The sequence below is a fragment of the Streptomyces paromomycinus genome, assembly GCF_003865155.1.
In the GTDB taxonomy this organism is placed as follows: Bacteria; Actinomycetota; Actinomycetes; order Streptomycetales; family Streptomycetaceae; genus Streptomyces; species Streptomyces chrestomyceticus.
The window spans coordinates 7265878-7381220 of the sequence record NZ_BHZD01000001.1 but is presented as its reverse complement, the minus strand read 5'-3'; the positions used below and the strand labels follow the sequence as shown (position 1 = coordinate 7381220).

Sequence of the window (115343 nt, the reverse complement as noted above, 5' to 3'; positions counted from 1 at the left end):
CGACCGCCGTCGGGTCGGCGCCGAAGGACTCGTTGGCCTGCTTCAGCGACAGCGAGATCCGGCGACGCTCCAGGTCGATGTCGATGACCTTGACGAAGATCTCGTCGTTGACCTGGACGACCTGCTCCGGGATCTCCACGTGGCGCTCGGCCAGCTCGGAGATGTGGACCAGGCCCTCGATGCCCTCGTCGACGCGGACGAACGCACCGAACGGAACGAGCTTGGTGACCTTACCCGGGACGACCTGACCGATCTGGTGGGTCCGGGCGAACTGCTGCCACGGGTCTTCCTGGGTCGCCTTGAGCGACAGGGAGACGCGCTCGCGGTCCATGTCGACGTCCAGGACCTCGACCGTGACCTCCTGGCCGACCTCGACGACCTCGGAGGGGTGGTCGATGTGCTTCCAGGACAGCTCGGAGACGTGCACCAGACCGTCCACGCCACCCAGGTCCACGAAGGCACCGAAGTTGACGATGGAGGAGACGACGCCGGAGCGCACCTGACCCTTCTGGAGGGTGGTGAGGAAGGTCTGACGGACCTCGCTCTGGGTCTGCTCCAGCCAGGCGCGGCGGGACAGGACCACGTTGTTGCGGTTCTTGTCCAGCTCGATGATCTTGGCCTCGAGCTCCTTGCCCACGTAGGGCTGCAGGTCGCGCACGCGGCGCATCTCGACCAGGGAGGCCGGCAGGAAGCCACGGAGGCCGATGTCGAGGATGAGACCACCCTTGACGACCTCGATGACGGTACCGGTGACGATCCCGTCCTCTTCCTTGATCTTCTCGATGGTGCCCCAGGCACGCTCGTACTGGGCGCGCTTCTTCGAGAGGATCAGGCGGCCTTCCTTGTCCTCCTTCTGGAGAACAAGGGCCTCGATCTCGTCACCGACGGCGACGACCTCGTTGGGGTCGACGTCGTGCTTGATCGAGAGCTCGCGGCTCGGGATAACGCCTTCGGTCTTGTAACCGATGTCGAGCAGGACCTCGTCCCGGTCGACCTTCACGATGACGCCGTCGACGATGTCGCCGTCGTTGAAGTACTTGATCGTCTCGTCGATCGCGGCGAGGAAGGCTTCCTCGTTACCGATGTCGTTGACCGCAACCTGCGGGGTGGTGGCGGTGGTCTCGGTGCTGCTCGTCATGTGGGAAAGGGCTCCGGTACGGACATTGAAGTCGTAGGTACTGCTACGCCGAGAGCCTGTATCGCTTCTGCATAAGACCGGACAGCGTCAGAGACGGCTGCGCACGGCACTCCTAACCAACCGAAGCACCGGCAGCGTCCCGAAAACCGAGGGGACATACATACAGATGCGAGCGCGACCTGCTCCGTCTGAGGTGCGCAGGCCCGCAGCGCAACTTGTAGCATACGGGGGCAGCCGGACACGGTCAATGCGCGAAGACGCACACCCGGGGCGGAACGCCCCATAACCGGCACACGCCATGTTCCGCGAGGCCGTCCGGGCCTCTGGGCCACCGGCAGCCACAAGCTCAGCGAAGAGTACGACGACGGGCGCAATGATCCAAGAGTACGAGCCGGAGGCGACACGACGTGCCGCCTCGGACACGGAGAGCAGCCGGGCCAGCCGCGGCTGGTGGGACCGCAACGCGGACGAGTACCAGAACGATCACGGAGCGTTCCTGGGCGACGACCGGTTCGTCTGGGGCCCCGAAGGGCTGGACGAGGCGGAGGCCGGGCTCCTGGGGCCCGCGACCGAGCTGAAGGGACGGCGCGTCCTGGAGATCGGGGCGGGCGCGGCCCAGTGTTCCCGCTGGCTGGCGGCGCAGGGGGCCCACCCGGTGGCCCTCGACCTCTCGCACCGGCAGCTCCAGCACGCCCTGCGGATCGGTACGGGGGCGGAGCCTTCCGCTCCGGACGGGTCCACCGTTCCGGACAGGCCCGCTGTTCCGGACGGGTCCACCGTTCCGGACAGGGCCACCGGCCGGGGCCCGGCTCCGGGCGTGTCGGCGCGGGTCGAACTGGTCGAGGCGGACGCGGGCGCGCTGCCCTTCCGCGACGGCTCCTTCGACCTCGCGTGCTCCGCGTACGGGGCGATCCCCTTCGTCGCCGACCCGGTGCGGGTGCTGCGGGAGGTACGGCGGGTGCTGCGGCCGGGCGGGCGCTGGGTGTTCTCGGTGACCCACCCGATCCGCTGGGCCTTCCCCGACGAGCCGGGCCCGGAGGGCCTGAGCGTCGGGGCGTCCTACTTCGACCGCACGCCCTACGTCGAGCAGGACGAGACGGGCCGGGCGGTGTACGTGGAGCACCACCGGACGCTGGGCGACCGGGTGCGGGACGTGGCCGCCGCGGGATTCCGGCTGGTGGACCTGGTCGAGCCGGAGTGGCCGGAGTGGAACTCCCAGGAGTGGGGCGGCTGGTCGCCGCTGCGCGGGAATCTGATCCCCGGTACGGCGATCTTCGTCTGCGTCGCGGACTGAAGGAACGATCCCGCCCCGCGCCGCCCCTTGGCCCCCGCACACCCCACCCCGCCCCGCAGCGCCCCCGCACCACCCCACTCGGACCGTTCCGGGAAACTGGTGGCGTGATCCGCCACGACGCCCTCGCCCAACTGCCCGTACGGGCCGCCCTGCCCGCCCTGGAGCAAGCGCTGACCCGGCACGGCGCGGCGGTCCTCTGTGCGCCCCCGGGCACCGGCAAGACGACCTTGGTGCCGCTGGCGCTGGCCGGTCTGACCAGGCAGAACGGCCCGGAAACCGCTGCGGATGCGCCGCGCCGCGTGCTCGTCGCCGAACCGCGCCGGATCGCGGCCCGCGCCGCCGCCCGGCGGATGGCCTGGCTGCTGGGTGAGCAGGTGGGCGACCGGGTCGGCTTCACCGTGCGCGGCGAGCGCCGGGCCGGGCCCCGTACGGTCGTCGAGGTCATGACCACCGGTGTGCTGCTGCAACGGTTGCAGCGGGACCCCGAGCTGTCGGGCGTCGACGCCGTGCTGCTCGACGAGTGTCACGAGCGGCACCTGGACGCCGACACCGCCGCCGCCTTCCTCCTGGACGTACAGGCGACGCTGCGCCCGGAACTGCGGCTCATCGCGGCCTCGGCGACGACGGACGCGGCGGGCTGGGCCCGTCTCCTGGGCCGTGGCGACGACACCGCGAGCGGTGACACCACGGGCAGCGGCGCGGGCGCGGCCCCGGTGATCGAGGCGGCAGGGGTGTCCCACCCCGTGGAGGTCGTCTGGGCGCCGCCGGAGCGGCCGATACGGCCCGCGCACGGCATGCGGGTCGATCCGGCGCTGCTCGGGCACGTCGCGGCGACGGTGCGGCGGGCACTGCGTGAGCGGCAGGGGGACGTGCTCTGCTTCCTGCCCGGGGTGGGCGAGATCGCGCGGGTGGCGGGGCAGTTGGGCGATGTCGCGGACGCCGGTACCGAGGTGTTGCAGGTGCACGGGCGGGCGCCGGCCGCCGTCCAGGACGCGGTGCTGGCCGGGGGCGCGGACCGGCGCCGGGTGGTGCTGGCGACCTCGGTGGCCGAGTCGAGCCTGACGGTGCCGGGCGTACGGGTGGTCGTGGACTGCGGGCTGGCGCGGGAGCCCCGTACCGACCATGCGCGGGGGCTGAGCGCGCTGACGACCGTACGGGCCTCCCAGGCGTCGGCGCGGCAGCGTGCGGGGCGGGCCGGGCGCGAGGCGCCGGGAACGGTCTACCGCTGCTGGTCCGAGGGCGAGGACGGGCGGCTGCCGCGCTTTCCGGCGCCGGAGATCAAGGTCGCGGACCTCACCGCGTTCGCGCTGCAGGCCGCCTGTTGGGGTGATCCGGACGCGGCGGGCCTGGCCCTCCTGGACGCGCCGCCCGCCGGTGCGCTGGCCGCCGCACGCGAGGTGCTGACGGCGATCGGCGCGGTCGGCGCGGACGGCCGGGTCACGGATCGGGGCGTACGGATGTCCCGGCTCGGCCTGCACCCGCGTCTGGCGCGCGCCCTGCTGGACGGCGCACGCCAGGTAGGGGAGCGCCGTGCCGCCGAGGTGGTCGCACTGCTGAGCGAGGAGCCGCCGCGGGAGTACGGGGACGATCTGGCGGCCGCGTGGCGTACGGCCCGGCGGGGGCAGGACGCGTACGGTGCCCGCTGGCGCCAGGAGGCTCGTCGGCTGGCCTCGGCGGTGACGCCCGGCTCACGGAAGCGGTCCGAGGACCGTACGGACGTCGCGGCGGGGGCCGGTCCCGACCGTTCCGCCAGCGGGGCCCATGCCGGTCCGGCCCGTCCTGTCGCCGGTGCTGACGCCCGTACCCAGGCCGGTCCAGCCCGCCCCATCGCCGGTGCTGACGCCCGTACCCAGGCCAGTCCAGCCCGCCCCGCCGCCGGTGCTGGCGCCCGTACCCAAGCCGGTCCGGCCCGTCCCGTCGCCGGTGCTGACGCCCGTACCCAGGCCAGCACCACCGACGACGCAGCGGCCGGGCTGATCGCCGCTCTCGCCTTCCCCGAACGGGTGGCGCGCTCCCGGGGCGCCGGAACGTTCCTGATGGCGTCGGGGACCGGCGCCGAGCCGGCGGACGGTTCGCAGCTGCGCGGCGCGCCGTGGCTGGCCGTGGCGGTCGCCGACCGTCCGGTGGCGGCGGTGTCCGCGCGGGTGCGGCTGGCGGCCGTGATCGACGAGGCCACCGCGCGGTCGGCGGCCGGGGCGCTGTACGCGTCGGGCGAGGAGGTCCGCTGGGCAGACGGGGACGTGGTGGCCCGTTCCGTCGAACGGCTCGGTGCCGTCGAACTCGTGGCCCGCCCGCTGCGCTCCCCCGCCCCCGCCCTCGTCCGCGAGGCCCTGGAGGACGGGCTGCGCGCGGACGGGCTCGGGCTGCTGCGCTGGACCGACGGCGCGCGGTCGCTGCGGCAGCGGATGGCCTTCCTGCACCGGGTGCTGGACGGCGACTGGCCCGACGTGTCGGACGCGGCGCTGCTGGCGCAGCTCGACGCGTGGCTCGGGGTGGAGCTGGGCCGGGCGCGGCGGCGCGCCGACCTGGAGCGGATCGACGCGGGCCAGGCGCTGGCCCGGCTGCTGCCGTGGGCGAGCGGGGCGGCGGTCCGGTTCGACGAGCTGGCGCCGGAGCGCATCGAGGTGCCGAGCGGGTCGCGGGTCCGGGTGGACTACGGCGGCGAGCAGCCCGTGCTGGCCGTCAAGCTCCAGGAACTGTTCGGCTGGCAGGAGTCCCCCCGGGTGGCCGGCGGCCGCGTTCCCGTCCTCGTCCACCTGCTGTCCCCCGCCGGCCGCCCGGCCGCCGTCACGGCCGACCTGGCGTCCTTCTGGAAGGACGGTTACCGCTCCGTACGGGCCGAGTTGCGTGGCCGGTACCCGAAGCACCCCTGGCCCGAGGACCCGTCGGGTGCCCAGCCGACCCGGTACACGACGGCGCGTCTCAAGCGGAGCTGACGCGTTCGGTACGGTCCGGTTCCGGGCGGCCCGGGCCCGGGCGGCGGCCGCGGGCCTCCAGTACGAGGCTCAGGGTGAGGAGCGCGGCACCGAGGCCGAGGAAGCCCCAGGGCAGGTAGCTGGTGAGGAGCAGGACGAGCCGGCGCTGCGAGGTCACGAGGTCGACGGTGGCCGCCACGTAGTCCGGCCGCATCTTGACGTGGCCGGAGAAGGCGGTGACCTTGCCGCCGCCGGGCACGAGGCTGCCGCCGCGCAGCTCCTCTCGGTGGAGTTCCTCCCCGTTGACGGGCGCGCCGGTGACCGGGTCCACCCAGAACATCCGCTTGGTGCTGTACCAGCGGCTGGTACCGGCCTTCTCGACGGCCTGCGGGGTGATGCCCTGGACCGGCATCTTCTTGGGGAGCGGGACCTTGGTCCAGGGGATGGTCTGCTCGAAGTAGTACACGTCCAGGCCACGGAAGGTGCGGGTGCCCTTGTAGTGGATGGGGGCGGAGGTACGGGTCTGCGCGTCGAAGTAGTCGTAGTCGCGCGGCTCCGTGAGGAAGGGCCACTTGAACTCGATGCCGGTACGCCGTACGGGGTCGCCGTCGACCATCTCGCCGGTGGCGTGCACGGGTTCCTGGGTGTGGGCGTCGAAGATGTAACGCTCGGGGATCTGGGAGACCATCTTGCCGTCGGGGCCCACGACGTGGGAGAGCGCGTCCCAGACCACCACGTCGCGGCCGGCGGTCCGCTCGATGCGTTCGGACTCCTCGACGTTGCCCTTGAGGGTCTGGACGATGGAGACCTTGGGGACCTGGCGGGCCTTCATCGTGCCGTAGTCGAGGAGGGTGGCGGGCTTCGCCTCCAGCACCATGTCCTGGTACTGGTTCGGCGGGATCTTGGCGAGCCGCGGGAAGGCGTACCAGCGCAGCAGCGGGGACAGCGCCGCGAAGAAGACGGCGAAGGCGAGCAGGACCAGGCTGGCTTTGCGTCGCATGGCGGCGGCGCCCTCCCTCTCAGGGGTGTGCGGGGACCGTGGTGCGCAGCGGTTCGGGTGAGGTCCCGCCGCTGGGCGGGCCGGCCGCGGTGACGGCGAGGACCAGGGCGAAGGCCGCGGCCAGTCCGATCGCGACGGCGGTCAGTGCGCGCATGGTCGGCCTCCCTTGAGCGGTCGGAGCGTCAGGGCGTCGGGGCGTCGGGGCTGGGGCACCGTAGCAACGGGCGGCGCAGATGAGAACACGTTGCACCGCGGACGCGGCCCGGGAGCGCGACCGCCACCGCCGTCCGGCTCGGTGGGAGCGGGACGGCGGTGGCGGTGGCGGTGACTTGGGGGACGCGCGGCTGTTACGCCGTGACGGTCAGCTTCACGGTCAGGACCGCGCCGTCGGCGGTGGTCAGGCGCAGCAGGAAGGTGCCGGTCTGTCCGTCGGTGCGGATCTCCGGCAGCTTGAGCAGGCCGTCGGCGCCGGTCTTGAGGGTGAGGCTGCGGATCGGCTTGGCCTTGTCCGCGTCCGTGCCGGTGCCCTTGCCCGCATCGGCAGCACCCGCAGCACCACCAGTAGCCGCCCCCGTACCGCCACCTGCGAAGTACGGCCCCTTGTCGTTCTCCACGGGCTGCTTCGGGTCGTCGGTGACCATGGTCGCGGTGACCGCGACGCCCGCCGCGATCTTCCCCTGGTAGGTGGCCTTGACCTCGACGGTGCCCTCGGCGAAGGAGGTGCCGGCCTTGGCTGTCAGCTCCTTGTCGGAGGTGCGGGCCAGCGCGTCGGCCTTGGGCTCGGGCGCGGGCTTGGCCTCGACGGTGGCACGGACGTCGGTCGGCGGGACCTGGCGGCCCACCGCGGTCGCCCGGACGGTGAAGCTGCCGGCCTGGTCGCCCGCGCTGAGCTTCGGCGCGGTGGCGATGCCGTCGGCGCCGGTCAGTACGGTGACGTGGTCGCTCTTGCCCGCGAACCGGGCGCCGGTCTTGCCGACGAGACGGAACTCGACGGGGACGCCCGCGACCGGCTTGCCGTCGGCGTTCTTCGCCCGTACGCGTACCGGCTCGGCGAAGTCCTCGCCCGCGGTGGCCGTGAGGTCCTGCGCGCCGACCCGCTCCAGCGCGGTGACCGGCGCGGGCTTGGTCGGCGGCTTGGTGGGCGGGGTGGTCGGCGGCTTGGTCGGGTCGGGCTCGGCGGGGCCGGGGCCGGTGGGCGGGGTCGTCGGCTTGCCGCCGCCCGGCTTTCCGCCCGGCTTTCCGCCCGGTGTGCCGCCGCCCGGCTTGCCACCCGGCTTGCTGCCGCCGGGGGCAGGCTCGGTGGTCTTGCCACCGGTGTCCTTGCCGCCGTCGCCGTGTCCGGTGCCGGGCCGGGAGCCGGGGAAGACCGTACGGCCCGGAGTGGGCCCGGCGCCCGCGGCGACGTCCCGGCCGCTGCCCGTGCCACCGCGGTGCACCGGCAGCAGGCCCTTGCCGTCGGGGACCTCGTGGGTGCCCTTGCGGTAGAAGGCGACCCAGGACAGGACCGTGTTCAGGTACTCCGTCGACGGGTTGTAGCCGAGGATCGCCTTGTCCAGATCGCCCTGTACGGACAGGTCGCGGTTGTTGGCGCAGAGGTAGCGGCCGGCGCCGAGGGCGGCGTCGTAGATGTTGTTGGGGTCCTTCTTGCCGTCGCCGTTGCCGTCGGCGCCCCAGCCGGTGCCGTCGGGGCCGCCCCGGGACCAGGTCGAGGGGATGAACTGCATGGGGCCCACCGCGCGGTCGTGCGTGGTGTCGCCGTCGAAGACACCGCGGTCGGTGTCGGTGATCTTCGCGAAGCCCTTGCCGTTGAGCTGCGGGCCGGTGATGCGCTGCAAGGTGGTGCCCTCGGCGTCCACGGCGCCGCCGCGGGCGTGACCGGATTCCACCTTGCCGATGGCGGCGAGCAGTTGCCAGGGCAGCCGGCAGCCGGGGTCCGACTGGGCGACGCGGGCCTCGGCCTTCTTGTACGCGTCCAGGACGGTGGCGGGGATGCCGGCCTCGGCCGGACCGGTGGCGGCCGGGCCGCCGGTGCCGGGCGAACCGCCGGGCTTGACCGGGCTGTTCAGGGGCGGCAGGTCGGTGTAGTAGGGCGAGCCGCCGTCGATGGGCGTGTCGCCCGACGGCGCGGTGGGCTCCCCGTTGGTGTTCCCGGTCCTGGCCTCGGCCGCGCCCGGCGCCTGGGACGCGGTCAGGGCGGCCAGCGCGAGCGCCGCCACCGCCGTCGAGGCCGCTCCTTTGCGGAGCCGCCGCCCGAATGTGGCTGCCATCTGCTGCCCGTCCCCTCCGCGTTGATCCACCGCGCGCACGGCGCCGTGATGCGCTTCCCGGCGCTCCCAACTCACGTGACACTACGACAACTTCCGGCGGGCATCTACTGCTCTCAACGCCAGACATACTGATCCTAAACGATCAGGGAGAGAGTCATGCCGTTCACACTCAGCCATGCCGCCGCGGTGCTCCCGGTCCTGCGGCGGACCGGGACGGCGCGCGGGCCGCTGGTCGCCTCGGCTCTCGTCGCCGGATCGTTCGCGCCGGACCTGACCTACTACGCGGACTCCGTGGTACCCGGCGCCATGCTCTTCGGCGACGTCACGCACGGGCTGCCGGGCATGCTCACGGTGGACGTGCTGGTCACCGCGCTGCTCGTCGGCGGCTGGCTGCTGCTGCGCGAACCCCTGGTGGCGCTGCTGCCGGCGGCCTGGCGCGGCAGGGTGTACGCGGCGGTGCGCGGCCGTCCCTGGCCGACGGGCGGCCGGCCGCTCGCGGCGCTCGCCGTGTGGTTCTACGTCTCGGCGGTGCTGGGCGCGCTGACCCACATCGTCTGGGACGCGTTCACGCATCCGGGCCGCTGGGGCACCCGGCTGTTCCCCGTCCTCAACGAGGCCGTCGGGGGCTTTCCGCTCTGCACGTACGTCCAGTACGGCACGTCGGCGCTGGCCCTGGCCCTGATCGGCTGGTTCTTGTGGACGGCGCTGCGGCAGGCGCCGGACGCCCCCGCTCCGGCCGGGCTGCCGGTACTGGCCGGAGGGCGGCGGCTGCTCGGCGTGGCGCTGCTCGCGCTGTGCCTGTCCGGCGGCGCCGTGCACCGTACGCTGCGGGCCCGCGCCGAGTTCGGGGCCCTGTCCGTGACCTGGTTCGACTACGTACCGACCGTGCTTTTCGGCGCGGGAGCGGGCCTCGTCCTCGGGCTGCCGTTGTACGCGGTGGCGGTACGGCTGCTGCACCGCCGCACGCCCGGGGCCGACCGTACGGCCGCGTACGACCACTCCGGCGCGCGGCCGTAGACGGCCACCGGCGTGGCCGAGAGGCGAGGGTGCCGCGCAAGCGGCCGGGAGGCAGGGACGCCACCCGAGCGGCCGGACGGCAGGGGCGTCACCCGCGCGGCCAGGAGGCGAAGGCGCCACCCGAGCGGCCGGGCGGCAAAGGCGCCGCACACCCGTCCGTACGCGCGGCGCCTCTCCTCCCTACGCGGCTCAGTGCGCCGCCGACTCCCAGTCACCGCCGGAGCCGACCGACACGTCCAGCGGAGCGCGCAGTTCCACGGCGCCCGCCATCTCGCGCCGCACCAGCTCCTCGACCTGCTTGCGCTCGCCGGGCGCGACCTCGACCACGATTTCGTCGTGCACCTGGAGCAGCATCCGGGAGCCGAGGCCGGCGGCCCGCATCGCCTCGTCGACCCGCAGCATGGCCACCTTGACGATGTCGGCGGCGGTGCCCTGGATGGGGGCGTTCAGCGCCATCCGCTCGGCCATCTCGCGGCGCTGGCGGTTGTCGCTGTTCAGGTCGGGGAGGTAGCGGCGGCGGCCCATGATCGTCTCGGTGTAGCCGGTGGCGCGGGCCTTGTCGACGACGTCCTGGAGGTAGTCGCGCACCCCGCCGAACCGCTCGAAGAAGTTGTCCATCAGACGGCGGGCCTCGTCGGGCTGGATGCCGAGCTGCTGGGAGAGGCCGAACGCGGACAGGCCGTACGCCAGGCCGTAGGACATCGCCTTGATCTTGCGGCGCATCTCCGGGTCGACCTCGGACTTGTCGACCGAGAAGACCTGGGAGGCGACGGTGGTGTGCAGGTCCTCGCCGGAGGTGAACGCCTCGATCAGGCCCTCGTCCTCGGAGAGGTGGGCCATCACCCGCAGCTCGATCTGGCTGTAGTCGGCGGTCAGCAGGGACTCGTACCCCTCGCCGACGACGAAGCCGCGGCGGATCGCCCGGCCCTCGTCGGTGCGGACCGGGATGTTCTGCAGGTTCGGCTCGGTGGACGAGAGGCGGCCGGTGGCGGCCACCGTCTGGTTGAAGGTGGTGTGGATCCGGCCGTCCGCCGCGATCGTCTTGATCAGGCCCTCGACCGTGGTGCGCAGCTTGGACTGCTCCCGGTGCCGCAGCATGATCACCGGGAGTTCGTTCTCGGTCTGCGCGGCGAGCCAGGCCAGGGCGTCGGCGTCGGTGGTGTAACCGGTCTTGGTCTTCTTGGTCCTGGGCAGGCCCAGCTCGCCGAAGAGGACCTCCTGGAGCTGCTTGGGCGAGCCGAGGTTGAACTCGTGGCCCGCCGCGGCGTGCGCCTCCTGCACGGCCTGCTGGACGGCGGCGGCGAACTGCTGCTCGATGCGCTCCAGCCAGCCCCGGTCGGCGGCGATGCCGGCCCGCTCCATCCGGGCCAGCAGCACGCTGGTGGGCAGCTCCAGGTCGCGCAGCAGACCGGCCGCGCCGACCTCGTCGAGCTTCGTGGTCATGGCGGCGCCGAGGTCCAGGACCGTACGGGCCTGGTTCATCAGGGCGTCCGCCTGGGCGCGGTCGTCGGCGCCGAAGGCGAGCTGTCCGTCGCTCTCGGCGGCCGGTGCCAGGTCGCGGCCCAGGTACTCGACGGACAGGGCGTCCAGCGCGAAGGAGCGGCGGCCGGGCTTGACCAGGTAGGCGGCGAGGGCGGTGTCCATCGTGACGCCGTCGATGCTCCAGCCGTGCTCGCCGAAGACCCTCATCAGGCCCTTGACGTTGTGCATGACCTTGTGGTTCGCCGGGTCGGCGCTCCAGGCGGCGAAGGCCCGCTCGTCGGCCTCGTCCAGTGTGGCGGGGTCGAACCAGACGGCCGGGCCCTCGGCGGTGGCCAGGGCGACCTCGGCGACGCTGCCGCTGCCGACCGTCCAGGTGTCGACCGTGGAGACGCCCAGCAGCTTGCCGCCGTGCTCGGCCAGCCACGGGGCCAGCTCGCCGGCGCCGGCGACCGTGCCGTCGATCTCCACCTCGGCGGGCGCGGGCCCGGCGTCCGCGGCCTCCGCCGCGCCCGGGTCGGCGGCCAGCAGGCGCTCCCGCAGTCCCTGGTTGCGGATCTCCAGCGTCTCCAGGAAGACGGTCAGCGCCGAGCGGTCGTACGCCGCGCGCGCCAGCTCGGCGGGGCCGCAGGGCAGCTCCACGTCGCGCACCATCTCGGTCAGGACGCGGTTGAGCTTGACCGCCTCCAGGTGGTCGCGGAAATTCTGCCCGGCCTTGCCCTTGACCTCCTCGGCGCGCTCCACCAGCTCCGCGAACGAACCGAACTGGTTGATCCACTTCGCGGCGGTCTTCTCGCCGACGCCGGGGATACCGGGCAGGTTGTCGGACGGGTCGCCGCGCAGCGCCGCGAAGTCCGGGTACTGGGCGGGGCTCAGGCCGTACTTCTCCTGGACCTTCTCCGGGGTGAAGCGGGTCAGCTCGGAGACGCCCTTGGTCGGGTACAGCACCGTGACGTCGTCGGTGACCAGCTGGAAGGAGTCGCGGTCGCCGGTGACGATGGAGACCTCGAAGCCCTGGGCGGTGGCCTGGGTGGCAAGCGTGGCGATGACGTCGTCGGCCTCGAAGCCCTCCACGGCGAAGCGCTTGACGTGCATCGCGTCCAGCATCTCGCCGATCAGCTCGACCTGGCCCTTGAACTCGTCGGGGGTCTTGGAGCGGTTCGCCTTGTAGTCGGGGAACTCCTCGGAGCGCCAGGTCTTGCGGGAGACGTCGAAGGCCACCGCGAAGTGCGTGGGCGCCTCGTCACGCAGGGTGTTCGCGAGCATCGACGCGAAGCCGTAGATCGCATTGGTCGGTTGCCCGGAGGCGGTGGTGAAATTCTCCACGGGCAGGGCGAAGAACGCCCGGTACGCCATGGAATGCCCGTCCATCAGGAGCAGCCGGGGACGGCCGCCCTCCACCGCTTCGGTGCCGGTCGCTTCGCTCTTCTTCGCTGCCTTTGCTGCCACACCCCGATCCTGCCACGCCCCACTGACAATCCCCGCCGCGACGACCGCGGCGGCGCCGCCGTCAGCCGTCCGTGACAGGATTCTGTATACGGCACCTATCGTCGCCCCGCGGTGTCGGCGGCGCCGTACCCCAACAGCACACCACTCGGCTCAAGGGAGAGCGCCATGGCAGGCAAGCCGCCCGCTTCGGACCCGATCCAGGACTCGCCCGAGGTCACACCGCCCGAGCACTACGCCGTCGGCCTGCCGGCCATCGGCCACGCGCTGCGCATGTCCCAGCAGCAGATGGGCGTGCGCCGCACGGCCCTGACGCTGCTCCGGGTCAACCAGAAGGACGGCTTCGACTGCCCCGGCTGCGCCTGGCCCGAGCCCGAGCACCGGCACGCGGCCGAGTTCTGCGAGAACGGCGCCAAGGCCGTGGCCGAGGAGGCCACGCTGCGCCGCGTCACCCCCGACTTCTTCGCCGCCCACCCGGTCTCCGACCTCGCGGACCGCAGCGGCTACTGGCTCGGCCAGCAGGGCCGCCTGACCCGGCCGATGTATCTGGACGAGGGCGCCGACCGGTACGTACCGGTGTCCTGGGAGCGGGCCTTCGACATCATCGGCGAGGAGCTGACCGCGCTCGGCTCCCCCGACGAGGCCGTCTTCTACACCTCCGGCCGGACGAGCAACGAGGCCGCCTTCCTCTACCAGCTCTTCGCCCGCGAATTCGGCACGAACAACCTGCCCGACTGCTCGAACATGTGCCACGAGTCGTCCGGCTCCGCACTGACGGAGACCATCGGCATCGGCAAGGGCAGCGTCCTGCTGGAGGACCTGTACAAGGCCGACCTGATCATCGTCGCCGGGCAGAACCCGGGCACCAACCACCCCCGGATGCTCTCCGCCCTGGAGCAGGCCAAGGCCGGCGGCGCGAAGATCATCTCGATCAACCCGCTGCCCGAGGCGGGCCTGGAGCGCTTCAAGAACCCGCAGAGCCCGCGCGGCCTCGCCGGACGCGGCACGGCCCTGACCGACCTCTTCCTCCAGGTACGCATCGGCGGCGACCAGGCCCTGTTCCGTACGCTCAACCGGCTCATCCTGGAGACCGAGGGCGCCGTCGACACCGAGTTCGTCGAGGAGCACACCCACGGCTTCGAGGAGTTCGCCGCGGCGGCCCGCGCAGACGACGACTGGGACGCGACGCTGGCCGCCACGGGTCTGACCCGCGCGGAGATAGAGCGCGCGCTGGAGATGGTCCTGGCGTCGCGGCGCACGATCGTCTGCTGGGCGATGGGCCTGACCCAGCACAAGCACTCCGTCCCCACCATCCAGGAAGTCGTCAACTTCCTGCTGCTGCGCGGCAACATCGGCCGCCCCGGCGCGGGCGTGTGCCCGGTGCGCGGCCACAGCAACGTGCAGGGCGACCGCACGATGGGCATCTTCGAGCGTCCCGCACCGGCCTTCCTGGACGCCCTGGAGAAGGAGTTCGGCTTCGCGCCGCCCCGCGAGCACGGCTACGACGTCGTACGGGCCATCCGCGCGCTGCGCGACGGTGACGCCAAGGTCTTCTTCGCGATGGGCGGCAACTTCGTCTCCGCCACCCCCGACACGGACGTCACCGAGGCCGCCGTACGCCGCGCCCGGCTGACCGTCCACGTCTCCACCAAGCTCAACCGCTCGCACGTCGTCACCGGCGCCCGCGCCCTGATCCTGCCCACCCTGGGCCGCACGGAGCGCGACGTACAGGCGGGCGGCGAGCAGTTCGTGACCGTCGAGGACTCCATGGGCATGGTGCACGCCTCGCGCGGCCGCCTCGCGCCCGCCAGCCCCCACCTGCTCTCCGAGCCCGCCATCGTGGCCCGCCTCGCGCGCCGCGCCCTCGGGCCGGACAGCCGCACGCCCTGGGAGGACTTCGAGAAGGACTACGGCGCGGTCCGTGACCGGATCGCCCGCGTCGTCCCCGGCTTCGAGGACTTCAACGCCAAGGTGGCCCGCCCCGGCGGCTTCGCCCTCCCGCACGCCCCGCGCGACAGCCGCAGCTTCCCCACGGCCACCGGCAAGGCCAACTTCACGGCCGCGCCCGTGGAGTACCCGCACCTGCCCGAAGGCCGGCTGCTCCTCCAGACGCTGCGCTCGCACGACCAGTACAACACCACGATCTACGGCCTCGACGACCGTTACCGCGGCATCAAGAACGGCCGCCGCGTCGTCCTGGTCAACCCCGAGGACGCCCGCGCGCTCGGCCTGGCCGACGGCTCGTACACGGACCTCGTCAGCGAATGGACCGACGGCACGGAACGGCGCGCGCCCGGCTTCCGCGTCGTCCACTACCCGACAGCGCGCGGCTGCGCGGCGGCGTACTACCCGGAGACCAACGTCCTGGTGCCGCTCGACCACACCGCCGACACCAGCAACACCCCCGCCTCGAAGTCGCTGGTGGTCCGCCTGGAGCCGGTGGCGCCGCAGACGTGACCGGACGACGCGCACCTGACCGGGCGCCGCAGATCTGACCGGGCGCCGCAGACCTGACCGGACCGGCGCGTGCGGTACGGGCCACCGCCCCGGCCCGTACCGCCGCTCCATGGCCTGATTCCATGGCCTGATAAGAACGTGCACGACTCAACGACCGGCGTCGGACCGGCGCCGCCCCGGCGCGCCGCACCGCCGCCACCGGCACACGAACGGAGCCGCAGGACATGGGCGAGCAGCGCGCGACCACGTTTCCGCAGGAGATCATCGACCAGTGGGCCGGGCTCGGCCTGGACCTCGGCGCGCTGTTCTCCGCCGGTCACCTCGGTACGCGCATGAGCGTGCAGGTCCTGGAGGCCGCGCCGGACCGGGTCGTCGGCACCATGCCGGTCGAGGGCAACACCCAGCCGTACGGGCTGCTGCACGGCGGCGCCTCCGCGGTGCTCGCCGAGACCCTCGGCTCGGTCGGCGCGATGCTGCACGGCGGCCCCACCAAACTGGCGGTCGGCGTCGACCTGAACTGCACCCACCACCGCGGCGCGCGCTCCGGCCTGGTCACCGGCGTCGCCACTCCGGTGCACCGGGGCCGCTCGTCCGCCACGTACGAGATCGCGATCACCGATGAGGACGGCAAGCGGGTGTGCAGCGCCCGGCTGACGTGCATGCTGCGCGACGTGGACGCGTCGGTGTACCACCGCGGCTGAAACCCGCCCCCGTGCGCTGTGCACGGCCCCCACGGCGTCCTGGCGGCCCCGTTCCCGGAGAGGGAGCGGGGCCGTCGCCGTACGCTCCCCGGCGCGTGAACCCCATCGCCCGCGCCGCGCCGCGCGCCCCCGCGTCCTGTAACGCTCCGTAGCCCGCGCGGAGGGTGGCACCGCCGCCGGGACCCTCTCCGGTGCACCGGTCGCTCTTCCGTCCCGTACACCCCATCCGATATGCGGACGTCCGCACCATGATCAGTCCCAAATCCCGTGCGGGAAGTGCCAGTTCACGCTCCGCTCGGCGTCCGCGCCGAATGTAAGGAGCATGAGGGCAAAACGCTCATCGACGGTCATAACAAGAGCGTCACATCCCGGTCAGCGCCGCTGTCAGGCCACCGGGCACCGCTCTAGAGTCACCGCCAGTCACCGCGCCGCCGGGCAGGCGTTGCGAGCACGGACCCTGTACCACCCGTACGGCCCGGCGCGCGAAACGGTCGTGCGACGCGCCCGGCCGCGCCAGGGAAAGGACTGATCGTGCGTCACCATTCCTTGCTCATACTCACCACCGCGGTCACCGCAGGCGCCCTCACACTCTCCGCATGCGGCTCCCGCGGCGACGACAAGAAGGGCGGCGAGGGGTCCAAGACGTCCGTGACCATCGGGCTCGACGCCCCGATCACCGGCGAGCTCTCCGCCCTCGGCCTCGGCATCCGCAACTCCGCCCAGCTCGCCGTCGACAACGCCAACAAGGCCGGCGAGATCAAGGGCGTCGAGTTCGAGCTCGAACCGCTCGACGACAAGGCGCAGGCCAACGTCGGCCAGCAGAACGCCACCAAGCTCGCCGGCGACAAGGACGTCCTGGGCATCGTCGGCCCGCTGAACTCCAGCGTCGCCCAGTCCATGCAGCAGGTCGCCCAGCAGAACGGCGTGGTGCTGATCTCCCCGGCCAACACCACCCCGGACCTCACCCAGGGCAAGGACTGGAAGCAGGACAAGCGGGTGCGGCAGTTCTCCACCTACTTCCGCACGGCCACCACCGACGAGGTGCAGGGCGCCTTCGACGGCCAGTTCGCCTGGGAGAAGGCCAAGTTCAAGAACGCCTACGTGATCGACGACCAGAAGACCTACGGCGCCGGCCTCGCCGCCTCCTTCCGCACCCAGTTCACCAAGCTGGGCGGCAAGGTCGTCGGCTCCGAGCACGTCAACCCGGAGGACCGCGACTTCAAGGCCGTCGTCGCCAAGGTCAAGGCGGCCAAGCCGGACGTCGTCTTCTACGGCGGCGAGTACCCCGCGTCCGGGCCGCTGAGCCAGCAGCTCAAGGACGGCGGCGTCACCGTGCCCCTGATGGGCGGCGACGGCATGTACAGCGCCGACTACATCAAGCTCAACAAGAAGGCGCAGGGCGACTACGCCTCCTCCGTCGGCAAGCCCGTCGAACAGCTCGCCTCCGCCAAGAAGTTCATCGAGGACTACCAGGCCGCCGGCTACAAGGACCGCTACGAGGCGTACGGCGGCTCCTCCTACGACGCCACCTGGGCCCTGATCCAGGCCGTCAAGAAGGTCGTCGCGGACAACGGCGGCAAGCTGCCGTCGGACGCGCGCAAGAAGGTCGTCGAGGCCATGAACCAGGTCTCCTTCGACGGCGTCACCGGCCATGTCTCCTTCGACAAGTACGGCGACACCACCAACACCATGATCACCGCCTACCAGGTCGACCAGGGCAAGTGGGCCGCCCGCTTCAGCGCCGAGTTCAAGAAGTTCGACAAGGCCGGCAAGAGCTGACCCGGCCGGGCCGGCCCGTACCGCCGGGGCCGGCCGCTCCGTACCGCCGAGGCCGGCGGGCCCGGACCGTCCGCGGTCCCAGCTCGCCGGGCCCCGCCGCTCCATCCACCGGCCAGTGCCCCCGGGCCGCGCCAGGACGCCACGAACGCCCTCCGGCGCAGCCCGCGGCACACGGGCTTGCCGCCACCGCCCGTACCGTCTTCCCACCCCACGGAGGCCCTGCGGTGAACGAACTGCCGCAACAGCTGGCCAACGGACTCATCCTCGGCGCGATGTACGGACTCATCGCGATCGGCTACACGATGGTCTACGGCATCGTCCAGCTCATCAACTTCGCGCACGGCGAGATCTTCATGGTCGGCGGCTTCGGCGCGCTCACCGTCTACCTCGTCATGCCGTCCGGCACGTCCCTCCTCCTCGCGCTGCCCCTGATGCTCCTCGGAGCCGTCGTCGTCTCCGGGCTCGTCGGCGTGGCAGCGGAACGTTTCGCCTACCGGCCGCTGCGCGGCGCGCCCCGCCTCGCGCCCCTGATCACCGCCATCGGCCTGTCCATCGTCCTCCAGCAGGCCGTCTGGATGTGGTATCCCGAGGGCAACAAGGCCCGGGTCTTCCCGCAGTTCAAAGGGGACTCCTTCGAGATCCTGGGCGCCACCGTCCAGCGCGGTGACATCTTCGTGATCGCCGCCGCCCCGGTGTGCATGATCGCCCTCGGCTTCTTCGTCGCCCGCACCCGCAGCGGCCGCGCCATGCAGGCCACCGCCCAGGACCCGGACACCGCCAAGCTCATGGGCATCAACACCGACCGGATCATCGTGCTGGCCTTCGCCATCGGCGCGGTCTTCGCGGGCGTCGCCGCCGTCGCCTACGGGCTGCGCACCGGCGAGGTGCAGTTCCGGATGGGCTTCATCCTCGGCCTCAAGGCCTTCACCGCGGCCGTCCTCGGCGGCATCGGCAACATCTACGGCGCCATGCTCGGCGGCCTCGTCCTCGGCGTCGCCGAAGCGCTCGCGACCGGCTACGTCGAGGAGATCCCCGGCATGCAGCAGTTCGGCGGCGGCGCCTGGAAGGACGTCTGGGCCTTCGTCCTCCTCATCCTCGTCCTGCTGCTCAGGCCACAGGGCCTGCTCGGCGAACGCGTCGCGGATCGGGCGTGATAGCGATGACCACCACCACACCCGCCAACGGCGGCGACGGCACCGGCAAGACGGCCGGGACCGCGACGCCGCGCCCCCCGGGCGTCCTCCCCCTGCCCGAACGCGGTGCCCTCCTCGGCACCGCGGCCGCCGCCCTCGCCACCGCCGCCTCCACCGCACTGCCCTGGACCTGGAGCAGCGCCTTCCCCGGCGACCTCACCTACTACGGCTCCCCCGCCGGCCTCCAGCTGATCACCCTCGCCGGCGGCGTCCTCACCCTCCTGTTCGCCCTCTCCGGCCTCGGCGTCCGCTACCTCGGCTGGCTCACCCCCGCCGGCCGCACCGCCCCCGTCCTGTTCGCCGCCCTCGCCACCCTCGCCGCCACCTGGTTCACCCTCGGTGCCATCGCCGTCCAGCTCGGCGGCCTGGTCAACCTCGAAGCCGGCGGCTACATCGCGGGCGCCGCCGCGCTCGCCACGTTCCTCGGCGCCCTCGGCCTGCCCGCCGACCGCCCCGTACCGGCGGTCCGGGACGCCGTTCCGGCACCCGGCGCCTGGCAGCGCTTCACGGGTGCCCTGGCCTCCGTACCGCCGCGCACACCCGCGCGCCCCCTGCCCTCCTGGGGCGAGATCCTGATCATCGCCGCGGCCTTCGGCGCCGGGCTGTACGTCTTCACGTACGGCATCGACGCGGAGGACGGCGCGCCCTTCGTCGGCTACCTGATCTTCGTCGCGCTCGCCACGCCCGCCCTGATCCGCGCCGGACTCGTCCGCCGCCTCACCGAGATCACCGCCCGGCACCGCGGCGTCGCGCTCGCCGCGGCCTTCGTCGCCGCGGCCTGCTTCCCGTTCACCCAGGACACCGACCAGTACACGATCATCGGCGCCAACATCCTGATCTTCGCCACCGTCGCGCTCGGCCTGAACGTCGTCGTCGGCCTCGCCGGCCTCCTCGACCTCGGCTACGTGGCCTTCCTCGGCGTCGGCGCCTACGCGGCCGCCCTCGTCTCCGGCAGCCCCGAATCGGTCCTCGGGCTGCACTTCCCGTTCTGGGCCGCCCTGCTGACCGGCGCCGCCGCCTCCCTCGCCTTCGGCGTGCTGATCGGCGCCCCCACCCTGCGCCTGCGCGGCGACTACCTCGCCATCGTCACCCTCGGCTTCGGCGAGATCTTCCGTATCGCCATGCTCAACCTCAACGGCACCACCGGCCCCGACGTCACCAACGGCGCCATGGGCATCCCCAACATCCCCAACCTGGAGATCTTCGGCTTCAACTTCGGCGAACCCCACGAGATCCTCGGCTTCACCATCGCCACCTACGGCAACTACTACCTCCTGATGATCCTCGTGACCGCCGTCGTCGTCCTGGTCTTCCGCCGGGCCGCCGCCTCCCGCATCGGCCGCGCCTGGATCGCCATCCGGGAGGACGAGACCGCCGCCGTCGCCATGGGCGTCAACAGCTTCCGGCTGCGCCTGCTCGCCTTCGCCCTCGGCGCCGCCCTCGCCGGGTTCGCCGGCACCGTCCACGTCCATGTCGTCACCACCGCCACCCCCGAGCAGTTCCAGTTCGCCGGGCCCACCCCGCCCAACTCCGCGTTCCTGCTCGCCGCCGTCATCCTCGGCGGCATGGGCACCCTCAGCGGCCCCCTCGTCGGCGCGGCCCTGCTCTTCCTCATCCCCGCCAAACTCGACTTCCTCCAGGACTACCAGCTGTTCCTGTTCGGCCTCGCCCTCGTCCTGCTCATGCGCTTCCGCCCCGAGGGCCTGATCCCCGACCGCAGGAAGCAGCTCGAATTCCACGAGACCGGCCAGCTCGACGTACCCGACACCCGCCTGCCCGCCGGGGACCAGGCGCTCGGCGGCGGCACCCAGGCGAAGGCGTGACGAGACCATGACCACACCCACCAGCACCGCCGACACCGTCCTCGAAGCCGCGGGCGTCACCATGCGCTTCGGCGGCCTGACCGCCGTACGCGATGTCGACCTGACCGTCCGGGCCGGTGAGATCGTCGGCCTCATCGGCCCCAACGGCGCCGGCAAGACCACCTTCTTCAACTGCCTCACCGGCCTCTACGTTCCCACCGAAGGCACTGTCAGCTACCGAGGCACCCGCCTCTCCCGCAAACCCCACCTCGTCACCAAGGCCGGTGTCGCCCGCACCTTCCAGAACATCCGCCTCTTCGCCAACATGACCGTCCTGGAGAACACCCTCGTCGGCCGCCACACCCGCACCAAAGAAGGACTCTGGTCCGCCCTCCTGCGCGGCCCCGGCTTCCGCAAGGCCGAACGCTCCTCCGAACAACGCGCCATGGAACTCCTGGAGTTCACCGGCCTCGCCGCCAAACGCGACCATCTCGCCCGCAATCTGCCCTACGGCGAACAGCGCAAGCTGGAGATCGCCCGCGCCCTCGCCAGCGACCCCGGCCTGCTCCTCCTGGACGAACCCACCGCCGGCATGAACCCCCAGGAGACCCGCGCCACCCGCGACCTCGTCCTCGCCATCCGCGACCAGGGCACCGCCGTCCTCGTCATCGAGCACGACATGCGCTTCATCTTCAACCTCTGCGACCGCGTCGCCGTCCTCGTCCAGGGCGAGAAACTCGTCGAAGGCAGCTCCGAGACCGTCCAGGCCGACGAACGCGTCGTCGCCGCCTACCTCGGCACGCCCTTCGAGGACGCACCCGGCGCCGAAGAAGCGGCCGAGGTACGGGCCGCGGAGGAACAGGCCCGCGCCGCCGGCCACGCCCCCGCCGCCCCGGAGGACGCCCCCAGCGCCCACCCCCCGTCCGAGGACCGCCCACCGGGCGACTCCGCACCCGGCGGCCCCGCCCCGGAGGGAGACGCCCGATGACCACACCCCCGCTCCTCCAGGTCGAGGACCTGCGCGTCGCCTACGGCAAGATCGAAGCCGTCAAAGGCATCTCCTTCACCGTCGAGGCCGGCCAGGTCGTCACCCTCATCGGCACCAACGGCGCCGGCAAGACCACCACCCTGCGCACCCTCTCCGGCCTCCTCAAACCCCTCACCGGGAAGATCACCTTCGACGGCGCGCCGCTCACCGGCGTCCCCGCCCACAAGATCGTCGAACGCGGCCTGGCCCACTCCCCCGAAGGCCGCCGCCTCTTCCCCCGCCTGACCATCGCCGAAAACCTCAAGCTCGGCGCGTTCCTGCGCAAGGACCCGGACGGCATCGAGGCCGACATCCGGCGCGTCTACGACCTCTTCCCCATCCTCGGCGAACGCAGCCGCCAGGCCTCCGGCACCCTGTCCGGCGGCGAACAGCAGATGCTCGCCATGGGCCGCGCCCTGATGTCCCGGCCCAAACTGCTGATGCTGGACGAGCCCTCCATGGGCCTGTCCCCCATCATGATGCAGAAGATCATGGACACCATCCGCGAACTGCGCGCCCAGGGCACCACCATCCTCCTGGTCGAACAGAACGCCCAGGCCGCGCTCTCCCTCGCCGACCACGGCCACGTCATGGAGACCGGCACCGTCGTCCTGTCCGGCACCGGGCAGGAACTCCTGCACGACGAGTCCGTGCGGAAGGCCTACCTGGGCGAGGACTGAGAAGACACCGCGAGGGCCCCGGCCGGAGGCGCACCGGGCCGGGGCCCGACGGCCTACTGGGTCGCCACCAACACGTGATACAGCGCGTAGAGCACCGCCGGCAGCGCCCCGATGAGCACCGCGACGGCCGCGAGCACCGCCGGCAGCCGACGCGTCGACTTCAACTCCCGTACGAGGTAGGCGACCAGCCCGAAGAAGGCCAGCGTCACCACCACCCCGGCGGCAAGCCACATCCAGTCTCCTGAGTGCATGACGCACTCTCCCTTCGACCATGCCTAGTCCAGCGGGCGACCTCGGCGCACGACCGCGGAACGCTCCGGACAGGCCCGTGGTAAGGGAGCCCGCGGCCGGAGCACGGCGACGCGAAGAGTCGGAACGACGGTAGCCCAAATCACGCCCCATGGGCCACAGTTGGGAAAGAAAAACGGCGAGGCAGGGCTCCCGGGCTACCACCCCCGGGGCCCCGCCGAAAGCGCGCCGGACCAGGCATGAGTCTCAGGACGCTGTCCTGCAAGAGTGGATGCACCCTGTAAACGAACGATGAACGCACCACACACCCCCTTTATACATCCTCGACCAAGGCTCCAACCAGCATGGATCCACGCTCACTTAACGTCCGCTGAATGCGCTGCTAAGTTCGTCGGCAGCGCGTACAGCGCACTGGAGCACCGGAAGGGGCACACCGACGTGGCAACGCTCCGCTTCGGCCTGCTGGGGCCGGTGACCTCCCACCACGACGGCACACCCGTCGCACTGGGCCCCCCGCAGCGCAGAGCCGTCCTCACCGCCCTGCTCCTCCAGCCCGGACAAGCCCTCACCGTCGCCACGCTCCGCGAACGCGTCTGGCCCGGCCCGCCCCCCGCATCGGCGATCTCCGCGATCCACCTGCACATCCATCACCTGCGCCGCACCCTGGCGCAGTACGAAGCCCCGGGCCGCGAACGCCCGGCACGCCTGACCACCCACCCCGGCCACACCCCGGAGAACGTCAGCTACGTCCTCCACGTCGCCCCCGGCCAGGTGGACACCGACCGCTTCCGCCACCTCGCGGACGACGGCGCCGACCACCAGGCCCGGGGCGACCACCACGGCGCCCTCGACCGCTTCGACGCGGCACTGGCCCTGTGGCGCGGCGAACCCCTCACCGGCCTCCGGCCCTCCGCCTTCGTACGCAACACCCGGCGCGCCCTCACCGAGATCCACCTCGACACCGGCAAACGCCGGGCCACCGCACTGCTCGCCACCGGAGCGGTCTCCCGGGCCACCCTCGCCCTCAAGGACCTGCACGACCGGCACCCCGACGACGAGAGCGTCGTCATCGCCCTGGCCCGCGCCCTGTGCGCGGGCGGAGCGGAGAGCCGCGCCATGCGCCTGATCGGCGAAGAACTCGAACGACGGCACCGCACCGACGGCACCCGGCCGCCGGCCCTGGCACACGCCCACGCGGCCCTCCTGCACGGCACCGTCCCGCACGACGCTCCCCTTCACGACGCTGCGGACCAGCACGATGGATCTTGAAGCTCGGATCCTCGGACCGCTCCAACTCACCCTCGGCGGCGTCGACATCACCCCGACCGCCATCCGCCAGCAGGCGCTGCTCGCCGCCCTGCTGCTCCACCACGGCCAGACCGTCCCCCTCACCGCCCTCACCGCGGCCATCTGGGGCACCGACGCGCCCGCCACCCCCAGAAATCAGATACAGACCCACGTCCACCGCATCCGCCGGCAGTTCGACAAGACCGTCGGCCACGGCACCGGACGCCGTCTCCTCCCATGGACGCAGGACGGCTACGCCCTGCACCTCCCCGCGGACCGCATCGACCTGACCCGCTTCGTCACGGCCGTCGACACGGCCAGGACTCAGCTGAACGAAGGCGCCCCCCACATCGCTCGCGGCCTGCTGGCCGACGCCCTCGCCGCCTGGCGGGGCCCGGCCCTCGCCGGCCTCGCCACCGGCACCGGCCTCGCCCCCCACGTACAACGCCTGGAAGACCTGCGTACCGAAGCACTCGGCCTGCGCATCGCAGCCGACCACCGCACCGGCCACGCCGCACGCACCATCCTCGAACTGCGCACCCTGGTGGCCGAACACCCCCACGACGAAACCTTCCACGCCCACCTCGCCACGGCCCTCCACACGACCGGCCGCACCACCGAAGCCCTGCGCGTCCTCGAACGCTACGACGCTGCCTCCGAGGCCGCGTACGGCACCGGCCTGCCACCCCGCCTCCAGGCACTCCACGCAGCGATCAAGAACGACGCGGAGCCCGCGACCGCACCCGCCCCATCCGTCACCACCACCACTGCGGACCCGCCGCCCCTCGCCGCCAGCCCCCCGCCGAACCGCAACGCACCCGACACCCACCAGGACTCCGTCCGCTTCACCGTCCTCGGCCCCGTACGAGCCTGGCGCGGCACGACACCACTCGCGGCCGGTTCCCCACAGCAGCGCGCCCTCCTCGCCGTCCTGCTGCTCCGCGGCGGCCGGACCGCCACCGCACCCGAACTCGTCGACGCCCTCTGGGGCGAAGAACCACCGCACGCCGCCCTCGCGGCACTCCGTACGTACGCCTCCCGCATCCGCAAAGCACTCGGGGCCGACGCGGACCTCCTGGTCGCCGAGTCCGGCGGCTACGCCCTGCGCCCACTGGGCGGCCGGCCACTCGACCTCGACATCGATCACGCGGAAAGGTACGCGGCCGAGGCCGAGGACGCCCGCGCCGCCGGTGACCTCGGCGCGGCCCGCGCACTCCTGAACTCCGCCCTCGCCCTGTGGGACGGCGAATCACTGGCCCACCTCGCCGGACCGTACGCGGACAACCAGCGCACCCGCCTGGAGGAATGGCGCCTGTCCCTCCTGGAGACGCGCCTCGAACTCGACCTCGACCTCGGCAACCACACCGAAGCCGTACTGGAACTCACCGCACTCACCGCCGCACACCCCCTGCGCGAACGCCTGCGCGAACTCCTCATGCTCGCCCTCTACCGCAGCGGCCGGCAGGCCGAAGCGCTCGCCGTCTTCGCCGACACCCGCCGCCTGCTCGCCGACGAACTCGGCGTCGACCCCGCCCCCACCCTCGCCGCCCTGCACCAGCGCATCCTCGCCGCCGACCCCGAACTGGCCGGCCCCACCCCGCAGAAGTCCGACGAACCTGCCCGCGTCGTGCCCCTGCAACTCCCGGCCACTGTGCCGGACTTCGTCACCCCCAACGCCTTCCTAGCCGCGCTGCTGAACAAACTCGCCCCCACCGGCGACACGTTCACGCCCGTAGCAGCCATCAGCGGCTTGCCCGGCGTCGGCAAGACCACCCTCGCCGTCCACGCCGCCCACCTCGCCCGCGACCACTTCCCCGACGGCCAGCTCTACGCCGACCTCCAGGCCGCCCACGCCCCCGCCGACCCCGCAACCGTCCTCGGCTCCTTCCTCCGCGCCCTCGGCACCCCCGAATCCGACATCCCCGACGGCACCCACGAACGCGCTGCCCGCTACCGCGCCCTCCTCGCGGACCGCCGCATCCTCGTCCTCCTCGACAACGCCCACGACGCCGCCCAGGTCCGCCCCCTCCTGCCCGGCACGGACGGCTCCGCGGCCCTCGTCACCAGCCGCTCCCGCCTCGTCGGCCTCGCCGGCGCCCGGTTCGTCGACCTCGACGTCATGGCCCCCGAGAAGGCACTCACCCTCTTCACCCGCATCGTCGGCGAACAGCGTGCCGCCGCCGAACCCGAAGCCGCCCGGGACGTCGTCAACGCCTGCGGACACCTGCCGCTCGCCATCCGCATCGCCGCCGCCCGCCTCGCCGCCCGCCGCACCTGGACCGTCGCCGTACTCGCCGCCAAGCTCGCCGACGCACACCACCGGCTCGACGAACTGCGCGCCGGCGACCTCTCGGTGGCATCCGCCCTGGAACTCAGCTACCGACGACTGACACCACGGCAGGCAGAGGCCTTCCGGCTCCTCAGCCTCGCCGACGGCCCCGACATCTCACTGCCCGCGGCAGCGGCCCTGCTCGACACGGAGGCCGACAGCACCGGCACCGCAACCCGCTCCCCCCACCAGCCCCACCCACCCGCCGAAGAACTCCTCGAATCCCTCGTCGACACGTCCCTCCTGGAATCCGCCGCCCCCAGCCGCTACCGCTTCCACGAACTCGTACGCCTCTACGCCCGCTCCCGCGCCGAACGCGACGAGGACCCGCCGGAAGCGCGCTCAGCAGCCCTCACCCGGCTGCTCGACCACTACCTCGCCACCGCCACCGACGCCCACCAGCTCAAGTGCCCCGGCGACCGGCTCCTCGACCACCTCACCCCGGCCACCCGGCCCGGCACCGTCTTCACCGGCCGCAGCGCCGCACTGGATTGGCTGTCCACCGAAGGCGGCAACCTCCTGGCCGCCGTACAGCAAGCCACCGCCCCGGGCCGAGACACTCGCGAACTGCGCGCCGCCACCGACCTGCTCTTCCTCACCCAGGACCTGCTCGGCCCCGCCCCCCTCCTCCCTCAGTACGAGCAGACCGCCCACACCCTGGCCGAAGCCGCCCACGAAGCAGGAGACACCACCGCCGAAGCCCGCGCCCGGCTCCTCCTCAGCCGCGCCCACGCCCGGCTCGGCCGCTTCCGGGACGCCGAGATCCAGTCCCGCGCGGCCCTCACCCTCGGGCAGCTCGCCGACGACCCCGTCGTACGCGGCCGAGCCCTGCACCTCCGCGGCGTCGAAGCACTCACTGCCCACCGCCACACGGCCGCACTCACGTACTTCACCAAGGCCCTCGACGCTGCCCGGCACGACGGCGACCGGTACGGCGAAGCGGCGGCACTCGCCCACCAGTCCCGCGCCCTGCTCGCACTCGGACGCAAGAGGGAATCCCTGGCCGCCGCGGACCACGCCCTCCGCCACCACCGCGACCTCGGCGCCTCCGTACGGCTGGCCCACGGCCTGTACACGACAGGAGTCACCCTGGCCGCGGCAGGCCGGCTGGACGCGGCACGGTCCCGGTACACCGAAGCTCTGGCGCTCTTCCACGAAGAACGCCAGAGCCTGTGGGTCGGGCTCACCCGCTACCGGCTTGCCGAAGCCCTCCTCGAAGCCGGGGAGCCCTCCGAAGCCGCCCGCCACGCGGAAGCCGCTTTCGACGCGCTTCTGATCGACGGCGACCCATGGCGGCGTGCCAAAGTCCTCGTCACCCTCGGCCACGCCCTGCGGGCAGCCGGCCGGCCGGAACGCGCCCACGCCATCTGGCAGGAGGCGCTACAGCTCTTCACGCCGCTGCGCGCCCCGGAGGCCGACGACGTACGCGCTCTGCTCGGCCTCCCGGCAGCGCGCACCCCCGCCGCCGCGCACCTGCCCTGACGGCTACTCGCCGTCCTTGGCCTTCTTGTCCTTGTCCTTCTGCTGCTTCTTCTCCTCGGCGTCCTCGATGACCGCCTCGGCGACCTGCTGCATGGACAGCCGACGGTCCATCGACGTCTTCTGGATCCAGCGGAAGGCGGCCGGCTCGGTCAGCCCGTACTGGGTCTGCAGCACGCTCTTCGCCCGGTCCACCAGCTTGCGGGTCTCCAGCCGCTGGGTGAGGTCGGCGACCTCCTTCTCCAGCGTCTTCAGCTCCGTGAAACGGCTCACCGCCATCTCGATCGCCGGCACCACGTCGCTCTTGCTGAACGGCTTGACGAGGTACGCCATGGCCCCGGCGTCCCGCGCCCGCTCCACCAGTTCGCGCTGCGAGAACGCGGTGAGCATCAGCACCGGGGCGATGCTCTCCTCGGCGATCTGCTCCGCGGCGGAGATCCCGTCGAGGATCGGCATCTTCACGTCCAGGATCACCAGGTCCGGCCGGTGCTCCCGGGCCAGCTCCACGGCTTTCGCCCCGTCCCCGGCCTCGCCGACGACGGTGTACCCCTCCTCCTCCAGCATCTCTTTGAGATCGAGACGGATGAGGGCCTCGTCCTCGGCGATGACCACACGGGTCGTCTGCGGCGGGACATGCGACTGATCGTCCTCGGCGACGGGCTGCTCGGGCTCGGCGGCGCTCACGGGTCTCCTCGTTCCAGGCAGGTGGTGCCCCATGAGCCTACCTATCTCCTGTATGTTTGAGGCACGGCGGGTCTCCGCTAGCCTTGGTTTTCAAGGTAAGCCCTGGTAGTCCAGCGGGAGAGACACGGTGCTCAAACCACCGACAGCGTGGGTTCGAATCCCACCCAGGGCACTTTACCTTCGATTCGAAGGTAACGCACCAGTTGGCGATCTTCACTCTACGCGGTGAACGTAGTAGCGAATCAGCCCGCGCAGGCAGACATCCAGCCAAGCTCGTATTCATGTACGACCTTGATACGCGTCAGCGAGCTCTGGATCTCCTACGGCAAGGCGTCACCAATCGCGTGGTGGCGCAGCAACTCGATGTCCCGCGCGGAACCGTCGGCTGGTGGCGCCACGAAGACCGCAAACGCCGTGGCGAGCCGTTCGAGCGCACCCACGACTGCCCGCGTTGCGCACCCCGGCCCTTCGACCGCAGGGCCTATGCGTACTTACTCGGCCTCTATCTCGGCGACGGCCACATCGTCTCAAAGACGAAACAGCACCACTTGTCCATCTACTGCGGTGATGCCTGGCCCGGCCTCGTCGACGAGGCCGAGGAGGCCATGCGCAAGGTGATGGCCACGCCTTCCACGGGCCGACGCCAGAAGACGGGGTGCGTGGAGGTGAAGTCCTACACCCGGCACTGGACGTGCTTGTTTCCCCAGCACGGCCCCGGCAGGAAGCACGAGCGGCCCATCGTCCTGGAACCGTGGCAACAGGAGATCGTCGACACCTACCCGTGGGAACTGATTCGCGGTCTGATCCACTCGGACGGCTGCCGGGTCACCAACTGGACCACGCAGTTCGTCGGCGGCCAGTCCAAGCGGTACGCATACCCGCGCTACTTCTTCACCAACAAATCCGAGGACATCCTGAAAATCTGCTCCGACACCCTGACGGCCGTGGGCGTCGAATGGAAGATCACCCGGAAGTTCGGCGACCCGTTCAACATCTCCGTGGCCAAGCGCGCCTCCGTGGCCCTCATGGACACCCACATCGGCCCGAAATACTGATCTCCTGAAGGCGGCACGCGGCCATGTACGACATCCCCACCCGCAAACGCGCCCTCGCCCTCCTGGCCCAGGGACGCAGCCTCAACTCCGTCAGCAAGGAGACCGGGATATCGCGGTCGGCGATGCGCGAGTGGCGCGTCCGGCTGGAGCCGCGCGCCCGCCCGCGGACGGAGTGCGTACGGTGCGCGAGTGAGCCGCGGCCGCCCGCCGACACCGCCGCGTACGCGTACCTGCTCGGGCTTTACCTGGGGGACGGCTGCATCAGTGCGCACCCGCACGGCGGCTTCGTCATACGGATCGCGTGTGCGGACGCGTGGCCGGGCCTCATCGACGCTTGTCGTACGGCTGTGCTGCGTGCGGGGACCGGTAACAGCGTCTGCCTGGTGCGGAAGCAGGGCTGCGTCATGGTGTCCTCTTACAGCGCGCACTGGCCTTGCCTGTTCCCGCAGCACGGGCCTGGTAAGAAGCACGACCGTCCGATCGTTCTGGAGCCCTGGCAGCAGCGCATCGTCGACGCGCATCCCTGGGAATTCCTCCGCGGCCTCTTCCATTCCGACGGCTGCCGGATCACCAATTGGGCGACCCGCCTCGTGGGCGGCGTGCGCAAGCGGTACGAGTATCCGCGGTACTTCTTCACCAACGCGTCCGCCGACATCGTCCGGCTCTGTACGGACGCGCTGGACGCGGTGGGCGTCGCCTGGCGGCAGGCCCGCCACAGTCGCCGCGCGCAGAATGTGTCGGTGGCCCGCCGTGCCTCGGTGGCACTGATGGATGTGCACGTCGGGCCCAAGTACTGAAGCGGCGGCCGCGGGCGGCGGGTTACTTCGGGGAGTCGTCCTCGCCGATGTGGTGGACGCGGACGAGGTTGGTGGAGCCGGCGACGCCGGGTGGGGAGCCGGCGGTGATGATGACGACGTCGCCGCGTTCGCAGCGGCCGATGCGCAGGAGTTCCTCGTCGACCTGGGCGACCATCTCGTCGGTGGAGTCGACCTTGGGGCCGAGGAAGGTTTCGACGCCCCAGGTGAGGTTGAGCTGGGAGCGGGTGGCCGGTTCGGGGGTGAAGGCGAGGAGGGGGATGGGTGAGCGGTAGCGGGAGAGGCGGCGGACGGTGTCGCCGGACTGGGTGAAGGCGACGAGGAACTTGGCGCCGAGGAAGTCGCCCATTTCGGCGGCGGCGCGGGCGACGGCGCCGCCCTGGGTGCGGGGTTTGCTGCGGTCGGTGAGCGGGGGCAGGCCCTTGGTGAGGATGTCCTCCTCGGCCGCGGCGACGATGCGGGCCATGGTGCGTACGGTTTCGGTGGCGTACTTGCCGACGCTGGTCTCGCCGGAGAGCATCACCGCGTCGGTGCCGTCGATGACGGCGTTGGCGACGTCGGAGGCTTCGGCGCGGGTGGGCCGGGAGTTCTCGATCATGGAGTCGAGCATCTGGGTGGCGACGATGACCGGCTTCGCATTGCGTTTGGCGAGTTTGACGGCGCGCTTCTGGACGACCGGGACCGTTTCCAGGGGCATTTCGACGCCGAGGTCGCCGCGGGCGACCATGATGCCGTCGAAGGCGGCGACGATGTCGTCGATGGCGTCGACGGCCTGGGGTTTTTCGACCTTGGCGATGACGGGTCGGAAGCAGTTCTCCTGGCGCATGATGCGGTGGACGTCGTCGATGTCGTCGCCGCTGCGGACGAAGGAGAGGGCGATGATGTCGGCGCCGATGCGCAGGGCCCAGCGGAGGTCTTCGCAGTCCTTCTCGGAGAGGGCGGGGACGGAGACGGCGACGCCGGGGAGGTTGAGGCCCTTGTGGTCGGAGACCATGCCGCCTTCGACGACCTTGGTGTGGACCTCGGTGTCGCGGACGTCGGTGACCTGGAGGGTGACCTTGCCGTCGTCGACGAGGATGCGTTCGCCGGGGGTGACGTCGTCGGCGAGGCCTTCGTAGGTGGTGCCGCAGCGGTGGCGGTCGCCTTCGACGCCAGGGCGGACGGTGATGGTGAAGGCGTCGTCGCGTTCGAGAAGTACGGGGCCTTCGCGGAACCGGCCGAGTCGGATCTTCGGGCCTTGAAGATCGGCGAGGACGCCGACGCTGCGGCCGGTCTCCTCGGATGCTTTGCGTACCCGCTCGTACCGCGCCTCGTGGTCGGCGTAGGTGCCGTGGCTGAGGTTGAAGCGGGCCACGTCCATACCGGCTTCGACGAGTGCCTTGATCTGCTCGTACGAGTCGGTGGCGGGTCCCAGTGTGCAGACGATCTTTGCTCGGCGCATGAGGCGACCCTACGACCTACTCATAGGTAGGGAACTGTGGGGAAGTGACTGCCCAACGGCCTTTACGTGAAAGGCTCTTGACAAGTAGTTGAATGCGCGCGCCGGTGCTCCTATGAGCGGATAAGCGAACGTCGCGGGGCTCGGGGTCACAGTGCGGGGCGGGTCATCGTGAAGCGGGCGTTGATCTGTGCGTACACCTCCTGGCGGGCGGGTTCGAGGTCGAGGGCGGGGGCGCTTTCGGCCGCGGCCGCTCCCCCGTAGGCGACGGAGCGGAACGCGCCGCCGGGTACGGGCATCGGCGTGGCGTCGTCGGCGCCGGTGTCGGCGAGTTCGAGGACGGCGTCGAGGCGTGCGCCGAGGGCTTCGGCGTATTCGCGGGCGCGCTGAACGGCTTCGCGCACGGCCTGCCGGCGGGCTTCGCGGTGGGCGGGCGAGTCGGGGCGCAGGGCCCACCAGGGGCCGTCGACGCGGGTGAGGTCGAGGTCGGCGAGGCGGGTGGTGAGTTCACCGAGGGCGGTGAAGTCGGCGAGCGTGGCGGTGACGCGGACGCGTCCGTGGTAGGCGCGTACGCGTTCGTGGCGGCCTTTGGCGGTGATTTCGGGGGTGACGGAGAAGGCGCCGGTGTCGAGTTTCTCGACGGCGTCGCCGTAGCTCTTGACGAGGGTGAGGACCTGGTCGTTGCGGTGGGTGAGGTCCTTGAGGGTCGCGGTGCGGTCGGTGCCGCGGGCCTGGACGGTGATGTCGATGCGGGCGATCTCGGGGTCGGCCTCGATACGGGCTTCGCCGCGGACGGCGAGGCGGGGCGCGTCGGGGGTGCCGTACGGGAGGGCGGCGGGCCGGGTGTCGGGGTCGGTCATGGGGGCAGCCTGGCACGGGGCGGGGTGTTTGTCAGGGAGGGGCCGGGGAGGGCGGTCATCTGATCGCAACCTGTGGGGGCTGTTGCGGGTGGGGCTGCTGAGCCAGAATCTACGCGCGTTGTCCATGAGTGTTGTGGTGGTCGGAGTGTCGCGGTGGGCGACGGTCCCGCCGCGGTCCCCGCCACGGGGCCTGCCGGAGGTCCGTCGCCGTCGCCGGTGTCCGCTGCCGCCGTGTTTCGTCGAAGGAGATGTTCATGCCGCTCGGCCGTAGGAAGTTTCTGGGGAGTTCGGTCGTCACGGGCGCGGGGGCCGCGCTCATCGGCACGGGGGCGCCGTCGGCGGCGGCCGCACCGGCGTCCGGCGGTGGGGGGCGGCCGGCGCGGCGTTACGCCTTCACGGTCATGGGGACCACGGATCTGCACGGCAATGTCTTCAACTGGGATTACGCGGCCGACGCGGAATTCGACGACAAGGACCACAACGATGTGGGGCTGGCGAAGATTTCCACGCTGGTGCGGCGGGTCCGGGAGGAGAAGGGGGCGCGCAATACGCTGCTGATCGACGCGGGTGACACGATTCAGGGTACGCAGCTGGCGTATTACTACGCGAAGGTCGACCCGATCACGGGGCCGAACGGTCCGGTGCATCCGATGGCGAAGGCGATGAACGCCATCGGTTACGACGCGGCGGCGCTCGGCAACCACGAGTTCAATTACGGCCTGGGGGTGCTGCGGAAGTTCGAGGAGCACTGTGACTTCCCGTTGCTGGGGGCGAACGCGGTGGACGCGAAGTCGTTGCGGCCGGCTTTTCCGCCGTACTGGATGAAGCGGCTGCATACGCCGTGCGGTGGCCAGGTGAAGGTGGCGGTGCTGGGGCTGACGAATCCGGGGGTCGCGATCTGGGACAAGGCGCATGTGCAGGGGAAGCTGGCGTTTCCGGGGCTGGAGGAGCAGGCGGCGAAGTGGGTGCCGAGGCTGCGGTCGATGGGTGCGGACGTGGTGATCGTGTCGGCGCATTCGGGGACGAGCGGCACGTCGTCGTACGGGGACCAGCTGCCGCACGTGGAGAACGCGGCGGCGTTGGTGGCGGAGCGGGTGCCGGGGATCGACGCGATTCTGGTGGGGCACGCGCATGTGGAGGTGCCGGAGCGACGGGTGGTGAACCGGGAGTCCGGTCGTGAGGTGGTGCTGTCGGAGCCGTTGAAGTGGGGGCAGCGGCTGACGGTCTTCGACTTCGAACTGGTGCGGTCGCGGGGGCGCTGGTCGGTGGATTCGGTGTCGGCGAAGGTGCTGAATTCCAATACGGCGCCGGAGGATCCGCGCATCACGCGGCTGCTGCGTTCCGAGCAGCGGAAGGTGGTGGCGTACGTCAATCAGGTCATCGGGCGGTCGAAGGCGGAGATGACCGCGGCCCAGGCGCCGTACCGGGACACGCCGGTGCTGGATTTCATCGCGTTCGTCCAGGCGGAGGCGGTGCGGAAGGCGTTGGCGGGCGGTGCGTACGCGAAGTTGCCGGTGCTGTCGCAGGCTTCGTGTTTCTCGCGTTCGGCGACGGTTCCGGCGGGTGCGGTGACGATCCGGTCGATGGCCGCGCTGTATCCGTTCGACAATACGCTGGAGGCCCGGGTGCTGACCGGGAAGCAGCTGCGGGAGTATCTGGAGTTCTCCGCGCGGTATTACGTGCGGACGCCGGCGGGTGGTCCGGTCGATCCGGCGAAGCTGACGAATGCGGACGGGATTCCGGATTACAACTACGACGCGGTGAGCGGTGTCTCGTACGAGATCGACATAGCGCGGGAGCCGGGGCGGCGGATCGGGAAGCTGTCGTTCGAGGGGAGGCCGGTGGCGGACGACGCGCGGTTCGTGCTGGCGGTGAACAACTACCGGGCGAGCGGTGGTGGCAATTTCCCGCAGGTGGCGAAGGCGCCGCAGGTGTGGTCGACGTCGGAGGAGATCCGGAACGTGATCATCGGATGGGTGAAGGAGACCGGGGAGATCGATCCGGCGCGGTTCGCGGCCGAGGAGTGGCGGCTGACCCGGGACGGGGTGCCGGTGTTCTGACCTCGGGCGGCATTCCGACCCGGCGCGGTGTGCGGCGGCCCAGGTGTCCGTAGGGGCGGAGCCTGGGCCGGGCGGGTCAGGGGTTCTCGATGAGGGTGGAGTTGGGGCGGGGGATGTCGGTGAGGTTGCGGGGCGGGGAGGGGCGCAGGCCGAAGGTGGTGAAGGCGGTGCGTGCGGGGAGGGGGTAGGTGGTGCTGTCGGTGAGGGAGTTGAGGATGGTGGCGCTGCGCCAGGCCGAGAGGCCGAGGTCGGGGGTGCCGACGCCGTGGGTGTGGTGTTCGGCGTTCTGTACGTAGACGGAGCCGGTGACGCAGGGGTCGAGGAGGAGCCGCTGGTCGGCGTCGATACGGGGGCGTCCGGCGGCGTCGCGGCGCATGTAGGGGTCGAGGGCGGCGAGCAGGGTGTCGGTGCGGCCTTCGCGGTAGCCGGTGGCGAGGACGACGGCGTCGGTGGTCAGGCGGGAGCGGGCGCCCTGGTGGGGGTGGTCGAGGTGGAGTTCGACCTTGGTGGTGCCGACGCGGCCGGCGGTGCGGACGGTGACGCCGGGGGTGAGGGTGGCGTCGGGCCAGCCGCCGTGCAGGGTGCGGCGGTAGAGCTCGTCGTGGATGGCGGCGAGGGTGGCGTGGTCGATGCCCTTGTGGAGCTGCCACTGGCCGGGGAGGAGCTGGTCGCGTACGGGTTCGGGGAGGGCGTGGAAGTAGCGGGTGTAGTCGGGGGTGAAGTGTTCGAGGCCGAGTTTGCTGTATTCCATGGGGGCGAAGGCGGCGGTGCGGGCCAGCCAGTGGAGGCCTTCGCGGCCGGTGGGGCGGGAGCGCAGCAGGTCGAGGAAGACTTCGGCGCCGGACTGTCCCGCGCCGACGACGGTGATGTGGTCGGCGGTCAGCAGGCGTTCGCGGTGGGCGAGGTAGTCGGCGGCGTGCAGGACGGGGACGGCGGGGGCGTCGACGAGGGGTTTGAGGGGGTCGGGGACGTGCGGGACGGTGCCGATGCCGAGGGCGAGGTTGCGGGCGTGGGTGCGGCCGAGCGCTTCGGCTTCGCCGTCGTCGCCGAGCTGGGTGTAGTCGACTTCGAAGGAGGCGCGGTCGCTGTTCCAGCGGACGGCGTCGACCTGGTGGCGGAAGTGCAGGCCGGGGAGGTTTTCGCTGACCCAGCGGCAGTAGGCGTCGTATTCGGCGCGGTGGATGTGGAAGCGTTCGGCGAAGTAGAAGGGGAAGAGGCGGTCCCGGTGTTTGAGGTAGTTCAGGAAGCTCCAGGGGCTGGCGGGGTCGGCGAGGGTGACGAGGTCGGCGAGGAAGGGGACTTGGAGGGTGGCGTCCTCGATGAGGAGGCCGGGGTGCCAGCGGAAGGCGGGGCGCTGGTCGTAGAAGGCGGTGCGCAGGTGGGTGAGGGGCTGGGCGAGGGCGGCGAGGGAGAGGTTGAAGGGGCCGATGCCGATGCCGGCGAGGTCCAGGGGTGTGTCGGGGTCGTCGGGCTGCCGGAGGGTGGCGGGTTCGGGGGCGGGGTCGGGGGGCCGGGTGACGGCGGTGCGGAGGCCGGTGTGGGCGGGGCGTCCGGGGCCCGGGGACGGGAGTTGGAGGGTGATGGCTTCGGGGTGGGGGGTGGTGCTCATCGGGAGGTGTGGCCTTCCACGAGTTTGAGGAGCGAGGCGAGGTCGTCGGTGGTGGTGTGGGGGTTGAGGAGGGTGGCTTTGAGCCAGAGGCCGGTGGGGGTGGCGGCGCGGCCGAGGACGGCGCGGCCCTGGTGCAGGAGGCGGCGGCGGATGGTGGCGACGGTGGTGTCGTCGGCGCCGGTGGGGCGGAAGAGGACGGTGCTGAGGACGGGGTGGGAGTGGAGTTCGAAGGCGGGGTGGTCGTCGATGAGGCCGGCGAAGGTGCGGGCGGCGGCGAGGGTGCGGTCGACGAGGTCGGCGAGGCCCGTGCGGCCGAGGGCCTGGAGGGTGACGGCCATCTTCAGGATGTCGGGGCGGCGGGTGGTGCGCAGGGAGCGGCCGAGGAGGTCGGGGAGGCCGGCTTCGGTGTCGTCGTCGGCGTTGAGGTAGGCGGCGCGGTGGGTGAGCGGGGCGAGGTCGGCGGCGCGGGGGACGGCGAGGAGGCCGGCGGCGACCGGCTGCCAGCCGAGTTTGTGCAGGTCGAGGGTGACGGTGTGGGCGCGGTGCAGGCCGTCGAGGAGGGGACGGTGGGTGGCGCTGAAGAGGAGCGGGCCGCCGTACGCGGCGTCGACGTGGAGGCGGGCGCCGTGGGCGCGGGTGAGGTCGGCGAGGGCGGGCAGCGGGTCGATGGCGCCGGTGTCGGTGGTGCCCGCGGTGGCGCAGACGAGAACGGGGACGGCGGGGGCTCCGGGGCTGCCGGGGTGACGGAGGTCGGTGAGTGCGGTGTGGAGGGTGTGGGGGTCGAGGGTGCCGTCGGGGGTGGGCAGGGTGAGGGGTTCGGGGAGGCCGAGGAGCCAGGCGGCGCGGTGGACGCTGTGGTGGGCGTTGGCGCCGCAGACGATGCGCAGGGGTTCGGTGTGGCGGGTACGGGCGTGTTCGCGGGCGAGGAGGAGGCCGAGCTGGTTGGACTCGGTGCCGCCGGTGGTGACGAGGGCGTCGGGCTGTTCGTCCTCGTGGGAACGTCCGGGGATGGCGGGGGTGGCGGGCCTGTAGGGGTGGGCGAGGCTCGTGAGGATGTGAGGGATGCCTGGGGTGTGCGGTTGCCGGGGGCGGCGCGGGGAGGTGCCGGTGCCGTACGGGCGGGGGGATGCGGCGGGGCTGTACGGGAGAGGAGCGACGTCGGGGTCGTACGGGGGCGGGGAGTTGTCTGGCCCGTACGGAGGCGCGGAGGCGTCCGGCCCGTACGGAGGCGCGGAGGTGTCCGGTCCGTACGGGGGCGCGGAGGTATCCGGGCCGTACGGGGGCGCGGAGGTATCCGGGCCGTACGGATAGACGAGGGCGGCGAGTTCGCGGGCTGTGCTGGCTTCGAGGGCGGAGGCCGCGGGGGCCTGGTCCCAGGAGTCCATGGACGGGTTGAGGGCGGCGGCGGCCAGGTCGGCCGCTGCGGCGAGGGCCAGCGGCGGGCAGTGCAGATGGGCCGCGCAGTGCGGGTCGGCGGGATCGGCCGCGCCTTCGGCCAGGGCGCGGACCAGGGCGTGCAGCGCTTCGTGCGGACCGCGGCCGGTCTCGGGGAGGACGGGCCCGGTGGCCTCCCGCAGCCGCGCGGCGACCCGGCCGGGCCCCCCGGCGGGCAGCGGCCCGCCCCGGGCTTCGGCACCGTCGCGCAGCGCGTCGAGGACGGTGCCGAGGAGGGGGCGCAGGGCATCGGGGCCTGCGGCTCCGCCGGCGAGGGGCGGGGTGTTCATGGGCGGTCCTTCGGGTGCGCGACAGCGGGCACACCACAGACTGGCCGGGGCCGGGTGGCGTACCTGCCGAGCTGGGCGAGCTCAACCCGAAAGGGGTACCCAGGTGCTGGGCGGGGCGGCGGTGATCGGATTGCCTGCTATGCAGTCCGTAGGGGTTAGGGGCGAGCGGGGGCCGGCTGCGGCCGGGGCCGGGGGCCGGGGCGGAAGCTGGGTGGGCGCGTGACGGAACCTTTCCTCTCGTACGCGGCCGTCTCCGCAAGCCCGGCGCCGCCCCGGCGCTTCCCGCGCCCCGGCACTTCCCGCGCCCCGGCGGGCTCGGCGGCCGTCACTCCCCCCGGCGGCCTGGCGCCCCCGCCACACCTACCGGCCCCGGCGGCCCCGCCGCCCCGCGCGCCGCGTCGTCACTCCCCCCGTACCCGCAGCGCCCTCCTCAGATCGTCGAGTTGGTCGATGAGCTTGCGGCGCAGGGCCGGGGACGGGTCGGCGGTGCGCAGGCACTCCTCGCCCAGCTGGAGGGTGGCCGTGTCGACGAACGGGGCGGGGAAGGCGAAGCGGCCGGCGGATTCGGCGAGGGCGGGGCCGCGGCGGGCGGCGAGGGCCACGGCTTCGGGGAAGTAGCGGGTGACGTAGGGGCGTACGAGGTCGAGCTGTTCGGGGGCCCAGAAGCCGGCGGCGGTGGCGTTGAAGAGGTAGTTGGACAGGTCGGTGTGCTCGTCGGTGGGGAACAGGGCGTCCCAGGCCGCTTGTTTGGCGGCCGGGTCCGGCAGGGCAGCGTGGCAGGTGGCGGCGCCCTGCCGGCCGGTGGCGCTGGGGTCGCGGGCCAGCTCGTCCTCGATGGCGGCGGGGGTGGTGGCGCCGAGGACGGCTAGCCGGCCGAGGATGCGCCAGCGCAGCTCCGGGTCGAGGGCGGGGCCGCCGGGGACGCTGCCGCCGGAGAGCCAGTCCTGTATGCCGTCGGGGGTGGTGGCGCTGTCGATGAAGGTGCGGACGGCGGCGAGGCGCAGTCCTTGGCCGTCGCCGTTCTCGGAGCCTTCGGTGCGGCGCAGGATGTCGCGGGCGATGGTGCTGAGGGTGTTCAGCGCGGCGGGCCGGCCGGCGGCGGGGAGGTAGCGGTCGGCGATCTGGGTGCGGGCGAAGGCGAGGGTGCCGGAGACGATGGCGATGTCGGTTTCGTACGGGAGGTGGGCGCGGGCGGCGTCCAGGTAGGCGGTGGGGGGCAGCTCGCCGTCGCGGACCATGTCGCGGGCGGCGTTCCACACGACGGCGCGGGTGAGGGGGTCGGGCAGGCCGGAGAGCGCCTCGCGGACGGTGTCCCAGGAGGCGGGGTCGAGGCGGACCTTGGCGTAGGTGAGGTCGCCGTCGTTGAGGAGGATCAGGGCGGGGCGGGGGCCGGGGGCGGTGTGGAGGCGCCGCGGGGCGCTGTCCCGGGCGCGGGTGGAGCCGGTGCCGGCGGCCGGTGCGGTGCCGGGCGCACCGGGAGTCGCGGAGGTCCCCGGTGCGTCGGAGGCCGTAATGGTGCGGTGGTCCCGGGGTGGCGCCGCGGGGATGTCCCAGGCGAGGTGGTCGCGGGCGACGAGGCGGGTGGGGTCGGTGGGGTCGCGGTCGTACAGGCCGGCGGTGAGGTGGTGGGGGCGGCTGCCGTCCCGGTCGACGCGGAGTGTCCAGCCGCCGGGTGCGGTGCCGACGACGGGGGTGAGTGTGTCGGCCCCGGTGGTGCGCAGCCAGTTGTCGGCCCAGGTGTGCACGTCCCGGTCGGTGGCCTGGGCGAGGGAGTCGACGAAGTCGGCGAGGGTGGCGTTGCCGAAGCGGTGGCGGGTGATGTGGTCGTTGATGCCGGCGAGGAAGTCCTTCTCGCCCATCCAGGCGACGAGCTGGCGCAGCGCGGAGGCGCCCTTGGCGTAGGAGATGCCGTCGAAGTTGAGGAGGGCGGAGGCGGTGTCGGGCACGTCCTCGGGGGCGGGGGCGACGGGGTGGGTGGAGGGGCGCTGGTCGGCGTCGTAGCCCCAGCTCTTGCGGGCGATGCCGAAGTCGGTCCAGGTGTCGGTGTGGTGCGTGGCCTCGGAGAGGACCTGGTAGCCCATGTACTCGGCGAAGGACTCGTTGAGCCATATGTCGTCCCACCACGCGAGGGTGACGAGGTCGCCGAACCACATGTGGGCCATCTCGTGGGCGATGACCATGCCGCGGGACTGACGCTCGGTGTCGGTGACGGCGGAGCGGAAGACGAAGTCGTCGCGGAGGGTGACCAGGCCGGGGTTCTCCATGGCGCCCATGTTGAACTCGGGGACGAACGCCTGGTCGTAGGAGTCGAAGGGGTAGGGCTCGTCGAAGAGGGTGTGGTAGCGGTCGTAGCAGCGGCGGGTGATGTCGAGGATCTCTTCGGCGTCCGCGGTCAGGTGGGGGGCCAGGGAGCCGCGGCAGTGGATGCCGAAGGGCAGTCCGGCGTGTTCGGTGCGGACGGTGTGCCAGGGGCCGGCCGCGACGGCGACGAGGTAGGTGCTGATGGGCGGGGTGGGGGCGAGGACGACGTGGTTCGTCTCGCCGTCCTGGCGGGTGGCGGTGCTGTTGCCGAGGACGGTCCAGCCGCCGGGTGCGGTGACGCCCAGTTCGAAGACGGCCTTCAGGTCGGGCTGGTCGAAGGCGGCGAAGACGCGCTGGGCGTTGTCCAGGAACAGCTGGGTGTAGACGTAGGTCTCGCCGTCGGCGGGGTCGGTGAAGCGGTGCATGCCCTCGCCGGTGCGGGAGTAGGGCATGGTCGCTTCGAGGCGGAGTTCGTGGTCGCCTTCGGTGAGGCCGGTGAGCGGCAGGCGGTTGCCGTCGAGGGCCGCCGGGTCGAGGGGGCGGCCGTCGAGGGTGGCGGAGCGCAGCTCGTGCGGCGCGACGTCGATGAAGGTGTCGCCCGGGGTGCGCGCACTGAAGCGGACGGCCGTGCGGGACACGAAGTGGTCGGGGCCGTGGGTGAGGTCGAGGTCGATCGCGTAGCGGTGGACGTCGAGGAGTCGGGCTCGGGTCTGCGCCTCGTCGCGCGTCAGTGCGGGCATGTCCTCATGCTGCCGTACGGCACTGACAGCGCGCACTCGACCCGTGATTTTCCCGGCCCGGCCGGGCCCCGCGCGTGCTTCGGCGGGTGCTCGGCGCGGGCTTGGCCCGTGCTTGGCGCGGGCCCTGGGGCGTGGCCGTCTCAGCCGATGCGCGGCGGGTCGTCGGGGTCGGGTACGCGGGTGGACCAGCCGCCGGGGACGTGGTGTCCCTGGCGGGCGCGGAAGCGGACGGGCGCGGTGCCGACGCGGCGGGTGAACAGGCGGCTGAAGTAGGCCGGGTCGGTGTAGCCGACGCGGCGGGCGACGGCGGCGACGGGGAGTTCGGTGGCGGCGAGAAGTTCTTTGGCGTGGCCGAGGCGGATGGCCAGGAGGTAGTCCTTGGGGCTGCATCCGGCGCCGCGGCGTACGGCGGTGCGCAGGGCGGCGGGGGTCATGCCGTGGCGGGCGGCGTGTTCGGCGACGGACAGGGGCAGGAACGCGTCGCGGGCGAGGGCCTGGAGTACGGGGTCGCCGTCCGCGTCGGTGTCGGCGCGGGCGCGCCGCAGGGCGACCAGGAGTTCGTGGACGGCGGCGGCGGTCTCGACTTCGAGGAGGGGGTTGCCGCGGCGGGCGGCGCGGGTGATGCGGCCGATGGCGGTGCGGGCGGCGGCGGTGTCGGCGAGCGGGACGAGGGGGCGGTCGGGCTCGATGTAGCCGAGTTCGGTGTAGGTGCTGGTGGCGGGGCCGGTGAAGTCGACGAAGCTCTCGTCCCAGCCGGTGTGCGGGTCGGCGCCGTAGTGGTGGGGGACGCCGGGGAGGAGCCACAGGAGGGCGGGGGCGGTGACGGGTGTGCGGGTGCCGTCGGGGGTGGCGGACCAGCCGCGGCCGGCGTGGACGACGACGGCGACGTGGTGGTCGAGGACGCGGGGGCCGACGGGCGGCAGGGTGCCGTGCTGGAGTCCGACGCCGAGGCAGACCAGGCCGAGCCGGTGGTGGACCGGGCTCGGTGTGAAGTACCGCATCCAGGTGTGGTACATGCGGGCTTCCTCCCGTCTCCGCGCAGCGGGGGCGTGTCCGTACGGGGCGGCGCGTCGCGCCGGGGCCGTCCGTGGCGTGGGTGTTTCCGCGTCCGGTCGGTCACCCACGTCTCCTGATCGATGAGACTCCTGTGCCGTCCGACTTCCGTCCGAGTTCCGTCCGGCTTCCGTCCGACTTCCGTCCAATCACTGCCGATCTTTGTCCATGGATTCCCGTGCCGCCAGTGGTGAGGGTGACCGGGACGGCGGAACGGGACAGGGCGGGCGGTATGGGCGAGTTCGTGGTGGGCGAGCGGGATTTCGAGCGGGACGGGCGGCCGGTGCGGCTGCTGTCGGGGGCCCTGCACTACTTCCGGGTGCACGAGGCGCAGTGGGGGCACCGGCTGGCGATGCTGCGCGCCATGGGGCTGAACTGCGTCGAGACGTACGTGCCCTGGAACCTGCACGAGCCGCGGCCCGGCGTCCACCGCGATCCGGAGGCGCTGGGCCGCTTCCTGGACGCGGCACGAGCGGCGGGGCTGCTGGCGCTGGTCAGGCCCGGTCCGTACATCTGCGCGGAGTGGGAGAACGGCGGGCTGCCGCATTGGCTGACCGGTCCGCTGGGGCGGCGGGTGCGGACGCGCGACGCGAAGTATCTGCGGGCGGTGGACGCGTGGTTCGGGCGGCTGCTGCCGCAGGTGGTGGCGCGGCAGTACGACCGTGGCGGCCCGGTGGTGATGGTGCAGGCGGAGAACGAGTACGGGTCGTACGGCAGCGACCGGGCGTATCTGGCGCACATGGTGGGCCTGCTGCGCGGGCTGGGGGTGAGCGTGCCGCTGTTCACTTCGGACGGTCCGGAGGACCACATGCTCACCGGCGGTTCGGTGCCCGGTGTCCTGGCGACGGCCAACTTCGGGTCGGGGGCGCGGGAGGCGTTCGCGGCGCTGCGGCGTCATCAGGCGCGCGGGCCGCTGATGTGCATGGAGTTCTGGTGCGGCTGGTTCTCCCACTGGGGTGACGCTTCGGTGGTGCGCTCTTCGGGGGACGCGGCGGACGCGTTGCGGGAGATCCTGGAGTGCGGTGCGTCGGTCAACGTCTACATGGCGCACGGTGGTACGAACTTCGGGGGCTGGGCGGGGGCGAACCGTTCCGGCGAGCTGCACGACGGGGAGTTGCGGCCCACCGTCACGTCGTACGACTACGACGCGCCGATCGACGAACGCGGTCGCCCCACGAAGAAGTTCCACCGGTTCCGTGAAGTCCTCGCCGCGTATGCACCCGGCCCGCTGCCCGAGGTCCCCGTACCGCCGCCGGTCCTCGGTGCGCCCGTACGGGCCGAGCCCGGCGGGTGGGCGCCGCTCGCGGACGTGCTGGACGTCCTCGGCGGTCCCGAGGTGACGTCAGGTGCGCCGCCGACGTTCGAGGAACTGGACGTGGACCGTGGCGTGGTGCGGTACCGCTTCGAGGTCCCCGGGCCGCGCGGGCCGCTTCCGCTGCGGGTGGCAGGGCTGCGCGACCTGGCGGTGACGTATGTGGACGGGGTGCGCGGGCCGACCCTGGCCGGGGAGGACGGGATGATCGGGGCGGCGGTGGCCGGGCCCGCCACCGTGGAGCTGTGGGTGGAGTCGCTGGGGCGCGTCAACTACGGTCCGCGGCTCGGGGAGCCGAAGGGCCTCACGGGCGGGGTGCTGCACGAGCGGCAGTACCTGCACGGAGTACGGGCGCGGGGGCTGCGGCTGGACGCACTGGAGGACGAGGCGGCGGTGCGGCGGGTGCCGTTCAGGGGTTACGGCGACCGCCCCTCCGGTTCCGGGCAGCCGGGCCTCCACCGGGCCACGCTGTCCGTCCCTTCCCCCGGTGACGCCGCCCTCGAACTGCCCGGCTGGACGCGCGGCTTCGTCTGGGTGAACGGCTTCTGCCTGGGCCGTTACTGGGCGGCCGGTCCGCAGCGGTCCCTGTTCGTCCCCGGCCCGGTGCTGCGTCCGGGCGTCAACGAGCTGCTTCTGCTGGAGCTGGAGGGCGCCCCCGCCCTTGAGGGGGAGCGGGCAGGGGCGCCCCGTCTGGTGCCCTGACGCGCCGGGCTCCGCGCCCGACGCGCCGGTCTTCCGCGCCGGGCCGGCCGATCTCCGGTGCCTGACGTGTCAGGCTTCCCGTACCTCGAAGGCGTCCAGGACGAATTCCGCCTTCCCGTCGTCGCCCGTCTTGCGCAGTCCCACCCACGCCTCGCCGCTCTCCGGGGCGGTGAACTCGTAGGTGTGGGAGGTGGGCCGGGTGGCGACGGGCAGCGGAGTGCGGCTCAGTTCGCGGACCGCCGGATTGTCGACGGCTGTGATCCAGGCGTACTGGCCGGCCTTCTCGTTCTCGTAGCGGAAACTGACCCGGTAGCGGCGTCCGGGGAGGAAACGCACGGTGTGCGGCACGGTCCGGTAGACCAGTCCCGCGTTCTCGCCGCGGGACTTCAGGGACTGGCCGCCGTCGATGACGTCATCGACGGCCTTGCCGTTCCAGCCGCGCTGGGTGAAGGGCGCGTGCCGCTGCGCGATGTGCGTGCGCGGGTCGGTGACCTGGCCCGCGTCGCCCTTGACGAAGGGGCCCCAGCCTTGCGGTACGTGCTCGAAATCCTCGTATGCGACGGTGCCGGGACGAAGGGTGGGAACCGCGGGGACGACCCGCACGTTGTCGAATCGAATACGCGGAGTGCCCGCCGCAGTGCGGAGGGTGAGGGTGGCGGGACCGCCGCCCTCGGGGACGGTGAAGGGGGTGAACATCCGTTGGAAGCGAGTGCCGTGCTTGCGGTCGGCGGCGACAAAGTTCCCGGCGGTGGACGTCTCGGTCCAGTTGGCGGCCGTGACGCCGTCGCCGGTGCGTACCTCCAGCGCGGCCCGGCGCCGCTCCTCCGGCCGCGCGCCGACCTCCACCTGCACGGAGGCCGTGTATGTGCCGGGGGCGAGGCGGGTGAGCCGCTGGCTGACGGTTGCCGCGCCGCCCGCGCCGACGACCAGTTCGTAGTCCCCGAGGGCGCTCGGCTCGACGGTGGCGGGCCCGCTGACCTGCCAGGCGTCGAGGGTGCCGGAGTGGAAGCCGGGGTCGGCGAGCGGCGTGCCCTCGCCCCAGCCGGGTCCGCTCCGGCCGGCTCCGTGCCGGGCGTGGCCACCGCTTCCCTGGCCCCAGCCGCGGCCTCCCTGGGCCGGGGCGGGGCGGCGGTAGAGGACGTACGGCTGCCCTGCCGCGGCGGTGACGGTGACCTTGCCGCCGCGTACGGTCAGCCGCTCCGGCCGGCTCCGGCCCTGGTCGGTGAGCCGGTAGGCGTACACGCTCCGGGTGCCGGACCAGCCGCGGGGCAGCGTCCAGGTGGTCGTGCCGCCACCGGGGTTGTAGTGGTAGAGCTTCTCGGGGTCGGTGGCGCGGCGGGGTTCCCAGGGCAGCAGGTAGGTGCCGCCGTCGTACACCAGGCGTCCGTCGGTGGTGATGCGGCGGGTGCCGCCGGTGTCGGTGACGGTGGTGCCGGTCGGCCCCTCGAAGGTGATCTCGTGATCGCGCCAGGTGCGGATCGGGTACGCCTGGAGGTACTTGGCGGGCAGTGCGTCCACCCAGATGATCTTGTAGAAGGCGTGCCAGTCGGTCTTGCCGACCCAGCCTTCGAAGTTGCCCATGCGGGCGCCGCCCAGCAGCGTGGGCCACTTGTCGGCGAACACGTCCTTCTGGTGGTTGCGGACGAAGCGGATGAGGCGGGAGTTGATGCCGCGGGAGGTGTCGCCGCCGTAGTCGGTCTCGTTGGCCCAGTGCGACCACAGGGCGGAGCGCTCCAGGCCGTGGCCCCATTCGGTGGTCACCTGCCAGCCCTGGGCGCGCAGGTGGCGCTGGAGGCGGTCGGAGTTCCATCCGGACTCGCGGAAGACGTCGATGTAGAGGGTGTTCAGGGCCGGGTCGGTCTCCTCGCGGAGCTGCCGGAAGCGGCGGACGATGTCGCCGGAGACCAGGTCGCGGCGGGCGTCGATGCGGTACGACTGGTCGAGCCAGTCCCACTGGGCGTCGTTCTTGTCGACCAGGGTCTCGGAGAAGGCGTGCGCGACGGGATAGGACTCGGTGGCGTTGACGTGCACGGCGAAGTCGCTGTGCCACGTCTTTCCGGCCCGCAGCAGGGTGTTGAGGTCGGCGAGGCCCCCGGCGCGGGCGTTGTGGTTGCCGCCGTAGTCGGGGTGGGCGGAGTCGTGGCCTTCGGACTGGTAGCCCTTCAGGAGCGTGAACTGCCGCAGCCCGTCGGTGGCGAGCGCGATCCGCTTGACGTTGTCGAGGGTGGCCAGGAAGGGGTTGGTGGCCTGGCTGGCGAAGTTGAAGGGGATGTGGGCGACGACGCGCAGGTGCTGCTCGTCGGCGCCGAGCGGGTCGACCATGATGTCGCGCAGCGCGATGGCCGCGTCCTGCCAGTCGGCGGTGCCGTCGCCGTTGCGGTCGCGGGTGATGACGACGGTGGCGTACGGCAGGGGCTCGGTGTCGTCCAGGGGCGCGGTGGCCGCGCGGTGGGTCCACTGGCCGCAGCCGAGGCGCGCGTAGCGGTGGCCGCCGCTCGCGGAGGTCTGCCGCCACAGCCGCCCGTTCTCCCAGGTGGTGGCGCCGCTGGGCGTGTCGTACACGGTGTTGGTCTCGACGGCGGCGGCCAGCTCGCCGGTGGCGGCCACCGCGTACGCGCATCCCGTGGGGGCGGCGTCCACCGGGGTGGCGGGCGTGATCCGGACGAGGGTGTCACCGCTCTTGGCCTTGTCCAGGTCGATCCGGGCGGCCAGCAGAGCGGCGCCGGGCTGGTCGCTGCGGACGCTCAGCAGGGCGAGCCCGGGAATCTGGAGGGTGCCCACGCGGAGGGCCGGGGTGTCGGCGATCCTGGTGACGCGCCAGTCGACGTGCCAGCCGCCGACGGTGATCTCGGCGTCGATCTCGGTGCCGCCGTCGAAGGCGAGGGTGTAGGTGATGCGGTCGGCGGCCGGGCGGGAAGTGACCCGGGGCGTGCGGGCGGTGCCGTCGACGAGGAGCCGGGTGACCGGCTCGGGCTGGCCGTACAGGACGGCGCCGGTGCCCCGGTCGGTGTAGGAGAGGACACGGGGGAAGCCGGTGTCGACGCGGACCTCCAAGGCGCCGGAGCGCAGCACCGCCTCACCGGCCTGGGGGCGCGGGTACGGGGCGGTGCCGGTGCCGGTGCTTCCGGCGTGTGCGCTGGTGGCGGTGAGCGGGAGGGTGGCGGCGATTCCGGCGAGTGCGGTGCCGGCGACGAGCTTTCTGCGGGTGGGGCCGGGGGCGGGGTCGGTCGGGGGTTCGGGGCCGGTCAGGGGTCCGGGGCCGGTCGAGGGTCCGGGGCCGGTCAGGAGTCCGGGGCCGGTCGAGGGTCCGGGGCCGGTCGGGGTCGGCTCGGGCGCAGGGGCTCGCCCGACGGTCGCGGCTTGCGCTTCTGCCGGTTGTCCCGTTTCCGTCGGCTGTCCCGCGTTCGCCGGTCGGCCCGCGCCTGTCTGCTGCGCTCCTGTCGGCTGCTCCGCTCCTGTCGGTCCGTTCACGAGCGCTCTCCGTCCTTCGCACCGGCTCTGTCCGTCGCGGGACAGGGTGCTGGGTGCGCGGCGGGTGCGCCCATGGACAAAGGAGCGGGAGGTGTTGGACTAACGGACCGGGGGCGAGGGGGCCCGGTACAGCCGGAGCGGGGCGTACGGGCCGCCGGGACAGCCGGGACAGCCGGGACAGCCGGGTCAGCCGGGTCAGCCGGAGGGCTCCTTCCCGCAGTACCCCCCGTACCCCCCGTACCCCCCGTACCTCCCCTACTCCCTGTCCCCCTCCCCCTCCCCGGCTTCCAGCGGCAGCACGGCCCGTACCTCCCAGCCGCCCTCCGGTGGGGGGCCTGCGGTCAGCCGGCCGCCCATCGCCTCGGCGCGTTCGGTGAGGCCGGCCAGGCCGAAGCCGCCGCCGCGGGCCTGATCGGAGAGGCGGGCGGGGTGTCCGCCATCGTCGGTGACGCGCAGTTCCAGGCCGGACGGGACGGTGCGGAGCTTGATGCGGACGACGGTGGCGTCCGCGGCGTGCTTGCGGATGTTGGTGAGGGCTTCGCGGACGATGCGGTAGACGGCGGCGGCGACTTCGGCGGGGACCGTCTCGTCGAGGCCGTTCTCGATGTGCAGGGCGACGGGTGGGCCGGTGCGCGCGTAAGCCTCGGTGAGGGTGTGCACGTCGGCCAGTCCGGCGAGCGGCCGGCTGCGTGCGGCGTTCTCCCGCAGGACGTGGACCAGGCGGCGCATCGCGCTCAGGGCCTCGCCGCCGGAGGTCTCGATCCGTTCGAAGGCGGCGTCCGCTCGTGGCCCGTCGAGTGCGGTGAAGCGGGCGGCGCGGGCCTGGACGACGATGCCGGTGACGTGGTGGGCGACCACGTCGTGCAGTTCGCGGGCGAGTTCCAGGCGTTCGGCGGTCCGTACGGCGGCCAGGTCGCGCATCCGCTGGGCGTCCTGCCAGCGCAGGATCATCGAATAGGCGCTGACGACGACGGTCAGTACGCCGTAGACGACGGTCCACAGGCCCAGCCGGATGTCGCGCATCGGGGCGAGCACGCAAGCCAGACCCAGCAGGGGGCCGAGGACCGCGGCGGTGCGGCCGGGGGCGCGGTGCACCACGCCGGTGAGCAGGACCAGCAGGGCGATGCCTTCACCGAGTCCCCACACCGCGAGGGCGTGCTGTCCGGCGATCAGGATCACCGAGGCGGCGAGGGAGACACTCGCGGCGGTCCAGGCGCGGATGCGCAGCGGCACGCGGGCGTTGGGTACGGCGCACAGGCAGACGACGACAGCGGCGGCGACGACGGTGGCGTGCGGACGGGTGGGCTGCCGGGCCAGCGCGACGCTCTCGAAGCCGATGAGGAAGAGCAGAACCGCGGCGAGGGCGGCTTTGCCGGCGGTGGCCTTACGCGGGTGGGCGCGTGCCCACCCGGTCAGCGGGCTCACGGTGCGGCCGGTCCGCCGCCGGTGCGTCCCGTGGCGAGCCCGCTCTCCCAGGCCCAGGCGGCGATCTCGACGCGGTTGCGGGCGTCCAGTTTGATCTGAACGTTGGCGAGGTGAGTCTTGACGGTGGACAGCGAGACGTAGAGTTCGGCGGCGATCTCGGCGTTGGTCCGGCCGCGGGCGAGGGCGCGTACGACGTCCTGTTCGCGGTCGGTCAGCGGCTCGGCGAGGGTACGGGTGGTGCCGCCGGCTGTGGCGGGGGCCAGTTCGCGCAGCAGCCGTACGGTGATCGCGGGCGAGATCAGCGCGTCACCGGCCGCAGCGGCGCGTACCGCCTCCACGAGCATGGCCGGGCTGGCGTCCTTGAGCAGGAAGCCGGAGGCGCCGCCGTGCAGCGCGGCGTGCACGTAGGCGTCGAGGTCGAAGGTGGTGACGATGACGATGCGCGGCTTGTGCCCGTGCTCGGGGTGGGCGGCGGCGCGCTCGGCGAGACGGCGGGTGACCTCCAGGCCGTCGGTCCCGGGCATCCGGATGTCGAGCAGCAGGACGTCGGGGCGCAGCCGGTCCACCGCGGACAGGGCCGCCGTGCCGTCCACGACGTCGGCGAGGACCTCGATGTCCGGCTGGCTCTCCAGGATCATCCGGAAGCCCGTCCGGACCATCTCCTGGTCGTCCGCGATGATCACGCTGATCGCCATGTGTCCCTGTGTCTCTCGCCCTGTCCGTGCTCCGTACGTCGTGCGCCGCGCCCTGTGTCCGGTGCCCGGCAGCGGTCCGGGCCGCTCCCGTTGCGTTCCATCTGAACTGCGGTGATTGCGCCCCGCAACCGCTGGGACGGGCCCGGCCCGGTCACCGGCCGGCGTCCCGTGCGGCGGAGTGGCCGTCGTAGTGCGGGGGCCGGCAACAGGTGGACGGGTGCAGCGGCCGACAGCAGGCCGACGGGCGCGGGGGCCGGCAGCAGGCCGGCGGGTACGGAGATCGGCAGGAGGCCGACGGGCGCGGAGATCGGCAGGAGGCCGGCGGGTACGGAGATCGGCAGGAGGCCGGCGGGTACGGAGATCGGTAACAGGCCGGCGGGTACGGAGACCGGCAACAGGCCGACGGGCGCGGGTCCGGGCGTCCGGCGTACTCATAGTCACGGTGTCCAGGAGTTCGAGCGGCACAGTGCGGGCCCGGGCAGTCGCGGGACCGGGGTGCCCGTACGGCGCAGTCTCCGTCGGCGTGGGCGGCGCTGCTGGAACGGTCGGTCCGGTCGGTCCAGTCGAACCGGTCGAACCGGTCGGTCCGGTCGAGCCGGTCGAGCCGATCGAGCCGATCGAGCCGATCGAGCCGGTCGGCAGTGCCGGGCTGATCGGTTCCGGCGAGAGTGGCAGGCGTCGTCGGCACGGCCTGAAGATCGTGGCCACCGCTGCCGAGCAGCAGCCAGGTGACGGCCGCGGCGGAGGCGGCCAGCAGCAGGGCGGCGATCGCCGTCGTCCGGTGGTCGCCAGGGCAGGCAGGGCCGTGCCCCGGAGGCTGTGGCGTGCGGCGGAGGCGAGGCTCGGTGGTCACCCGGCCCACGCTAGAAAGAGGGCGCGCGGGCGGGTATCGGCCTTCCGGCCAAGCGTCGGCGCCCGTACCCCGGCCGAAAGGACGAGCGGGGTACCTCTCTGGTAGGACCGCCAGGCGCCGCAGACCCTGCACCACTCGGCCAGGCCCCACAGGCCCCGGAACAACCCGGCCAAGCCCCCACAAAACCCAGAACGCCCCAGCCAACCCCCGAGGGGCCGAGTACGCCCCGGCCAAACCCCCGCAAAACCCAGAACGCCCCGGCCAAACCCCCGCAGAACCCGGAACGACCCAGCCAACCCCCGAGGGGCCGAGTACGCCCCGGCATAGCCCCAACAAGACTTGGTACAACTCGGCCAGGCCCCAGCAGGACCCGTAAACCACCCCCAGGCCCCAGCAGGCCCCAGCAGGCCCCACCAGCCCCCGTCGCCCCCGTCGGCCCCGTCGCCCCCGTCGACCCCGTCGCCCCGTCAGCCCCCGCTGGCCCCGTCGCCCCCGTCCCCCGTCAACCCTGTCAGCCCTGTCAGCCTCCTTAGGCCCGCCAGCCCCCACCATCCCCCAGGACCAGACAACACGACCGCGCCCCCGTGCCCTCCGGCACCGGGACGCGGCCTCCGCGCTACATGGCGGCTGTCAGTCCGCCGGCCTCCCGGCCGGCCTGACCGTCGGCCCGCCGGGCCTGGACCTCAGCCCGCCAGCCCCTCAGCGGCCTTCTTGATGTCCGCGGCGAAGGTGCTCACCTCGGTGTACACGCCGGGCTTGCCGGGGCGGGCGCAGCCCTCGCCCCAGCTGACGATGCCGACCTGGAGCCACTGGCCGGCCTCGTCCTTGCGGAACATCGGGCCGCCGGAGTCGCCCTGGCAGGTGTCGGTGCCGCCGGTGTCCAGCTTCCCGGCGCAGATCTCCTCGCCGGGGGTGAGCTGGTCGCCGTAGGCCTTCTTGCAGGTGGCGTCGTCGACGAAGGGGACCTTGGCCTTGAGGAGGTAGCGCTGCTGCTGGCCGCCCTCCTTGTCGGCGCCCCAGCCGGCTATGTCGAACTCGCCGGTGGTGAGCTTGTCGTCGGTGGCGATCTTCAGGGTCGGCAGGTCGATGGGCTTGGCGAGCTTGATGAGTGCCCAGTCCTTGCCCTTGCCGTTGTAGCCGGGGGCCTGGAGGACCTCGGTGGACTTCACGCTGACGGCCTTGGAGTCCTCCAGGTCGACGACGCCCGCGGTGGCCGTGATGGAGGTGTTGGGGCCGCTGCCGTCCACGCAGTGGGCGGCGGTGAGCACGACGTCCTTGGCGTAGAGGGCGCCGCCGCAGCCCATCGACAGCCGGACCATGAACGGGAATTCGCCCTGGCTCGCCTTGGTGCCACCGACGATCTTGGTGTGGATGCCGTCGGCCTGCGGTGTGGGGGTGGGCGCGGCGTTGGCGGCGGCGGGCTGGAGGCTGACGGCCGCGAGGGCGACGGCCGCGGCGGCGGTGGCTCTCTTCAGGTTCTTCAGCTGGCTTCGCAACGGGCTTCCTTTCGTGGGGGGTTGCACGTCGATGTCAGGCCCATGCCAACGCGAGAACCGGAAAGGACCGCCGTAAAACGTGCCGACAAATCGGCAGCACGCCGCAAGGCGTCCGGACCCAGTGGGGGATGAGCCCGCAAAGCGCCCTTGGATTATGTGGAGTCGGCGATCACAGTGGCAAGGGTGTACATCTGACCAACTCCTGTTCTACCCAGGTCACCTGCGGCCCATACCGGACGTTCCCGGCGAGACGTACAGTGGTCGGGTGGCGGCGACGGGAAGACCGGGCAGCTCCGGCGGTGACATCGAACACGGCTATCCGCACCTCGACACGGTGCGCGCGGCCGTCACCGCGCTCTACAAACGCCTGTCGCACGACACGGTGCGCACCTTCGACACGAGCGTCCCGCCCGCCGAAGTCTCCTTCGACGACGGGGAAGAGCTGTACGCGGGCGCGCAGCGGGTGGCCCGCGCCATGGTGCGGCACCTGCGGCTGCCCGACGCACGGGCGATCGTCGCCTTCCGCGACATGACGCTCGCGGCCAACGTCGAACTGACCGCGGGGCCCGAGTACTTCGTCGAGCTGAACTCCCGCTTCAAGACGCACCGCCGGGACATCGGCGCCGCCCTGGCCCACGAGGTGATGCACGTCTACCTGCACCGCCTCGACCTGTCCTTCCCCGGCACCCGCGCCAACGAGATCCTCACCGACACCGCCACCGCCTACCTGGGTGCGGGCTGGCTGCTGCTGGACGCGTACCGCGAACACGGGCCGTTCGCGCAGAAGCTGGGCTACCTGACCCCGGAGGAGTTCGGTTACGTCCTCGCCAAGCGCGCGCTGCTCTTCGGCGAGGACCCGGCGCCGTGGTTCACCAGCCCGCAGGCGTACGACGCTTACAAGGCGGGCATGGCGCTGGCCCGCCGCGACGCGCAGCAGCCGCCGCTGGCCGCGGCCGGCTGGACGGGCCGCCGCCGCTACGCCGGAGCCAGGCGAGCGGCCCAGGACCCGCGGCGCGCCGGCCGGTCCGACAGTCGCGCACCGGCCGGCGGTTACGCCTTCGAGGGCAGTGCGCCGCTGTGCGTGTCTTTTCCCTGCCCGACGTGCCACCAGCGCATCCGCGTCCCGGTGCGCGGCCGGCTGCGGGCCCGCTGCGGACTGTGCCGTACGGAGCTGGAGTGCGACACGTAGCGATAGGTAGCGACACGTAGCGATACGTAGCGGCACCTAGCGACGCATAGCAACCTGTAGCGGCACCTAGCGACGCTAGCAGCCTGTAGCAGCACCTAGCGGCGCGCAGCAACGCATAGCAACCCGTAGCGACGGCAGCAGCACGCAGCCGCCCCCCACCAGCAGCTCCGACGGCACCTACCCGCAGGCAGTTCCCCCCGCCTCAGCCGTGGCAGACCACCTTCGCGGCCCCGGCCCCGTGATGGGCGCGGTCCCGGCCCGGCGAGTGGTTGTCGCCGCGGTCCATCAGCTTCACGCCGATCTTGTTCTGGCGGACCGGGAAGGTGCCGACCGTCTGCCAGCTGCCCCGGTGCGCGACCTGGTCGATGGCGAAGTCCCCGACCTTGGTGCCCGGGTTGAAGGGGTCGGTGAGCACCTGGTAGTGGGTCGGGCTGCCCTGGGAGTCACGATCGCTGGGGCCCCAGGGGACGTAGACCGACACCTGGCAACTGCGGGACTGCGGACCCGGCTCCCACCACCACATGATGTTGTTGTTCGTGTCCTTGTTCGGGTCGCCGGACATCGGTACGGACGTGAACTGGCCGCTGCAGCCGCCGTCACGGGTGCTGCCGCCGCTGAGCCCGTACCAGCCCACGCCGACCTCGCCGTGCACGCCGGCCTGGTGGTAACCGCCGCGCTCGGGCGTCGGGCAGCCGGGGCCCGCGATGCCCTCGTACGTGACCTTGGCGTTGGCGCCCTTGACCTTCGGCGGGTCGGGCTTCTTGTTCTCGGGCTTCGGGGTCTTCTTGGGGGTGGGGGTGCCGGCCGGGGTCTTCTCCGCGTCCGGCTTGGGCGCCTCGGGCTTCTTCTCGTCCGGTGTCGCGCCGGGTGCCTTGCCGGGCTTGGCCGACGGCAGCGGGTTGCCGGTCTTGGTCTGCTGCGGCTGCTTGGCGGCGACGGCCTGCTCCTGGCCGTCGCCGAAGCGCACCTGGGAGACGCCGAGGGTGGCGAGCGCCACCGCGCCCACGCCGACCCCGGCCAGGACGGGCAGGCCGAGCGCCGTCTTCCACACCCGGCGGCCGGGTGCCAGGCCGCGCTTGGGGGTGCGCGCGTTCTTGGAGAAGGCTTCCGCGAAACCGGACCGGGACGGGTCGGATGCGCCGGAGCGGTCCGGTCCGGCGCTCTTGTTCGGTCGTGACAACGGGGGTTCCTCCTGGGGGTGGTCGGGGGTGGCGGACCGGGATCGGATTGGGCCCGGCGGGGTGCGGTCAGGCCTGCTGGACGGGCCCGCCGGGGCCGGACGGGTACGGCTGCGGCCGGGCCTGCGCTCCGGCGGTGCCGTCCGGCAGCTCCGCCTGCGGCAGGTCCTGCTTCGGCAGCTCCAGTTCCGGGACGTCCAGTTCGGAGAGCGTCCGCAGGTCCGCCTCGGACGGGGCGTCGTTCTCCGCGACGCGGTACGCCTGCCGTTCGGTCATCGCCTGGAACGTCTGCCGGGCGGAGCGCCCGTTGCCGAACCGGCCGTCGCGCGGGACGTGGTCGAAGTAGCCGACGAGGGTGTCGCGGGCCGCGTCGGTGAGCTCGTACTGGTGGGCCGAGGCGTGCTGTTCGACGATCTGCACCAGGTCCTGGGTGCCGTAGTCCTCGAACAGCAGGGTGCGGTTGAAGCGGGAGGCCAGGCCGGGGTTGGAGTCGATGAAGTGCTCCATCTCGACGGGGTATCCGGCGACGATGACCACGACCGCGTCGCGGTGGTCCTCCATCAGCTTCACGAGGGTGGCGATGGCCTCCTGCGCGAAGTCGTTGCCGCCGGTGGCGTGCGCGGGCGCCAGCGAGTACGCCTCGTCGATGAACAGCACGCCGCCCATCGCCTCCATGAAGACCCGCTGGGTCTTCGGGCCGGTGTGGCCGACGTACTCGCCGACCAGCGCGGAGCGGTCCGCCTCGACGAGGTGGCCCTTCTCCAGCAGGCCGACGGCGGCCAGGATGCGCCCGTAGAGCCGGGCCACGGTGGTCTTGCCGGTGCCGGGGTTGCCCGCGAAGACCAGGTGGCGGCTGAGCGGCGGCGCGGCCAGTCCGGCCGCCTCGCGGCGCTGGACCATGCGCATCAGCTTGACGAGCGAGGCGACGTCCTGCTTGACGCGTTCCAGGCCGATCAGTTCGTGCAGTTCGCCGAGGAGGTCGTCGAGGTTCTCCTCGGTGGGCGGGACCGTGGTCGTGGTGCCGTCGCCGGCCGGGGCGCCAGGAGACTGCGCGCCGCTCGCGGCGGCCGCGGCGGTGGCCGGGGCGGGCGCGAAGGGCGCGGGCCACTGTGCGTCCTCGACCTTCCAGGACACGCAGTCGCGCACCGTCGGCGCGGCGCCGTCCTCGGTGCTCAGGTCGGCTTCGGCGTCCTGGACGCGGACCCGGGTCAGGGCGGGGGCGGCCGCCTCGCCCAGGTGGACGGCGGGGAAGCCGGGCCCGGTGATGTCGCAGTCCTCGAAGGAGCCGGCGCCCTTGGCGTCGACGATCAGGCCGTTCTTGCCGGGGCGGACGACCCGTACGGCACGGACGTCGGGCGTGGCGCCGGCCGCCACCACCATGCCGGAGCCGGCCGCTTCGGTGATGTCCACGTCCGCGGCCCGTACGGTGGCGCCGCCCTGGAAGACCAGCCCGGCGGTGCCGGCGCGCAGGATGCGGCCGCCGGTCAGTTCGGCGTCGCCGCCGCCGAAGGTGAGCCCGGCGCGTTCGGCGTCGGTGACCGTGCAGCCGGTCAGGCGCACGGTGCCGCCGGAGGCGGCGACGACGCCGTTGCGGCAGCGTACGACGGACAGTTCGGCGGCTTCGGCGGCCGCCGCGCCGGACAGGTCCAGGCCGGACATGCCGCAGTTGGTGAGGTGCACTTCGGTGAGGGTGAGGCGGCTGTCGGCGACGGCGTGCAGTCCGTGTTCGGGGGTGGTTCCGGCCCGCAGCCGGGTCAGTGTCACTCCGGCGCCGCCGCCGGCGTGCACGGCGCTGAACCGGCAGTCCGTCACTTCGCTGTCGGTCAGGGAGACGGTGGCGGAGCCGGTGGCCAGCACACCGTTGGCCGACGAGCCGCGTACGGTCGTGCCGCGCGCTTCCAGCCGGGCGGTGCCGTGGGCCGTCAGGGCGGCCGCGGTGGTCCGTACGATCCGGGTGTCGGCCAGCCGTACGCGGGCCCGCTCCCCCGCGGTGGCGCCGGCGCCGCCGCCGTCGCGCAGCACACAGCCGTCGAGCACGGCGTCGCCTGACCCGGCGACGTGCAGGGCGTCCGCGCCCGCGCCGGTCAGCTCGCAGCCGTACAACAGCAGTCCGCCGTCGGCCTGCGCCGGTATCTGTCCGGCGGCGGCTTCGTACGGGTCGCCGTCGCGCGGCACCGGCGAGGAGTCCAGCACCCGTACGGCCTCGCCGCCGCAGTCGCGGATGCGGCAGTCGACGAGCAGGGCCGCCGACCGGTCCTCGAACAGCAGGCCGCTGCGGCCCGCGCCGTCGATGAGGCAGTCGCGCAGCACGATGCGCGCGTCCTCGCGGACCCGTACTCCGGAGCCGGTGGCGCCCTTGATGCGGGTGCCGGTCAGCTCCAGCCGGGAGTCGCCGCCCACGACCACGCCGGTGCCCTGGGCGCCCTCCAGGACGCAGTCGGTCAGGCGGACCGCGCCGATGGTGCGGATCAGTGCCCCGGCCAGGGCCGCGCCGGTCAGGCGGGCGCCGGTCATGGTGAGCGCGGCTTCGCGCAGCACTTCCAGGCGTCCGCGGTCGGTGCCGCCGCCGTGCCAGTGGGTGACGCCGCCGGACAGCAGGACGGCGGGCCGGTCGGCGGCGCCGCCGCGTACGGTCAGGCCGTCGAGCGTCAGCCGGGCGCCGGGCAGCACTTCGAGCGCCGGGGTGGTGCCGCCGGGGGCGGCGAGGGTGACCGTGCCGCCGTGTGCGCGCAGGACGATGTCGCGGTCGATCCGCAGGGCTTCCTCGTAGGTGCCGGGTGCGATGCGGATCTCGTCGCCGGGCGCGGCCGCGTGCAGCGCGGCGCCCAGGGTGGCGTGCGCCGCCGGGTGTCCGGCGGCGACTGTGTGGACCGTCCCGGTGTCCGGGTGTTCTGCGGTGGTCATGCGTCGCCCATGGTCGTGTCCTCGTCGTCCGGCCGGGGAGGCCGGTCGGCGCGTCCCTTGCCCTTGCGGGGACGCTTGACCGGCTGTTCGGCCGGCTCCTCCATGTCGTCAGACTCCCGTACGGTCCAGTGCCACCCGCCGCCGGGGTCGGGTTCCCAGCGGAAGTCGAGGCCGGGGCGGGGGCGGGACCGCGCGCCCGTCGTACCCGGCACGGCCTCGTGCACCACCATGCCGTCTTCGTCGATGACGCGGATGCGGGCGCCCAGTGCCTGGGCGTAGAGCCGTACCGAGAGTTCGGCCGGCGAGCCGGCGGCGAACGGGCCGTGCGGGTCGATCCGTCCGGTCGCCAGGGTGGCGAACAGGTCACGGGAACCGGTTCCGGCCCGGTCCGCCTCGGCCAGCACCAGCTTGACGACGGGGTCCTTGCTGCCCTTCGGCTTGCTCCTGAGGTACTGCTCCACGGTGTCGAGCAGGCCGCCGGGGGTGTGGCCCGGTCCGCCGCCGCTGTCGGCGACGTTCTCCAGGGCGTGGAAGAGGGACCGGGGCGGCGAGTGCACCGGCGGGTACCCGGCGACGACGAGGTGCAGGTTGCGCATGAACCCGGCCGCCTCAGGGTGCGTCGCCGCCGCCAGGCTCGCGAACGCCTTGTCGTTCAGCGGCAGGCCCGCCCGCAGCGCGAGGCCCGCGTCACCGGGCACGGGCACGGAGACGTTGAGCCCGAAGGTGTTGCGTGCGTCGCCCAGGCCGTCGAGCGCGTCGACGATGTCCCGGGGCCCCGGCGGCGGGGGCTGTGCCGGGTCGGCGGGTGCCGGGACACGTCCCGGGTCGACGGGTGCCAGCGGGTCGCGGGAGAGCCCGGTGGCGGAGTTCTTCGTCAGGTGGTCGTCCCGGCGGTCGGCCCAGTGCAGGCCGCCCTTGACCTTCCTGGACGTCTGGGGATCGAGGTCCGTGAACGAGTCGCGGCCGAACATCCGGCCCATCGCCTGCCGGACGTCGTTGTGGTCCTGCGGCAGCGAGGGCCGGTCCCCGAACAGCCCCTCCATCATCCGGGACAGGTCGGTGGGGGTGGCCGCGCCCTCGAAGTCGGTCACGAAGGGCACGCCGCGGTCCGGCAGCGTGTAGGTGTGCGCGGCGATCAGCCGCTCGGCCTGCCGGGTCGCGATGGCGTTCAGTTCCCCGGGGGTGAGCAGCCGGCTGACCGCGTCGATCTCCGGCATGCTGAGCGGCCCGTCGGTGCCGCCGCCCGGGCCGCGGTCGGCCAGCCGCTGCCGTACGGCGTCGGTCTGCCCGGCCGTCGGGGTCTCGATGTCGGCGCCGTACGCCCGGTCGTACGGGCGCTGGGCGACGGCCTCGATCTCCCGGTCGGTGAGCCGGTGGACGAGGGAGTCGCCGGGGAAGGCCGAGCGGTCCAGTACCGGCAGGGTGCGGTTGAGTTCCCAGGCGTTGAAGGAGTTCAGGGACTCGGCCAGGCCGTTGAACTCGCTGGTGCCGGGGCTGAACCTGATGGGCTGCCAGCCGGGGCCCACCCGGTCCAGCAGGGTCGCGGCGGCGTCGGTGAAGAGGTTGGGTTCGGGCGAGTAGGGCAGCTGCGGGTGGATGCCGGCCAGGCGGGTGCGGGCCCGCATGTCGGCGCGAACGGCGATGTCGAAGGCGGGCAGGTCGGCGGCGGAGACCGTGTGCAACGGCCCGGCCTCCTTGGCCTTGCCCTTGCCTTTGCCCTTCGCGGCGTCCGCCACGGCCTTGGCGTGGTCCTCGGCCAGGCGGATGTTGGTGTCCTCGATGAGCTGGGCGGTGTCGGCGCCCGGCACCTGCCCCTCGGGCAGGCGGTAGCCGCCGGACATGGACAGCGGGCGCAGCGGCGGGATGCCGTCGCCGCCCATCGCGAACTCCTTGACGAAGTGCTGGAAGACGTGGTCGCCGCTGGGCACCAGCCGCTGGTAGTTGTCGAAGTCCATGAAGGAGAAGTACGGGTGCGCCGGCTGGTGCGGGTCGTACATCATCGAACGCGCCAGGTACCGGCTCGGCGGGCTGGTCATGGTGACGTTGCGGATGGTGCCGAAGGGGAAGTCCTTGCCGGTCCAGCCGATGCCGACCGCGGCCACCGGGTAGGGCACGTCGTCCAGTCCGTCGAGCACGCCGCGGACCGCGGCGTTGACCGCCGCCATCTGGTCCGTACGGCCGTTCACCCCGATGACCACCGCGAACCTGCCCCGGTACTCGCCACGCGGGTCGGTGGTGATCGCCGTGAGGAAGTCCCGCAGCCGCTGGCGGCCCGCTTCCCCGGCGATGTCGCTGTGCCGGACGACGGTGTTCACCACGTACGCCATCGGGAGCTGCTGGTCGAGGCTGGCGTGGATCCAGTTGCTGTACTGGTCCGGCGTCAGCGGGCGCTGGCCGAAGCCGGGCAGCCGCTGGAAGGCGCCGTTGACGGTGACCTCGCCGCGGGTGACCTGGTTGCCGAGGTTCGGTACGTCCTGCTGCCACGCCAGGTCGCGCGGCAGTGGTCCGGCGGTCGGCGGGCCGCCGTGGCCCAGGTCCCCGTACGGTCCCGTTCCGTCCATCGGGTCGTCGCCGTGCGGCGTCGGGGCGGCGTCATGGCCCGCACCGGCGGGGGCTTCCGCCATCTCCAGGTCGTCGGCGTGGTGCGCGGACGATCCCCCGGCCACGTCCAGGTCGTCGAACGCCTGGGTGAGGTTGGTGTGCCGGGACGGCGCGCCGCCGAGCGGGCCGACGTATTCGCCACGCTGCGCACGGTCGACGGCGATCGCGTGGTTGGCGTCGTCGAGCTGCCGCTGGATGGCGTTCGGGTCCATGCCCAGCTCGTCGAGGCGGGTCTCCGCCTTGGCGAACTCGGCGCGCTTGACGCCCAGGTCGTCGAGGGCGCCGACGGCCGCGGCGGACGGCTTGGACGGGCCGGGCTGTCCGGCCTTGGGCACCAGCCCGTCCACCTTGCTCTCAGCGCGCGCCAGGTCGGCCGAGGCCCGCTCGTACTGCTCCCAGGCACCGAGCCGCAGGTCGGCCTCCACGCCGCCCGTGCCGCCGGTGACGATGTCGTGCCGGACCGCGGACCGCTCGCCGATCCCGGAGCCGGGTTCGAAGCCGAGCCGCGCGGGCGGCGGGGGCGGGGCCGTGTTGCTCACGTCCCAGTGTCCGGAGTGCGGGCCGCCGTGGTCCGGGACCCAGGTCAGGTAGAGCGGCGGTCCCGGCTTGCGGGCCTCGATGTCGACCCGGTGGGCCGACCCGTCCAGACCGCGGATCTCCAGCGGGCGGTTGAACGCCTTGGCGTAGCGGTCCAGCACGATCCGCTCGATCGGGCCGAGGTCCGACACGTCCGGGCCCAGACGCCCGGTGACCAGCCTGTTGGTCAGCGCGCGGCCGTCGAGGCCCCGCGTGTAGGTGTCGTTGACCAGGTCCTCGAAGCCGTTCTTGCCCATCTGCCGCTGCACCTGCGTCAGCAGCGTCGGAGCGTCCGGGATGGCGCCGGGCGTGATCCGGCCCCCCTTCGCGCCGGCGGTGGCCGGGGGCGGCTCCGGGAGGGCGCGCAGCAGCGAGTCGTTCGGCAGGCCGCCCTGGGGCAGCACCTCGGCGATCACGTAGTTCTGCAGCCGCTTGTACGCCGCCTCCTCGGTGGCGGTGACCAGCGCATGGCTGAGGAACCGCTTGTCCGCCGGCACGATGCCCACCACGAGCCCGTCCGGCCGGCCCGGTACGCGGATGGAGATGTTCAGGCCGAGGGTGTTGGCGTCGCCGCCCAGTCCGGCGCCCAGCCGGTCGAGGGTGGCCCGGGGGTGTTCGTTGAACTCGGGACGCCGTCCGTCGATGCCGATGGGCTTCAGCGGGTCGTCCCGGAAGCCCTGCTCCGGGGACTTGCCCTTCAGCAGGTCGTCGCGCAGCTTGGCGATCTTGGTGTCGTCCTTGGCCCGCGACAGGCTCGGGTCCAGGTCGAAGGTGTCCCGGGCGAAGACGTGCTCCACCACGTTCTTCGGGGTCAGGTGCTCCTGCGGCATGTTGCCGACGCCGCCGGCCTTGCCGTGCTTGTAGTAGCCGGACATCAGACGGGACAGGTCGGTGGGGACCGCGCCGTTGACGAAGTCGGCGACGAACGCGGTGCCGCGGTCCGGCAGCGCGGAGTTGGCGGCGGCGATCTCCCGCGCGACCGTGTTGCCCGGCACGTCCGGCAGGGTCTGGTCCAGTTCCCAGGCGTTGAAGTGGTTCAGGCGCTCCCGCAAACCCTTGTACTCGCCGGTGCCGCCGCCGAACCGGACCGGCCGCCAGTCGCCCGCGCCCAGCTTCACGTCGTCCACCATGGTGACGGCGGCGTCCACGAAGAGGTTCGGCTCGGGCCCGTACGGCAGCAGTCCGTGCCAGTCGGCCATCAGGGCGCGGATGCGCATGTCGGAGTTGACGACGGACGCGAACTTGTCCACGTCCTGCTGGGTGAAGACCATCCCGCCGGGGGTGTCGCCGCGGGTCTTGGTCGCCTTGATCAGGTCCGCGACCGAGCCGTCCACCGCGACGCCGTCGACGGTCACCGTCTCGCCGGTCTTCCCCGGCACCCGGTAGCCGCCGGTCATGACCAGCGGGCGCAGCGGCGGGGCGCCGGGGACGTCCGGCACCGTCACGGAGCCGTCGGCCCCCTTCGCCGCGGCCCCCGTGTCGTCCGGGAGCTTCTTGATCCAGTCGTCCACGGCGCCGCCCGGGCCGAGGTTCAGCTCCCGGTCGAAGTGGTCGAAGACGTGCCGGCCGCTGGGGACGGTGTGCTCGTACACGTCGAAGTCCATGAAGGCCCAGTACGGGTGGCTGGGGCCGGCCGCACCGCCGCCGTGCATCATCGAGTGCGCCATCGACCGGGCCGCCGGGCTGGTCATGGTGAGGTTGCGCATGGTGCCGTACGGGAAGTTGTCGCCGTAGAAGGTGGTGGCCACCATCGCCAGCGGGTGGTCGAAGTGCGTCGAGGCGAGGGCGTCGTCCATCGCGCGGTGGATGGCGGCGAGGTCCTCCAGCTTGCCGTTGACGCCGATCACCACGCCGAGGCGGCCGTCGTAACCCTCCAGGCCGCGGGTGATCGAGTTGAGGAAGTCCTGGAGCTTGCCGCCGCCGAGTTCGCCGTACGAGACGATGGTGTTGACCACGTACGACAGCGGCCGGCCCTCGCCCGTACTCCCCCGCATCCAGCTCAGGTAGTCGCCCGCCGTGAGCGGCTGGTGGCCCGCGTACGGCAGGTCGCGGAAGGACTGGTTGACCATGGTGCGGCCCGCCGCGTGGGTGCCGGGCTCGGGCCACAGGGCGCGCGGCGCCTGCGGGTCGGGGGACCAGTCGTGCGGTCCGACGGGCAGCGGATCGCCGGCGTGCGGGGCCGGGGCGCCGCCGAGCGGGCCGACGTACTCGCCGTGCTGCGCGCGGTCGACGGCGATCGCGTGGTTGGCGTCGTCGATCTGCTGCCGGAGCGCGTTGGGGTCCATGTCCAGCTCGCCGAGGCGGGCCCCGGCGTCGTCGAACTCGGCGCGCTTGACGTTCAGGTCGTCGAGCGCGTCGACGGCCGCCGCGGACGGCTTGGACGGGCCGGGGTGGCCCGCCCCGGGCACCAGCCGGTCCACCTTGCCCTGCGCCTGGGCCAGGTCGAACGAGGCCTGCTCGTACCGCTCCCAGGCACCGAGCCGCAGTTCGGCCTCCGGGCCGCTCGTACCACCGGTGACGATCTCGTGCCGGGCCGCGGCCCGGTCGCCGATGCCGGAGCCGGGGGTGTGCCCGAGCCGGTCCTGCGCCGGGGGGCGCGGGAGGTGCGTCTCGGGGACGGGCCCGAAGTCCGCGGAGTCGGCGAAGTCGGCCTTGGCCTTGCCCTTGTCGACGGCCGGGACCTGCTCGAAGTCCCCGGTATCGGCCTTGCCCTTGCCCTTGTCGACGGACGGAACCGGCTCGAAGTCCGCGGAGTCCGCCGCGCCCTTGCCCTTGCCGACCGCCGGGACCGGCTCGGCGTCCGCGACGTCCGCCTTCGCCTTGCCCTTGTCCACGACCGGGACGGCCTGCGTCTCCGGCTGCGGATGCGGCCGCGGGCCGCCGCCCAGGCCGTGCTCGCCGAAGATGCCGTCGGTGAGGGCGCTGATCTGCTTGCGGGTGCGCGAGGCGTCGATGCCCAGTTCGTCCAGCTTGGCCTCGGCCTTGGTGACCTCGACGCGCTTGACGCCCAGATCGTCCAGGGCCTTGGCCAGGGCGGGCGAGGGCTCGCCGGCGGTCACACCGGGCGGCGGCGTCAGCTCGTCCACCTTGCGCTCCGCCTTGCCGAGCTGCGACAGCGCGTTCTCGTACCCGGCCCACGCGTTGAGCTTCGCCCCGGCCTCCGGGCCGACCGAGCCGCCCAGGATCAGGTCGTTGCGGACGCGCAGACGGTGGTTCATGGCCGCGGCGCCGGAGAAACCGCCGAAGCGGTTGCCGGGGGGCGCGGTGACGGGGCCGGGCTCCTTCGCCCCGGGGGCGGGGGTGGGCGTCTCGGCCTTCGGCGCGGGTACGGGCGTCGGGGCGGGTGCGTTGTCGGTGGCCTTCACCGTGGCCGGTATGCCGACAGCGGCCTCGTCCTCGGCCTTCGCCGGGCCGCCGGGGTGGGCGATCAGGTCGAGGGCGCTGTTGTCCGCCGGGCCGGTGGCGCCGCGGGCGCCCGCGCCGTCCAGGTCCGGGAGGGCGGACACCCCGGAGGGGCTGTTCGAGGTGGCGCTGTGGCCGGCGGACGGGGCCGGCTTGCGGTCGCCCATGTCCAGCAGGCTCATCGCCATGTCGTGTTCGTTGACGACGGGTTGGGGCGTCGTCTTGGCCGTGCCGCCCGTGCCTGCGCCGGGTGTCTTGTCGGCCTTGAAGTCCGGAGTCTTCAGCCGCACCGGGTCGTTGGCGCCGACCGACGCCGGTACGTCGCCGGGTGCCTTGGCCAGGTTACGGGGCGGGGGCACGGCGCCCGCGACCAGCGAAATGTCGTTCTGGGCCCCCACGCCCGTCGGCCGGATCGTTTCCGCGCCGCCGTGCACGCCCGGCACCTGCGTGCTGCCGGGCACGTGCTGCGTACCCGCCAGGTTGTTCGTCAGGTTCTGCGGGGCCGTCGTCACGGGCGTGCCGGGCGCCGTGGCCGCCAGGTGGTCGGCGGTGATCGTGCGCGGGGCCGCGTCACCGATGCGGAAGCTGATGCCGTCCCCGTGGAAGGCGGTCACCGCGACGTCGCCGTTGGCCAGCGCGGTCAGCTCGGGGAAGGTCATGTCCTCCAGGGCCTCGCCGTGCCCGATCGCGCCGCGGGCCATGGAGTGGCCGTCGCCGATGCCGTGCACGAAGGTGTTCTCGAACGAGGTCTCGGGGACGTGGACGCCCGTGCTCTCCGGCACGTGGCCGAGCACGCCGGACGAGCCGTGGGCGTCCTTGAGCAGGTCGATGGCGGTGTTGCCGGACAGCAGCAGGTTGCTGTCCATGCGGACGTGGCCGGCCGTGAAGTCCGTCTGCTGGATGAGCTGGGTGGCGCCGGAGCCGTGCACGTCCGGGACGCTCAGGCCGTTGTCGAGCGTGGTCATGCCCGGCAGGTGCAGGTCGGGGGTGGCGATCAGGCCGGGCTGGTCGAGGTGGGCGCCGGTGTGCGTGAGGGAGCCGCTGGGGACGGTGATGCCCTGCGGCGTGTGCACACCGGTGTGCGGGACGGTGATCCCGTTCGGCACGGTGATCCCGGTCGGTGCAGTGATCCCGGTCGGCATGTTCACGCCGACGTGTGTGACGTTCCCCAGGCCCTTGACCCCCAGGCCGCCCAGATTGCCGGGGATGTTGAGGTTCAGTCCACTGTGTCCGAACGATCCGATGCCGTTGGGTATCAGGTTGCCGACACCGTTGAAGGTGAACGTCCCCAGGCCGCCGGGCCGGAAGGCGTTCAGCCCGTTCAGGTGGAATCCGCCGATGGTGTTCGGGACGAGGGCGCCCGGGAACTTGGTGAGCCCGCCCGGTGATACGGAGGGGATGTGCACCCCGGGGAAGGAGACACCGCCGAAGCCGCCGGGCACGAAGTGCAGGGCCGACAGGTCCACGAAGCTGCCCGGCACGAAGTGCACGCCGTTGCCGCCGACGGGCCGGAACGGCGCCAGCGCGCCGAAGTCCCCGGTGGGAACGCCCTTGGCCAGCGCCGCGTCCGTACGCCCCGCGTTGGCCAGCAACTGGTGCAGATCCGGCTGCTTGATGCCCAGCACGCGCTCGGCGAAGGCGAGGCGCGCGGCGCCGCCGAAGCCCAGCACGCCCATCTCCGTGAAGTCCAGCGGCACGACGGTGGCGATGCCCGCCCGGCCGAGCCGCTCGAAGGTGACCTTCGCGTAGGCGCCGAGCTTGTTCCAGTTGCCGTCGAAGTTCTTGGTGACCGTCGCCCAGTCCTTGACGACGGTGCTCGCCAGCGACTCCCAGCCGCCCTTGGCGAAGTTGCCGAGCCCCTTCACGCCGTTGACGACGTTGAAGGCGGGGAGCGCGTGGATGCCGAGCACGATCGGCGCCACCACGACCTTCGGCATGTTGTGCAGCGAGGAGAAGTGGCCGATCTCCTTGATGATGTTCTTGCCGGCACCCGCGATGCCCTCGACACCGCCCTTGAGGACGCTGCCCAGGCCCTTGAGGATGGAGCCGACCGGCAGCGCCTTGGTGGTGGGGAAGAGCACGCCGAGGAAGGCCAGGCCGAGCTCCAGGCCGCTCGCCTTGCCCTGGCTGAAGTCGACGATGGTCTTGATCAGCAGGACCGCGTTCATGCCCCAGGCGAGGATCGCCAGCACGCCGCCGGTGAAGATGGCGATGACCGACAGGATGATGGTCAGCCACTGGAAGGCTTCCCAGAACATGTCGCAGTCGCTGACCGGCTGGACCATCAGCGACCCGGCGGAGGTCAGCGACTTGTCCAGGGTGCTCGCCGCGGAGCTGAGGGCGGACTTCGCGTCGTCGGCCCGGTCCTTGTGGGTCTGGAGCTGCGGGTCGTCCTTGTCCAGTCCCTGGGCGGCGGTCAGTGCCGCGTCGGCGTCGGCCTGCGCGTCGGTGACGGCGGTGGCGTACTTGCGCAGCGCCGTCTCTGCCTGGTTGAAGGAGTCCGAGACATGGCCGACGAAGTTGTGCAGGTGGTCGTCGACCATGTCGCGCAGCTGGTCGGCGGTCTTGCCGATGAAGCGCTGGCCGTCACCGGCGGTCTGCTGGAGCGCCTTGAGGCCGTTGTTGATGGTGCCCGCGTGCGTGGCGAGGTCGCGCATGGCGTCGGCGATGGTGGTGATGGCGGAGGCGTCGCCCGGGGTCGGGTCGCCGTCGAGGCCGAGGGCCCCCCAGTCACCGGGACGCGTAGCCAAGCCTCTTCCCTTCGTGCAGCAGACCGTTCGACAGGTGTCACGACCGGCGCGTTCCGCGCGGCCGGATCATGGGACACCACACCTACGTTCACGTATGGGCGCAGTGATCGGTTCACTGTGTGAACGACATCACTTCGGGCCGCTTCCGCGGACCAGGGGTGAACCGTTCCGCTTCCGCATGCGTGTGACCATGTGAGACGTGAAGTGATCTCCGAACCGCGCCAGGGGTGTGACCGTGTCCGACATAGCCGTTGACTACGAGCTGCTCAACGATGTCGCGCAGAAGTCCGGCAAGCTGAAGGACGAGGTCAAGCAGGCTCGCGAGAGCAAGCAGGAGTACTCCGTCGACGAGGTCGGCTCCCGGGTGGCCGTCGCGGCGATCCGCAAGTACTACTCGACGTGGAAAGGCTCCTTCAAACGCTCGGAAGAGAAGCTGGAGAAGCTGAAGAACCTCTACGACGGCGTGGCGAAGAAGTGGGCCGACTTCGACTTCGACCTGGCCAACAAGGCGGCGAAGCAGAGCGCCCAGATCGCCTCCGACCTGTGGAAGGCCCGCGACAAGGAGTGGAACGCCTGGCACGAGGCGGTCGAGAAGGCCAAGAAGGAGCACCCGGACCTCGACCCGAAGCTGCTGCCGAAGGAGCCCCAGAAGCCCGGTGAGCGTCCCCACGAGTGGACCACCGACGACGGGCACGGCAACAAGACCACGACGACGTACGAGTACGGCGCGGACGGCGAGCCGACGAAGGTCACCACGACCATGGAGACCAAGACCGGCCTGAAGGCGACCGACACCACGAACTACCACGACGACGGTACGTACGACTCGAAGTCGACGGACGTCTTCGGCAACGTCACCAACACCACCGGCACGTCCACGAAGACCGAGACGCCGGAGCACAAGACCACCACGGACGACTTCAAGAGCAAGACGAAGGACACCGAGGGCAACGAGAGCACCACCACCGGCACCACCACCTCGGTCACCGACCAGAAGACCGGTCACCGGGACACCAAGACCACCTACACCACCGTCGGTCCCGACGAGGACGGCAACGAACAGACGGTGAAAGGTACGACCCACTCCTCCGTCGAACTCAACGGCCACGAGGTGACCACCACCATCGAGGTCAACGAGGACGGCAGCGGCACCAAGACCGTGGTGACCGACGGCAAGACGGAGGAGTGGACGAGCGACGACGCCGAAGGGGACACCGGCTGGAAGCCGAAGAAGTCCGACGACTGACGGCCCGTCCCCCCGGCCCGCCGCGCCCCGGACCCCGTCCGGATCTCCACCCATCACAGCGATTCAGGGAGCCAGCACCATGCCCGCAGGCAACATCAACATCGACTACAACGAGATCCAGCGCGTCTCCGGCGTGATGAACCAGGCCGTCAACGACATCAACCCGCTGCTGCTGAGCACCAAGACCTCCGTCGAGGGCCTGCTGGACAACGGCATGTTCATGCAGCAGAGCAGCCCGGCGCTGAAGGAGTCGTACACCAACCTCACCGCGTCGCTGCAGAAGGCCGTGGAGAGCATCAACTCCTTCGCCAACCAGTTCAACCAGATCAAGAACAACATCGAGAAGATGGACGCGGACATCGCGGCGGGCACCAAGAAGGCCGGCTGACCTTCCGTACCTACGACGGTGCCCCGCCGCCGGACCTCTCGTCCGGTGGCGGGGCACCGTCGTGTGTGCCTGCCGTGCGGTCAGCCGGCGTCGCCGTCGCGCAGCACCGTCTCCGGCACCAGCACCGACACCAGCGCGCCGCTGACCGGGTCGACGGTCAGTCCGCGGCCCGGCGTCGGGCGGCCGCGCAGCAGGTCGTACGGCACCCGTACGCCGAGGATGTCGCCCTCGCTCGGTGACTGCGGCGACAGCAGCACGCCCTTGCGCACCCGCCGTACGAGGCCGAGCCAGCCGATGCCCACCGAGGTCAGCGTCTCCGCGGTGGCGGCGGCGACCAGGCCGATGCCGCGGTCCCGTCCGGTGGTGGCGACCTCGCGCAGCGCCGCGTCGGCCGCGGGCAGCTGGGCGAGCAGGTCGGCGTCGTCGACCAGGATCACGGCGGGCCCCGGTTCGGCGTTGAGCGCCGCGGTCACCTCGTCGGCCAGCGGGTCCGGGTCCTGGATGACCACGGCGCGCGGGTGCCGGGCCAGGCCCCGCAGCGGCGATTCGCGCGGGGTGAGCGCGACCACCCGGGTGCCGCCGGCCAGCAGGGACACCGCGAGGGTGGTGAGCGCGGTGGACCGGCCGCTGCCGGGCGGGCCGCTGACGAGGAAGGACGGCGCGTCGGCCGCGAAGTCCACGCCGATGGCGCCCAGTTCGTCGCCGCCGACGCCGAGCAGGCCCCACAGCGGACGCCGGTCGGCGGCCTGGACCTTCTCGTACGCGTCGGTGAAGGACACCTGACGCGGCAGGCTGAGCACGCGGGCGGGGCGGCGCGCGGCGGGTACGTCCCGGTCGCGCTGTTCGGCCCGTTCACCGATGCGCTTGAGCGCCTCGGCCTGGTCGCGGCCGGTGACCGGTCCTTCCGTACGCTCGCCGAGCAGCGCGACCTGTACCTCGGTGGCGCTGCCGCCGCGCCAGCCGCGGCCCTGCGGGACGACGGCCGGCACCTGCTTCGGCGGGATGCCCGCCAGGCTGTACTCGTTGCGGTCGGTCAGCCGCAGCAGCAGCCGCTCGTCGTTGAGCGAGGCGACCTTGCCGGTCATCAGCGCGCGTTCGGACGTGGCGATGACGTGCAGGCCCATCGGCGCGCCCTCGCGGATCAGCGAGGTCAGCTCCTGGACCGGGCGGCCGCCGTCGTGGTCGTTGAGCAGGGCGGCCAGCGAGTCCCAGCCGTCGATCAGGACGACGATGTGGGCGGGGCGCTCGGCGGGCGGCAGGAAGGCGCGCAGCTCGGTGAGGTTGGCCGCGCCGTGCGAGGTGAGCAGTTCCTGGCGGGCGCTCATCTCGGCGGTCAGGCGGGACAGCAGGCGGCCCAGCCGCTCCAGGTCGGCGCGCGGGACGACGGCGCCGCAGTGCGGCAGCGCGGACAGCGGCGACAGGGCGCCGCCGGCCGCGTCGATGCCGTACAGGTGCACGTCGGCGCTGGAGTGCCGCCGGGCCAGCGCACCGCCGATGGTGCGCAGGACCTGGGAGCGGCCGGAGCGCGGCGTGCCCAGGACGTACAGGTGCCCGAAGCGGGTGAGGTCCAGCTCCAGGGGCTCCTGGCGCTGGGCGCCCGGCAGGTCGGCCAGGCCCCAGACGACCGGCGCCAGCCGCCCGTCGGCGGGGTCGGGGCGGTCGGGGAGTTCGGCCAGGCTGACGGCGTGCGGCAGCGCGGGCAGCCAGGGGCTGGGCTGCCGTTCGATCTCCAGGTCGGCTGCGGCCTGCTGGACCGCGTCGACCAGGGCCGTCAGGTCGGTGGGCGCGTCGCGGTCGTCCATCGCCTCCTGGATGGCGTCGAAGAGGTCCGCGGTCTCCTCGGCGGGTTCGGCGGCCGTACGGCCCAGCAGCGACCAGGTGAGGTCGCTGGTCCACACATCGGCGTCGGTCTGCGGCTGCGCGCTCTGCCCGCCGTTCTCGGTGTCCCCGGCGTCCTGGGATGTGGCCTGCGCGCCGTCGCGTACCGCGCCGACGAAGGCGGTCTGGAACGGCAGCACCGAACGGTGCCCGATCCGGGCCAGGGCGCGGCCCGGGGTGTCGCTGGAGATGGACACCGCGTCGTTGACCTCCAGGACGTCCTGGCTGTCGAGGGCGTCGGTGACGCGCAGCGAGATCCGCAGGTTGGTGTTGGCGCGGATGTCGGCGGTGACCACACCGGCCGGCCGCTGGGTGGCGAGCAGCAGGTGCAGGCCGAGCGAACGGCCGCGCTGGGCGATGCCGACCAGGCCGGGGACGAACTCGGGCACGTCGCGGGCGAGGGTGGCGAACTCGTCGATGATGAGCAGCAGCCTCGGCAGCGGCGCCATCGCGGGGTCGCGGCGGCGCATCGCGCGGTACTCGGTGTGGTCCTTGGCGCCCGCGTCGGCCAGGAGGCGCTCACGGCGGGTCAGTTCGGCGGTCAGCGAGGTCAGGGCCCGCTCGACCAGGTGGCTGTCCAGGTCGGTGACCATGCCCAGTACGTGCGGCAGCCGTTCGCAGCCCGCGAAGGCGCTGCCGCCCTTGTAGTCGACGAGCACGAACGTCATCTCGTCCGGCCGGTTGACCGCCGCCAGGGAGGCCACCAGCGTCTGGAGCAGTTCGGACTTGCCGGCGCCGGTGGTGCCCGCGATCAGGCCGTGCGGGCCGTCCTTGACCAGGTCGAAGGTGACCGGGCCGGTGTAGCCGGCGCCCAGCAGGACGCCGGTGGAGGCCGGGCGCTTGGTCCAGCGGGCGGCCAGTTCGGCGGCCTGCGGCGGCTCCAGGTTCAGCAGGTCCAGCAGCTTGACGCGGTCCGGCAGGCCGTCGGAGCCGTCCGGGGTGACGTCGCGTACGGGGGCCAGGGCGCGGGCGATCCGCTCGCACCAGCCGGTGTCGACCAGGTCGGGGCGGATGCCGGTGAGGTCGGCGCTGCCGGTGCGGCGCAGCGTCACCTCGCGGGCGCCGACCGTGCAGACGGTGACGCACTCCTCGGGGAGCATCCGCTCCTCCTGGTCGAGGCAGATCAGGAAGACCCGTACGGAGGGGCCCTCCTTGAGCACCTGCACCACACCGGGCACGTCCCGCAGCCGCCGCGCGCCGTCGAGGACGACGACGAGGTCGGGCTCGGCGAGCAGCGCGCCGCCCATCGCGGACTCCCGCGAACGGGACCGGGAGCGGATCGCGGAGACCAGTTCGGAGACCCGGTTGGCGACCGTCTCCGGGTCGTTGCCGACGGTCACGGTGGGCCCGCCGGCGGGCGGCGCGGTGACGCCGCCCTCGCCGGGGCGGGCGTGCGGCAGCCAGCGCACCCACTCCCAGGCGGGCGCGCCCGCCGCGTCGGTGAGGACGGTGATCCGTACGTCGCGGGGGCTGTGCAGGACCGCGGCCTGCGCCACCGTCCAGCGGGCCAGCGCCCGGGCCGCGTCGGTCTCGCCCGAGATGCCGATGACGCCGTCCCCGCACAGGTCCACGCCGATCGGCATGTCGGGGATCTGCCAGTTCACCGAGCGGTGGTTGTCCTCGCGGGAGCTGTCCTCGATGGTCAGCAGCGATGCCTGGCGGACGGTGCCGACCCGCAGCAGCAGGTGGTCGGGGTGGCCGCGGCGGCGTTCCCACAGCCGGGCGCCGGGGCCGACGGCCCACATGCCGGCGGCGGCCGGGTCGGGCCCGGCCGCGACCCGCAGGCCGCGCTCGCGCTCGACCATGCCCTTGACGTCGTCCTCCAGCGAGGCGCGCCGGGCGCGGTAGTTGGCGACCGAGGTGAGGAAGTCGCGCCAGCCGCTGCGCCGGGAGCTGATGTAGTTGCCGATGGCGAGCACCGGGCTGAAGAACGCGAACATCAGGTAGAAGTACGAGTGCAGGAAGACGACCATGCCGATGCCCATGAACATCGGCGCGATCACCACCAGCAGCGGGATGGTGCGCCGGGGCGGCGGCGCGGGCGGCGAGGGCAGCGTGAACCGCTCCGGCACCAGCGGCGGGACGATCCGCGGCGGCCGGTTGAAGTCCAGGTGGGCGCCGTCCTCGGAGGCCGTCACCGCGGCGTCCGCCTCGGTGGGCTCGGCGATCCGCAGCAGGAACTCGCCCAGCCGCAGCTCACCGCCGAGCGGCCACTCCACCCAGCCCTCGGGGACCGGCAGGTGGGTGTCGGCGTACGGGTCGGGCAGCTCGGGCGGCGGCGGGGGCGGCAGCGGGGCCGCGTCCGCGCGGGGCCGGGCGGGCGGCGGCTCGGGCACCGACAGGGCCACGTCGGTGCGGTGACCGGGCGTCTGCCTGCCGCTGTGCGCCGCCGTGCGGTCGGCGGACGGGCGGGCGGCCGCCGCACCGGCGTCCAGCAGCACCGTGCCGTCCGGGCGGACGGTGATCCGGATGCCGGCGCCGGGCACGTCGCGGCCCTGGAGCCGTACCGAACTGCCCGCCACGGGGCCGATGGTGTGCGTACCGAGGTCCAGCGGCCAGACCCGCCCGGCGCCCCGGCCGCCGATCAGCTGGAGTTCCACGCGGGGCGCGCGCGGCAGCCGCTCGCCGTCGGCGGAGCGGGACGGGGGCGGCAGCTCGGTGCGGTCGGGGCCGTAGCCGCCGTCCGGCTCGGGGGGTACGGGGCCGCCGATGCCGAGCGTCGCGCCGTCGCGGATGCCGGTGGCGGACACCGGCAGGTCGGCGGGGAGTTCACGGCCGCCGAGGAAGAGGGCGGGGGGCGTGTCGCCGGTGGCGTGGTCACCGGCGAGCCGCGCGGCCAGGGCGCCGACGGTGGTCGTGCCCGGGGTGTGCAGAACCAGGTCGCGCCGCTCGGGGGCGGGCTGCGGTGAGCCGGGCCGGGCCGGAGCGGCCGGAGCGAGGGTGACGAAGAGTCTCACGGGGTACGAGGGGTCCGTTCCTGGGGATCGGCGGGGTCGGAGTCGGCGCCGGAGGCGCCGCGGGTGCCGGAGGCGGCGGACACCCCGGCCAGGCCGGGCGGCGCGGCGGCGGCCCGGGGCTCGGCCAGGTCCGGCTCCGCGAAGTCGGCGGCCGCGTCGGGGCCTGCGCCGGTGTCGGGGCCGGAGCCGCTGTGGGGGCCGCTGTCGGGCTCGGGCTGAGCGCCGGGGGCGGCCGGCCGCCGCGCGGGTACGGGTGCGGGCGCGGCCTCGGGAGCGGTGGCCGGAGCGGGGGCGCCCGGCTCGGGCTCCGCGAAGTCGGCGTCGAATGCGGTGTCGGAAGCGGCGGTTTCGCGGGGGGCTGCGCCCTGGTGGGCGGCGCCTCCGTGGTCACCGTGCGCGGGCGGTGCGGCGGGCCAGGCAGCCGGAGCGGTCTGGGCGGCCGGAGCGGGATGGGCGGCCGGAGCGGTCTGGGCGGCCGGAGCGGGACGGGCGGCCGGAGCGGGACGGGCGGCCGGAGCGGGCTGCGGTGCCTGCGGAAGGACGGCCGTCTCGTCCCACACCGGCTCGGCGGGAGCCGGGGCGGGCACGGGCTTGTGCAGGTCCGGCCCGGCGAAGCCCGGTTCGGGTACGGGCCCGGTGGGACCGCCGTGACCGGTGCCCGGCCCCGTGCCCGTACCTGCCCCCATGTTCACGCCCATGCCCGTACCGGCGCCCGGCAGGACGCAGTGCGGTGCGGGCCGCCTGCGCCGTACGGTGCGGGCCACGGCGCCGCCGAGCGCGGGCGACTCCACGTCCACCCGCGGCCCGGGGCCGAGCAGCCGCCCGTCCGGCTCGGCGTGCAGCACCCAGCAGGCACCCGGGAGGCGCCCGCCGACGAGCGCGCGGGCACGTCCGCGTGCGCACAGGCCCGCCAGCCGTGCCGCCTGGTCGGCCGTGGGCGCCCAGCAGGCGACCACCGGGACCGCCGTCGGGTCCACGGTCCGCGGCCCCTCCTCCGGGCCCCGGTCCGAGTCCGTCCACCGGTCGGCGGAGAGTTCGTTGAGGATCTCGTCCAGCGGGCGGCCCGGGAAGCGCGGGTGCACGCCGTGCGCCACCAGGACCGGCGGCCCGTCCGGCAACCGGTCGATCTGGGCCGTCAGCGCCTGGAGCACACTGCGGGACACCCGCGGGTCACCCTCGACGCCCAGCGTCGCGGGGCCGCGCAGCCAGTCGACGAGCACCACACCCGTCGACTTGCGGTCCACACCGAGGACGAGCGGCAGCCGTACGGGGCGCCCGTGCGCCGCCGTCGCCCCCCGTACCGCGTCGGCGGGCGCCGACCAGGTCCACTCCCCCGGTTCCGCGGCCGCGTCCGTCCAGGGCAGAACCGGTCCTGCGGCACCGGCCGGGTCGCGGCCGGCGACGACGACGTGCACCCGGTCCCTGGCCTGCGCCAGCCGGACGGTCGGCGCGTAGCAGTCGTCGCCCGCGTCCGCGTCCGCGCGGTCGAGCGCCGCGCGGGACACCTCGTACGCGGCCGGGTCGGCGAAGTACGCGGCCAGGGTCCGGGCGCAGCGCCGGTGCCGCAGATAGGCGCGGAGCGGCGCGGTGAACGCCCGCGCGGTCATCCGGGCCTCCCAGGCGATCCGGCGGCAGGTGCGGCGGAAGCCGCCCTGCTTGCGCACGGTCCGGGCGAGCAGCCAGACGAGCAGGACCAGGACGACGAGGAAGCCGATGATGATCAGCCAGGAAGTGCGGTCCGGCATACCGAGGGCCAGCGGCACCGGGGACTGCGCCGGTGCCACGGCGGCCGCCGTTCCCGGCGGCGCGATCCGGCCCGGGCCGTTCATCCGCGGTCCCGGGCGTCGGGCGCGGCGGCCCGCCGCAGACGGTGCATCGCGTGGTGCAGCCGGGACTTGACCGTGCCGGGCGGTATGCCCAGCGCGTGCGCCGTGTCGGGTCCGGAACAGCCGAGCAGGTATGTGTACACCAGAACCTCTCGATGGGGGCGGGACAGTTGGGCGAGCAACTCGACGACGTGCGTCCGCTCCACGACGCGCGCGGCCTCGTCCGCCGGGCCGGCGGTCTCCGGCGGCAGTCCGGTCGGGACGGCCGGCCGGGAGCGGTCGCGCCGGCTCCAGTCGATCACGACGTTGCGGGCGACCCTGAACAGCCAGGGCAGACCGGGTTCCCACCCGGCCTCGTGCCGGGCGCTGCCCACACGGGAGAGGTCGCTCTCCAGCCAGGCACGCAGCAGCGTCTCCTGGACGACGTCCTCCGCGCGCTGCGGGTCGGCGGGCAGCAGGCCGGTGACGTACCGTAACAGCGTTTGACGGTACGACAGTACGAGGGCCGTGACGCGCTCCTCGGTGAGCGGCGGGGAGACCGGAGCGGGGCGTTCCGGCGCGGCGGCGGGGCCCCGGGCCGGTATCGCCGGTTCGGTCATCGCTGGGCTGCCTCAGGGGATTTCGGGTCGCCGGTCCGCGGGCCGACCGTGGCGGGTGGTTGCTACTACCACGGACCACACCCTAATCAGCCGTCGCGGACCACGGCAAAGCGCCCCGGGCGCGGACCGGCGCCCACCGCCCCATCCGGCCACCCCTTGGTGGTGCAAGATTGAACATCAGGTGCCAAAACCGGCAGCGGAGTGCTGCCGGAGGGCGGAACCGGGTGCCTGTGGGGCAGATCTGGATGCCCTCGGGGGCAGACCCGGGCACCATCAGGGCAGGTCGGCCGTCTTCGGGGCAGGTCCGACAGCCAGCGAGCCAAGCCCGGCCGCCATCGGAGCAGAACCGACAGCCACCGAGCCAGACCCGGCCGCCATCGGGACAGGACCGACAGCCACCGAGCCAAGCCCGGCCGCCATCGGGACAGGACCGACAGCCACCGAGCCAAGCCCGGCTGCCGCTCGGTCAGATCCACCCGTCCAGGGATTTCATGAACCCGTCGAAATCGTCCCGGTGGATGGTGTGCCCGGCGCCCTCGACCGTACGGACCTCGAAGCCGCGCGCCGCCACCCGCTCCTTGTCGGCCTCCGTGAACAGGAAGCCTTCCCCGGCCACCTGCACCAGGGAGGGGACCACCGGCCGCTCCGGTATGCGCTCGCGGAGGTCACTGCCGGACAGGGCCAGGGCCGTGTCCGGGTCCCACGCCTCGATCGTCGCCATCTCGATCTGCACGTCGGCCTCCTCCCAGCGCGGGTTGAAGCCCCGGATCATCTGGTGGGTGGCGCGCTTGAACTCGACGAACAGCGCGGGGTCCATCGGGCGCTCGGTGTTGCCGAGGGTCCAGGCCGGGTCCGAGTAGACGGCGCGCCGCGGGCGCAGCCGCTCCGCCGCCAGCGACAGCGCCATCGCGCCGAGCGAGTGCCCGAGGGCCACCTCCACGCCCGCGGGCAGGGTCTCCACCAGGTCGTCGGCGAACAGCTCGTCGCTGTACGGGCCGCGCGGGCTGGCGCCGTGGCCGCGCAGGTCGACGGCGATGACGCGGTAGCCGCGCGCGGCCAGCGCGGGGCCCACCCGGCGCCAGGTCCGGTGGTCCGACATGATGCCGTGGACCAGCACCGCGACCCGGTCGCCGGTACCCCACTCCTGGGTGTGCAGCTGCATGGACAAGCCTTTCCGTTCCGTTCCGCGCCACGGTCGGGCAGCGCGCCGGACCCTATTCTCACCTCATGAGCCATCCGCCTTTCGTACCTGCCGACTTCGTCGTCCCCCGGGAGCTGACCACCGGCCGCTTCCGGCTGGAACCGCTCACTCCGGACCACAACGCCGCCGACCACGCCGCCTGGACCGCGAGCATCACGCACATCAGGGCGACCCCCGGGTACACCGGCCGCGGCTGGCCGCCCGAGGCCGGGATGCCCCTTGAGGAGAACTTCGGCGACCTGCGGCGCCACGCCCAGGACTTCGAGCGGCGCACGGGCTTCACGTACTCCGTCATCGGGATACCGGACGGCGAGGTGGTCGGCTGCGTGTACATCTACCCCGCACCGGACGGACATGGCGGTACCGGGACGGAACCGGACGAGGTGTCGGACGCGGTCCCGGACGCGACGGTCCGCTCCTGGGTACGGGCCGACCGCGCCGAGCTGGACCTGCCCCTGTACGAGGCGGTACGGGACTGGCTGGCCGCGGACTGGCCCTTCAGGACGGTCGCCTACGCGGCCCGGCAGGCGTGACGGGACACCGGTGACCGTACGCCCGTGACCTCGCGCCCGCGGTCCCGCGCTTGCGCCGTCCGGCTCACAGCCAGTCGGTCTCGGGCGTGGCCGCGGCCAGGGCACGCGCCGCGCCCGTACGGACCGGGATGCCGTGCGGTACGCACAGCGTGTCCACGCCGGGCAGCGCGGCCAGCCGCCGGAAGGACGCGATGGCCACCTCACGGTCGACGTTGAAGGGACCGAGGATCACCCGGCCGTCCGGCCCCGTCGCCATGAGGTCGCCGGTGAACAGCACACCGGCGGCAGGCAGGTGCAGCGCCGTACTGCCCGGCGTGTGACCGGGGACGTGAAGGACGTGGGCGGGCTCGGGCCAGTCGTCGAGGACGTCCCCGTCGTGGAGTTCGTCGTCCACCCGTACGTGCTTCAGCGGCGGCGTGCCCGCCTCCGCCATGCCCGACTGGACCTGTTCGAGCAGGGGCGCTTCGGCAGCGGTGAGCGCCGGCGGCGGCTCGGGCGCGGCGCCGGAGACGGCCGGGGCGTCCGCCGCGCCCGCCAGGACGCGGGCGCCGGTGGCGGCCACCAGGTCGGCGGCCGACCCCATGTGGTCGACGTGGGAATGGGTCAGCACGATCTGCCGCAGCGCGTCCGGTTTCCCGGCGAGCCGGGTCACCGCCTCCAGGATCGCGGGGGCGGAGCCCGGGACGCCGGTGTCGACGGCCGCGAAACCGCCGTCGGACAGCCGTACGAGGTAGACATGGCCCACCGGGAACGGCAGCTGCCAGACGTCGGGGACGACCGGGACGGGGACGACCGGGTCGGGGCCGTCGGAAGCGCGACCGACGTCGGAAGACGCGGATGACGCGGAAGACGTGGGAGGCGGAGTCATGGTCCGGACGCTAGCGGTCAGCCCTCGCGACACCACCCGCTTTGCGCCCAGGGCGGATTGAGCGGACGGCGAACCTCACCACCGGCCACGGGCCACGGGCCACGGGCCACCGCCCACGGGCAGGAACCTACCCCTGCCCCCGAAAGGCCGGCAGCGCGAAGACCCGCTCCTTGGCCGGCTCGTCCATGATCTCCACCAGTGGCAGCACCGCGTCCCACAGGTCCTGCTTCTCGACCTCCAGCACCATCGCGTCCAGCTCCGCGTCCGGCAGCGCCCCCGCCGTGTCGGCCACCACCTTGCGCGACTCCGGCGGCAACTCTGCGACCAGCGGCAGGAACTCCGCCCACAGCCCCGTCGCGACGACCGCCCGGACGACCGTGCCGAGCACCTCGGCGTCGCGCAGCGACGGCAGGGCGGCGACCGCCCGCCGGTCCTCCCCGGACAGCAGGGCCACCAGCGGCAGCAGCGACTCCCACAGCCCCTGCTCGTGCGCGGTACGGACGAGCCCGTCCAGCCGTACGGGGTCCTGGCGGGCGGCGAGCGTGGCCACCCGCGCGCGCCGCTCCGGCCCGGCCAGTCCGGCCACGGCCAGCGCCTCGGGCCACAGTCCGTTGCCGGCCGCGGCCACCACCGAGGCCAGCCGCTCCTCCCCCATCAGCTCCAGGATGGCGTCCAGACGTTCCGGCAGGTCGATGAAGAACCCGACGCGCAGCACCACTTCGTCGTCGACGAGCTGGAGAATCCGCTCCAGGGCCCGGTCGCGCAGATGGCCGACGAAGCGTCCCATCGTCAGGTGGTCGCCGCGTTCGGCGAGGGCGACGGCGATACGGACCACGAGGTCCTCGTCCAGCCGGTCGACGATCCCGGCGATCCGGCGGGGGTCCAGGTGGCCGCAGGACTCGGCGGTGAAGGCGACCGGCAGCTTCTCGATGATGCCGGCGGCGCGGCCGGGGTCCAGCCGCCCGGCCACGGAGGCGGCCAGCCGCGGCCCGAGCGCCTTCTGCGAGATCGCGGCGGCGACCCCGGCCGGTACGAGCTTGGTGGCGGCGGCGATCCGGTCGAGCATGTCCGGCACGTCGTCGAAGAGCGTGTCGACGGTACGGGCGCGGAGCTGCCGTACGTCCTCGGCTGGCAGCCCGTGCAGGAACTCCAGCTGTTCCGGCAGGACATCGAGCAGCTGGGCGATCTTCTGTGCCTCGGCGCGGTTGCTGAGCGTGTCCATGGGGGTCACCGTTCGGTCGGCTGGGTCAGCGGAAGTCGGCCGGGTCAGCGGAACAGGATGCGGCGCACGGGGCCGCGGGCGAGGGCGGGCACCAGCTTCAGGGCCTCTTCGGCCGCGTCGTTGAGGCCCGCGGCGTGGCTCTCTTTACGGGTGCGCAACGCGCGCGTCAGTAGGCCGAGTTGTTCGGGCGCGGCAGCGGCGAGGCCGGGCGGCGCCGGGGCGCCGAGCGATTCGGCCAGGGCGCGGAACGCCTCGCTGTCCCCACCCGCGCCGGTCCGTGCGTCGGTGCTCGAACCTGTACCCACCAGTCCTCCCGGGGTGCGGCTACGACGGTTGCCCAGCAGCGTCGTTCCCGGCTGACTTTTAGTCAATAGTGCGGACGCGGCGGACCGCGCCCCCTCCCGGGACGTCGCCCTCTTCGAGCGGACTCCACGCCCTAGGCTCGCCCGTATGAGCCCTTCCATCGCCACCACCACCCGCGTGGACCTCGACGGACTGCTGGAGTTCGCGCGCCCCCGGCACCGCGCAGTCCTGATCACCCGGCGTTCCGACGGTATGCCGCAGGCATCGCCGCTGACCTGCGGCGTCGACGACTCCGGGCGGCTGGTGATGGCGACGTATCCGGAGCGCGCCAAGGTGCGCAACGCCCGCCGGGCGCCCTCGGTGAGCGTGCTCCTGCTGTCCGACGAGTGGACCGGGCCCTGGGTGCAGATCGACGGCGAGGCGGAGATCCTGGACGCGCCGGACTCGGTCGAGCCGCTGGTCGAGTACTACCGCAGCGTCGCGGGCGAGCACCCGGACTGGCACGAGTACCGCGCCGCGATGATCACGCAGGGCAAGTCGCTGATCCGGGTGACACCGCTGCGGTGGGGGCCGGTCGCCACGGGCGGCTTCCCGGCCCGCCTCGCCGAGGAGGAGGACCGGGCCGAGGGGACGAGCTGACCTCCGTCGGCCTCCGTCGGCCTCCCGCCCCCTCACCCTCGGCGGCCCGCGTGGCCACCGCCTCAGCGCGTCTTGTCAGCACCTCCGTTCACGTTCAGCACCTGACCCGTGATGTGCCGCGCCCCTTCGGACGCCAGGAACGCGACCGCCGCCGCGACATCCTCCGGGCGCCCGGCCCGGCCCGTGGCGGTGGCGTCCACCAGCCACGCCCGCCGCTCGTCGGAGAGCCGGTCCCGGAAGAACTCGGTGTCCTCGATGTAGCCGGGCGAGACGACGTTGGCGGTGACGCCGCGCGGGCCGAGCGTGTTCGCCAGGTCGAGGTTCCAGGTGGTGAGCCCCGCCTTGGCCGCGCCGTACGCACCCGGGGAACCCGCTCCCCGAGACGCTGCGATCGAGCCGATGTGCACCACGGCTCCGCCCGGGGTGAGCCGGTCTTCGACGGCCTTCGTGGTGAGGGCCGCGGTGAGCAGGTTGGCGTCGAGGTTGGCGCGGAAGGCCCGCGCGTACGAGGCAAGGTCGCCGCCCGGCGCGTCGTCCAGGTCGGTGTTGCCGCCGGCGTTGTTGACCAGGACGTCGATCCGCTCGGGCAGCTCGTCCAGGAGACGGGTCAGCGCGGCGGGGTCGGTGTGGTCGCAGACGACCGCGCGGGCGCCGGTCTCCTCGGCGGCCTTCTCCAGGGGTGCGGGACGGCGACCGGTGATGACGACCGCGTCCCCTTGTGCGGCGAAGTGCCGGGCGACGGCCAGACCGATGCCGGTGGCGCCGCCGGTGACCAGGATGGTGCGTGACATAAGCTGACTCCCGACGTCATGCGTTCAGGTCTAAATTCAGACCTGAACGCAGGTCTGAGGCCAGCCCCGCTGAGGCCAGCCCTGCATTTAGGCCTGAATTTAGATCTGAACGTAACATCCGCAGGAGGGCCCATGGCAAGCACGGACGCCCCGTACCCCGTCCAGGAGATCGCCGACGCCTGGGAACGCGAGCGCCCCGGCATGCCCGTCTCGTCCATCGGGATCGTCACGCCCCTGTGGCAGTTGGCCAAGCTGCTGGGCGACGACCGGCGCCGGGTACTGGCCCGCGCCGGAGTGGACACCGCCACCCTGGACCTGCTCAGCGTGCTGCGCCGCGCCGGCGCCCCGTACACCCTCAGCACCCGCGAACTCGCGGCCCGCTCCATGGTGACGGCCGGCGCGATCTCCCAGCGCGTCGCCCGCGCCGAGCGTGAGGGGCTGGCCGTACGCCGCCCCGGCGAGGGCCGCCCCCGTACGGTGCTGGTGGAGCTGACCCCGGCCGGACACACACTCGTCGAAGAGACCGTGGACCAGGTGCTGCACCGGGAGACCGAACTGGTCAGCGGCCTGAAGCCGGACCAGCAGGAACAGCTCGCGGGCCTCCTGAAGCTGCTGCTCCAGGACGTCCAGACGCGCCTGGGCGACGACCGGATCACACAGGTCGGGGAATAGCACCCACCCTTGCGCGGGCGTCCGCGCGCCTTCCACCCCTTGCGCGGGCGTCCGCGCGCCTTCCACGGCGGCCGGTTCACGACCGGTGCGGCGTTATTTCCACCATTGACACAGAAACGTTCATGCTGGATGCTCCTGCGGCGTGAATTGCGCTTTCCCGACGCGCACGTACGCAGCACCGGGCAGCCTGCGCCGGGGCAACGACCGAATTCCCCGGGCAATGCCCCGCCAGCACCCCTGTCGCCACACCTGCTTTCCACGCCCTGTCGGTGAACACGAGCAGAAAGACGAAGGAACACTTTGCGCCATCGAATACGCACCCTGGATTCCACCCGGCGGCGATTCTCCGCCGTGACGGTGCTCACCGCGACCCTGTCCTCGCTCCTCGCCGCCGCGGCCCCCGCAACCGCCGCCGAAGCTGCCGACGCACAGCCGGCGCTCCCCAAGGTGACCTGCACGTCCGCCAAGGACGGGCTCGCCGACCGGCTTTCCGAAGACCTCGGCCAGGTGTTGCGTGCGCACACTTCCGGCCATACCTCGTTCGCCCTCTACGACCGCACGAGCGACACCCGGTGCGCGTACGACGCGGACCGGCAGTACGACTCGGCGAGTGTCGTGAAGGTCGTGGTGCTGGGCACCCTCTTGCGGCAGGCTCAGGAAGAACAGCGCGCTCTGACCGCGGACGAGAAAAAACTCGCGGAAAAGATGATTACGAGGTCGGACAACGACGCCACCACCACGCTGTGGAAGCGGGCTGGCCTCGGGCGGATAAACAGCTTCCTGCGGCTCGCCGGAATGCACAACACCGTTCCCGACACGGAAGGGTACTGGGGACTGACCCAGATCAACGCCGCCGACCAGCTCACCCTGCTGCGGCTCCTCACCGCTGAGAACACCGTGCTCGACGGCGCCTCCCGCGCGTACGCCCTGGACCTCATGGCCCGGGTGGTGCCCGAGCAGCGCTGGGGCGTGCCCGCCGGTGCGCCGGCCGGGGCGAAGGTGCACGTCAAGAACGGCTGGCTGCAACGGAGCAGCGGCGGCTGGCGGGTGCACAGCGTCGGCGCGGTCACCGGCGGGGGGCATGACTACGGGCTGGTCGTCCTGACCGCGGACCATCCGGGCATGGACGCCGGGGTCCGCACGATCGAAGACCTGGCCCGCACCCTGCACAAGGACCTCAACGGGACGGCGCGTCCGGTCCGGGAGGCCCGTGCCAGGGTGCTGCCCCACACGTCGGACGGCTCACTGGTGCCCGAAACCGAACGGTGATCCGGTACACATAAGCCGATCCGGCACGCATAAGTCGCGGCGCCTGCCCTCCGGTCGGGGAGGGAGGCAGGCGCCGCGGGTGTTCCGCACGTCGTTGTACGGGACATCTGTGAGCCGGGGCCGCTACACGGTCAGTGCGCGGTCCGTCGGCTTGACGGGGGCGGGCAGCGCGCTGGCGCCCGCGAGGTAGCGGTCCACACCGCGGGCCGCCGAGCGGCCCTCGGCGATGGCCCAGACGATCAGCGACTGGCCACGACCCGCGTCACCCGCAACGTACACGCCGGGGACGTTGGTCGCGAAGTCGGCGTCGCGGGCGATGTTGCCGCGCGCGTCCAGCTCCAGTCCGAACTGTGAGACCAGCCCGTTCTCCTGGTCGGTGCCGGTGAAGCCCATGGCCAGGGTGACCAGCTGCGCGGGAATCCTGCGCTCGGTGCCCGGCTTCGGCTCCGGACGGCCGTCCTTGAACTCCACCTCGACCAGGTGCAGCCACTGGACGTTGCCGTCCTCGTCGCCCTCGAAGTGGGTGGTGGAGACGGAGTACAGCCGCTCGCCGCCCTCCTCGTGCGCGGAGGTGACCTTGTAGAGCATCGGGAAGGTCGGCCAGGGCTGGTCCGGGTTCCGCTCGTCGCCCGGCTTGCCCATGATCTCCAGCTGGGTGACCGAGGCCGCGCCCTGGCGGTGCGCCGTGCCGACGCAGTCCGCGCCGGTGTCGCCGCCGCCGATGACCACGACGTGCTTGCCCTCGGCGGTGATCGGGGAGACGGTCAGGTCGCCCTCCTGCACCTTGTTGGCGAGCGGCAGGTACTCCATCGCGAAGTGGACGCCGTTCAGCTCGCGCCCGGGGACCTTCAGGTCACGCGAGGTGGTGGCACCGGCGGCGATCACGACGGCGTCGTAGCGCTTGCGCAGCTTGGCGGCGTCGATGTCCCGGCCGATCTCCACCTCCGTACGGAACTTGGTGCCTTCCGCCCGCATCTGCTCGATACGGCGGTTGATGTGGCGCTTTTCCATCTTGAACTCGGGGATGCCGTAGCGGAGGAGCCCGCCGATCCGGTCCGCGCGCTCGTAGACGGCGACGGTGTGGCCCGCCCGGGTGAGCTGCTGGGCGGCGGCCAGGCCGGCCGGGCCCGAGCCGATGACGGCGACGGTCTTGCCGGACAGCCGCTCCGGCGGCTGCGGGGTGACGTCCCCGCTGTCCCACGCCTTGTCGATGATGGTGACCTCGACGTTCTTGATGGTCACCGGCGGCTGGTTGATGCCCAGCACACACGCCGACTCGCAGGGGGCCGGGCACAGGCGACCGGTGAACTCCGGGAAGTTGTTGGTCGCGTGCAGCCGCTCGCTGGCGGCCGTCCAGTCCTCGCGGTAGGCGTAGTCGTTCCACTCGGGGATGAGGTTTCCGAGCGGACAGCCGTTGTGGCAGAAGGGAATGCCGCAGTCCATGCAGCGCCCGGCCTGCTTGCTGATGATCGGCAGCAGCGAACCGGGGACGTAGACCTCGTTCCAGTCGCGGACGCGCTCCTCGACGGGGCGGGTCTTCGCGACCTCGCGGCCGGTGGTCAGGAAGCCCTTGGGGTCAGCCATTGATCGCCGCCTCCATCATCTTCTCGTGGGTCTCGGACTCGGAGAGCCCGGCTCGCTCGGCGGCGTCCTTGGCGGCGAGCACTGCCTGGTAGGTGGCCGGGATGACCTTGCTGAAGCGGGGCAGCGCGGCGTCCCAGTCGGCGAGCAGCTTCGCGGCGACGGTGGAGCCGGTCTCCTCCTGGTGGCGGCGCACGACGTCGTGCAGCCACTGCCGGTCGGTGGCGTCCAGTTCGGTGGAGACGGCGGCGGTCAGCTCACGGTTGACGTTGGCCGGGTCCAGGTCGATCACGTACGCGATGCCGCCGGACATGCCGGCCGCGAAGTTGCGCCCGGTCTCGCCCAGGATGACGGCGTGACCGCCCGTCATGTACTCGCAGCCGTGGTCGCCGACGCCCTCGGACACCACCGTGGCGCCGGAGTTGCGGACGCAGAACCGCTCGCCGACGCGGCCGCGCAGGAACAGTTCGCCGCCGGTGGCCCCGTAGGCGAGGGTGTTGCCCGCGATGGTCGAGTACTCGGCCAGGTGGTCGGCGCCGCGGTCCGGGCGGACCACGATCCGGCCGCCGGACAGGCCCTTGCCGACGTAGTCGTTGGCGTCGCCCTCCAGCCGCAGCGTGACGCCGGGCGGCAGGAACGCGCCGAAGGACTGGCCGGCCGAGCCGGTGAAGGTGATGTCGATCGTGTCGTCGGGCAGGCCCTGGCCGCCGAACTTCTTGGTCACCTCGTGGCCGAGCATGGTGCCGACGGTCCGGTTGATGTTGCGGATCGCGACCTGGGCCCGTACGGGCTGCGCGGCCTCGGCGGTGTCCGCGGACAGCGCGTCGACGGACAGCTTGATCAGCTCGTTGTCGAGCGCCTTCTCCAGGCCATGGTCCTGGACGGCGACCTGGTGGCGTACGGCGCCCTCGGGCAGCTCGGGCACGTGCAGCAGCGGAGCCAGGTCCAGGCCCTGCGCCTTCCAGTGGTCGACGGCCTTGGAGGTGTCCAGCAGTCCGGCGTGGCCGACCGCCTCCTCCAGCGAGCGGAAGCCCAGCTCGGCGAGGATCTCGCGGACCTCCTCCGCGATGAACTGGAAGAAGTTGACGACGTACTCGGCCTTGCCGCTGAACCGCTCGCGCAGCGTCGGGTTCTGGGTGGCGATGCCGACCGGGCAGGTGTCCAGGTGGCAGACGCGCATCATGACGCAGCCGGAGACCACCAGCGGCGCGGTCGCGAAGCCGTACTCCTCGGCGCCCAGCAGGGCGGCGATGACCACGTCGCGGCCGGTCTTGAGCTGGCCGTCGGTCTGCACCACGATCCGGTCGCGCAGGCCGTTGAGCAGCAGTGTCTGCTGCGTCTCGGCCAGGCCCAGCTCCCAGGGACCGCCCGCGTGCTTCAGGGAGGTCAGCGGGGAGGCGCCCGTACCGCCGTCGTGGCCGGAGATCAGGACGACGTCCGCGTGCGCCTTGGAGACGCCCGCCGCGACCGTGCCGACACCGACCTCGGAGACCAGCTTCACGTGGATGCGGGCCTGCGGATTGGCGTTCTTCAGGTCGTGGATGAGCTGGGCGAGGTCCTCGATGGAGTAGATGTCGTGGTGCGGCGGCGGGGAGATCAGGCCCACGCCGGGCGTCGAGTGCCGGGTCTTGGCGACCCACGGGTAGACCTTGTGACCGGGCAGCTGGCCGCCCTCGCCGGGCTTGGCGCCCTGTGCCATCTTGATCTGGATGTCGTCGGAGTTGACCAGGTATTCGCTGGTCACGCCGAACCGGCCGGAGGCGACCTGCTTGATCGAGGAGCGGCGCGCCGGGTCGTACAGGCGCTCCGGGTCCTCGCCGCCCTCACCGGTGTTGGACTTGCCGCCCAGCTGGTTCATGGCGATGGCGAGGGTCTCGTGCGCCTCCTGAGAGATGGAGCCGTACGACATCGCACCCGTCGAGAAACGCTTGACGATCTCGGAGGCGGGCTCGACCTCCTCCAGGGGCACCGAGGGGCGGTCGGACTTGAACGAGAACAGGCCACGCAGCGTCATCAGGCGCTCGGACTGCTCGTTCACCCGCTCCGTGTACTGCTTGAAGATGTCGTAGCGGCGCGAGCGGGTGGAGTGCTGGAGGCGGAAGACCGTGTCCGGGTCGAACAGGTGCGGCTCGCCCTCGCGGCGCCACTGGTACTCGCCGCCGATGTCCAGCGCGCGGTGCGCCGGGGCGATGCCGGTGGCCGGGTACGCCTTGGCGTGCCGCGCCGCGACCTCCTTGGCGATCACGTCGAGGCCGGCGCCGCCGATCTTCGTCGTGGTGCCGTGGAAGTAGGCGTCCACGAAGCCCTGGTCCAGGCCGACGGCCTCGAAGACCTGCGCGCCCCGGTAGGAGGCGACGGTGGAGATGCCCATCTTGGACATCACCTTCAGGACGCCCTTGCCGAGCGCCTTGATCAGGTTCTTGATCGCGGGCTCGGGGTCGGTGTCCTTCGGCAGGAACGTACCGGCGCGGACCAGGTCCTCGACCGACTCCATCGCCAGGTACGGGTTGACGGCGGCGGCGCCGTACCCGATGAGCAGCGCGACGTGGTGCACCTCGCGCACGTCACCGGCCTCGACGAGCAGGCCGACCTGGGTGCGCTGCTTGGTGCCGATGAGGTGGTGGTGCACCGCGGCGGTGAGCAGCAGGGACGGGATCGGGGCGTGCTCGGCGTCCGAGTGCCGGTCGGAGAGCACGATCAGGCGGGCGCCGTCCTCGATGGCCGCGTCGGCCTCGGCGCAGATCCGGGCGATCCGGGCGGCCAGTGCCTCGCCACCGCCGGAGACCCGGTACAGACCGGACAGGGTGACGGCCTTCATGCCCGGCATGTCGCCGTCGGCGTTGATGTGGATGAGCTTGGCCAGCTCGTCGTTGTCGATCACCGGGAACGGCAGCATGACGCTGCGGCAGGAGGCCGCGGTCGGCTCCAGCAGGTTGCCCTGCGGGCCGAGCGAGGAGATCAGCGAGGTGACCAGCTCCTCGCGGATGGCGTCCAGCGGCGGGTTGGTGACCTGCGCGAACAGCTGGGTGAAGTAGTCGAACAGCAGTCGCGGGCGCTCGGAGAGGGCGGCGATCGGCGAGTCCGTACCCATCGAGCCGATGGGCTCGGCACCGGTCTTGGCCATCGGCGCCAGGATGACGCGCAGCTCCTCCTCCGTGTAGCCGAAGGTCTGCTGACGGCGGGTGACCGAGGCGTGGGTGTGCACGATGTGCTCGCGCTCGGGCAGGTCGGCCAGCTCGATCAGGCCCGCGTCCAGCCACTCCTGGTACGGGTGCTCGGCGGCGAGCTGCGCCTTGATCTCGTCGTCCTCGATGATGCGGTGCTCGGCGGTGTCCACCAGGAACATCCGGCCGGGCTGGAGGCGGCCCTTGCGGACGACCTTGGCCGGGTCGATGTCCAGCACGCCGACCTCGGAGGAGAGCACCACCAGGCCGTCGTCGGTGACCCAGTAGCGGCCGGGGCGCAGGCCGTTGCGGTCCAGGACCGCGCCGACCTGGGTGCCGTCGGTGAAGGTGACGCAGGCCGGGCCGTCCCAGGGCTCCATCATCGTGGAGTGGTACGCGTAGAAGGCCCGTCGCGCCGGGTCCATGGAGGTGCTGTTCTCCCACGCCTCCGGGACCATCATCAGCACCGAGTGCGGCAGCGAGCGGCCGCCGAGGTGCAGCAGTTCCAGGACCTCGTCGAAGGAGGCGGAGTCGGACGCGTCCGGCGTGCAGACCGGGAAGAGCCGCTCCAGGTTGGCGCTGTCCCCGGTGGCGTCCGCGAAGAGCTTGCTGGCGAGCTGGGACTCGCGGGCCCGCATCCAGTTCCGGTTGCCCTGGACGGTGTTGATCTCACCGTTGTGCGCGACGAAGCGGTACGGGTGGGCCAGCGGCCAGCTCGGGAAGGTGTTCGTGGAGAAGCGGGAGTGCACCAGCGCGATGGCGGTGGCGAAGCGGCGGTCGGACAGATCCGGGAAGAACGGCTCCAGCTGGCCGGTCGTCAGCATGCCCTTGTAGACGATCGTGCGGGCCGACAGCGACGGGAAGTAGACGCCCGCCTCGCGCTCGGAGCGCTTGCGCAGCACGAACGCCTTGCGGTCCAGGGCAAGGCCGGTGTCCTTGCCGTGCTTGTCGGTGACGAAGAGCTGGGAGAAGGCGGGCATCGTGGCACGGGCGCCGTTGCCGAGCAGCTGCGGGGCCACCGGGACGACCCGCCAGCCGAGGACGTCCAGGCCCTCTTCGGACGCGATCGTCTCGATCCGTGAGACGGCGGCCGCGGCGTCCTCGGCCACGGACGGCAGGAAGGCGATGCCCACGGCGTACGCGCCGGCGTCGGGCAGGGCGAAGGTGACGCTCTCGCGCAGGAAGGCGTCCGGGATCTGGAGGAGGATGCCGGCGCCGTCGCCCGAGTCGGGCTCGGAGCCGGTCGCGCCGCGGTGCTCGAGGTTGCGCAGGACGGTGAGGGCCTGTTCGACCAGGGCGTGGCTGGGCTCGCCGGTGAGGGTCGCCACGAAGCCGACGCCGCAGGCGTCGTGCTCGTTACGGGGGTCGTACATTCCCTGCGGGGCGGGGCGCCCGTCCATGGGCGACCAGGGGGCGGCGCTGGCGCTGCCGGTGGTCGCGGAGTGCGTGGACGCGGAACGCATCGGCTCTCCCAACGTCGTCGTGGCATGTTCAGTGCCGAGGGACGACGTTGGCCCTCCGCGAAATTTCGTGCAGGCTACAGGATGGCTCGCTTCTCGAAAAGCGGATAGAGCCTTCCAGAATGCGGACACCACTCGTGGCGGGGACCGGGGGCGCGGGCGGACGGATCAGCCTCCACCGGCGCCATCTGCGTCGTTTTCGAGCAGGCGACATTGCCCGCAACGCTTGGGCCTTATGCCCGGCCCCGCACGCGACCAAACCGCCCGGTAACACTTTAGTTATGCGGGGGTCCGCATACTGCTGCACGTAGGGTCAGCCTACGGCCGTACCGAACAATGCGCCCAGGACGTACGTCACACCCGCCGCCGCGCCGCCGAGGGCCAGCTGCCGCAGACCGCTGAACCACCAGGACCGCGCCGTCACCCGCGCCACGACGGCTCCGCACCCGAAGAGCCCCACCAGCGCCAGCAGCACCGCGGGCCACAACTGGGAGGCGCCCAGCAGGTACGGCAGGACGGGCAGCAGGGCACCCAGCGCGAAGGAGCCGAAGGACGAGACGGCGGCGACGGCGGGCGAGGGCAGGTCGGACGGGTCGATGCCCAGCTCCTCGCGGGCGTGGATCTCCAGCGCCTGTTCCGGGTCCTTCGACAGCTGCCGGGCCACCTCACGGGCCAGCTCCGGCTCCACGCCGCGCGACTCGTACAGCGCGGCCAGCTCCTCCAGTTCGCCCTTGGGGTGCTTGCGCAGTTCCCGCCGCTCCACGTCCAGTTCGGCGAGGACCAGCTCCCGCTGGGAGGCCACCGAGGTGTACTCGCCGGCCGCCATGGAGAACGCGCCCGCGGCCAGGCCCGCGAGACCGGTGATGATGATGGTCTGCTGGGAGACCGCGCCGCCGGCGACGCCGGTCATCAGGGCGAGGTTGGAGACCAGTCCGTCCATCGCGCCGAAGACGGCGGGGCGCAGCCAGCCGCCGTTCACGTCGCGGTGGGTGTGGTTGTCGCGGTGGGCTATGTGCGTAGGCGCCGAAGCGTCCATGACATCCATGACAGACATATGGGGACCCGTTCCCTTCTCGCGAGGTGTGGGCCGATGCCGGCGCTTCCCCCTCCAACACCTCGAAGCTATGCGTCGCACACCCCGCCGCGCTAGCAAGGAAGGCCGAACTTACTGCGCTGACCTGCGGGTTTACGGGAGGCCCAGGCGTTGGTGAGGGGTGGATCACATCGGGCGGCGCGGCGGGGTGCGGAAAACCGCAGCCGATCATGCGGGAAACCGCAATGCGGTGGGGAGGTCCGGCGCGGGATGCTGAACGCAGATTCACCGACAGTGCACGGACTGCCGGTGTACGGACTGACGAGGCATGAGGGGGCAGGGGCATGAGCGGACGGCATCAACCAGCTTCGGGAGTCGCGGTGCGAAAGGTGGCCGACGTCGCGCCGGAGGTCCGGGACCGGCTCGCCGTCCGGTTCGGGGACGAAGTACGCGCCTGGTGCGACACCCTGCCGGAGCTCGTCGGCAACCTCACTGCCCGCTGGCGCCTGGAGCTCGTCGAGGCGAACGGCGGCGGCACCTCGCGGGTGTTCCGTTGCCTGCGCCGTGACACCGGCACCTCGGCGTGGCTCAAGCTCACCCCGGAGCCCGCCCTCGCCCGCGAGGAGGCCGCAGCCCTGACCGCCTGGGCGGGGACACCGTCGGTCGTCACGCTGCTGGCGCAGGACCTCGAAGCCGGTGCCCTGCTGCTGGAGGACGTGGAGCCGGGAGTGCCGGTGAGACGGCTGGACCGGCGGCTGCCCGAAGTCGCGGCGCTGCTGCGGGACCTGCGGGCTCCCGCTGCCCCACCGGGAGCTCCCGCTCCCCCGCCGGGAGCTCCCGCTCCCCCGCCGGGAGCTCCCGCTGCCCCACCGGGAGCTCCCGCTCCCCCGCCGGGAGCTCCCGCTCCCCCGCCGGGAGCTCCCGCTCCCCCGCCGGGAGCTCCCGCTCCCCCGCCGGGGGCTCCCGCTCCCCTTCCGGAACGTCCCCCGGCGGTGCAACCCCTGGCGCAGCGGGTCGAGTTCCTCTTCCGCCTGACGAGCCGCAGGCTGGCGGCGTCCGGCACCGGCGGCCTGCTCGATCCGGCGGTGCTCGGCCGGGCGCGTGGGGCGGCTCTGGACCTCGCCTCCGACGGGCCCCGGACGCTGGTTCACGGCGATCTTCACCCGGACAACGTGCTGTCAGGCCCGGGGGCCCGCATGGTGGCCATCGATCCGCGGCCCGCCTGGGGCGACCCCGACTTCGACGCGGTGGACTGGGTGCTGGACGGCGTCACGACGTTCGCCGCGCTGGAAGAGCGGGCCAGGGAACTGGCCGCGTTGGTACCCGGCCAGTCCCCCGACCGCGTACTGGGCTGGTGCCGGTCCCTGGCCGTCCTCAACGCGGCCCTCGGGATCTGCGCGCGGCGGGACGACGCGAAGACGCGGTTCCTCATAGCCCTGGCAAGCGCCTGAACCACCCGAGACCGGCCCGGAGTGGCTCGGAGCAGGGCTTTTACGACGGTAGCCACGGCAGCTGACACTAAGGTTCGAAGCCGACAACTCATATGACATGGAGCCGATCCGGACAATCGGGGGCGCATTCCGGCCGGGGGCCCGGGAGAAGATTGCCATGTACAGGTGTTTTACAGGATCGTCTTTTTTGTCAGGGCGAGACGATCTGACGACCGCGGTTCCGGGTCGTTCAGATATTCGTCGGCACGCCGCGATGTGCGTCGGTCGCCGCGTGCCCTCCGGTTCGACATTCGAATTGAGGAGAACTCATGCTGTCCAAGACGAAAAGGCTCGGACGTTCCGCCGTCGTGGCGTTCGCCGCGGCTGCCGCGTTCACCGTGACCATGCCGACCGGTAACGCATTCGCCATCAACAAGGTCGAGTGCCGCGCCGGGGAGAACTACCTGAAGATCTGGTCGCACAGCGGTAACAAGAACAGCGTGGACTGCTACGCCAACGCCGGGCGGATCAACTTCGGCAGTTGGTGGGTCGACAGGATCTACACGGGCAACAACGACCTGATCTACTACGACGACAACGGCGATTCGGTGCGGGTCGACCGGTGGACCGACATTTCCTACCCCAACCGTCCGCCGAAGGTGAAGGCCATCGAAATTGTGTGACGGCCGCGCATGAACCCGGTCGGCACCGGGAATGGGCATTGCCCCTGATGGCCCATTTCTGATACGCCGCGTTCCGGGCGGGAAATGGAATTCCCGTGCCGCGCATACCGGCGGAAACGGCGGAGGCCGCCCGGCCCCAGTGGGGACGAGCGGCCTCTGCCGGTCTTCGGCGGTGTGCCGCGCAGCGTGACGTCGGGCGTCACGATCGGCGTCAGGAGTCCTTGCCGCTGCGGCTCCCGGACCCGGCGTCCTTCGTCAGCTTCGCGGCACCGTCAGCCACGCTCTCCTCGCCGCTGCCCGCGGCCTTGGGCGCTCCCTTGACGGTCTTGGGCGCCGCCTTGGTGGTCCCGGCGTCACCCTTCTTCGACTCGGCGCCGGACTTCCCCGTCCCGGTGTCGTCCGCGGCCGCTTCCAGCGCGCCCGGCTCGACGACCTCCTCGCGGCCCGGGATCTTCTTCGCGGAGACCACGATGTAGACGACGGACACGACGAGGCCGATGAGCGCGGTCCAGACGTTCAGGCGCAGGCCCAGGATGTGGTGGGCCTCGTCGACCCGCATGTACTCGATCCAGGCGCGGCCGGCGCAGTAGGACGCCACGTACAGCGCGAACGCCCGTCCGTGGCCCAGCTTGAAGCGCTTGTCCGCCCAGATCACGAGCAGCGCGACCCCGATGCACCACAGCGACTCGTACAGGAACGTCGGGTGGTAGGTGCCGCCGACCCGGCCGATGGACGGGTCGTCGCTGATCTTCAGCGCCCACGGGAGGTCGGTGGCGCGGCCGTAGAGCTCCTGGTTGAACCAGTTGCCCCAGCGGCCGATCGCCTGGCCCAGGGCGAGACCGGGCGCCAGCGCGTCCATGTAGGCGGGCAGCGGGATGCCGCGGCGGCGGCAGCCGATCCAGGCGCCCACCGCGCCGAGCGCGACAGCGCCCCAGATCCCGAGGCCGCCCTCCCACACCTTGAAGGCGTTGAGGGGGTGACCGCCCTCGCCGAAGTACGGCTCGTACGTCGTGATGACGTGGTAGAGGCGGCCGCCGACGAGCCCGAAGGGCACGGCCCACACGGCGATGTCCGCGACGGTCCCGGAGCGGCCGCCGCGCTGGATCCAGCGCTTGTTGCCGAGCCAGACGCCGATGAAGACGCCGATGATGATGCAGAAGGCGTACCCGCGCAGCGGAATCGGGCCGAGGTGTACGACGCCCGTCGACGGGCTGGGAATGAATGCGAGGTCCATGGCAGGGACGACGCTACCGCGCCGGGTGGGCGCGGCGACAACCCACCCGGCTACGGCTGTGTAACGACCGTCACGGCAGACGGTCGGTTACGGGCCCGGTGAGTGGTCGGTTACGGAACCGGTGAGTGGTCGGTTACGGAACCGGTGAGTGGTCGGTTACGGACCCGGTCAGCAATCGGTCACGGGCCGTTCGGCGATCGGTTACGGGCCCGGCCGGCATCCGGAACGCGGACCCGGCCAGTGGTCGGTCACGAACCCGGCCGACACCCGGAGCACGGACCCGGACACCGGTCGATCATGAACCCGACCCACGCCCGCACACAAACCCGACCGACACCCGAAACACGGACCCCGACACTGGACGGTCACGAACCCGACCCACGCCCGCACACAAACCCAGCCGACACCCGAAACGCGGACGGCGACCGGGCCCACCCGGCACCGGCCTGTGCGCGGCCCCCAGCACGAGCACGAGCGTGAACCCACACCCGAGTCACGAGCGCGAACCCAAACCCGAGCACGGACCCGAGCACGAGCGCGAACGTGAACCCGAGCACGGACCCGAGCACGAGCGCGAACGTGAACCCGAGCACGGGCACGGCCCCGAGCACGAGCACGGCCCCCAGCGCAAGCGCGGAGACCGGCGCGAAAGGCACCGCACCGAGCCGTCGCCGAAGGGTGCCGGTCGAGGGGGCTGCCCAAGAGGCCGGGCGAGGGACCGGGCAAGGGGCCGCCCAAGAGGCCGGGCAAGGGGCCGGTCAGGGGGCAGGGACTCGGTCCGTGCTCCCGCCCGGGTGTCCGGCGTTCGCCCCGGCACTGTGTCCCTGCCCGGCGCCGTGGCCCGCTCCGGACCCGTCCCCGGCTCCGGCCCCTTGACCGGCCCCGGCCCCCTGTCCGGCGCCGTGGCCCGTACCGGCCGAGGAGCCCGCCGAGTGGCCTGAGCCGCTGCCCGCCGAGTGCCCGGTCCCGCTGCCCGCCGAGGCGCCGACCGTGCCGGCTCCGTGCTCCGCCCCCGCACCGCCGGGCTTCGCACCGGCCGCCTTGTCCCCGGAGGACCCGGCGGCCCCGGGCGCCCCGGACCCGCCCGCCTTCTTGTCCCCCGCGGCTTCCCGCACCTTCTGCTTGAGTCCGTCGGGGGTGAGGTTCTTCTCCTCCGCGAGGTTCTTGCCGTTCAGCAGGACCGTCGGGGTGCCCTGGTGGCCGGAGTTGGTGAAGGCGGTGTTGGACTTGTACACGAAGTCCGTGTAGGTGCCCTTGTCGACGCACTGCTTGAAGGTGTCGCTGACCAGCCCGTTCACCTTCCCGGCCAGCTCGATCAGGTACTTCTTGTCGGCGAACCGGTCCTGCTGCTCCGGCGGCTGGTTCTCGTACAGCACGTCGTGGTACTCACGGAAGCGGCCCGCGTCCTGCGCGCAGAGCGCGGCGTTGGCGGCGGTGACCGAACCCTTGCCGCGCATGCTGCCGTCGATGATTGTCGCGAGGTGGTAGTCGGTCCTGAGCAGTCCGGCGTCCTCCAGCTCGTGGATGGCGCCGCGGAAGCCCTTCTCGAACTGGGCGCAGGCGGGGCAGCGGAAGTCCTCCCACACCGTGAGCGTGGACGGGGCCTCCTTCTTGCCGACCGGCACCGCGGGCTTGTCGCTGTCCTGGGTGCCCTTGGGCAGGGCCACCTTGCCGCTGCCGGAGTCGTCGCCCGAGGAGGAGGCGGCCCAGACGCCGACGCCACCGGCGACGGCCAGCACCGCGACCACCGCCCCGGCGACCTTCAGCTGGCGGCCGCGCCGTTCGCGCGCCTTCTCCTTCTCGCGCTGGGCCTGCAGCCGCTCACGGGCGCTGCTCTTTTTGTCTTGATTGTTCTGGCTCACGCCCCTGAACAACGAAGCGGAGGGGCGCCCTCGCACCCCTCCGCCACGTTCTTCGTCCTAACGAGGGACAGCCTCGCCGGGCACCGGCCCGGACCGGCACCGGCGCCCACTCAGACGTACGACCGCACGCCGCCCGGGGCCACCCCCGCTCGCGTACGCACGCCGCCCGGCGTCACCCCCGCTTGCGTACGCCCGCCGCCAGGTCACCGGCCAGTGCGCGGACGCCCGCGAGGCCGGCCTCCAGGTCGTCCCCGGCCTCCAGCAGCCGTTTGACGAAGGCCGTCCCGACGATGACCCCGTCCGCGAACTGCGCGACCTCCGCGGCCTGTTCGGCGTTGGAGACGCCGAGGCCGACGCAGACCGGCAGGTCGGTGGTGGCCCGGGTGCGCGCGACCAGGCCCTGCGCCTCGCGGCCGACCGACTCACGGGTCCCGGTGACCCCCATCAGCGAGGCCGCGTACACGAAGCCGCTGCCCGCCTCGGTGATCTTCGCGAGGCGTTCGTCCCGGCTGCTCGGCGCGACCACGAACACGGTGGCCAGACCGTGCTGTCCGGCCGCCGCGCGCCACACCCCGGACTCCTCGACCGGCAGGTCGGGCAGGATGCAGCCGGCCCCGCCCGCGGCGGCCAGGTCGGCGGCGAAGCGCTCGACTCCGTACGCGTCCACCGGGTTCCAGTACGTCATGCACAGCACCGGCGCGCCGGTCGCCGCGTGCGCCTCGCCGACCGTACGGATGACGTCCTTGATCTTGACGCCGCCGCGCAGCGCGATGTCGTCGGCGGTCTGGATGACCGGGCCGTCCAGGACCGGGTCGCTGTGCGGCAGCCCGACCTCGACGACGTCGCAGCCGCCCTCGATCATCGCGGTGACGGCCCGTACCCCGCCGTCCACGGTCGGGAAGCCGGCCGGCAGGTAGCCGACCAGCGCGGCGCGGTTCTCCTCCTTGGCCGCGGCCAGGGTGCTGCTGAGCAGTCCGACGTTGCCCGCCATCACTTGCCCCCCTCGTCGTGCGCGCCGAGCGCGGTGTCGGTGGCGTCGGTGTCGCCGGCCTCCACCGTGTCGTCGGCGGGCACCCCGTACAGCCCGAAGTAGCGGGCCGCGGTGTCCATGTCCTTGTCGCCGCGCCCGGACAGGTTGACCAGGATCAGCCCGTCCGTGCCCAGGTCACGGCCGATCTCCAGGGCGCCGGCCAGCGCGTGGGCGCTCTCGATGGCCGGGATGATGCCCTCGGTCTGCGACAGCAGCCGCAGGGCCTGCATGGCGGCGTCGTCGGTGACGGCGCGGTATTCGCCGCGGCCGGAGTCCTTGAGGTAGGAGTGCTCCGGGCCGATGCCCGGGTAGTCCAGTCCGGCGGAGATCGAGTACGGCTCGGTGATCTGTCCGTCCTCGTCCTGGAGGACGTAGGAGCGGGAGCCGTGCAGGATGCCGGGGGTGCCCTCGGTGAGGGTGGCGGCGTGTTCGCCGGTCTCGACGCCGTGGCCGCCGGGTTCGCAGCCGACGAGCCGTACGGAGGCGTCCTGGAGGAACGCGTGGAACAGGCCGATGGCGTTGGAGCCGCCGCCGACGCAGGCCACCGCGGCGTCCGGGAGGCGCCCGGTGCGCTCCAGGATCTGGCGGCGGGCCTCGACGCCGATGACCCGGTGGAAGTCGCGGACCAGGGCCGGGAAGGGGTGCGGCCCGGCGACCGTGCCGAAGAGGTAGTGGGTGCGGTCGACGTTGGCGACCCAGTCGCGGAACGCCTCGTTGATGGCGTCCTTGAGGGTGCGGCTGCCGGACTTCACGGCGATGACCTCGGCGCCGAGCATCCGCATCCGGGCGACGTTCAGTGCCTGGCGCTCGGTGTCGATCTCGCCCATGTAGATGGTGCATTCGAGGCCGAAGAGGGCGCAGGCGGTGGCGGTGGCCACGCCGTGCTGGCCGGCGCCGGTCTCGGCGATGACACGGGTCTTGCCCATGCGCCGGGTGAGCAGCGCCTGGCCCAGCACGTTGTTGATCTTGTGCGAGCCGGTGTGGTTCAGGTCCTCGCGCTTGAGGAAGACCCGGGCGCCGCCGGCGTGCTCGGCGAACCGCGGCACCTCGGTCAGGGCGCTGGGCCGCCCGGTGTAGTTGACCATCAGGTCGTTCAGCTCGGCGGCGAAGGCCGGGTCCGCCTTGGCCTTCTCGTACTCGGCGGCCACCTCGTCCACCGCGGCGACCAGCGCCTCGGGGATGAACTTACCGCCGAAGTCGCCGAAGTAGCCCCCGGCGTTCGGGACCTGACCCTCCGGGTCCGGGATGAAGAAGTCAGAAGACATCCGACGTACTCCTCGATCGGGGCAACTGCCCCGGAAGTATGGATATACGGGCATCACGGTATGCGGTGCGCCCACGCCCGGCGCGCCTCCCGCGCGGTGCCACGGAGCGGCACACGACGACGAGGTGGAGGCGGAAAGGCGGAGGCGGGGCCGCGGGAACGCTGCGCACGCCACGACCTGCGGGCGGACGGCCCGTCCGGGACACCCCGCCGGGCACGGCAGGGAGCAGCGGGACGGAGCGGCACGGCACACAGGCCGGAGGGCGACACGGCGCGGACGAGCGGGCACCGGAGACAGAAACCCCGTACGGGGATCAATCGCCCACGCCCGGCAACGAGCGGCTACAGCGCGCCGTTACGACGCCATCGCCTGCCGTTGATCTGGCCGGGCTCCGCGCCGATGTGATACCTGACCCGCCGCCCACGCACCCGGCGGGCGGGCGCCCGGCAGCCGCGCGGACGGCACCCGCGTCCCAGCGCCGCGTGCGGATCGCGCGCGGCACCGGCCGCGGCGAGCACGCCGGCCGGCCCCGGGAGGGGTCCCGGGCCGGGGCGGTGGAGGCGGGCGGTGTCCATGGGGCGTCAAGCCCGTCCGTGCCGGATGGCGGGGTGCGAGCCGGCCGCGACCAGGTCGGCGACGGCGGTCTTCGGGTCCTTGCCGGTGACCAGCGACTCGCCGACCAGTACGGCGTCGGCGCCCTCGTTGGCGTAGGCGATCAGGTCGTGCGGCCCGCGCACACCCGACTCGGCGATCTTGACGATGTGGTCCGGGATCTCCGGCGCGATCCGCGCGAAGTTCCCCCGGTCGACCTCAAGGGTCTTCAGATTGCGGGCGTTGACCCCGATGATCCGCGCACCGGCGTCCACGGCCCGCTGGACCTCTTCCTCGTCGTGCGCCTCGACCAGCGGCGTCAGCCCGATCGACTCGGCGCGCTCGATCAGCGAGACCAGCGCCTCCTGCTCCAGCGCGGCGACGATCAGCAGCGCCAGGTCGGCGCCGTACGCGCGGGCCTCCCACAGCTGGTAGGCGGTGACGATGAAGTCCTTGCGCAGGACGGGGATGTCGACCCGGGCCCGGACGGCCTCCAGGTCGGCGAGCGAACCGCCGAACTTCCGCTGCTCCGTCAGTACGGAGATGACCGCCGCGCCGCCCGCCTCGTAGTCGGCGGCGAGGCCGGCCGGGTCGGCGATGGCGGCGAGCGCGCCCTTCGACGGGCTGGAGCGCTTGACCTCGCAGATCACCGTGACGCTGTCGCCCTTGAGGGCCGCCACTCCGTCCTTGGCCGGGCGCGCCTTGAGGGCCCGCTCCTTGAGCTCGTCGAGGCCGACGCGCGCCTGCCGCTCGGCAAGGTCGGCGCGGACTCCCTCGATGATCTCGTCGAGCACACTCACGCGAGCGGCCTCCTTCTTGAGCGGTGGAGGGTGACAGTCGCCCTCCCGGGCAGTGTCACCCCGTCAGGCTCTCCGATGGTATCCGGCGCGGGGCAAAGGTCTCACATCCGGTTGACGGCAGTCCCACCAGATGGACGGAGACGCCTCGCCGCGGACGGGAAAGTCGCAGGTGAGGGTAGCTTTCGGCGCCACGCCGCAACGATCTCCGCAGCCGTGATCCAGAGGCCGTGACAGGCTCTCCGTACCGCGTCCGGAGGCGGTACGGAAACGGAGGAAAACCCTCCTTCCCGACCTGCCCCGGCCCCGGGCGGCCAGGGCCGGTCAGGGAGTCAACCCCTCCCCGACCGGAAGATTGCGTACGGCCGTGAAGGCGAGCAGCAGCCCGGCCAGCGCCCACCAGTGCGCCGCTCCAGGCCGCGGAGCCACCGTCGGGAGCCCGCGTGCCGCCCGTACGGTCCAGACCGCCCAGAAGAGCATGAAAGCCGCATAACCGGCGACTGCCAGCACGTTGGCACCGGCGGCCGTGGCGAGGTCGCCGTGCGCGACGGCGTGCGCGCTGCGCAGTCCGCCGCAGGCCGGGCAGTAGATGCCGGTGAGGGCGAGCAGCGGGCAGGCCGGGTAGTGACCGGGCTCGTTGGGGTCGACGAGCCCCACGAAGGCGAAGGAGGCGATGACGGCCGTCATGGCGCCGAGCGGCGCCGCCAGCCGCCGGACGGCCGGTGCCACGGGTTCACTCACGTGGCGATTGTGCGGCCGCGCGGGCGGGGACGCAGCGTGGCGGCAGCCGTACGGGCGACCGCACCGCGCCCGTTCCGGCTCCGGTGCGGCGGCGGCCGTCCTACGGGGCGAATCGAACGTGATCGTCCCCCCGGCGGGGGAATACCCGGGGGCGGCAGGCGGGAACCGCGCTGGGCGGCCCCGCATCGGCCCGTCGCACACCCCACGACGCCTCGCCTGACCGCCGACCGCATCGATCACGCCGACCACGCCGACTGCACCGACCGCACCGACCGCGCCACCCCGCCGGACGCGTGAACGGCGCGGTCCCGGGCCACCGTACGGGTGGTGCCACGGGGGCACCCTCTCCGTACGGGCCACGAGGCCGCGCCGTCGTAGGATCCGCTGTCGCCGGGCCGGGCCCGGCGGGGACTCAGCCCTCCTGGGGCCGGACCTTGGCCGGACCGTGGGCGGTCGAGCCCTTCTTGCCGCCCTGGCCCATCCCGGCCAGGCGCATCACGCCGCCCACCACGGCACCGAGGCCGATCAGGACCATGCCCGCCCAGAAGCCGGGCACGTTCGCCAGCACGATGAAGGCGCCGGCGACGCAGAAGCCGATGAACGAGATGATGACGCCGGTCCAGGCGGCGGGAGTGTGTCCGTGGCCACTGCTCGACATGAGTGCTCCTCGTAGCTTTTTTCGCGCCTGAGTCGGGGCGCGGTGATCCCTCGTGGTCCATTGTCCCCGATGGCCGGGGTGCGGCCACTACCGGGTCGGGTCCTCGCCCCGGTCCAGGGACTTCCACATCTCTTCCGGGCGGTCCGGGTCGGCTGCAGCGGAGCGGCGCGGGCTGCGGGGAGCCGCGCCGGCGCGCTCGTAACGCGCGGACATCGCGGGCCAGTGGCGCCCGTACAGCAGTGCCAGCACCCCCGCGACCAGCAGCAGCAGGCCGCCGACGACCGCCACCCAGGGCCAGAAGGTGTGCGAGACGTCCTGCACGCCGGCGTCCGACAGTCCGGTCGCGGTGGCCGCCTTCTCGCGGAGCGCGGCGGTGTCGGAGATGCCGAGGTACGCGCCGACGACGGTGCCCAGGCCGCTGAGGGCGAGCAGCACGGCCACCACCGTCCGGCTCGCGCCGCGCACGGCGAAGAGGGCGACCAAGGCGGCCAGCCCGACGATGGCGAGCGCCCCGGGCACGCCCGTGACGTCCTGTCCCGACGCGGTCTGCGGCAGCTGCCCCTGGGCGACGACGGCGGTGGCCTTCGCCCAGGTGCGGCCGGAGGCCAGCAGCACGACGGCGGCGCCGGCCGCGCCGGCGATCAGCGCGAGGGCCAGGCTCTTGCCGCTGCGTGCGGGCTTGGGCGGCGAGGCCGACGAGGCCGCTGTCGCGCCGGTACGGGAGGGGTCTACGGCAGTCACACCCACCACTGTACGGAGGCGGCGCGCCCGCTTCCCCCGCGCGGTCCCCCCGCCCCGCGAACGCCCTGCTCAGGCCCGGGGCGACGGCCCCGGTCCGAAGGCCCTGCTCAGACCCCCAGCCCGTTGGCCGTGTGCACGGCCCGCAGCACGGCGGCCGCCTTGTTGCGGCACTCCGTGTCCTCCGCCACCGGGTCGGAGTCCGCGACGACGCCCGCGCCGGCCTGGACGTACGCGGTGCCGTCCCGCAGCAGCGCGGTCCGGATCGCGATGGCGGTGTCGGAGTCACCGGCGAAGTCCAGGTAGCCGACGCAGCCGCCGTACAGTCCGCGCCGGGTCGGCTCCAGCTCCTCGATGATCTGCATCGCGCGCGGCTTGGGGGCGCCGGAGAGGGTGCCCGCGGGGAAGCAGGCGGTGAGCACGTCGAAGGCGGTACGGCCGGGCGCCAGCCGCCCGGTCACGGTGGAGACGATGTGCATGACGTGGCTGTAGCGCTCGACGGACATGAAGTCGACGACCTCGACGCTGCCGGGTTCGCAGACCCGGCCCAGGTCGTTGCGGCCGAGGTCGACGAGCATCAGGTGCTCGGCGCGTTCCTTCGGGTCGGCCATCAGCTCGTCGGCGAGGGCCTGGTCCTCCGGGACGGTCGCGCCGCGCGGCCGGGTGCCCGCGATGGGGTGCAGGGTGGCCTGGCCGTTCTCGACCTTGACCAGCGCCTCGGGGCTGGAGCCGACGATGTCGATGCCGTCCTCGAAGCGGAGCAGGTACATGTACGGGCTGGGGTTGGTGGCCCGCAGCACCCGGTAGACGTCCAACGCGGAGGCGGTGCAGGCGGTTTCGAACCGCTGCGAGGGCACCACCTGGAAGGCGTCGCCCGCGCGGATGCGCTCCTTCACGTCCTCGACCGCCTCCTGGTAGGCGGGGCCGCCCCACTGCGCGGTGTACGGGGGCAGTTCGGAGGGCGGCAGGGCCGCGGCGCTCGCCTGGGCCGGGCGGGCCAGGTCGTAGGCCATCGTGTCCAGGCGGGCCACGGCGTCCGCGTACGCCTCGTCCACGCCGGTGTCCAGGTCGTTGTGGTTGATGGCGTTGGCGATCAGCAGGACCGTGCCGTTCCAGTGGTCCAGTACGGCCAGGTCGGAGGTGAGCAGCATGGTCAGCTCGGGCAGGCCGAGGTCGTCCGACGTGCTGTCGCCGATCTTCTCCAGCCGGCGCACGATGTCGTAGCCGAGGTAGCCGACCATGCCGCCGGTGAAGGGCGGCAGGCCCTGGCCCTCGATCAAGTCGCGCGGGGTGTGGAGGGCCTCGACGGTGGCGCGGAGCGCGGCGAGCGGGTCGCCGCCTGCGGGCATGCCGACCGGCGGGGTGCCCAGCCAGTGGGCCTGCCCGTCGCGCACGGTCAGGGTGGCGGCGCTGCGGACGCCGATGAAGGAATACCGGGACCAGGTGCGGCCGTTCTCGGCCGATTCGAGCAGGAAGGTGCCCGGCCGTTCGGCGGCCAGCTTGCGGTAGAGGCCCACCGGGGTGTCGCCGTCGGCGAGCAGGCGCCGGGTGACGGGGATGACCCGCCGGTCCTTGGTGAGCGCGCGGAAGTTCTCCAGGTCTGGCGTGGCGGTGCCGGTGGTTCCCGAGGTCATGGCGCGGAGCCTACTGCCCTTCGGTGAGCACATCCTCATCGAAGCAGGTCCGGGCTCCGGTGTGACAGGCCGCCCCGACCTGGTCGACCTTGACCAGGACGGTGTCCGCGTCGCAGTCCAGGGCGACGGACTTCACGTGCTGGACGTGTCCGGAAGTGTCGCCCTTGACCCAGTATTCCTGGCGGCTGCGGCTCCAGTACGTGCACCGGCCGGTGGTGAGCGTGCGGTGCAGCGCCTCGTCGTCCATCCAGCCGAGCATCAGTACCTCGCCGGTGTCGTACTGCTGGGCGATGGCGGGGACCAGACCGTCGGCGTCGCGCTTGAGGCGGGCGGCGACGGCCGGGTCGAGCTGGGAATTCAGGACGCGGCTGCTCATGTGTCCATTGTGCCGTGCGCCGGACGGCCGGTGCGCCGGGCGGTCCGGGCGGGGCTGCCGCGCCGGGGCTTCGCCGGCGGCGCGCGGTGCGGGTGGCGTACGGCATCCTGCCTCCATGACCCGCCAGCCGCCGCCTCCGGACGCCGACCGTACGGCGAAGGTCGCGGCGGCGGTGCTGTTCGCGGTCTTCGCCGCCGGGGTGCTGGTCACGGTCGTCCTGTTGCTGCGGGGCTGACGCCGTACGGCCAGGACGCCCGGCAGTCCGGCATCCGGCCGCGCATCGAGCCGCGCATCCGGACATACCTGACGTCGTGGCCGGAGCGCGGCGCCGTGGCACCGGCCGCACCCCGGTCGTAGGGTGGGCCCATGTCGACCCATGCGAAGCGCGAACGGCTGCTGCTTGCCGACCTGTTGGAGAGTGCCGGACCCGAGGGGCCGACGCTGTGCGAGGGCTGGACCGCACGGGATCTCGCCGCACACGTCGTGGTGCGCGAGCGGCGGGCGGACGCCGCCGGCGGTCTGCTCCTCAAACCGCTGGCGAGCCGCCTGGAGCGGGTGCAGCGGGAGTTCGCCGCGAAGCCGTTCGACGAGCTGTTGCGGCTGGTCAGGACCGGTCCGCCCAAGCTGTCGCCGTTCTCGCTGAAACAGATCGACGAGGCGTCCAACACGGTCGAGTTCTTCGTCCACTCCGAGGACGTACGGCGGGCGCAGCCCGACTGGACGCCGCGTGAGCTGGACCCGGTGTTCTCCGACGCCCTGTGGTCGCGCCTGGAGAAGATGGCGCGGCTGCTGGGACGCAAGTCGCCGGTGGGGCTGGTGCTGCGGCGGCCGGACGGCCGGACGGCGGTCGCCCACCGGGGTACGCCGGTCGTCACGGCCACCGGTGAGCCGGGCGAGCTGCTGCTGTTCACGTTCGGACGGCAGACGGTGGCGGATGTGCGGTTGGACGGGGACAAGGACGCGGTGGCCAAGGTTCTGGAGGCCGGGCTGGGCCTGTAGGCAGGCGGCGCCCGAAGACCGGTCAGCCGGCCTCCGGGCGCCGCGTTCACCGTTCCCTGACGACCTCGTAGAGCCCGCCCGTCTCCTGGAGTTCCAGCGCGCGCAGCCGCCGGTAGTCCGTCTCGATCTGCCGCTCGTCCTCGTGGAGGAGGTAGCAGACGCCGGGTGACGTCGCCGAGTCCACCGTGGGGCTGAGGAAGTCGCCGGCCCGGACGCCGAGGTGGTGGTCGGCGTACGACGGCAGCTCGCGCAGCCGCTCGAAGCCGTCCAGGGACGTCAGCCGCCCCGCGAACGGGGAGATCAGCGAGACGTAGCGCAGTCCGGTGCGCGGCTCGGCCGGGACGGCGGTGCGGGCGGCGAAGGCCGCCGGGTCGCTGCCGGCCAGGGCGGTGAGCTCCACGTGGTTGGTGCCGAAACAGCGGCTGACCACGTGCGGCAGGATGCTGCCGGCCAGCCGGGCGCCGGTCTCGATCAGGACGGGCCCCTCGTCGGTCAGCATGACCTCCGAGTGCGCGGGCCCCCACCGCACGCCGAGCGCGTCCAGGACGCCCAGGAGGTACGGGGCGAGCGCGGCGGCAGCGGGGTCATGTGCGGTCAGCGGCTCCTCGTAGTCGTAGATCGCCGCCCCGCTGCGGCCGCGCCGCTTGTGGTAGCGCCAGATCTCGGCGATGTGGTGGCGGCCGTCGACGCTGACGGTGTTGGCGAAGTACTCGGTGCCCGTCAGGCGTTCCTGGAGGACGACGGTCTTGTTGCGGCTGCCCTGGATGTTCGACGAACTGAGGATGTGACCGAAGGAAGTGCACAGTTCGACCGGGTCGGCACAGAAGAAGACATTGTCGGTACCCGCGCTGTCGGCGGGTTTGACGACCAGCGGCCAGCGGCCGTGGGCCCGCGCCCAGCCGAGGGCGGTGTCGAAGCGGGAGGTGCGCAGGGTGTCCGGGGCGCGCAGCCCGTGGGCCCGTACGGCCATCGCCATGTCGTACTTGTCGCGCCGTACCCGTCGCTCGTCCGGGGCGTTGCCGGGCAGGCCGAGGCGGCGGGCGAGGGTGTCGGCGAGGTCGACGCCGCTCTCGTTGCCGGGCAGGACGAAGGCGGGGGCGGCCGGGCGCACCGCGTCCAGCAGGGCCTCCAGGTCGCCGTCGTGCACCAGGCATTCGGTGAAGGCGTCCTGCGGGAAGGTCCGCAGGAGGTAGGAGGGAAGCGCCGGGGAGCTCTGTACATGGACGCACTTGACGCCGAGTCCGGCCAGGGCGGCGGGCAGGAACCGGCCGCTGGAGTAGGCGTCAACGATCAGACACTGCATGGATCCTGCTTTCCTGCGCCACCGCGGCCGGGGGCGCGCCCCGGCGGGCCAGCAGCCCGATCGCGATGAAGACGGTGATCACGGCGATGCCGAGGGTCGACGGCACCGAGAACGTCAGCCGGGAGTCGGCCAGCTGGAGGAGAAGGGTCATGGCGGGCGCGAGCGCGCAGATCATGGAGGCGGTCATCGGCGTCACCCTGCGCACCCCGATCTGCACCAGGTAGGCGGGGATCGACACGCCGATGACGGCCACCACCGCGCCCGGCACCAGCGCCCGGCCCAGCTGCTCGGCCCCGGAGAAGGACGCCAGCGTCCAGCCGACCGCCGCCACCAGGCCGAACCGCAGCCCCATGACGGTCGGTACGTCGACCCCGGCCGCACCCAGGCGGGCGGAGAAGACGACGTTGGCGGCCCCGCCGGCGCCGGAGACGACCGCGGCGCACAGGCCCAGTGTCATGGCCAGGGCGGCCCGGTCGCCGACACCGCTGCGGCCGTCCAGCGACGCCCAGACCAGTCCGGCCAGGGTGAGCAGGATGCCGGCCGCGGAGAGGATCTCGCCGGGCAGGACGCGGTCCCGCTTCCACCACAGGGCCTGGAGGAGGACGGTGAAGGCGGGGCCGATGGCGATGGACACGACGTTGGTGACGGCCGGCTCCAGAAGCTTGAGGGCGTACAGGAGCGTCAGCCAGGTCACGGCGGTGGTGATGTTGAGGACGACGAGGTCGGCGGCGTGCGTCCGGACGACGGCCAGCAGCCGGGCCGGGCGCAGCCGGACGGCGGTGAGCAGGCAGAAGAACGCCCCGGTCAGGGTGAAGGCGACCGCGGCCACGCTCCCCGGGTCCACGTGCTGCAGGCGTTCGGAGGCGAAGACGTCCACCAGGGCGGAGAACAGACTGAAGACGAACAGCGCGGTCACGGGACCTCCTCAGTGCCGCGGGCGCGGCCCGAAGACCGCTTCGCCGACCCGCACCGTGGTCGCGCCTTCGGCCACCGCGGTCTCGAAGTCGGCGCTCATCCCCATACTGAGCTGCCGCAGGCCCGACGCGGCAGCCAGTGTGCGCAGCGTTCTGAAGTGCGGGCGCGGGTCGCCCCCGTAGGGCGGGATGCACATCAGGCCGACTACGGGCAGCCCGTAGGTCTCCACGCACTCCTTGACGAACGCGTCCGTCCCGGCGACGGGCACGCCGCTCTTGTGCGGTTCGCCGCCGACATTGACCTGCACGAAGCAGTCCGGGCGGCGCCCGGTGCGCTCCATGGCGGCGGCCAGGGCCGCGGCCAGGCGCGGCCGGTCCACGCTGTGCAGCACGTCGAAGGCGCGGACGGCCGCCGCGGCCTTGTTGGTCTGGAGCGGGCCGATGAGGTGGAGCCGGGCGTCCGGGTGGCGCTCCCGCAGGGGCGGCCACTTGCCCTGGACCTCCTGCACCCGGCTCTCGCCGAAGTGCCGGTGTCCGGCCTCCAGGGTGGCGGCGATCGCGGGCGCGCCGTGGAACTTGCTGACGGCGACGAACCGTACGTCCCGGGGCGGCACCCCGGCCCGCGTACAGGCCAGATCGAGGCGAGCGGTGACGGCGGCCAGGCGCGCCGCGAGGTCCGGCTCCGCCGTGGACAGCTGCTCTGCGTTCATGAGTCCGTCTCCGCCCCGTACTGCTCGTAGCGGCCGTCCCAGATGCTGAGGTACTTCCAGGCGGAGTCGAACAGCACGGTGACCACGATCTCTTCGGGCGGCAGGGTCCTGGCCAGCCGCTGGGCGGCGAAGATGTTGCCGCCGGCGGTGGGCCCGACGGGCAGCCCTTCCTCGGAGATGAGGCGTTTCATGGTGTTCCAGCCGTCGTCGCCGGTGATCAGTTCGACCTCGTCGACGAGTTCCTCGCGCAGGTTGGCCGGTACCTTGCCCGGGCCCAGGCCCATCATGTTGTGGCTGTGGTGCTCGAAGGGCAGGCCGTGCCGCTTGGCGTACAGGGCGGCCGAGCGGTCCACCTCGACGGCCCAGGTGCGCAGGGCGGGGTGGGCGCTCTTGAGGACGTCGGCGATGCCGGTGAAGGTGCCGCCGGTGCCGATGGAGCAGATGAAGTGGCCGGGCGTCTCGCCCGCCGCGCGCAGGTCGGCGACGAGTTCGCGACCGCAGGAGCGCCAGGCGCGCCAGTTGAGCTGGTTGGTGGACTGGTCGAGGAAGTGGCTGCCGAGGTGTTCGGCCACGTACCGGCGGGCGGTCTCCTCGCCCTCCAGCAGGAAGCCGTCGGCGGAGGTCTCGACGACCGTGCCGCCCCAGGAGGCGATCTGTTTCCGGCGTTCTTCGGTCATGCCTTCCGGCATGATGACGACAATGCGGTATCCGCGTTGGGCGCCGACCCGGGAGAGCGCGGCGCCGCCATTTCCGGTCGAACATTCGACCAAGGTCATTCCGGGACTGATCGTTCCGGCCTGCTCCAGTTCATCGATCATGTAGGAGAAGACCCGGTCCTTGTGACTTCCGGTGGGATTACGGAATTCGCATTTCGCGAATATGCGGGCGGCTCCGGGTTCGGCGATGTGGCGCAGTTCGTACAACGGTGTGCGGCCGGTCTCGGCGCCGGGGCTGGTCGTGCTCACACGAAACTCCTCGGGCGGGTGTGAACGGTGGTGTTCCGGCATGCGTACGGAAGAGCATGCGTACGGAAAGGGGGGACGCGCGGCGCGAGGGCGTGCGGCGGCGTTCCCCGTGCGGCGGTCCCGTGCGGCGGTCAGCCCAGGACGGCCACGCGCCCGGACTCCGGGTCGACCGCGATGCGGATGACCGAGCGGACCTGGATGCCGAAGCGCTCGGCGACCCGCTGCCGGCCGCCGTTCTCCGGCTTCTCCACCGCCACCAGGACTTCCTCCACCCGGGCACCGGCCGCCCGGACGGCCTCGATCAGGGCGATCAGGGTGCCGCCGGTGCTGATGGTGTCGTCGACGATCGTCACCCGGTCGCCCGGCTCGACGCCGTTGACGTAGAGCGTGCCCGCGAAGTACTCGCTGTCCAGCGGCACCGAGATGCCGTGCCCGCTCAGGTCGTAGGTGTACCAGCGGGCGACGGCGAGCGGCAGCCCGACGGCCAGCGACACCGCGCCGCCGAGAATCGCGCCCTTGTCCTCCTCGACCAAGATCTTCCCGGTCTCGAAACTGCCCAGTTCGATCAGCCGGCTGGTCGCCTCCGCGAGCACTTCCGGGCGGAGCGCGGGTGACTGGTCGGTGAATTCATTGACGGTGGTGATATGCCGCCCCGATTTGACGGTCGGCGCACCCGCGTAAACCTCTTCCAGCAACATCGGCTTTCCTGTGCCTTTCCCCCGTGGCGCCCATTGCTGTGCCGTTGTTCGGCAAGTGCAGCTTTTTTACCGCCGCAAAGGTAGAAAAGGCAATGGTCGCCCTGGATTGTGCCCGGAAACAGCCTGTTCTCGTTGGGACCACTGTGCCTCGCGCCGGTTCGCGCCCCCTGTCACCTGGGCGGCACCCCGGGTGGGGGCGCGTATCTTCTCGGCCGTATGGCTGAAAAGCGCCCTTTACCCGGGCCCCGGCGGGGTCGTCGGCGCGCCATGTTCGCGTCAGTCGCCCGGCCGCTCCAGCCCCAGCTGCGTCAGCAGTATCCGCCGCAGCTCCCGGGCGGCCCGCGGCGGCGAGACGTCCCCCCGGTGCGCCACCGAGATCACCCGGTGCATGCCCCGCGTCGCGAAGCGGGTGACGCGCAGTCCCGAGCGTTCGGCGACCATGCTGGGCACGACCGCGACGCCCAGTCCCGCCCGTACGAAGCCCAGTACCGCGTCCATCTCGCCGCCCTCCACCGTGAACACCGGCTCGAACCCGGCCGCCCGGCACGCCGCCGTGGTGAACTCCCGCAGGTCGTAGCCGCGCCGGAACATCGCCAGCGGCCGGTCCCGCAGATCCTCCACGCGCATCCGCCGGCCGCCGCCCACCGGGGCCGGGCGGTCCGGCGCGGAGACCACGACCAGTTCCTCGCGCAGCAGTTCGGCGGTGGCCAGCGCCGGGGCCTGCTCGGGCAGGGGCGTGATGATGAGGGCGAGGTCCAGCTCACCGGCTGCCAGGACGCGTACGAGATCCTGCGAACCGTCCTCGTGGACGACCAGTTCCACGCCCGGATAGGCGGCATGGAAGACGCTCAGCACGTCCGGCACCAGGCTCGCGCACAGGCTGGGCGGCGCGCCGAGCCGCAGCCGGCCGCGTCTGAGCTGCGCGACCTCCTGCACCTCGCGCCGGGCGGTCTCGGTGTCGGCGAGGATGCGCCGGGCCAGCGGCAGCAGGGTCCGGCCCGCGTCGGTGAGGGTGATGTGGCCGCGCGCCCGGTGGAACAGATCGGCGCCCAGCTCCCGTTCCAGAGCCTTGATCTGCTGCGAGAGAGAGGGCTGCGCGACGTGCTCGCGCTCGGCGGCGCGGGTGAAGTGGCGGGTGTCGGCGACCGCCACGAAGTAGCGGAGCTGCTGGGGCTGCATACGGCCGATGATAGGCGTCGATAGAGAGAGCCTATGGAGATGAGCCGGACCATGTCTTGGACTGATGGCCCGGCCGGTCCTTACCGTCGGGACTCATGGCACTGGACACCCGGACGGAACGACGGCCGTCCTTCGCGGGCCTGCTGTGGCGCTCGACCGTCGGCAAGAAGACCGCGATGGCGGTCAGCGGCGTGGTGATGCTGCTGTACCTGGTCGCGCACATGCTGGGCAACCTCAAGATTTTCTTCGGCTCCGACGAGTTCAACGGGTACGCGCACTGGCTGCGGACCGTCGGCGAACCCTTCCTGCACCACGAGTGGTTCCTGTGGATCGCCCGGGTGGTGCTGCTGGCCGCCGTACTGACCCACGGCGTGGCCGCCTTCCAGCTCAGCCGCCGCGACATCAGGGCGCGGCCGAGCAAGTACGTGCACAAGAAGCCGCGGCAGAGCTACGCGACCCGCACCATGCGCTGGGGCGGCGTCATCCTCGCCCTGTTCATCGTCTGGCACATCCTGGACCTGACGACGCTGACGGTGAACCCGCGGGCCGAGGCCGGACACCCGTACCAGAACCTGATCGCCTCCTTCGACCGCTGGCCCGTCACCACGCTCTACATCGTGGCGATGCTCGCCCTCGGCCTGCACGTCCGGCACGGGTTCTGGAGCGCCGCGCAGACGCTGGGCGTCGGCAGCGCCGCCCGCGACCGGGTGCTCAAGACCGTCGCCAACCTCCTCGCCCTGGTGCTGACGGCGGGCTTCGTCGCCGTACCGGTGGCCGTCGTGACCGGAGCAGTGAGCTGACCATGACCGAGTACCGTCCGTACACCGATTACCGGACCGGGGAACCGGTCGCCGACACCAAGGCGCCCGAGGGCCCGGTCGCCGAGCGCTGGGACACCCGCCGCTTCCAGGCCAAGCTGGTCAACCCGGCCAACCGCCGCAAGCACACCGTCATCGTCGTCGGCACCGGCCTGGCCGGCGGCTCGGCGGGCGCCACCCTCGCCGAGCAGGGCTACCACGTGGTCCAGTTCTGCTACCAGGACTCCCCGCGCCGCGCCCACTCGATCGCCGCGCAGGGCGGCATCAACGCCGCGAAGAACTACCGCAACGACGGCGACTCCGTGCACCGCCTGTTCTACGACACCGTCAAGGGCGGCGACTTCCGGGCGCGCGAGTCCAATGTGCACCGCCTGGCGCAGATCTCCGTGGAGATCATCGACCAGTGCGTGGCCCAGGGCGTGCCGTTCGCCCGGGAGTACGGCGGCCTCCTCGACACCCGCTCCTTCGGCGGCGTCCAGGTCTCCCGTACCTTCTACGCCCGCGGCCAGACCGGACAACAGCTGCTGCTCGGCGCCTACCAGGCGCTCTCCCGGCAGATCGCCGCCGGCAACGTGGAGATGCACCCGCGTACGGAGATGCTGGACCTGATCGTCGTGGACGGCCGGGCCCGCGGCATCGTGGCCCGTGACCTGATCACCGGCCGGATCGACACGTACTTCGCGGACGCCGTGGTCCTCGCCTCCGGCGGCTACGGCAACGTCTTCTACCTGTCGACCAACGCCATGAACTCCAACGCCACCGCCATCTGGCGCGCCCACCGGCGCGGCGCCTACTTCGCCAACCCCTGCTTCACCCAGATCCACCCCACCTGCATCCCGCGCACCGGCGACCACCAGTCCAAGCTGACGCTGATGAGCGAGTCGCTGCGCAACGACGGCCGCATCTGGGTCCCGAAGGCCAAGGGCGACACTCGGCCGCCCGCCGAGATCCCCGAAGCGGAACGCGACTACTACCTGGAGCGGATCTACCCCTCCTTCGGCAACCTCGTCCCCCGCGACATCGCCTCCCGCGCCGCCAAAAATGTGTGCGACGAGGGACGCGGAGTCGGCCCCGGCGGCCAGGGCGTCTACCTGGACTTCGCCGACGCCATCGCCCGGATGGGCCGCAAGGCCGTCGAGGACAAGTACGGCAACCTCTTCGACATGTACGAGCGGATCACCGCGGAGAACCCCTACGAGGTCCCGATGCGGATCTACCCCGCCGTGCACTACACGATGGGCGGACTGTGGGTCGACTACGACCTCCAGACCACCGTGCCCGGCCTGTTCGCCGTCGGGGAGGCCAACTTCTCCGACCACGGCGCCAACCGGCTCGGCGCATCCGCCCTCATGCAAGGCCTCGCCGACGGTTACTTCGTCCTGCCGTCCACCATCAACGACTACCTGGCCCGCAACCCCCACCACGACGAGATCACCGCCGACCACCCCGCCGTCCAGGAAGCCCTGGCCGAGACGGAGGACCAGCTCAACCTCCTCCTGTCCGTCGACGGCGACCGCACCCCCGACTCCTTCCACCGCGAACTGGGCGAGCTGATGTGGGAACTGTGCGGCATGGCCCGTACGGAAACCGGCCTGCGCAAGGCGCTCGACCGCATTCCGCAGATCCGCGACGAGTTCTGGCGGCGCATCAAGGTGCCCGGCACCGGTGAAGAGTTCAACCAGTCGCTGGAGAAGGCCAACCGCATCGTCGACTACCTGGAGCTGGCCGAGCTGATGTGCCTGGACGCGCTGCACCGCGAAGAGTCCTGCGGCGGCCACTTCCGCGAGGAGTCGCAGACCCCCGACGGCGAGGCCGAACGCCGCGACGAGACGTTCTCCTACGCCGCCGCCTGGGAGTTCACCGGCACCGGCGCCGCGCCCGTCCTGCACAAGGAAGACCTGGTCTTCGAGTACGTCCACCCCACCCAGCGGAGCTACGCATGAAGCTCACCCTGCGCGTCTGGCGGCAGAAGAACGCCGACGCCGACGGCGGCATGTCCACCTACGACGTGGACGGCATCTCCCCCGACATGTCCTTCCTGGAGATGCTCGACACCCTCAACGAGGAGCTCATCCTCAAGGGCGACGACCCGGTCGCCTTCGACCACGACTGCCGCGAAGGCATCTGCGGCGCGTGCAGCCTGGTCATCAACGGCGACGCGCACGGCCCGGAGCGCACCACCAGCTGCCAGCTGCACATGCGGTCCTTCAAGGACGGCGACACCATCGACGTCGAACCGTGGCGTGCGGCGGCCTTCCCCGTCGTACGGGACCTGGTCGTCGACCGGTCCGCGTTCGACCGGATCATCCAGTCCGGCGGCTACATCACCGCACCGACCGGCGCCGCCCCCGAGGCGCACGCCACGCCCGTACCGAAGCCGGACGCGGACTCCGCCTTCGAACACGCGGAGTGCATCGGCTGCGGCGCGTGCGTGGCGGCCTGCCCGAACGGCTCGGCGATGCTGTTCACCTCGGCGAAGGTCAACCACCTCAACGTCCTCCCGCAGGGCACGCCCGAACGCGAGACCCGGGTGCTGGACATGGTGGGTCAGATGGACGACGAGGGCTTCGGCGGCTGCACCCTCGCCGGGGAGTGCGCCACCGCCTGCCCGAAGGGCATCCCGCTGTTCAGCATCACCAAGATGAACCGCGAGTACGTCCGGGCGGCCCGCAAGGGCAGGCGCTGACGCGGAAAGCCACCGCCTAGTCGAACGCCCCGTGCCGGCGCAGCCAGGCCATCGGGTCGACCGCCGACCCGTAGTTCGGTGTGGCCCGCACCTCGAAGTGCAGATGCGGTCCGGTGACGTTGCCGGTGGCGCCGGACCGCCCGATGCGCTCACCGGCGCCGACGGTGGCGCCCACCGGCACCCGGATCTGCGACAGGTGCGCGTACTGCGTGTACGACCCGCTGTGATGCCGGACGACGACCTCGTACCCGTACGCACCGCCCCAGCCCGCCTTCACGACGGTCCCGCCGCGGGCGGCGCGGACGGCGGTGCCGACGGGTACGGCGAAGTCCTGCCCCGTGTGCCCGTTGGCCCAGTGGCCGCCACCGGCCCCGAACCCGGCGGTGAGCGTGCCGCCCCTGACGGGCCGCACGGCGTCACCGGACGCGGCGCGCACGGCGGGCCGCTCGGCGGTCCGGGAGGCGCGCCGCTGCGGGGCCACGGCCGGACCGCCCAGCTTCAGTTTCGTACCGACCTTGATCAGGTCAGGATCACCGCCGACCGCCGAGCGGTTGCTCGCGTACAGCTTCGTCCAGCCGCCCTTCACCCCCTGCTTGGCGGCGATCCCGGAGAGACTGTCACCGGGGGCGACGGTGTACGTCCCGCCGTCCGCGGCGGAGGCGACGGACGCGCCGACGACCGGCAGCGCGAGGGTGGCGGCCGCGGTCGAGGCGCGGGTGAGTAATCGCCCGGCACCGCTGCGGCGACGGGGTGCTCGGTGACGGCCGGTCGGGGAGAACATCATCACGGGGGCGTCCTTCCGGTGGGCATCCGGGATCCGAACGCCAGCACGGTAGGGAGGCCCCGTCCATGAACACAAGCACCACGGGGGAATCGGGCAGCGGCTGTCCCGATAGGCCCGTTACGCGCCGGGGTTCCGGCCCTTCGCAGTCACGGTCACGTTCCCTTTCCGTCACTCGGGCGCAACGTGGCCCGTCCCGAACGGACCGGTGTCGCCGCTACGGGCCTGGCACTCGGCGGTACGCCGCTGCTGCCTTCGGCGTGCGACACCGCCGCGGACGATGCCGTACGCCAGGCGCTCGACCGAGAGACCCGATTTCTCGGCCTCGGCACGCAGTCCGGCCAGTTCTTCCTCGGTGAGCTCAACCGTGATCGCAGGCATGACCTCAGGCTAGGGCGGCCACCGGCGGACTCGCCGCCGCACAGCCGGAACGGGTGACCTGGTGCACGCGCGTTCCACCCGTCCAGGGTCCTGCCGGCCGGCTCACCGCACCGGATGCCCCGCCCCCCGCAGCGTCTCCTTCACCTCGCCGATCCGCAGATCACCGAAGTGGAAGACGGACGCGGCCAGCACCGCGTCCGCGCCGGCCTCGACCGCCGGGGGGAAGTCGGCCAGGCGGCCCGCGCCGCCGCTGGCGATGACCGGGACCGTGACGTGCTTGCGGACGGCGGCGATCATCTCCGTGTCGTAGCCGTCCTTGGTGCCGTCGGCGTCCATGGAGTTCAGGAGGATCTCGCCGGCGCCCAGTTCGGCGGCGCGGTGGGCCCACTCGACGGCGTCGATGCCGGTGCCCTGGCGGCCGCCGTGCGTGGTGACCTCGAAGGAGCCGGTCTCCGTGCGGCGGGCGTCGACGGACAGGACCAGGACCTGGCTGCCGAAGCGTTCGGCGATCTCGCGGATCAGGTCGGGGCGGGCGATGGCGGCGGTGTTGACGCCGACCTTGTCGGCGCCGGCGCGCAGCAGTTTGTCGACGTCCTCCGGGGTGCGGACGCCGCCGCCGACCGTGAGGGGGATGAAGACCTGCTCGGCGGTGCGGCGGACCACGTCGTAGGTGGTCTCGCGGTTGCCGGAGGAGGCCGTGATGTCGAGGAAGGTCAGCTCGTCGGCGCCTTCCTGGCCGTAGACCTTGGCCATTTCGACGGGGTCGCCGGCGTCGCGGAGGTTCTTGAAGTTGACGCCCTTGACGACC

General features: G+C 72.4%; 80 protein-coding genes, 1 tRNA gene and 1 pseudogene (2 of these 82 only partly in view). 31 read left to right on the top strand and 51 right to left on the bottom strand.

Features of this window, described 5'->3' with window-relative positions:
* Positions 1-1138, bottom strand: partial view of a 30S ribosomal protein S1 gene (rpsA, locus tag OEIGOIKO_RS31755; RefSeq protein ID WP_031003786.1) — the 5' portion only. 380 nt of this gene lie to the left of the window's left edge; only the first 1138 of its 1518 coding nucleotides appear in the window; it begins with the start codon at positions 1136-1138; its stop codon lies off the left edge, out of view.
* Positions 1139-1511: 373 nt separating this feature from the next.
* On the opposite strand from rpsA, the gene OEIGOIKO_RS31750 reads away from it, so the two are divergent.
* Positions 1512-2432 (top strand): class I SAM-dependent methyltransferase, encoded by a 921-nt coding sequence (locus OEIGOIKO_RS31750; protein WP_125056924.1) that lies wholly within the window; start codon positions 1512-1514, stop codon positions 2430-2432.
* Positions 2433-2536: 104 nt separating this feature from the next.
* Positions 2537-5368 (top strand): ATP-dependent RNA helicase, encoded by a 2832-nt coding sequence (locus tag OEIGOIKO_RS31745; RefSeq protein WP_125056923.1) that lies wholly within the window; start codon positions 2537-2539, stop codon positions 5366-5368.
* Here the strand turns inward: OEIGOIKO_RS31745 and OEIGOIKO_RS31740 are convergent.
* The 3 genes from OEIGOIKO_RS31740 to OEIGOIKO_RS31730 all read right to left on the bottom strand — a co-directional run bounded on the left by OEIGOIKO_RS31740 (position 5355) and on the right by OEIGOIKO_RS31730 (position 8614).
* Complete coding sequence (locus tag OEIGOIKO_RS31740) at positions 5355-6347, bottom strand: PorA family protein (RefSeq protein ID WP_125056922.1); 993 nt, start codon at positions 6345-6347, stop codon at positions 5355-5357. The two genes, OEIGOIKO_RS31745 and OEIGOIKO_RS31740, sit on opposite strands and share 14 nt — an antisense overlap.
* 19 nt (positions 6348-6366) lie before the next feature.
* Positions 6367-6501 carry an SPW_0924 family protein gene (locus tag OEIGOIKO_RS31735; protein WP_125056921.1) on the bottom strand — a complete coding sequence of 45 codons (135 nt, stop codon included), beginning with the start codon at positions 6499-6501 and terminating at the stop codon, positions 6367-6369.
* Positions 6502-6694: 193 nt separating this feature from the next.
* Positions 6695-8614: a lytic transglycosylase domain-containing protein gene (locus OEIGOIKO_RS31730; RefSeq protein ID WP_125056920.1), complete on the bottom strand. Its 1920-nt coding sequence runs from the start codon at positions 8612-8614 to the stop codon at positions 6695-6697.
* A gap of 156 nt (positions 8615-8770) precedes the next feature.
* On the opposite strand from OEIGOIKO_RS31730, the gene OEIGOIKO_RS31725 reads away from it, so the two are divergent.
* The gene (locus OEIGOIKO_RS31725) at positions 8771-9631 is read left to right on the top strand and encodes a DUF4184 family protein (protein WP_125056919.1); all 861 of its coding nucleotides are present in this window, start codon (positions 8771-8773) and stop codon (positions 9629-9631) included.
* 189 nt (positions 9632-9820) lie between these two features.
* On the opposite strand, the gene polA is transcribed toward OEIGOIKO_RS31725, so the two are convergent.
* Positions 9821-12559, bottom strand: a complete 2739-nt coding sequence (polA, locus tag OEIGOIKO_RS31720) for a DNA polymerase I (RefSeq protein WP_125056918.1) — start codon at positions 12557-12559, stop codon at positions 9821-9823.
* 165 nt (positions 12560-12724) lie between these two features.
* On the opposite strand from polA, the gene OEIGOIKO_RS31715 reads away from it, so the two are divergent.
* From OEIGOIKO_RS31715 to OEIGOIKO_RS31685, 7 genes are all read left to right on the top strand, one after another.
* Positions 12725-15013, top strand: a complete 2289-nt coding sequence (locus tag OEIGOIKO_RS31715; RefSeq protein WP_125056917.1) for an FdhF/YdeP family oxidoreductase — start codon at positions 12725-12727, stop codon at positions 15011-15013.
* A gap of 224 nt (positions 15014-15237) precedes the next feature.
* Positions 15238-15714 carry a PaaI family thioesterase gene (locus OEIGOIKO_RS31710; protein ID WP_125056916.1) on the top strand — a complete coding sequence of 159 codons (477 nt, stop codon included), beginning with the start codon at positions 15238-15240 and terminating at the stop codon, positions 15712-15714.
* 546 nt (positions 15715-16260) lie between these two features.
* On the top strand, positions 16261-17493 hold the full coding sequence (locus tag OEIGOIKO_RS31705; RefSeq protein WP_125059216.1) for a branched-chain amino acid ABC transporter substrate-binding protein: 1233 nt from the start codon (positions 16261-16263) through the stop codon (positions 17491-17493).
* 224 nt (positions 17494-17717) lie between these two features.
* Positions 17718-18647 (top strand): branched-chain amino acid ABC transporter permease, encoded by a 930-nt coding sequence (locus tag OEIGOIKO_RS31700; RefSeq protein WP_125056915.1) that lies wholly within the window; start codon positions 17718-17720, stop codon positions 18645-18647.
* 5 nt (positions 18648-18652) lie between these two features.
* Complete coding sequence (locus OEIGOIKO_RS31695) at positions 18653-20509, top strand: branched-chain amino acid ABC transporter permease (protein ID WP_246177658.1); 1857 nt, start codon at positions 18653-18655, stop codon at positions 20507-20509.
* A gap of 7 nt (positions 20510-20516) precedes the next feature.
* Positions 20517-21476, top strand: a complete 960-nt coding sequence (locus OEIGOIKO_RS31690) for an ABC transporter ATP-binding protein (RefSeq protein WP_125056914.1) — start codon at positions 20517-20519, stop codon at positions 21474-21476.
* Positions 21473-22195 (top strand): ABC transporter ATP-binding protein, encoded by a 723-nt coding sequence (locus OEIGOIKO_RS31685; RefSeq protein ID WP_125056913.1) that lies wholly within the window; start codon positions 21473-21475, stop codon positions 22193-22195. The genes OEIGOIKO_RS31690 and OEIGOIKO_RS31685 overlap by 4 nt, the downstream gene beginning before the upstream one ends.
* Positions 22196-22248: 53 nt before the next feature.
* Here OEIGOIKO_RS31685 and OEIGOIKO_RS31680 read toward each other — a convergent pair whose 3' ends face one another.
* Entirely contained in the window at positions 22249-22446 is a 198-nt protein-coding gene (locus tag OEIGOIKO_RS31680; protein WP_125056912.1) for a hypothetical protein, read from the bottom strand.
* A 436-nt stretch (positions 22447-22882) separates the two neighbouring features.
* Here OEIGOIKO_RS31680 and OEIGOIKO_RS31675 point away from each other — a divergent pair, with 436 nt between their 5' ends.
* From OEIGOIKO_RS31675 to OEIGOIKO_RS31670, 3 genes and pseudogenes are all read left to right on the top strand, one after another.
* Positions 22883-23713, top strand: a complete 831-nt coding sequence (locus OEIGOIKO_RS31675; protein WP_170251930.1) for an AfsR/SARP family transcriptional regulator — start codon at positions 22883-22885, stop codon at positions 23711-23713.
* Positions 23703-24386, top strand: a pseudogene (locus tag OEIGOIKO_RS44005) (AfsR/SARP family transcriptional regulator); the annotation flags it as partial. The gene OEIGOIKO_RS31675 and the pseudogene OEIGOIKO_RS44005, both read left to right, overlap by 11 nt.
* A 57-nt stretch (positions 24387-24443) precedes the next feature.
* Positions 24444-27542, top strand: a complete 3099-nt coding sequence (locus tag OEIGOIKO_RS31670) for an AfsR/SARP family transcriptional regulator (RefSeq protein ID WP_371859033.1) — start codon at positions 24444-24446, stop codon at positions 27540-27542.
* Between the two features lie 3 nt (positions 27543-27545).
* On the opposite strand, the gene OEIGOIKO_RS31665 is transcribed toward OEIGOIKO_RS31670, so the two are convergent.
* A complete protein-coding gene (locus tag OEIGOIKO_RS31665) occupies positions 27546-28223 on the bottom strand; it encodes an ANTAR domain-containing response regulator (protein ID WP_125056909.1) in 678 nt (225 codons plus the stop codon).
* A 99-nt stretch (positions 28224-28322) separates the two neighbouring features.
* Here OEIGOIKO_RS31665 and OEIGOIKO_RS31660 point away from each other — a divergent pair.
* The 3 genes from OEIGOIKO_RS31660 to OEIGOIKO_RS31650 all read left to right on the top strand — a co-directional run bounded on the left by OEIGOIKO_RS31660 (position 28323) and on the right by OEIGOIKO_RS31650 (position 30075).
* Positions 28323-28395, top strand: a tRNA-Leu gene (locus OEIGOIKO_RS31660).
* Between the two features lie 109 nt (positions 28396-28504).
* A complete protein-coding gene (locus OEIGOIKO_RS31655; protein ID WP_125056908.1) occupies positions 28505-29278 on the top strand; it encodes a helix-turn-helix domain-containing protein in 774 nt (257 codons plus the stop codon).
* Between the two features lie 23 nt (positions 29279-29301).
* Complete coding sequence (locus OEIGOIKO_RS31650) at positions 29302-30075, top strand: helix-turn-helix domain containing protein (protein ID WP_125056907.1); 774 nt, start codon at positions 29302-29304, stop codon at positions 30073-30075.
* 22 nt (positions 30076-30097) lie between these two features.
* Here the strand turns inward: OEIGOIKO_RS31650 and pyk are convergent, their stop codons facing one another.
* Together pyk and OEIGOIKO_RS31640 are read right to left on the bottom strand one after the other, a co-directional pair.
* Positions 30098-31534: a pyruvate kinase gene (pyk, locus tag OEIGOIKO_RS31645; protein ID WP_125056906.1), complete on the bottom strand. Its 1437-nt coding sequence runs from the start codon at positions 31532-31534 to the stop codon at positions 30098-30100.
* 146 nt (positions 31535-31680) lie between these two features.
* Positions 31681-32391 carry an SIMPL domain-containing protein gene (locus OEIGOIKO_RS31640; RefSeq protein WP_125056905.1) on the bottom strand — a complete coding sequence of 237 codons (711 nt, stop codon included), beginning with the start codon at positions 32389-32391 and terminating at the stop codon, positions 31681-31683.
* 254 nt (positions 32392-32645) lie between these two features.
* On the opposite strand from OEIGOIKO_RS31640, the gene OEIGOIKO_RS31635 reads away from it, so the two are divergent.
* Positions 32646-34451, top strand: a complete 1806-nt coding sequence (locus tag OEIGOIKO_RS31635) for a bifunctional metallophosphatase/5'-nucleotidase (RefSeq protein WP_125056904.1) — start codon at positions 32646-32648, stop codon at positions 34449-34451.
* 76 nt (positions 34452-34527) lie between these two features.
* Here OEIGOIKO_RS31635 and OEIGOIKO_RS31630 read toward each other — a convergent pair whose 3' ends face one another.
* The 4 genes from OEIGOIKO_RS31630 to OEIGOIKO_RS31610 all read right to left on the bottom strand — a co-directional run bounded on the left by OEIGOIKO_RS31630 (position 34528) and on the right by OEIGOIKO_RS31610 (position 41841).
* Positions 34528-36060 carry a lysine N(6)-hydroxylase/L-ornithine N(5)-oxygenase family protein gene (locus tag OEIGOIKO_RS31630; protein ID WP_125056903.1) on the bottom strand — a complete coding sequence of 511 codons (1533 nt, stop codon included), beginning with the start codon at positions 36058-36060 and terminating at the stop codon, positions 34528-34530.
* A complete protein-coding gene (locus OEIGOIKO_RS43185; protein WP_246177657.1) occupies positions 36057-37784 on the bottom strand; it encodes a pyridoxal-dependent decarboxylase in 1728 nt (575 codons plus the stop codon). The genes OEIGOIKO_RS31630 and OEIGOIKO_RS43185 overlap by 4 nt, the downstream gene beginning before the upstream one ends.
* A gap of 401 nt (positions 37785-38185) precedes the next feature.
* Positions 38186-40825 (bottom strand): aminopeptidase N, encoded by a 2640-nt coding sequence (gene pepN, locus OEIGOIKO_RS31615; RefSeq protein WP_125056902.1) that lies wholly within the window; start codon positions 40823-40825, stop codon positions 38186-38188.
* 140 nt (positions 40826-40965) lie between these two features.
* Positions 40966-41841: a helix-turn-helix domain-containing protein gene (locus tag OEIGOIKO_RS31610; RefSeq protein WP_125056901.1), complete on the bottom strand. Its 876-nt coding sequence runs from the start codon at positions 41839-41841 to the stop codon at positions 40966-40968.
* Positions 41842-42110: 269 nt separating this feature from the next.
* Here OEIGOIKO_RS31610 and OEIGOIKO_RS31605 point away from each other — a divergent pair, with 269 nt between their 5' ends.
* Positions 42111-43892, top strand: coding sequence for a beta-galactosidase (locus OEIGOIKO_RS31605; protein WP_125056900.1), 1782 nt, complete (start codon positions 42111-42113; stop codon positions 43890-43892).
* A gap of 69 nt (positions 43893-43961) precedes the next feature.
* Here OEIGOIKO_RS31605 and OEIGOIKO_RS31600 read toward each other — a convergent pair whose 3' ends face one another.
* From OEIGOIKO_RS31600 to OEIGOIKO_RS31580, 4 genes are all read right to left on the bottom strand, one after another.
* Positions 43962-47141, bottom strand: coding sequence for an endo-alpha-N-acetylgalactosaminidase family protein (locus OEIGOIKO_RS31600; protein ID WP_125059212.1), 3180 nt, complete (start codon positions 47139-47141; stop codon positions 43962-43964).
* A 477-nt stretch (positions 47142-47618) separates the two neighbouring features.
* Positions 47619-48779, bottom strand: a complete 1161-nt coding sequence (locus OEIGOIKO_RS31595; protein WP_125059209.1) for a sensor histidine kinase — start codon at positions 48777-48779, stop codon at positions 47619-47621.
* A 5-nt stretch (positions 48780-48784) separates the two neighbouring features.
* Entirely contained in the window at positions 48785-49483 is a 699-nt protein-coding gene (locus tag OEIGOIKO_RS31590; RefSeq protein ID WP_125059207.1) for a response regulator, read from the bottom strand.
* A 1536-nt stretch (positions 49484-51019) separates the two neighbouring features.
* Positions 51020-51832: a S1 family peptidase gene (locus OEIGOIKO_RS31580; RefSeq protein ID WP_125056899.1), complete on the bottom strand. Its 813-nt coding sequence runs from the start codon at positions 51830-51832 to the stop codon at positions 51020-51022.
* A gap of 265 nt (positions 51833-52097) precedes the next feature.
* Between OEIGOIKO_RS31580 and OEIGOIKO_RS31575 the strand changes: the two genes are divergently transcribed.
* A complete protein-coding gene (locus tag OEIGOIKO_RS31575) occupies positions 52098-53021 on the top strand; it encodes a hypothetical protein (RefSeq protein WP_125056898.1) in 924 nt (307 codons plus the stop codon).
* 202 nt (positions 53022-53223) lie between these two features.
* Here the strand turns inward: OEIGOIKO_RS31575 and OEIGOIKO_RS31570 are convergent, their stop codons facing one another.
* The 3 genes from OEIGOIKO_RS31570 to OEIGOIKO_RS31560 form a co-directional block, all read right to left on the bottom strand.
* Complete coding sequence (locus OEIGOIKO_RS31570) at positions 53224-54201, bottom strand: hypothetical protein (RefSeq protein WP_125056897.1); 978 nt, start codon at positions 54199-54201, stop codon at positions 53224-53226.
* A 67-nt stretch (positions 54202-54268) separates the two neighbouring features.
* Positions 54269-57103: a right-handed parallel beta-helix repeat-containing protein gene (locus OEIGOIKO_RS31565; RefSeq protein ID WP_125056896.1), complete on the bottom strand. Its 2835-nt coding sequence runs from the start codon at positions 57101-57103 to the stop codon at positions 54269-54271.
* Positions 57100-66432 (bottom strand): putative T7SS-secreted protein, encoded by a 9333-nt coding sequence (locus OEIGOIKO_RS31560; protein WP_125056895.1) that lies wholly within the window; start codon positions 66430-66432, stop codon positions 57100-57102. The genes OEIGOIKO_RS31565 and OEIGOIKO_RS31560 overlap by 4 nt, the downstream gene beginning before the upstream one ends.
* A 235-nt stretch (positions 66433-66667) precedes the next feature.
* Here OEIGOIKO_RS31560 and OEIGOIKO_RS31555 point away from each other — a divergent pair, with 235 nt between their 5' ends.
* Together OEIGOIKO_RS31555 and OEIGOIKO_RS31550 are read left to right on the top strand one after the other, a co-directional pair.
* Positions 66668-67678: a hypothetical protein gene (locus OEIGOIKO_RS31555; RefSeq protein WP_125056894.1), complete on the top strand. Its 1011-nt coding sequence runs from the start codon at positions 66668-66670 to the stop codon at positions 67676-67678.
* A 79-nt stretch (positions 67679-67757) separates the two neighbouring features.
* A complete protein-coding gene (locus tag OEIGOIKO_RS31550; RefSeq protein ID WP_030020961.1) occupies positions 67758-68066 on the top strand; it encodes a hypothetical protein in 309 nt (102 codons plus the stop codon).
* An 80-nt stretch (positions 68067-68146) separates the two neighbouring features.
* Here the strand turns inward: OEIGOIKO_RS31550 and OEIGOIKO_RS31545 are convergent, their stop codons facing one another.
* The 4 genes from OEIGOIKO_RS31545 to OEIGOIKO_RS31530 all read right to left on the bottom strand — a co-directional run bounded on the left by OEIGOIKO_RS31545 (position 68147) and on the right by OEIGOIKO_RS31530 (position 76488).
* Entirely contained in the window at positions 68147-72901 is a 4755-nt protein-coding gene (locus OEIGOIKO_RS31545) for an FtsK/SpoIIIE domain-containing protein (RefSeq protein WP_125056893.1), read from the bottom strand.
* On the bottom strand, positions 72898-74730 hold the full coding sequence (locus OEIGOIKO_RS31540) for a hypothetical protein (protein ID WP_125056892.1): 1833 nt from the start codon (positions 74728-74730) through the stop codon (positions 72898-72900). Before OEIGOIKO_RS31540 ends, OEIGOIKO_RS31545 begins: the two co-directional genes overlap by 4 nt.
* A complete protein-coding gene (locus OEIGOIKO_RS31535) occupies positions 74727-75326 on the bottom strand; it encodes a sigma-70 family RNA polymerase sigma factor (RefSeq protein WP_125056891.1) in 600 nt (199 codons plus the stop codon). The genes OEIGOIKO_RS31540 and OEIGOIKO_RS31535 overlap by 4 nt, the downstream gene beginning before the upstream one ends.
* Positions 75327-75792: 466 nt before the next feature.
* Entirely contained in the window at positions 75793-76488 is a 696-nt protein-coding gene (locus OEIGOIKO_RS31530; protein ID WP_125056890.1) for an alpha/beta fold hydrolase, read from the bottom strand.
* A gap of 65 nt (positions 76489-76553) precedes the next feature.
* Here OEIGOIKO_RS31530 and OEIGOIKO_RS31525 point away from each other — a divergent pair, with 65 nt between their 5' ends.
* Positions 76554-77060 (top strand): GNAT family N-acetyltransferase, encoded by a 507-nt coding sequence (locus OEIGOIKO_RS31525; protein ID WP_125056889.1) that lies wholly within the window; start codon positions 76554-76556, stop codon positions 77058-77060.
* Between the two features lie 64 nt (positions 77061-77124).
* On the opposite strand, the gene OEIGOIKO_RS31520 is transcribed toward OEIGOIKO_RS31525, so the two are convergent.
* The 3 genes from OEIGOIKO_RS31520 to OEIGOIKO_RS31510 form a co-directional block, all read right to left on the bottom strand.
* Positions 77125-77928 (bottom strand): MBL fold metallo-hydrolase, encoded by an 804-nt coding sequence (locus tag OEIGOIKO_RS31520; RefSeq protein ID WP_125056888.1) that lies wholly within the window; start codon positions 77926-77928, stop codon positions 77125-77127.
* A 127-nt stretch (positions 77929-78055) separates the two neighbouring features.
* Positions 78056-79150: a hypothetical protein gene (locus tag OEIGOIKO_RS31515; protein ID WP_125056887.1), complete on the bottom strand. Its 1095-nt coding sequence runs from the start codon at positions 79148-79150 to the stop codon at positions 78056-78058.
* A gap of 44 nt (positions 79151-79194) precedes the next feature.
* A complete protein-coding gene (locus OEIGOIKO_RS31510) occupies positions 79195-79455 on the bottom strand; it encodes a hypothetical protein (protein ID WP_246177655.1) in 261 nt (86 codons plus the stop codon).
* A 145-nt stretch (positions 79456-79600) separates the two neighbouring features.
* Here OEIGOIKO_RS31510 and OEIGOIKO_RS31505 point away from each other — a divergent pair, with 145 nt between their 5' ends.
* Positions 79601-80092, top strand: coding sequence for a PPOX class F420-dependent oxidoreductase (locus tag OEIGOIKO_RS31505; RefSeq protein ID WP_125056886.1), 492 nt, complete (start codon positions 79601-79603; stop codon positions 80090-80092).
* A 62-nt stretch (positions 80093-80154) separates the two neighbouring features.
* On the opposite strand, the gene OEIGOIKO_RS31500 is transcribed toward OEIGOIKO_RS31505, so the two are convergent.
* Complete coding sequence (locus OEIGOIKO_RS31500) at positions 80155-80883, bottom strand: SDR family NAD(P)-dependent oxidoreductase (RefSeq protein ID WP_125056885.1); 729 nt, start codon at positions 80881-80883, stop codon at positions 80155-80157.
* A 132-nt stretch (positions 80884-81015) separates the two neighbouring features.
* Here OEIGOIKO_RS31500 and OEIGOIKO_RS31495 point away from each other — a divergent pair, with 132 nt between their 5' ends.
* Positions 81016-81555: a MarR family winged helix-turn-helix transcriptional regulator gene (locus OEIGOIKO_RS31495; RefSeq protein WP_125056884.1), complete on the top strand. Its 540-nt coding sequence runs from the start codon at positions 81016-81018 to the stop codon at positions 81553-81555.
* A gap of 300 nt (positions 81556-81855) precedes the next feature.
* Positions 81856-82824: a serine hydrolase gene (locus tag OEIGOIKO_RS31490; RefSeq protein ID WP_246177654.1), complete on the top strand. Its 969-nt coding sequence runs from the start codon at positions 81856-81858 to the stop codon at positions 82822-82824.
* Positions 82825-82947: 123 nt separating this feature from the next.
* On the opposite strand, the gene OEIGOIKO_RS31485 is transcribed toward OEIGOIKO_RS31490, so the two are convergent.
* The 3 genes from OEIGOIKO_RS31485 to OEIGOIKO_RS31475 all read right to left on the bottom strand — a co-directional run bounded on the left by OEIGOIKO_RS31485 (position 82948) and on the right by OEIGOIKO_RS31475 (position 90074).
* Entirely contained in the window at positions 82948-84408 is a 1461-nt protein-coding gene (locus OEIGOIKO_RS31485) for a glutamate synthase subunit beta (protein WP_125056883.1), read from the bottom strand.
* Positions 84401-89032, bottom strand: coding sequence for a glutamate synthase large subunit (gltB, locus tag OEIGOIKO_RS31480; protein ID WP_125056882.1), 4632 nt, complete (start codon positions 89030-89032; stop codon positions 84401-84403). The genes OEIGOIKO_RS31485 and gltB overlap by 8 nt, the downstream gene beginning before the upstream one ends.
* A 310-nt stretch (positions 89033-89342) precedes the next feature.
* Complete coding sequence (locus tag OEIGOIKO_RS31475) at positions 89343-90074, bottom strand: VIT1/CCC1 transporter family protein (protein ID WP_125059201.1); 732 nt, start codon at positions 90072-90074, stop codon at positions 89343-89345.
* A 368-nt stretch (positions 90075-90442) separates the two neighbouring features.
* Between OEIGOIKO_RS31475 and OEIGOIKO_RS31470 the strand changes: the two genes are divergently transcribed.
* A complete protein-coding gene (locus tag OEIGOIKO_RS31470; protein ID WP_281288409.1) occupies positions 90443-91513 on the top strand; it encodes an aminoglycoside phosphotransferase family protein in 1071 nt (356 codons plus the stop codon).
* A gap of 308 nt (positions 91514-91821) precedes the next feature.
* Entirely contained in the window at positions 91822-92175 is a 354-nt protein-coding gene (locus tag OEIGOIKO_RS31465) for a beta/gamma crystallin domain-containing protein (protein WP_125056880.1), read from the top strand.
* A 211-nt stretch (positions 92176-92386) separates the two neighbouring features.
* Here the strand turns inward: OEIGOIKO_RS31465 and lgt are convergent, their stop codons facing one another.
* The 11 genes from lgt to hisI form a co-directional block, all read right to left on the bottom strand.
* Positions 92387-93409: a prolipoprotein diacylglyceryl transferase gene (gene lgt / locus OEIGOIKO_RS31460; protein WP_125056879.1), complete on the bottom strand. Its 1023-nt coding sequence runs from the start codon at positions 93407-93409 to the stop codon at positions 92387-92389.
* Between the two features lie 758 nt (positions 93410-94167).
* Positions 94168-95271 (bottom strand): DsbA family protein, encoded by a 1104-nt coding sequence (locus tag OEIGOIKO_RS31455; RefSeq protein ID WP_125056878.1) that lies wholly within the window; start codon positions 95269-95271, stop codon positions 94168-94170.
* Positions 95272-95443: 172 nt separating this feature from the next.
* Positions 95444-96262: a tryptophan synthase subunit alpha gene (trpA, locus tag OEIGOIKO_RS31450; RefSeq protein WP_125056877.1), complete on the bottom strand. Its 819-nt coding sequence runs from the start codon at positions 96260-96262 to the stop codon at positions 95444-95446.
* The gene (trpB, locus tag OEIGOIKO_RS31445) at positions 96262-97566 is read right to left on the bottom strand and encodes a tryptophan synthase subunit beta (RefSeq protein WP_125056876.1); all 1305 of its coding nucleotides are present in this window, start codon (positions 97564-97566) and stop codon (positions 96262-96264) included. Before trpB ends, trpA begins: the two co-directional genes overlap by 1 nt.
* Positions 97567-97907: 341 nt before the next feature.
* Positions 97908-98141, bottom strand: a complete 234-nt coding sequence (gene trpM, locus OEIGOIKO_RS43180; RefSeq protein ID WP_125056875.1) for a tryptophan biosynthesis modulator TrpM — start codon at positions 98139-98141, stop codon at positions 97908-97910.
* A gap of 6 nt (positions 98142-98147) precedes the next feature.
* Entirely contained in the window at positions 98148-98957 is an 810-nt protein-coding gene (gene trpC, locus OEIGOIKO_RS31435) for an indole-3-glycerol phosphate synthase TrpC (protein WP_125056874.1), read from the bottom strand.
* A 321-nt stretch (positions 98958-99278) separates the two neighbouring features.
* The gene (locus OEIGOIKO_RS31430) at positions 99279-99641 is read right to left on the bottom strand and encodes a DUF2752 domain-containing protein (RefSeq protein ID WP_307721267.1); all 363 of its coding nucleotides are present in this window, start codon (positions 99639-99641) and stop codon (positions 99279-99281) included.
* 466 nt (positions 99642-100107) lie between these two features.
* Entirely contained in the window at positions 100108-100353 is a 246-nt protein-coding gene (locus OEIGOIKO_RS31425; protein WP_125056872.1) for an HGxxPAAW family protein, read from the bottom strand.
* Between the two features lie 87 nt (positions 100354-100440).
* On the bottom strand, positions 100441-101094 hold the full coding sequence (locus OEIGOIKO_RS31420; protein WP_125056871.1) for a TIGR02234 family membrane protein: 654 nt from the start codon (positions 101092-101094) through the stop codon (positions 100441-100443).
* A gap of 107 nt (positions 101095-101201) precedes the next feature.
* On the bottom strand, positions 101202-102725 hold the full coding sequence (locus tag OEIGOIKO_RS31415) for an anthranilate synthase component I (RefSeq protein WP_125056870.1): 1524 nt from the start codon (positions 102723-102725) through the stop codon (positions 101202-101204).
* 10 nt (positions 102726-102735) lie between these two features.
* Entirely contained in the window at positions 102736-103101 is a 366-nt protein-coding gene (hisI, locus tag OEIGOIKO_RS31410; protein WP_125056869.1) for a phosphoribosyl-AMP cyclohydrolase, read from the bottom strand.
* Positions 103102-103467: 366 nt separating this feature from the next.
* On the opposite strand from hisI, the gene OEIGOIKO_RS31405 reads away from it, so the two are divergent.
* Positions 103468-104100 carry a TIGR03085 family metal-binding protein gene (locus OEIGOIKO_RS31405; RefSeq protein WP_125056868.1) on the top strand — a complete coding sequence of 211 codons (633 nt, stop codon included), beginning with the start codon at positions 103468-103470 and terminating at the stop codon, positions 104098-104100.
* 46 nt (positions 104101-104146) lie between these two features.
* Here OEIGOIKO_RS31405 and OEIGOIKO_RS31400 read toward each other — a convergent pair whose 3' ends face one another.
* The 6 genes from OEIGOIKO_RS31400 to OEIGOIKO_RS31375 all read right to left on the bottom strand — a co-directional run bounded on the left by OEIGOIKO_RS31400 (position 104147) and on the right by OEIGOIKO_RS31375 (position 109869).
* Positions 104147-105403 carry an ATP-grasp domain-containing protein gene (locus OEIGOIKO_RS31400; protein WP_125056867.1) on the bottom strand — a complete coding sequence of 419 codons (1257 nt, stop codon included), beginning with the start codon at positions 105401-105403 and terminating at the stop codon, positions 104147-104149.
* Positions 105384-106319: an EamA family transporter gene (locus OEIGOIKO_RS31395; protein WP_125056866.1), complete on the bottom strand. Its 936-nt coding sequence runs from the start codon at positions 106317-106319 to the stop codon at positions 105384-105386. Before OEIGOIKO_RS31395 ends, OEIGOIKO_RS31400 begins: the two co-directional genes overlap by 20 nt.
* A 9-nt stretch (positions 106320-106328) precedes the next feature.
* The gene (locus OEIGOIKO_RS31390) at positions 106329-107027 is read right to left on the bottom strand and encodes a YggS family pyridoxal phosphate-dependent enzyme (RefSeq protein ID WP_125056865.1); all 699 of its coding nucleotides are present in this window, start codon (positions 107025-107027) and stop codon (positions 106329-106331) included.
* A complete protein-coding gene (locus OEIGOIKO_RS31385) occupies positions 107024-107992 on the bottom strand; it encodes a PLP-dependent cysteine synthase family protein (protein WP_174857251.1) in 969 nt (322 codons plus the stop codon). The genes OEIGOIKO_RS31390 and OEIGOIKO_RS31385 overlap by 4 nt, the downstream gene beginning before the upstream one ends.
* Before the next feature lie 131 nt (positions 107993-108123).
* A complete protein-coding gene (locus OEIGOIKO_RS31380; RefSeq protein WP_125056863.1) occupies positions 108124-108690 on the bottom strand; it encodes a phosphoribosyltransferase family protein in 567 nt (188 codons plus the stop codon).
* A gap of 276 nt (positions 108691-108966) precedes the next feature.
* Positions 108967-109869, bottom strand: a complete 903-nt coding sequence (locus tag OEIGOIKO_RS31375; protein WP_125056862.1) for a LysR family transcriptional regulator — start codon at positions 109867-109869, stop codon at positions 108967-108969.
* A gap of 95 nt (positions 109870-109964) precedes the next feature.
* On the opposite strand from OEIGOIKO_RS31375, the gene OEIGOIKO_RS31370 reads away from it, so the two are divergent.
* The 3 genes from OEIGOIKO_RS31370 to OEIGOIKO_RS31360 are packed head-to-tail and all read left to right on the top strand — an operon-like array spanning position 109965 to position 113373.
* Entirely contained in the window at positions 109965-110669 is a 705-nt protein-coding gene (locus OEIGOIKO_RS31370; RefSeq protein WP_125056861.1) for a succinate dehydrogenase cytochrome b subunit, read from the top strand.
* 2 nt (positions 110670-110671) lie between these two features.
* Positions 110672-112630: a fumarate reductase/succinate dehydrogenase flavoprotein subunit gene (locus OEIGOIKO_RS31365; RefSeq protein WP_125056860.1), complete on the top strand. Its 1959-nt coding sequence runs from the start codon at positions 110672-110674 to the stop codon at positions 112628-112630.
* On the top strand, positions 112627-113373 hold the full coding sequence (locus OEIGOIKO_RS31360; protein ID WP_125056859.1) for a succinate dehydrogenase/fumarate reductase iron-sulfur subunit: 747 nt from the start codon (positions 112627-112629) through the stop codon (positions 113371-113373). The genes OEIGOIKO_RS31365 and OEIGOIKO_RS31360 overlap by 4 nt, the downstream gene beginning before the upstream one ends.
* A gap of 16 nt (positions 113374-113389) precedes the next feature.
* Here the strand turns inward: OEIGOIKO_RS31360 and OEIGOIKO_RS31355 are convergent, their stop codons facing one another.
* The 3 genes from OEIGOIKO_RS31355 to hisF all read right to left on the bottom strand — a co-directional run.
* Entirely contained in the window at positions 113390-114157 is a 768-nt protein-coding gene (locus tag OEIGOIKO_RS31355; RefSeq protein WP_174857250.1) for a M23 family metallopeptidase, read from the bottom strand.
* A gap of 168 nt (positions 114158-114325) precedes the next feature.
* Positions 114326-114535 carry a hypothetical protein gene (locus tag OEIGOIKO_RS31350; RefSeq protein ID WP_125056858.1) on the bottom strand — a complete coding sequence of 70 codons (210 nt, stop codon included), beginning with the start codon at positions 114533-114535 and terminating at the stop codon, positions 114326-114328.
* A gap of 102 nt (positions 114536-114637) precedes the next feature.
* Positions 114638-115343, bottom strand: the 3' portion of a protein-coding gene (gene hisF / locus OEIGOIKO_RS31345) for an imidazole glycerol phosphate synthase subunit HisF (protein WP_125056857.1). Its footprint extends 50 nt past the window's final position; 706 of the gene's 756 nt are visible here — the last part of the coding sequence; its start codon lies beyond the right edge, outside the window — the gene reads right to left on this strand; it ends in the stop codon at positions 114638-114640.

Bases quoted from the DNA above. Each gene is read 5' to 3' on its own strand.
- OEIGOIKO_RS31750 (WP_125056924.1), top strand. From the start codon at position 1,512: ATGATCCAAGAGTACGAGCCGGAGGCGACACGACGTGCCGCCTCGGAC.
- OEIGOIKO_RS31740 (WP_125056922.1), bottom strand. From the start codon at position 6,347: ATGCGACGCAAAGCCAGCCTGGTCCTGCTCGCCTTCGCCGTCTTCTTC.
- OEIGOIKO_RS31735 (WP_125056921.1), bottom strand. From the start codon at position 6,501: ATGCGCGCACTGACCGCCGTCGCGATCGGACTGGCCGCGGCCTTCGCC.
- OEIGOIKO_RS31730 (WP_125056920.1), bottom strand. From the start codon at position 8,614: ATGGCAGCCACATTCGGGCGGCGGCTCCGCAAAGGAGCGGCCTCGACG.
- OEIGOIKO_RS31725 (WP_125056919.1), top strand. From the start codon at position 8,771: ATGCCGTTCACACTCAGCCATGCCGCCGCGGTGCTCCCGGTCCTGCGG.
- OEIGOIKO_RS31715 (WP_125056917.1), top strand. From the start codon at position 12,725: ATGGCAGGCAAGCCGCCCGCTTCGGACCCGATCCAGGACTCGCCCGAG.
- OEIGOIKO_RS31710 (WP_125056916.1), top strand. From the start codon at position 15,238: ATGGGCGAGCAGCGCGCGACCACGTTTCCGCAGGAGATCATCGACCAG.
- OEIGOIKO_RS31695 (WP_246177658.1), top strand. From the start codon at position 18,653: ATGACCACCACCACACCCGCCAACGGCGGCGACGGCACCGGCAAGACG.
- OEIGOIKO_RS31690 (WP_125056914.1), top strand. From the start codon at position 20,517: ATGACCACACCCACCAGCACCGCCGACACCGTCCTCGAAGCCGCGGGC.
- OEIGOIKO_RS31685 (WP_125056913.1), top strand. From the start codon at position 21,473: ATGACCACACCCCCGCTCCTCCAGGTCGAGGACCTGCGCGTCGCCTAC.
- OEIGOIKO_RS31680 (WP_125056912.1), bottom strand. From the start codon at position 22,446: ATGCACTCAGGAGACTGGATGTGGCTTGCCGCCGGGGTGGTGGTGACG.
- OEIGOIKO_RS31655 (WP_125056908.1), top strand. From the start codon at position 28,505: ATGTACGACCTTGATACGCGTCAGCGAGCTCTGGATCTCCTACGGCAA.
- OEIGOIKO_RS31650 (WP_125056907.1), top strand. From the start codon at position 29,302: ATGTACGACATCCCCACCCGCAAACGCGCCCTCGCCCTCCTGGCCCAG.
- pyk (WP_125056906.1), bottom strand. From the start codon at position 31,534: ATGCGCCGAGCAAAGATCGTCTGCACACTGGGACCCGCCACCGACTCG.
- OEIGOIKO_RS31640 (WP_125056905.1), bottom strand. From the start codon at position 32,391: ATGACCGACCCCGACACCCGGCCCGCCGCCCTCCCGTACGGCACCCCC.
- OEIGOIKO_RS31635 (WP_125056904.1), top strand. From the start codon at position 32,646: ATGCCGCTCGGCCGTAGGAAGTTTCTGGGGAGTTCGGTCGTCACGGGC.
- OEIGOIKO_RS31630 (WP_125056903.1), bottom strand. From the start codon at position 36,060: ATGAGCACCACCCCCCACCCCGAAGCCATCACCCTCCAACTCCCGTCC.
- OEIGOIKO_RS43185 (WP_246177657.1), bottom strand. From the start codon at position 37,784: ATGAACACCCCGCCCCTCGCCGGCGGAGCCGCAGGCCCCGATGCCCTG.
- pepN (WP_125056902.1), bottom strand. From the start codon at position 40,825: ATGCCCGCACTGACGCGCGACGAGGCGCAGACCCGAGCCCGACTCCTC.
- OEIGOIKO_RS31610 (WP_125056901.1), bottom strand. From the start codon at position 41,841: ATGTACCACACCTGGATGCGGTACTTCACACCGAGCCCGGTCCACCAC.
- OEIGOIKO_RS31605 (WP_125056900.1), top strand. From the start codon at position 42,111: ATGGGCGAGTTCGTGGTGGGCGAGCGGGATTTCGAGCGGGACGGGCGG.
- OEIGOIKO_RS31590 (WP_125059207.1), bottom strand. From the start codon at position 49,483: ATGGCGATCAGCGTGATCATCGCGGACGACCAGGAGATGGTCCGGACG.
- OEIGOIKO_RS31565 (WP_125056896.1), bottom strand. From the start codon at position 57,103: ATGACCACCGCAGAACACCCGGACACCGGGACGGTCCACACAGTCGCC.
- OEIGOIKO_RS31550 (WP_030020961.1), top strand. From the start codon at position 67,758: ATGCCCGCAGGCAACATCAACATCGACTACAACGAGATCCAGCGCGTC.
- OEIGOIKO_RS31540 (WP_125056892.1), bottom strand. From the start codon at position 74,730: ATGAACGGCCCGGGCCGGATCGCGCCGCCGGGAACGGCGGCCGCCGTG.
- OEIGOIKO_RS31535 (WP_125056891.1), bottom strand. From the start codon at position 75,326: ATGACCGAACCGGCGATACCGGCCCGGGGCCCCGCCGCCGCGCCGGAA.
- OEIGOIKO_RS31530 (WP_125056890.1), bottom strand. From the start codon at position 76,488: ATGCAGCTGCACACCCAGGAGTGGGGTACCGGCGACCGGGTCGCGGTG.
- OEIGOIKO_RS31525 (WP_125056889.1), top strand. From the start codon at position 76,554: ATGAGCCATCCGCCTTTCGTACCTGCCGACTTCGTCGTCCCCCGGGAG.
- OEIGOIKO_RS31520 (WP_125056888.1), bottom strand. From the start codon at position 77,928: ATGACTCCGCCTCCCACGTCTTCCGCGTCATCCGCGTCTTCCGACGTC.
- OEIGOIKO_RS31515 (WP_125056887.1), bottom strand. From the start codon at position 79,150: ATGGACACGCTCAGCAACCGCGCCGAGGCACAGAAGATCGCCCAGCTG.
- OEIGOIKO_RS31505 (WP_125056886.1), top strand. From the start codon at position 79,601: ATGAGCCCTTCCATCGCCACCACCACCCGCGTGGACCTCGACGGACTG.
- OEIGOIKO_RS31500 (WP_125056885.1), bottom strand. From the start codon at position 80,883: ATGTCACGCACCATCCTGGTCACCGGCGGCGCCACCGGCATCGGTCTG.
- OEIGOIKO_RS31495 (WP_125056884.1), top strand. From the start codon at position 81,016: ATGGCAAGCACGGACGCCCCGTACCCCGTCCAGGAGATCGCCGACGCC.
- OEIGOIKO_RS31485 (WP_125056883.1), bottom strand. From the start codon at position 84,408: ATGGCTGACCCCAAGGGCTTCCTGACCACCGGCCGCGAGGTCGCGAAG.
- gltB (WP_125056882.1), bottom strand. From the start codon at position 89,032: ATGCGTTCCGCGTCCACGCACTCCGCGACCACCGGCAGCGCCAGCGCC.
- OEIGOIKO_RS31475 (WP_125059201.1), bottom strand. From the start codon at position 90,074: ATGGATGTCATGGACGCTTCGGCGCCTACGCACATAGCCCACCGCGAC.
- OEIGOIKO_RS31465 (WP_125056880.1), top strand. From the start codon at position 91,822: ATGCTGTCCAAGACGAAAAGGCTCGGACGTTCCGCCGTCGTGGCGTTC.
- lgt (WP_125056879.1), bottom strand. From the start codon at position 93,409: ATGGACCTCGCATTCATTCCCAGCCCGTCGACGGGCGTCGTACACCTC.
- trpA (WP_125056877.1), bottom strand. From the start codon at position 96,262: ATGGCGGGCAACGTCGGACTGCTCAGCAGCACCCTGGCCGCGGCCAAG.
- trpB (WP_125056876.1), bottom strand. From the start codon at position 97,566: ATGTCTTCTGACTTCTTCATCCCGGACCCGGAGGGTCAGGTCCCGAAC.
- trpM (WP_125056875.1), bottom strand. From the start codon at position 98,141: ATGGACACCGCCCGCCTCCACCGCCCCGGCCCGGGACCCCTCCCGGGG.
- OEIGOIKO_RS31430 (WP_307721267.1), bottom strand. From the start codon at position 99,641: ATGACGGCCGTCATCGCCTCCTTCGCCTTCGTGGGGCTCGTCGACCCC.
- OEIGOIKO_RS31425 (WP_125056872.1), bottom strand. From the start codon at position 100,353: ATGTCGAGCAGTGGCCACGGACACACTCCCGCCGCCTGGACCGGCGTC.
- OEIGOIKO_RS31415 (WP_125056870.1), bottom strand. From the start codon at position 102,725: ATGACCTCGGGAACCACCGGCACCGCCACGCCAGACCTGGAGAACTTC.
- hisI (WP_125056869.1), bottom strand. From the start codon at position 103,101: ATGAGCAGCCGCGTCCTGAATTCCCAGCTCGACCCGGCCGTCGCCGCC.
- OEIGOIKO_RS31405 (WP_125056868.1), top strand. From the start codon at position 103,468: ATGTCGACCCATGCGAAGCGCGAACGGCTGCTGCTTGCCGACCTGTTG.
- OEIGOIKO_RS31400 (WP_125056867.1), bottom strand. From the start codon at position 105,403: ATGCAGTGTCTGATCGTTGACGCCTACTCCAGCGGCCGGTTCCTGCCC.
- OEIGOIKO_RS31390 (WP_125056865.1), bottom strand. From the start codon at position 107,027: ATGAACGCAGAGCAGCTGTCCACGGCGGAGCCGGACCTCGCGGCGCGC.
- OEIGOIKO_RS31380 (WP_125056863.1), bottom strand. From the start codon at position 108,690: ATGTTGCTGGAAGAGGTTTACGCGGGTGCGCCGACCGTCAAATCGGGG.
- OEIGOIKO_RS31375 (WP_125056862.1), bottom strand. From the start codon at position 109,869: ATGCAGCCCCAGCAGCTCCGCTACTTCGTGGCGGTCGCCGACACCCGC.
- OEIGOIKO_RS31370 (WP_125056861.1), top strand. From the start codon at position 109,965: ATGGCACTGGACACCCGGACGGAACGACGGCCGTCCTTCGCGGGCCTG.
- OEIGOIKO_RS31365 (WP_125056860.1), top strand. From the start codon at position 110,672: ATGACCGAGTACCGTCCGTACACCGATTACCGGACCGGGGAACCGGTC.
- OEIGOIKO_RS31360 (WP_125056859.1), top strand. From the start codon at position 112,627: ATGAAGCTCACCCTGCGCGTCTGGCGGCAGAAGAACGCCGACGCCGAC.
- OEIGOIKO_RS31355 (WP_174857250.1), bottom strand. From the start codon at position 114,157: ATGATGTTCTCCCCGACCGGCCGTCACCGAGCACCCCGTCGCCGCAGC.
- OEIGOIKO_RS31350 (WP_125056858.1), bottom strand. From the start codon at position 114,535: ATGCCTGCGATCACGGTTGAGCTCACCGAGGAAGAACTGGCCGGACTG.